The organism is Actinocatenispora rupis (genome assembly GCF_016861975.1).
Taxonomy (GTDB): Bacteria; Actinomycetota; Actinomycetes; order Mycobacteriales; family Micromonosporaceae; genus Actinocatenispora; species Actinocatenispora rupis.
In genome coordinates this window covers 54586-158301 of record NZ_BOMB01000028.1, presented here as the reverse complement: position 1 = coordinate 158301, position 103716 = coordinate 54586, and the positions used below count along the sequence as shown (strand labels likewise).

The window sequence follows — 103716 nt, the reverse complement described above, 5'->3', positions numbered from 1 at the left end:
GGGGTGGGCGTGTGCCGTCTCCGCTGTGGTGCCACAGAATGCTTCGCCCGTAGGTTCGATTTACTCTCGGAAAAGCCTGGATCCTCGTAACTCCAGACGGCGTGGGATGAGGATCTATCCGATCCGCCGATGAATCCGATTTCGAAAAGCATCCGAGTAAGGGGTTGATAGACTTCGGACCAATCGTCGGTGTCTGTGCTGTTGAGGATTGGTTCCCCGAGCTTGGTCATCCAGACTGTTCCACTGAACCCGGAATCTGCCATTAAGAGGACCGCTTCATCGAGTCTCTTTCGAAATTCGTCCTGATCCATCTTGACAGATGCTCCCCGGAATAGCTCGAACACTCGATCTATTCCTGGGAATGTTGGCTTCCATTCATCTCGCAGCGCGAGCAGTCTACCGCGAGAATAGTAGGGCTGCGCCTGGTGTATGCAATCCCAACTGATGCGGGGTCGACCGCCATTGAGTTGATAACACTCGTTCAGGTAGCTGATCGCGTCGCGGGGGCGCATTAGTGTTCGGCGCAGAATGAAAGCAAGTGCGTCTCCCCGGGTTTTATTCGTTGACGGCAGGACATCTGTTAGCTTGCTGACTCCGTGCGTATCGAACTTGAGGCCCGCAGCCTTAACTCTCTCGGTAAGCAATCTCTCGATGTCGGCATGGGTCCAGCGTAGGCGAATGGTCAATGCTCGATATTTCTCCTCTTGTCCTCCCTTTGGTCCGAAATCTAGATAGTCGAAAATGTTTGTACGTAGGGCAACGATGACCTTTAGATTCTGGACTTTCTTAAGGTCATTTACGGCACGGAACAGGCATCGGATCAAGTCATTCGAGATGGACTCGTCAACCCAATCTTTGTCGAGATCGTCAATCACTACATATGTGAAGTGGCCGCTAGAATCCAGGATGTCTGAATCTAGCACTTTGATCATTTGATTGAGTCTAGCCATTTGTGTGTCGTTAATGATGCGTTGGAACCTGGCGGCAAGCTCCGTGCGTTCTTGTGAGCTTGCTAAAACCGTATCGGAGGCCCCTAGGTTGATTTTTCCTATGGAGTTACCAATGGCGACGCCGGCCTCGTCCTTTATTTGACTTTCAAGTCGATCAGTAATTTCGCGAACGCGCTCGTCGGTCTCGACCCAAAATCGTCCTTCAAAGTCTTCAAGATACTGTAGGGCAAGTTGCTTACTTCGGTCTCTTTTGATCTTCTCTGAGATTAATGCGAGAAATCTATTCTTCGCTTCTTCGGAGTCAACCTGATAGCGATGTCGAATGATCTCAATTAGGAGTACGTGCTTCCATAGGGCGTTGAAGAAGTGATCAAGTTGGACGCCTAGATCTGTCAGGTATCTGATCACGTCCAGGCTGGTGATGTAAGGCAGTGAAAGGTTGTCTGGGTCAATTCTAACTATATGTTCTGGATTCTCTTCTTCGAGTCTGGTCAGGATCGCAGACTTTCCTGCGCCAGTCCTTCCCACCAGGAAACATTTCCGGTCATCTCTGGAAATTATCTGCTGGTACTGCGCGCTCTCGTAGAATGAGTCCTGAAGGAGCCAATCATTTTCGGCTTCTGTCCCGCCAAGGCTATAGGCAGTTCGAGGAGGCTTTCCGAAATTCTTTTTCGTCATGATGCACCTCGAATCTGGGGCAGAATGTTGCGCGCCATGTTGCCGCGGGTGACTAAGAGTCGCAACCCTCGGCACGCGTGGCCGTACGTTCAGTCGATAGCGGACTACCCTTTCGGATGAGTTCGGCGCTGACGGATCAGTCGCGGACAGTGCTACGCCGTCGGGAATGCCTGCTGGTCTTTAGCGAGTGCTGGTTCTACCGACCGGATTTCCATGCTCAAGGTAGGTAGTGCTGCCCGTCGCCTCCGCGTCGCGCGCATGGGACAGACGTCGAACCAAGCGAGGCAGCGTGCGCTGTTCAATGTCGCCACTATCGAGGTATCGATACTCGGACAGCTCGGATACTTGCAACTGGATCGTGGTGCGCTGGTCGTCCGTGAGTTGGCCGCCGTTGAAGATGAAGAGGATTTTGTCGCCGTCCCGCTCGCTGGGTGCCCAGTCGGCGACCAGGAGGCGGCCGATGGCGGGGCGGATGCCTAGCTCTTCTTCGACTTCGCGTACGCAGGCTTCGTAGGGGGTCTCGCCGGGCTCGACGTAGCCACCGGGGATGTCCCAGTAGTCCTTGTAGGTGGGTCGCACCATCATGATGCGGCCCTCGGCGTCGGTGAAGAGGGCTCCGGCTGCGGCCGCTGCGCGGGTGGGGTTGTGCGGGACGTGCAGGTGGCCATCGACCTCGCGCCCGGGGTCGACACCTCCGGACTCCCTGCCGAGAGACGAGCCCGGCACGCCATCGAAACCGCCCGCGCATGGAACCGCACCGACGACGCCATGTCCGCGCTACTCGACGCCGAACGCTTCGCTCCAGAACAGGTCCGCTACCACGCCGTCAGCCGAAACCTCGTCCGCACGTGGGTACGCCGCAGCCGAGGCAAGCCAAGCCACCACCTCACGGGCCTCGCCCCGCAGACGATGATGCCGGGCGCATACACGGCGAGATCTTCGCGGTAGGTGAGCCGGCATGTGCAGCGCCACCATCGCGTCAACCGGGTACGCGACGACGGTGGCAACGGCGACGCCGGTCGGCATCCGGTCGACCGGGCCGGTCCCACCACAGAGAACCGCCCCGGCCAACGGGAACGGGAACGGGACGGGCAATGGGCCGCTGCCGATCGAGCTGTTCAACAAGCTGCGGGGTGGCCAGTGACCGCCATCGAACGGCGCGCCGCCCGCCTCTGGCGCATCCGCGTCCCCGGCACGCTGCTGACCGGTACCGCGGTCACGGTCCGCCTCGACGCCAGCGAGATAGACGCCCGGATGTGGGTCGCGGTCGGTGCGGGGCATCGCCGGCTGCCGCTGTCGATCGGCGAAGCCTGGGCGGTGTTCAAGCTGCTCGGCGAAGCGCTCGACGTCACCGGCGACCCGCCGGCCTTTGTCCGTTCCCCCGTCACCCCGACCAGTAAGTAGAGGAGGGCTGAGTCTTGTCCGCTGCGCAGAGGGCCGAGAGTACGGCCCGGCTGGTCATCATGGCCGCGATCGGGCTCATGGCGGGGGCCGCGAGTTTCACGCACATGCATGACTGGACGATGCAGAAGGCGCCCGCCGGTACGCCGGAGTGGTTCGGGTGGGCCAATGCGGTCGTGTCGGAGTTGACGCCGGCGTTGGCGTTGTTGGAGTGGCGGCGTCGGCGCCGTACGGGTGGGTCGGTCGGGTATCCGGTGGCGTTGCTGATCGGGTCCGGGCTGCTGTCGTTGGCGGCGCAGGTGTCGCAGGCCAACGATTCGATGGCGAGCAAGGGACTTGCGGCGCTACCCGCGATCGCGTTCACGCTGTTGATCAAACTGGTGTTCTCCGGCCTGCCCACCCCCGGCCGCACGGAGAGCGCGACGGCGGCCGACCACATCCGCGGCGACGGCGACTCCCGCCAGGACCAGCGTGATCACCAGGCCATGAACGATCGAACGAGCAACGGGACGGCCCTCAACCACAGCCTGAACGGTGCTCACGATGCCCGCGCCGATGCCACCAACACCGCACCAGAACAGCGCATCCCAGCCGGTTTGCACGCGCCGCTGCCGACGCCATCGCAGCCAAACCCTGATCGTCACGGCCAGACCGTACCGACGCCCGCCGCTGAGCACATCGGCGATTCGGCCCGGAACCGGCCCGCGGTCGCTCGGGTGGTTGCCCCATCCCGCCCCACAGCGCGGGTGAACGGCTCTGCATCGGAGGTGCCGGCGTGACAACCGTGAAGGCGACGGCGGTCGTGCTTCCGGGCCTGGGTCGGGAGGAGACTCCTCGGCCCGGGTCGCGGGCGGCGCGGCTGTTGCAGCCCGTGGCGAAGGACGTTGCTCGGGATCTGGCGGTGCAGTTCGGGGTGTGCGTGAAGCCGGTGTGGCTGCGTCGTACCGACACCACGACCGGGGAGACCGAGTTGGTGTCGGTGCCGTGTGGCGCGACGTCGGCGGCGAAGTGTGAGCCGTGCGCGGAGGCGAACCGGCGGCTGCGGATGCAGCAGATCCGTGAGGGCTGGCACCTCACCGAGGAACCGGTTACGGAACCGGACGCGCCGGATGAGGAACAGCGCGGGCTGGTCGAGTACCGGGCGGCGTTGGAGTTCGCGCGGACCGCCGCGGTGATCGGCTCGGAGTGGGACCAGGTGACCGACCTGGACGCCGAGATCGACCGCGTTGACGAAGAGATCACCACCGCCGGAGTCCGCGGCTCGGTACTGCCCGGCGGGCGGAAAGACTGCCCCGACGAGGAGTCGGCCCCATCCCGCAAGCGGTCGACCAAGCGCCGGCAAGACGCGCCGGATCTTCCTCGGTTGCCGGTGGCGAACCGGACGGTGCCGCACCCGCACATCGGGTCGGATGGGCGGGAGCACCGGGAGTCGATGTTCCTCACGCTCACCCTCGGCTCGTATGGCGCCGTGCACTCTGCCTACTGGCGGCGCGGGAAGGTTCAGCCGTGCGAGTGCGGGGAGCTGCATTCCCAGCACGACACCCGCTTGGGCACGCCGGTGGACCCGGACGCCTACGACTACCGGGCCGCGGCGTTGGACGCGATCCACTTCGCGAAGGTGATCGACCGGTTCTGGCAGAACCTGCGCCGGGCGGTGGGGTGGAAGGTGCAGTACGCGGGGTCGATCGAGATGCAGAAGCGCCTGACCCCGCACGGGCACTTCGCCGTCCGCGGTGCCCTGGCCCGCAGGCTGGTCAAGCAGGTCGCGGCGGCCACCTACCACCAGGTGTGGTGGCCGGCCCATGACGAGCTGCGATACGACCCGGAAGGCGAGTTGCCGACCTGGAACGTGGACGAGATGACCTACCGGGACCCGCACACCGGGGAAGCACTGCCCACCTGGGACGAAGCCCTTGACGCGATCGAGGACGACGACGACGCGGAACCGGCCCACGTGGTCCGGCTTGGCACGGTGGATGTGAAGGGCATCCGCGGCGGGTCGAAGGACGCCGAGAAGACGGTCCGCTACATCACGAAGTACATCGCCAAGGACATCACCGACGCGGTGACGCCGGGCTCTCGGGCGCAGGAAGACCACATGGCCAGGCTCGGCGCGGAGCTGCAAGTCTTGCCGTGCTCGCCGACCTGTCCGAACTGGCTGCTGCGGGCGGTGCTGACGACCGCGGTGAACGAGGACAACATCCTGCCGCGGAACCCGTGCCGCATCCCGGGCGCCGACCGCGAGAACCCGGAGGAACGACCGACGCTGACCGTGACTCAGGTGTACGACCTGGCCGGCGAGATGCCCGACCGGTACTTCGCCCTGGTCCTGCTCGCCACGTTCGCCAGCCTCCGGTACGGGGAGGTCACCGCGCTGCAACGCCAGGACCTGGACCTGGACGCGCGCACCGTCCGGGTGCGACACACGTTCGTGGAGCGGTCACGGGGTGGGCTGCTGCTCGGTCCACCGAAGTCCCGGGCCGGTCTGCGTACGGTCTCGATCCCGGCGGCGATCGTGTCGGAGCTGCGCCGGCACCTGGCCGAGTATGCGGGCGACGAGCCGACGGCGTGGGTGTTCACCGGCGAGCGGGGTGGGCCGGTCAAGCGGAGCAACTTCAACCAGCTCGTCGGGTGGAAGGACGCGGTGGCCAAGATCGGCAAGCCGGGGCTGCACTTCCACGACCTGCGCCATACCGGCAACACGCTGGCCGCGTCGTCGGGCGCGAGTACGCGTGACCTGATGGCCCGGATGGGACACGACAGCATGAATGCCGCGCTGATCTACCAGCACGCGACGTCGGAGGCCGACCGCGCGATCGCCGACGCGCTCAACGCGAAGCTCCCGAGCGGCGACGACGAGCCCGACGACGGCGCGGCCGGGGTCCTGGCGCCAACGGCCTAATGGCACGGTAATGGCACGCAAGATCAACTAGAGGTCCCAGCAAAGACGAAGGCCAGGTCGGGGAATCCCCTGACCTGGCCTTTCGGTGTGGAGCGGGTGACGGGAATCGAACCCGCACTGTCAGCTTGGGAAGCTGATGTTCTGCCATTGAACTACACCCGCGTACTCACGGACGCGTGAGCGGGTATCACTGTACAGCCTCGGTACGGATGGGGGTGCGCCCGGCCCGCCGGGTCGCCGGTCCCCGGGGTGGGGCGGGGCCGATGACGGTGGCGGGCCGGGCGCACTGGGGGCGGGGAGGCAGGTCAGCGGGGTGCGCGGTGGCGGCCTTGCGGGCCGTCGATCAGCCGGCGGATGCCCTCGGTGAGGCCGCGGAGGCCGGCGGGGCGTGGCGGGCGGTCGGCGGTCGGGGCCGTCCCGGGCGTGGGCGGGATGCCGGCGGTGTCACCGGCGGGATGGACGGTGACGCCGAGCCACCGTACGGAGACCGTGCTGGTGTCGGGGGTGTCGCCGGCGGTGTCGAGGTCGACGATCTCGCCGACCAGGGTGATGCCGGTGGCCCCGGGCCGGGCGCCGTCCACCGGGGAGGCGGTGCGGCCGTTGGCGACGGCATCCGCCGGTACGGCGGCGAAACCGGGGTGGACGGGTGCGGCGAAGGTGGTCACTGGACCTCCCTGATCGACGGTGCGGCGGTCAGACTGGCGGGGTCGCGCCAGATCGTGAAGTGCGCGGACTCCTGGTCGATGGCGGGGCCGCCGACGCCGGTGTCGCGGCGGGCGAGCATCGCGGCGTCGACGAGGAACTCGTAGAGCTGCCAGTCGACGGACGCGGCGGCGCGGGACTGGTGGGCGAGGCGGGCGCGGCGGTCGGGGTCGGCGACCGGGACGGCGCGACCCGCCACGTACGCCTCGTCGTCGCAGTCCTCCGGGGGGAAGGAGTGCAGCGCGTAGCGACCGTCGCGGTCGAGGTCGCGGCGCTTGGGTGAGTCGATCAGGAAGCAGAACAGGCCGTCGTGCGTGATCAGCGGGCTGACGGGATGGACCCGGGGGCCGCCGTCGTCGCGGACGGTGGCCAGGTAGCCGAAGCCCTGGCCGAACTGGTGCACGAGGCCGCGGATGGCTTCGGCCAGCTCGGGTGCCGATGTGGCGAACTCAGTCCAGGTGGCCATGTCCGATATTCTATCGAACACATGTTCGAACGTCCACTTGGTTAGCCCTTCCGGGTGGCCGCGTCACGGCGTCCACCGCCCCTTCGGTACGCTGCGCGAATGCTGCTGTCGGACCGGGATCTGACCGCCGAGATCGACACCGGTCGGCTCCGCCTCGATCCGTACGAGCCGGGTCTCGTCCAACCGTCCAGTGTGGACGTTCGGCTGGACCGCTGGTTCCGCGTGTTCAACAACAGCCGGTACACGCACATCGATCCGGCGCAGCAGCAGGACGACCTGACCAGCCTGCGCGAGGTCAAGGACGACGAGCCGTTCGTCCTGCACCCGAGCGAGTTCGTGCTGGCCTCGACGCTGGAGGTCGTCACGCTGCCGGACGACCTGGCCGGCCGGCTGGAGGGCAAGTCGAGCCTGGGCCGCCTCGGGCTGCTCACGCACTCGACCGCCGGCTTCATCGACCCCGGCTTCTCCGGCCACGTGACCCTCGAACTGTCCAACGTGGCCAACCTGCCGATCATGCTCTGGCCGGGCATGAAGATCGGCCAGCTCTGCCTCTTCCGGCTCTCGTCGCCCGCCACCCAGCCGTACGGATCGGAGCTGTACGGGTCGCGTTACCAGGGGCAACGCGGCCCGACGCCGAGCCGTTCCTGGCAGAACTGGCGTACCTGGCCGACGAGCTGACGGCCGCCCGCGACGCCCCGCCGGCGCGGGTACGTGGGCATAGGAATCGCTTGCTGATCTTCGGGTGTTACACCCGGAATTCGGGGCTTTCGTGCCCTCTGGCGGGTGGCTACGCTCCGGTTTGATCCGACATGGGATCCCTTACCCCTCAAGGAGGTTCCCCATGGGTTCACGCCTGCGCGTACTGGCCGCGGCGGCCGCGGCCACGGCCGGACTGGCCAGCGTCGCCGGTGCCGCCACAGCCGCCCCAGCGACTGCGAACGGCCGCACCATGCACTCCTGCGCCACGTCGACGGCCGGCACCGCACACTGCCTCGCCGTACTGCGTACCGACGTGCACGCCAGCAACTCCGCACTCCGCAAGGCCGCCGCCACCCCCTCCGGGTACGGACCCGCCGACCTGCAGTCCGCGTACCAGCTGCCGTCGTCCAGCGCCGGCGGCGGGCAGACCGTCGCCATCGTCGACGCGTACGACGCGCCCACCGCCGAACAGGACCTCGCCGTCTACCGCACCCAGTACGGGCTGCCCGCGTGTACGACCGCGAACGGCTGCTTCCGCAAGGTCGACCAGAACGGCGGCACCAGCTACCCGCGCAAGGACGGCGGCTGGGCGCAGGAGATCTCCCTCGACCTCGACATGGTGTCGGCCGTCTGCCCCAACTGCCACATCCTGCTCGTCGAGGCGAAGTCCTCGTCCTTCGCCAACCTCGGTGCGGCCGTCAACCGCGCCGCCACCATGGGCGCCAACGTCATCAGCAACAGCTACGGCGGATCCGACGCCTCCGACGCCAACTACGGCAGCTACTACAACCACCCCGGCATCGCCGTCACCGTCAGCTCCGGCGACTCCGGCTACGGCGTCGAGTACCCGGCGTCCTCGCACTACGTCACCGCCGTCGGCGGCACCTCGCTCACCAAGGCGTCCAACAGCCGCGGCTGGACCGAGACCGCGTGGAACGGCGCCGGCTCCGGCTGCTCCACGTACAACACCGCGCTGAGCGGACAGTCCGCCGCCGGTACCGGCTGCGCCAAGCGCGCCGTCGCCGACGTGTCCGCCGTCGCCGACCCCAACACCGGCGTCGCCGTCTACGACAGCACCGCCTACCAGGGGTACTCCGGCTGGATGGTGTTCGGCGGCACCAGCGTCGCCGCCCCCGTCATCGGTGCCGTGTACGGGCTCGCCGGCAACGCCGCCAGCATCGACAACAACTACCCGTACGCGCACGCGTCCGCCCTGTACGACGTGACCGGCGGGTCCAACGGGAGCTGCCCGACCAGTCAGTGGTGCACCGCGCGTACGGGGTGGGACGGGCCCACCGGGCTCGGTACGCCTAACGGGGTCGGGGCGTTCTGAGGGTGCTGGGGTGTGGGCGACTTGGGTTGGGCGCCGGTCGTGCGTGGCGCCGAACGACGGCCACACCCTATTGTTCAACAATTGGACAATGCCACTGTTCAACAATTGAACAATGACACAATTGGACAATCTCGATTGTTCAATTGTTGAACAAAAAGGTGGGGCCCGGTCATCGCACCGGGCCCCACCGCCGTGCCGCACCCAAGTCACCGCCGCACACCCTCCTCCCAGCCACACGCCCACACCCCATCAACCCCCGATCGCCGGGGTACCGCCCCACCTCTCCACCCGCCTCGGTAACGTCGTATTAACGCATCAAGCGATGGCGTCCCGAGGCTGGGCGATACTGTTCGACGCGTCCCGGGCCCGGTTTGGCGCGTCGAAGATCGGTGAGGAGCACTTCATGGGTGCGCGTTTCGGGGGGTACTTCGATGGCCGGTGACGGCCGCGGCGCCCCGCTGTACCAGCGGATCAAGGCGGAGTTGCGTGCCGCGGTGGCCCGCGGGGAGTACGAGCCGGGTAGTCCGTTCGTGACGCAGCGGGAGCTGTGCGAGCGGTACGGGGTGAGTACGACGACGGCGGTGAAGGCGCTGAACGACCTGGTGGCGGAGGGGTTGTTGGTCCGCCGGCAGGGGCGCGGGACGTTCGTGGCGGACCAGCCGGAGCGTACGGCGGGGGTGGCGCCGGTGCGCGCGGTCGCCTGCATCGTGCACGGCCTGCCGGGCGCGCATGTGTCCAATGTGGTCAGTGGGGTGGAGTCGGTCTGCGCGGAGCTGGGCCTGCGCATGTACCTGACGGACACGGCACGCCCGGACGTACTGGCGTCGCCGGAACGGGAGGCAGGCGCGCTGCGGGAGGCGATGGACTCGGGTGTCACCGGCATCGTGCTGTACCCGGTGGAGGGGCTGCACAACTCGGCGTTGCTGAGCGAGGCGCAGCGCCGTGGCATCCCGCTCGTACTCGTCGACCGCTACCGCACGGACATCCCGACGGACGCGGTGGTCGTCGACAACTTCGCCATCGGGTACCAGCTGACGCGGCACCTGATCGACGCGGGGCACGAGCGGATCGTCACGCTGTGGAGCGAGACGCAGGTGACGAGCGTGCAGGACCGGCTGACGGGGCACGTGCAGGCGCTGCGCGAGGCCGGCCTGCCGATCAGCCCGCAGTTCACCGCGCTCCGGCCGTACCTCGGGCAGCCGGCGGCGGCGCGCCTGGGCCTGCTGCGTACGGCGCTGGAGTCGGCCGAGCCGCCGACCGCCGCCCTCTGCGCCAACGGGTACGTGGTGGCCGCGGCGGCGAAGGACCTCGTCGCACTCGGCCGTACCGTGCCCGGTGACGTCGAACTCGCCGGGATGGACGACGCCGGCCCGTTCGACCTGCTCGGGCTGACCGCGGTGACGGCCGAACTGCCGTCGCGGGAGATGGGCGTGACCGCGATGCGCCTGCTCGCCGAGCGCGCGGCGGGCGCCACCGACGGCCCGCGCCACGTCACGCTGCCCACCGGCGTACACACCCGCGACGCCGCCTCCGGCTACCTGCGCGCCGTGGTCGGTGGCACCGCCTGATCCCCCGGTACGCACCGCGCACGTCCGCCGTGCGCGGAAGCCGGGCCGGATCCGTACACCCGCCGGCGACCGAGACCGCCGACCCGGAGCCGGATCCGGGTCGGCGGTCTCGCCCGCTGCACCATCCGTTCCGTGCGCCGGCACGCCCCCCGGCACCGACCAGTCTGACGCTGGCGGCTCCCGGTGCGGGTGGCGAGGTGCTTGCGCACGAATCGATTCCGGTACTCCGACCCGCGTGGGCCGTGCAGGATCGGTACGGCGAACCGTGCTCCGGGGTGGGTGTCCACTGTGGACACCGCGGCGTCGGGGCGGGCGAATGATGCGTTAAAGGTTTAAGGAGCAACCGCTTTCCAGTACGAGACCCATCACGGCCCTTGTGTCGCGGGCAGGGTTAACGCTTTAATGTCCACGCGCAGCTCGACCAGCCGGGCGCCGAGGAGGGCACATGGGACTGCGGTACCGGACGGCGATCATCGGCGCGGGCAGCATCGCCGCGGACGCGCACGTACCAGCGGTGCGGGCGTTGGAGGACGAGCTGGACCTGGTGGCGGTGGCGGACGCCGACGCGGAGCGGGCGGCGACGTTCGCGGGGACGTACGGGATCGCGGCCAGTTACGACGATCCGGCGGAGTTGCTGCGGATCGAGGAGCCGGACCTGGTGCTGGTGTGTACGCCGTCGTCGACGCACCCGGAGCTGGCGGTGGCGGCGTTGCGCGCGGGCGCCTGGGTGTACTGCGAGAAGCCGGTGGCGGGGTCGTTGGCGGACCACGACGCGATCCTGGCGGCCGAGCGCGCGACCGGGCGGTACTGCGCGCCGGTGTTCCAGTGGCGGGCTGGCAGCGGCGCGACGCACGTACGCGGGCTGTTGCGGGCGGGGACGCTGGGCGCGCCGTTGCTGGCGCTGTGCCAGACCACCTGGTACCGCGGGGCCGAGTACTACGCGGTGCCGTGGCGGGGTCGGCGGGACACGGAGCTGGGCGGGGCGACGGTGACGCAGGGCGTACACGGGATCGATCTGTTGTTGTGGTTGTGGCCGGACTGGCGCGAGGTGAGCGCGCGGGTGTCCACTGTGGACCGTGAGATCGAGACGGAGGACGTGTCGCTGGCGCACGTGACGTTCGGGTCGGGTGCGCAGGCGTCGGTGGTGAACAGCGTGGTGTCCGCGAGCCAGGAGTCGTACCTGCGGCTGGACTGCCGGCGGGCCAGCGTCGAGCTGCGCCACCTGTACGGCTACCGCAACGCGGACTGGACGTTCACGCCGGCGCCGGACGTACCGCCGACGGAACCGGGCTGGGACACCGTGCCCGAGGAGGTACCGGCGACGCAGCGGACACAGCTGGCGGGGATCGTCGCGGCGATGCGGGCGGGTCGGCCGCCGGAGCACACGGCGACGGATGCCCGGCGTACCACGGAGTTCGTGACGTGCCTGTACAAGTCGGCGGCGACGGGGGCACCGGTGGCGCGCGGTTCGGTCGGGCCGGGCGACCCGTTCTACGCGTCGTGGTGGGGTGCGGTGTGACGGTCGCGGTCCGGTCGGTCCGCGCGGACGCGGTGACGTTGCGCGCCCGGATGCCCTTCCGGTACGGGATCGCGGAGATGACGGCGATGCCGCACGTGTTCGTCCGCGCGGTGGTGGACGTGGCGGGCGACCGGGTCGAGGGGGTGGCGGCGGACAACCTGCCGCCGAAGTGGTTCACGAAGGACCCGACCACCACGTACGCCGAGGATCTGGTGGAACTGCGGGCGGCGGTGCTGGCCGCCTGCGGGCGCGCGACGGGGTCGTCCGGCGCGACGGTGTTCGACTGGTGGCTGGCGCTGCACCGCGACCTCGTGCCGGTCGGTACCACGGCGCGGTGGCCGCCGCTGCTGGCCGGGTTCGCCGTGTCGCTCGTCGAACGGGCCGTGCTGGACGCGTACTGCCGGGCGCGGGACACGACCCTGGGCGCGGCCGTACGCGACGGTGGGCTCGGGATCCGGCTCGGCGCGGTGCATCCGGAGCTGTCCGGCGCGGAACCGGCCGCCCTGCTCGGTACGCCGCGGGACCGGTTGGTACTGCGGCACACGGTGGGGTTGGGCGATCCGCTGACCGCCGCGGACGATCCGGCACCGGTCGACGGCGGGCTGCCGCGGACGCTGGTGGACTGCGTCCGGGCGTACGGGCTGACGCACCTGAAGGTGAAGCTGTCCGGTGACCCGGCCGCGGATCTGGTGCGGTTGAGCCGGATCCGCGCCGTGGCCGACGAGTACGTGGGGCCGGCGTTCCGGTACACGCTGGACGGGAACGAGCAGTACCGGTCGGTGGGGCCGTTGCGGGAGTTCGTGTCGGCGCTGCCGCCGGAGTTGACCGGGCCGCTGCTGTTCCTGGAACAGCCGCTTCACCGGGACGTGGCGTTCGACGTCGACCTGACCGAGTGGCCGGACCGGCCGCCGGTGGTGGCGGACGAGTCGGGCGGCACGCTGGACGCGCTGCGGTCCGCGTTCGCCGCCGGGTACGCGGGGATCAGCCACAAGAACTGCAAGGGCGTGTTCCCGGGCGTCGCGAACGCCTGCCTGGTCGCGGCGCGGAACGCGGCCGGTGAGCGGCGCGTGCTCTCCGCCGAGGACCTGACCACGGTGGGCCCGGTGTCGCTGCCGCAGGACCTCGCGGTCGTTGCCACGCTGGGCATCCCGCACGTGGAACGCAACGGCCACCACTACTTCCGCGGCCTGTCCGGCTTCCCGGACCCGGTCGCCGAGCTGACCCTCGCCGCCCATCCCGACCTGTACACCCGCCTCGACGACACCGCGACCCTCGCGGTACGGGACGGGACGCTCGCGGTGGGCAGCGTGCTGCGCGCCCCGTTCGGTACGGGGCTGACGCCGGACGTGGTGGACCGGGCGGGCGGCGTACCGCTGGTGGACTGGCAACCGACCGAGGTGGACGGACGATGACCGACGCGCACACGCTCGCCGACCGGATCGTGTTCCGGCACGACGGCACCGATCTCGCCACGTACGTCTTCGACCCGGACGTGCCCGCGTTCGAGTCGCCGAAGCCGTACCTGCACCCGTTGCGTACGTTGGCCGGTGACGTGGTCACCGGGTACCGGCCGCACGATCACCGGTGGCACAAGGGAATCCAGCTCGCGGTGGCGAACCTCAACGGGGCGAACCTGTGGGGCGGACACACCTATGTGGACGGTCGCGGCTACCTGGAACTGCCGGAGCGCAACGGAACCATGCGCCACCTCGGCTTCGACGCGGTGACGGGCGACGGCCTCGTCGAACGCCTCGCCTGGCACACGTACGACGGGGCCGAGTGGGTCACCGAGCGCCGCGAGCTGGGCGTCTCGGTCGGCGCGGACGCGTGGACGCTGACGTTCCAATCCGAGCTGCGGAACGTGAGCGGCACGGTGCTCCGGTTCGGCAGCCCCGGGACCGAGGGCCTCGTCGGCTCCGGGTACGGCGGGATGTTCTGGCGCGGGCCGCGGTCCTTCATCGGCGGCACCGTACTGGCCGGCGGTGGACTCGGCGGCGACGGTACGGACGGCGACACGGTGCGCGGCGAGTACGCGCAGTGGCTGGCGTTCCGGGGGCGGCACGACGAGGTCGACCGTACGTCGACGTTGGTGTTCGCCACGCTGGGGCGGGAGTCGGTGCCGTGGTTCGTCCGTACCGAGCCGACTCCGCAGGTGTCGCCCGCGCCGTTCTTCCACGACGTGGTGCCGCTGGCACCGGGCGCGACGCTGCGGCTGGCGTACCGGGTGGTGGTGGCGGACGGGACGTGGGACCGCGACCGGATCGAGACGGCGCTGGCCGGTGCCCGGTGACCCCGGCCCGACCGCCGGGGAGGCACGCCATGCCCGCACCCGCGGCCCTGATCACCGGCGGTACCGGCGGAATCGGCCTGGCGACGGCGGAACTCCTGCGCGGCCGCGGGTACCGGGTGATGGTCGCCGGGGACACCGTGGACGTCCCGGCCGGCGTGCTCGCGGTGCGCGCGGACACCCGCACGCCGGCCGGCGTCGACACCGCGCTCGCCGAGGTACGGGCCCGCTTCGGCACGCTCGACGTGCTGTACCTCGACGCCGCGACGGCCGCGAGTGGTGACTTCGACGAGGCGGTCGCCGGCCCGGTCAAGGGCAGCTGGTTCGCGCTGCGCCGGGCGTTGCCGCTGCTCAACGACGGCGCCTCCGTCGTACTCACGGTCGGCGCCGGGCTCGCCGTCGCCCGCGGCGCCCTGCTCCCCCTGATGCGTACGCTCGCGCTCGAACTGGCGCCGCGCCGGATCCGCGTCAACGCCGTCAGCGCCGGCCCGGTCGACGGGGTGACGCCGGAGGCGGCGGCGGGCGTACCGCTCGGCCGGACCGGTACCACGTCGGACGTCGCGGCGGCGGTGGCGTTCCTGGCCTCCGACGGCGCCAGCTTCATCACCGGGCACGACCTGGTCGTCGCCGGCGGCGCCGACCTGTACGGCGCCGGCCGGTGAGCGGACCGCCGCGCGGGTTCCGCGCGCCGGGCCTGTACCGGAGGGTCGCCCCGGGGTAATCTGCGCTGTCCGACATGACGGGCATGCGGAGGTGTCTCGTGCGGATCGGTACGGCGGTCGCGGGGGCGGCCACGGTGGGTCTGTTGGGTGCGGCGCTGACCGCGCCCCCGGCGTACGCGGGGTCCGGTCGGGACCACCGGCAGGCGGCGTTCACCGCCGCGGCACGCGAGTTCGGCGTACCGGCGCCGGTGCTGCTCGCCGTGTCGTACCAGGAGACGCGGTGGGAGGCGCACGGCGGCGCGCCCAGCACCTCCGGGGCGTACGGGCCGATGGCGTTGACCGACGTGCCGCGGAGCGCGCTGGGGCAGCGCGGTGACGGCACGCCGCCGCCGGACTCGCCCGCGCTGCACACCGCGCGTACCGCGGCGGGGTTGATCGGGGCGCCGGTGTCGCGGGTCGAGCGTGACGACGTGACCAACATCCGGGCCGGCGCGGCGCTGCTCGCGCACTACGCGAAGGCGCTCGGCACCCCCGGCACCGTCGGCGGGTGGTACGCCGCGGTCGCGCGCTACTCCGAGTCGGGCACCACCGCCGGCGCCACCGAGTTCGCCGACGACGTGTACGGCACGATCACCGGCGGCGCGTCCGCCGACACCACCGACGGCCAGCACGTCCGCGTCGAAGCCGACCCCGCCGTACGCCCGGACACCGCGCCGCCGCACCGGTTGGGCCTGCGGGCCGAGAGCGCGACGCCGAAGGCGGAGTGCCCGCGCTCGCTCGACTGCGACTACATCCCCGCGGCGTACCAGCTCAACGACCCGAAGGACCCGCAGTCGTACGGCAACTACGACGTGGCCGACCGTCCCAAGGACGAGCGCGTCGACACGATCGTGCTGCACGACACCGAGGAGACGTACGCCGACACCATCGACACCTTCACCAACCCCGCCGCGTACGTGAGCGCGCACTACGTGGTGCGGTCCGGCGACGGGCACGTGACGCAGATGGTGCCGACGAAGGACGTCGCCTGGCAGGCGGGCAACTGGTACATCAACAGCCACTCCGTCGGCATCGAGCAGGAGGGCTTCGCGATCGCCGGCGCCACCTGGTACACCGAGCGGCTGTACCACTCGACGTCCACGCTGGTGCGCTACCTGTCCGCCCGGTACGGCGTGCCGCTGGACCGGCAGCACATCATCGGCCACGACAACGTCCCGGCAACCAGTACCGCCGGGATTCCCGCCATGCACTGGGATCCGGGCCCGTTCTGGGACTGGAACCACTTCATGACGCTGCTCGGCCGGCCGACCGTCCCGTCGTACGGCAACGTGGTGACGATCGCGCCGCGGTTCGCCGACAACGTCCAGCAGGTCACCGACTGCGAGCAGCACCAGCCGGTCGCCGCGCAGGCCAGCTCGTTCGTGTGGCTGCGCACCGCGCCCAGCCCCGACGCGCCGCTGTTCAGCGATCCCGGCCTCCACAAGGACGGCGCCGCCGGCACCGACTGCGCCGCCGACTGGGGCGACAAGGCCAGCGCCGGCCAGCAGTTCGTCGTCGCCGACCGCAAGCCCGGCTGGACCGCCATCTGGTACGCCGGGGCCAAGGCCTGGTTCGCCGACCGCGGCGCCGGCAAACCCACCGAAACCCTTGTCGTACGGCCGAAGCACGACGCCGTCGCCACCTACGGCGTCGCGTACCCCGACGCCTCCGAGTACCCGTCGGACATCCCGGCCGCCGGCTTCGCGCCGCTGCCGTACACCATCGGCTCCGGACAGTCCTATGTGTACGGTGGGCCCGTCGCCACCGACTACTACTACGCCAAGACCATCGACAACAGCCTGCCCGACGACCACACCGTCGTCCGCGGCCACCAGCGGTACCTGCGGATCCAGCTCGGCCACCGCATCGCCTTCGTCCGCGCGTCGGACGTCGTCGTCACGCCCGCCTGAGACCCGGTCGTCGCAAGCCCCGCCGGCACGTGTCGGCGGGGCTTCGCGTTGCTCGACGCGGGGTCTGTTTGACGTGAGTGGGTGACAGCTGATCTCGGTGGGTGCGATGATCAACACGTACGGCGAGATTGTCCCATTGTTCAACTGTTCAACAGTTGACTTGTTGAACAATGACACAATTGAACAATCCGAACCCGCACGGCAGTTTCCTACACGATGCTGGGCCGTTTGGGAAGGTATTGACGACGGGGCGCGGACGGGCCAAGGTGAGCCAAACCCGTACTGGGAGGTTGCCCATGCGTCGCCCACCGCCGAGGTTCACTCTCGCGTTGACCACCGGTCTGACGGCCGGTCTGGCCGCGTTGGTGCCGGTCACTGCCGGCCATGCCGCTCCCGTGTCGCGCCAGCAGGCGTACGCGGATGCGGCGGCGCGCTACGGCGTGCCGGAGAGCGTGTTGCTTGCCGTGTCGTTCCTGGAGTCGCGGTGGGATGCGCATGCCGGCCAGCCGAGTACGGCGGGCGGTTACGGTCCGATGAACCTGACGGATGTGGCCAACGTGAGCGCGGATGCCCTTGCCGCGCAACCGAACGAGGACGCCCGCGGCGACACGCAGCGCCCGCTGGCGTCGCCGGATCGGCCGGAGTACACGGGGGATCAGCCGTCGTTGCGCACTCTGGGTACGGCCGCGGACCTGACGGGTACTCCGGAGCGGACGTTGCGTACGGACGCGGCGGCGAACATCGCGGGTGGCGCGGCGCTGCTTGCCAGGTACCAGAAGGATCTGGGGGTGTCGGGGTCGGATCCGGCGGACTGGTACGGCGCGGTGGCGCGGTATTCGGGTGCGCCGGACGAGGCGGGTGCGCGGACGTTCGCCGACGAGGTGTTCGACGTGTTGCGGTCGGGCGAGTCGCGCCGGACGGACGGCGGGGACACGGTGTCGTTGGCGGCGGATCCGCAGGTGAGCCCGGCGACGGGTCAGCTGGCGGCGCTGCACCTGACGAAGGCGGACGCCTCTGGTACGGAGTGCCCGAGCGATGCGGGGTGTGACTTCATTCCGGCGGCGTACGCGCTGAACAGCGCCGATCCGGGCGACTACGGCAACTACGACAAGGCCGACCGCCCGCGGGACATGAAGATCCAGTACCTGGTGATCCACGACAACGAGGGCTACTACAACGGCACGATCAGCTGGTTCCAGAACCCGAGGGCGTACGCGGCGGCGAACTACGAGCTGCGCTCGTCGGACGGCCACATCACGCAGATGATCGAGAACAAGGATCTGGCGTGGCAGGCCGGGAACTGGTACATCAACATGCATTCGATCGGGATCGAGCACGAGGGTTTCGCGGCGACGGGCGCCACCTGGTACACGGAGGCGATGTACCGGCAGTCGGCGAAGCTGGTGCGCTACCTGGCCGGGCGGTACGGGATCCCGTTGGACCGGCAGCACATCATCGGTCACGACAACGTGCCGGGCACGCTGCCGACGACGATCAGGAACATGCACTGGGATCCGGGCCCGTTCTGGGACTGGGACCACTACATGGATCTGGTACGCGGGCACGCGGACCACGGTGCGGGCGGCCCGGATTCGGGCCTGGTGACGGTGAAGCCGGGCTTCGCGTCGAACCAGCAGGTGGTGACGGGCTGCGACAAGTCGGGGAGCGGTACGCCGTGCGCCGCGCAGCCGACGAACTTCGCGTACCTGCGGACGGCGCCGAGTGACGACGCGCCGCTGGTGTCGGATCCGAAGCTGCACGCCGGCCCGGGTACGACGGACATCGCGGACGTGGCGGCCCGCGCGACGGACGGCCAGCAGTTCGCGGTGGCGGACCGGAAGCCGGGCTGGACGGCGATCTGGTACCTGGGGCAGGAGGCGTGGCTGCACAGTTCGCAGGTGCGGCCGGCGGTCGGGTTCGTGGTGACGCCGAAGCCGGGCAAGGACTCCGTCCCGGTGTACGGCCGGGCCTACCCGGAGACGTCCGCGTACGACGGGTCGCCGGTGCCGGTGCAGGCGGTGACGCCGCTGGGGTACCTGTTCGCGTCGGGTCAGCGCTATCCGTTGGGGTTGACCGATGTCCCGGCGGACTACTACTACGCGCCGACGATCGACCTGTCGATGCCGGGTGACCACACGGTGGTCCGCGGCCACGACCGGTACTTCGAGATCCAGTTCGGTCACCGGGTCGCGTACGTGCGCGCCGCGGACGTGACCGTACGGAACGCGAACGCCGCGTCCTGACGGCTGACTCGCGCCGCCCCGGTCGTCGTACGGCCGGGGCGGCGTCGTGTTCGGCGCAGTCGCGGTCAGCCGAGGTACGTGACGGTCTCGGCGAGCGGCGCCCGGTCGGTGACGACGGGCGCCGCGGCCGGGTCGGCGTACCCGATGGAGAGGCCACAGACGAGCATCAGCCGGTCGGGTGCACCGACGGACGCGGCGACGGTGCGGTGGTACACGGGCCAGGCTTTCTGCGGGCAGCTGTGCAGGCCCTCGGCGCGCAGCAGCAGCATCACGGTCTGGAGGTACATGCCGATGTCGGTCCACTGGGTGGCGCCGAAGCGCCGGTCGAGGTAGCAGAAGAGGGCGGCGGGTGCGCCGAAACAGTCCCAGTTCCGGGCGACGGCGCGGGCGCGGGCGGCGGCGTCGGCGCGGGCGATGCCGAGCGCCGCGTACCGTCGTTCGCCGGCGGCGGACCGCCGTTCCCGGTACGGCGCCGGCAACTCCGCCGGGTACTGCGGGAACTCGGGTTCGTCGCCGGGGTCACCGGCCGCCACCCGAGCCCCGGTACGTCGGGTGAGGTCGGCGAGCGCGGACCCGCTCAGCAGGTACCCGTGCCAGGGTTGGATGTTGCCGCCGCTCGGGGCGCGCGTGGCGGCGGCGAGGACCCGGTCGAGCGTCGCCCGCGGTACGGGTTCGCCGGTGAACGCGCGCACCGCCCGCCGGCTCGCGACCGCCTCGTACACGTCCATGTGCGTCTCCTATGCTCCGCGGGGTGGCCCGTTCCGCCACCGTCCCGACACCACCTGCCTACGGTGTTGACGGACGGGAACGCGGAAGGGTGACCGATGGGGACCGACGACGGGGTGACGGCCCGGTTCGAGGCGGAGCGCGCGCGGCTGCTGGCCGTGGCGTACCGGATGCTGGGGTCGGCGGCGGAGGCGGAGGACGCGGTCCAGGAGGCGTGGCTGCGGCTGGACCGCGCGGACGTGTCCGACGTGCGCAACCTGCCGGGCTGGCTGACGACGGTGCTGTCCCGCATCTGCCTGGACCTGCTGCGGGCGCGGGTGTCGCGCCGGGAGGATCTCGGCGCCGAGCCGGCCGACGCCGTGTCACCGGTCGCCGACCCCGAGACCGAGGCGGTACGCGCGGACGAGGTCGGTCGCGCCCTCCTCGTCGTCCTCGACCGCCTCGGCCCCGCGGAACGCGTCGCGTTCGTGCTGCACGACATGTTCGCCGTCCCCTTCGACGACATCGCGTACGTGGTGGACCGCTCGCCGGTGGCCGCGAAGAAGCTCGCCAGCCGTGCCCGCACCCGGGTCCGCGGTACGCCGGTCGTGTCGCCGCCCGACCTGGCCCGGCACCGGCGGGTCGTCGAGGCGTTCCTCGCGGCGGCGCGCAGCGGCGACCTCACCGCGATCCTCGCCGTCCTCGACCCCGACGCGGTACGCCGCGGCGACCGCCTCGCCGTCCCCGCCGACCGTCCCGTCGAGGTACGCGGTGCGCGTGCGGTGGCCGGCGAGATCGCCGTCTTCGGCCGCAACGCGCGCTTCGCCGAACCGGCGCTGGTGGACGGTGCCGTCGGTGTCGTCGTCGCGCCGCGCGGCCGGCTACGCCTGGTGTTGCTCGTGTCCGTCGCCGGCGAGCGCGTCGCCGGCTACGAACTCGTCGCCGACCCGGACCGCCTGCGCCGCCTCGACCTCGCCGTACTCGACTGACCGTGGACACGACGACGGGGCCGCACCCGGCGGCCCCGTTCGCTTGTCGGACAAGGGTTTCAGGCGTCCAGCGCGCCGCGCCGTACCTCGTCGGCGAACGCCGCCCACGCCGCCGGCGCCACCGTCAGCGCCGGCCCGCCCGGGTCCTTGCTGTCCCGTACGCCGACGACCCCACCCAGGTTCCCCGCCACCTCAACACAAGCCCCGTTGCTCTGGCTACGTGAACTCTTCTGCCAGTCGGCCCCGACGAGATTCGTCGCAACCTCAACGCAGTTGCCGTTTCCGGCTGACCTGCTGGACTTCTGCCAGTCGGCGCGCACGAGGTTGGTCGCCACCTCGACACACGCCCCGTTGCTCGCGCTCCTCGTGCTCTTTCGCCACTCAGCGCCCGTGAGAATGCCCATCGTCAGTCATCTTCTCCGCTGCTTGACGGATCGCCTGCCGGGAAGCCTCCTTGTCGAGTGCCGCCCCGCGCAGATGGTCCCACAGGCGTCGAACCTTGGCCAACGGCTCTTTGCCCTCCAGATACATCTCACCGCCGATGGTTTCCATGTACACCACCGGATCCATGTATTCCTCATCTGGGAACTCAAGCAGTTGATAGCTGCCCAGCATGCCGGCGTGGGCGCCGAGGGTTCGGCTGACGACATGGAGATGGACGTTCGGCTGCTTGGACAGCTTGGTCAGGTGAGCGAGCTGTTCCCACATGACCTCGGCCCCACCGGTGCGGCGGTACAGAACTGGCTCGTCGATGATGGCGTACAGGCTGAGCGGGTTGTCGCCCGCCAACCTGTCCTGTCGCCGCAGACGCATCTCTGCGCGGGTGGCCACGACGTCATCGGTCAGTTCTTCCTCGTTGACCTCTCGGATCGCTGCCTCGGCGTAGGCGCGTGTCTGTAGAAGACCGGGAAGGACAGCGTTCTCCCAGTCGTAGACGGTGGCGGCGATGGCCTCGAAGGACACGAACTCCAACAGGTCGTCGGTCACGGAGTCGGCGTGGGCGGCCCACCAGCCGCCGCGCTGCCGGGCGCCCTTGACCAGCGCGATCAGGCACGCGCGCGTGCGCTCGTCCGCGCCGTACGCCTCGGCCAGCGTCTTCACGTACGGCACGTTGGTGGTGGCGTTCTTGTGGATGCGGCTGAGCGTGGACTTCTTGATGTCGGTGCGTTCCTCGACCTGGTCCAGCGAGAGCCCGGAGTCGCCGTGCAGTCGCCGAAGTTCGGCGGCGAGGCGGGACCGTCGCAGCGTCATCCTCATCGTCATGACGCAGGATCTTACGCCACAAGCCAGGAACATCGACCAAAGCAGATATCTCACAGATACACGTGGATATCTGAGATATTGCATCTAGCCAGGATCTATGCGACAGTACTCACGGCCGGTGCTCCGCTGGTGGCGAGCCGTCACCATTCCCCCATGCCCCAGCGGGGCGCCGGCTCCCCACGACCGCCGGGAGGTACGACCCGTGGATCGGCAGGAAGCGCGCGAGATCATCGCGACCCATCACGCGTACGCTGCGGAGGCGCGGGGCGCCGGCCTGGTGTGCTCGATCGACCAGGACGAGCCGTGGCCGTGCCGCTGCGTACGGGAGGCGCGGGCGTTCACGCCCGAACCGGACCGGTACTGGCACGCCGTGCCGCGGCGCGGTGACCTGATCTGGCTGGACGCCACGGCGTGCGCGCTGTTCGCGTCGGGTCCGCGCTGGTTCGCGGTCCGCGACGTGGACGAGAACGCCGGCAGCGGGTACGTGTTCGTCTGGGGCCGCCCGATCGAGCACGGGCGCCCGGCCGGCGACCGCGACGTGTGCCTGCTGGTCAACGTCGTACGGCTGAAGATCGCCGAGCGTGATCGACGTCGCCGCTGACCCCGTTGCAGTTCGCAGTACGAACTAATTAGTGTTCCTCGGGAAGGCACCCACCGAGGGACGGGAGCTGCGACCATGACCGACGTCGTGTTCGGCTTCGGCGCACACAGCCGCATCGAGGACGGGCCGGAGCTGCTGCGGCTCGTCGCACAGGCCGACCGGGACGGGCTCGACCACGTGTCGCTGTCCGACCACCCGTACCTGGGGGACCGGCTCGACGCGTACGCGGCGATCGGGTTCCTGCTCGGCCGCACCGAGCGCATCGCCGCCTTCGCCAACGTCACCAACGCCGCGCGGTCCGCACCGCTGCTCGCGCGTACCGTCACGTCGTTGTCGGCGCTGTCCGGCGGCCGGGTCGTGCTCGGCATGGGCGCGGGCGGGCTGTGGGACCGGATCGCCGACCTCGGCGTACCGAAGCTGTCGCCGGCGGCGGCGGTGGAGGCGTTCGAGGAGACGATCGTGCTGGTACGCAAGCTTTCCGGCGGCGGCGACCCCGTCACGTACGAGGGGCGGCACGTGCGGGTGCGCGGGATCGACCCGGCGCCGGTGCCCGCGCCGCCGGTGTGGACCGGCTCGGTCGGGCCGCGGTCGCTGGCCGTCACCGGTCGCGTCGCCGACGGCTGGATCCCCGGCCACGCCGCCGACTGGACCAGCGAGCGGTACCGCACGTCGCGGCCGGTGATCGACGCGGCCGCGGCGGCGGTGGGCCGCGACCCCGCCGAGATCCGTACGATCTTCAACCTGCCGGGCCGGGTCACGGACCGGCCGCTCGCCGCGACCCGGGACGCCGACGGGCGGTGGCTCGGCGGCTCCGTCGACCAGTGGATCGAGGAACTGACCGGAGCCGTACTCGACCACGGCGCCGGCGGGTTCACGCTGTTCTCCCCCGCCGGCGACGTGCAGGACCCGGCGACGATCGGCCGCTGGGCCACCGAGATCGCCCCCGCCGTACGGGAAGCGGTTCAGGCGGCGGGGCCGAACCAGGCGGCCAGCGCCCCGCGTACCTGATCGGCGGTGGCGTCGGCGTCGCCCGCCCACGCCACGTACCCGTCCGGGCGTACCAGGATGGCGTCGGCCGGGGGCTCGTCGGTGCCGGCGCGGACCACGTCGACCCGGTCGGCCCAGCCCTTCGCCGCGTCCACCAGGTCCGCCCGGCCCGCCAGGTCCAGCAGCAGCGGGCGGGCCGGGCGCAGCAGCTCGGCCACGCGTACCGGGCCGGATCCGTTGCGCAGAGCCAGATCCGGCAGCCACTCCCCGGCGAGCGGGTGGGCCGGCGCGGGCGTGTCGTACCGGATGCCGGCGCCGGCCATCAGGTCGTGGATGCGCCGCGCCGCGCCCGGATCGGCCAGCAGCTCGCCGAACAGGTCGCGCAGCGCGGTGACGTTCGGGCCGGGTCCGAGCAGCGCGGTCTGCGCCCGGGTGTGCATGATGACCCGCCTGCCGACCGGCATCCGCTCACTCTCGTACGTGTCGAGCACGTCCGCCGGCGCGCCGTGCAGTACCGCGGCGAGCTTCCAGCCGAGGTTGAACACGTCGGCCATGCCCAGGTTCAGCCCGGGGCCGCCGATCGCGCTGTGCACGTGCGCCGCGTCGCCGACCAGGAACACCCGGCCCGCCCGGTACCGGTCCGCCTGCCGCGAGTTGACGCCGACGATCCGCCGCGGCGGAGCCGCCCCCGCCGGCACCTCCACCGGTACGTCCGCGCCCAGCACCCGGTGCAGCGCCGCCCGCAGCTCCGCCACGTCCATCTCGTACGTGTCGGTCAGCGACTCGTCCGTCCACTCCATCGCCGACACGCGGAACCGCCCCGGCGCGAACGCGGCGTACGCGAAGAGGCCGTGCTCGGTGCGGGTGAACGTCGCCGGCCGGAACCGCCCCACGCCGGGCACGTCCAGCTCACCGCTGCCCGCCACCGCGTACGGTTCCGGCACCGCCACCTCGCCGCTGCGGGCCACGAACCCGCGATCGGTGATCCCGGGGAAACCGATCCCCACCGCCTTGCGTACCAGGCTGCGCGCGCCGTCCGCCGCGACGAGGTACCGCGCGCCGAGCCGGTAGTCACCGTCCGGCCCGCGTACGTCGAGGGTCACCGCGTCGGCGTCCTGCGACAGCGCGGTCACCTCGTGCCCGCGGCGTACCTCGACGCCCAGTTCGGCCCCGCGCTCGGCGAGCAGCTCCTCCATTCGCCGCTGCGGCACCGGAAGCGCGTACAGGGCATTGTCGTCCACAGTGGACAGACCGAACGGTACGGCGCCGAACTGGAAGCCCGGCACCGGCTCCGGCCCCGGCGCCCCGCCGCTGAACCGCTCGTACAGGCCGCGCCGGTCCAGCGCCGCGACGACCCGGCCCACCAGGCCGTTCGCCTTCGGCGCGGTCGGTCGCTCCGTCAGCCTCTCCAGCACGACCGGGCGTACCCCGGCGAGGGCCAGCTCGGTCGCCATCAGCAGACCGTTCGGTCCGCCCCCGACGATCACGAATTCGACGGTCATGGTGTGCTCCTCTCGCTGCCGTACCAGGGCACGGCTCCGCCACCCGTACCGGCACGCGGGCACGACGGACCGCGACCCGTACAGGTCGGATGTGGTTGTGGGGTAAGGGATTCAGCGCACCCGCACGGTCAGCGCACCCGCACGGTCAGCGGGCCAGGCCGCCGCCGAGCTCGTCGAGCGCGTCGCGCAGCAACGCCGCCAGCGGTACCGGCGGGTCGGCCGTCAGCCACAGTTCGCTGGCGAGCTGGGTCGCGACACCGACCGCCCCGGCCACCAGCCTCGGGTACATGTCGTGTGGGTCGGCGCCGATGCGTTCGGCGATGGCCTCGGCGCAGGCGTCGTTGGCCGCCGCGTACGCCTTGTGCATCTCGCCGAGGAGCGCCGGCTCGGTCATCATCAGCCGTACCCCGGCGGTCCACTCGGGGTCGGGTTCGTCGTGTTCGGATCCGGCGTGCGCGAGGACGGCGGCGGTCACCGCGTCCCACAGCGGCTCGTCGGCGGGCCGCGCCCGGATCACGTCGGCGGCCTGCCGCGCCCGGTTCAGGTGGCGCCAGACGATCGCCTCCGCCTTGCTGGAGAAGTAGTTGTTGTACGTCCGCGGGGACACGCCGGCCTCGGTGGCGATGTCCTCCACCTTGACGTTGTCGAAGCCGCGCTCGACGGTGAGCCGCAGCGCCGCCCAGCTCAGCGCGGCGCGGGTCTGCTCCTTCTTGCGTTCCCGCAGTCCCCCGGTACGCGTCGTGTCCATGCACCGAGCCTAACCGTAAACGTGCGCGGCACGCAAGAATTCGTGGCACGCACTTTTGTCGGGTCCGAACGACGGGTCCGAAAGCTGCCAGACGGAGCACTCGCCCCGCCGGCACGCTGGACCGCATGGACACCAGCTTCACCGACAAGACCGTCGTCGTCACCGGCGCCAGCAAGGGCATCGGCCTCGCCGTCGCCGCCGCGTTCGCGGCCGAGGGGGCGCACGTCGTCGCCGGCGCCCGTACCGTCACCGCCGAGCTCGCCGCGCTGAGCGGCGTCACCGCAGTACCGGTCGATCTGTCCACATCGGACGGACCGGCCGCGCTCGTCGCCACCGCCGTCGAGACGTACGGCGGGGTCGACGTGCTCGTCAACAACGTCGGGGCGAGCGAGCCCGCCGCGTCCGTCATCGACTTCACCGACGAGCAGTGGCACCGCATCTTCGACATCACCCTGTACAGCGCGGTCCGCGCCACGCGCGCCGCCATCCCCGCCATGAAGGGCCGCGACAACGCCTCGATCGTCACGGTCAGCTCGCTCAACGCCAAGCTGCCCGCCGCGTTCGTCGCCCCGTACTCCGCGGCCAAGGCCGCACTGACGAACTACAGCAAGGTCGTCTCCGAGTCGTACGCCGCGGACGGCATCCGCGCCAACGTCGTCTCGCCCGGACTGGTCCGTACGCCGATGTGGACGGCGCCCGGCGGCTTCGGCGAGATCGTCGGCGGACCGTCCGGCGCCACCCCCGACGAGGTACTCGACACGATCCTGCCCGAGGCGATGTCCGTCGCCACCGGACGGGTCAGCGAACCCGCCGAGGTGGCCGATCTGGTGCTGTTCCTGGCATCCGGCCGCGCGCGCAACATCACCGGCGCCGACTTCGTCATCGACGGCGGCACCCTCAAGAGCATCTGACCCCGCCCGCTCACCGCGTACGACCGGGTGTGGCCCCGGGCCCGGAACACCCCGGTCCGGACCCGGGGAGCCCGGTGACCGGACCGTCCACACGGGACGGTCCGGTCACCGGGAGGACTCTCCGTACCCCGGGAACGGTTGTCAGCGCGGGCAAGGAGTGGCCGGGATCATCGGGCCGGCGTGGCGCTCCCGACGACCGCGGACAGTACGTCGTCCAGCGTGACGATGCCGAGGGGTTCGCCGCCGCTGCCGACCAGCACGATGTGGTGGCGGTCCCGGCGCATCGACAGCAACAGGTCCGCCAGCGTACGGTCCGGCGGCGCCACCGCCAGCGGCCGTACGACCTCCGCCGCGATCGGCTGGCGCCGCGCCGTACCGGTGACGTCGAGGACGTCCTTCACGTGCACGAACCCGGTCACCCGCCGGGAAGCCCGCGCCACCACCGGAAACCGGGACCGTCCGGTGCGCGTCGCGGTCAGTTCCAGCGCCGCCGGCGAGATGTCGTCCGGCACCGTGACCACCTCGCGCCACGGCCGCAACGCCTCCCGCGCCGTACGCCGGGTCAGCGCCAGCGCGCCCGAGATCCGCTGGTGCTCCGACTCCTCCAACAAACCCTCGGTACGCGACTCGGCGACGAGACCGGCCAGCTCCTCCGCCGTGTACACGGTCTTCGCCTCGTCCGGCGGATCGATCCGGAACGCCTTGAGTACCAACCCGGCCAGCCACTGCACCGCCACCAGTACCGGCTTCGTGACCGTGCAGAACGCCAGCAGCGGCGGACCCAGCCACAGCACCGCGCGTTCCGGCCCGACGAGCGTCAGGTTCTTCGGCACCATCTCGCCCAGCACCGTGTGCAGGTACGTCACGATCGCCAGCGCCAGCACGAACGCGACCGGATGTACCAGATCCTCGGGCAGGTGCGCCCACTCGAACGGCACCACCAGCAGGTGCGCGATCGCCGGTTCGGCCGCCGCACCCAGCCCCAGCGAGCAGATCGTCACGCCGAGCTGGGTGCCCGCCACCATCAGCGGCAGCTGCCCCATCGCCGACAGCGTCCACCGGGCCCGCCGCGACTGCGACGCCGCCGACTGGATCTGCGTACGCCGCGACGCGATGACCGCGAACTCGCTCGCCACGAAGAAGGCGTTCCCCGCCAGCAGGACCACCGTGACGACCAGCGCACCGACGTTCACGCCGACTCCTCCGGCACGTACCCGCTGGGCGGCTCCCAGTCGGCCGGCGGCTGCACCCGTACCTGCTCGATCCGGTGCCGCTCCACCGACGTCACGCTGAACTCCCAGCCCTCGTACGCCACCGTCTCGCCGTCCACCGGGATGTGCCCCAGCTCGGCCATCAGGAACCCGGCGAGCGTCTCGTACGGCCCCTCGGGGAGCCGGAAACCGGTCTGTTCGGCCAACTCGTCCGCGCGCAGCACGCCCGGCACCAGCTTCGCCGGGTCCACGCCCGGCGCGGTCACGTCCACCGACTCGCCCGTTGCGGCCAGCGGCGCCGACTCCGGCCCGTGCCGCAGCACACCCGCCTCGTCGTACTCGTCCTCGATGTCGCCGACCAGTTCCTCGACGAGATCCTCGACCGTCACGACCCCGTCGGTGCCGCCGTACTCGTCGACCACCACGGCCAGGTCCCGGTCCGCGCTGCGCAGCGCCGACAACACCCCGTCCAGGTCCAGCGACTCCGGTACGAACACCGGCTCGCGCGCGACCCGGCGTACCAGGGTGGCGTGCCGCCGACCCGGTGGTACGGCGAGCGCGTCGTTGATCGCGGCGACCCCGACGATCTGGTCGAGCGTGTCGACGTACACCGGGAAGCGGCTGCGGCCCGACTCGCGCGCCGCCTCGAACAGGTCGGTCACGGTCGCCTCGGCCGGCAGCGCCACCACGTCCACCCGCGGCGTCATCGCCTCCGCCGCCCGCTTGTCGCCGAACCGGATCGTGCGCTGCAGCAGCATCGCCGTCTCCCGCGGCAGCGCGCCGGCCCGCGCCGACATCGCCGCCAGCAGCCCCAGCTCCTCCGGCGAACGGGCACTCGCCAGCTCGTCCTGCGGCTCCACCCCGAGCCGCCGTACGACGGCGTTGGCCGAACCGTTCAGGATGCGGATCAGCCAGCCGAACACCGCCGAGAAGCCGCGCAGGATCGGCGTCACCGCGAGCACCGCGCCCATCGGCTTCGCCAACGTCGCGTTCTTCGGGATCAGCTCACCGAACAGCATCGAGAACAGCGTCGCCACCACGAGCGCGAGTACCGCCGCGATGTTCGCCGCCGCCGCGCCACCGAGCCCCGCGAACAGCGGCTTCAGCAGCCGCGCCAGCGCCGGCTGCGCAAGGTAACCGGTGAGCAGCGCGCTCAGCGTCACCCCGAGCTGCGCGCCCGACAGCTGGAACGACAACGTCCGGAACGCCGCCGTCACCCCGCGCGCCCGCCGGTCACCGCCCGCCGCGCGCTGCTCGATCACCGCCCGATCCGCCGTGACCAGCGAGTACTCCGCCACGACGAAGAACGCGTTCGCCCCGGTGAGCAGCACGAAGGCGACCAGCGGAAGCCACGTCGACAGCGCGATCACCCGTCCGAGTCGACCCGGGTGGCGGCCACCTGCGTCGCCGTGTCCCCGGAGATCCGGAACAGCCGCAGATGGTACTCACCCGTCGGGAACGGATTCGTCACGTGCGCGATCCACCGGCAGCCGGTCAGCGTCGCGGGCTGCCGCACCACGAACGCCGCTCCCTCCGCCATCGACTCGCTGCCCGTCACCACCAGCTTCCCGCCGGACATCCGCGCCGACTTCGCCCCGAACGTCACCGCGTACGTGCCCGCCGCGCCGGTGGCCGCCCAGTACACCGGGTAGCCCTTCTTGACGTGGTCGGTGGAACTCGCCATCGCCGGCGTGCCGCACTGCGCCTTCGGCGGCCACGTCGGGTGCCGCGACGCGAGCGCCACCGCACCCACGAACAGGATCACGATCAGGAACGCCAGCAGGACCCGCGGCTGGTAGTAGAACGGTGGCTTGTGGCGGATCCACGCCGCGTCGTCCGGGTCGGGGAGCGGGGCGTCCGGGTCGGCGGCGGGATCGACCGGGTTGGCCGCCAGTCTCGGCTCCCGCCCGTTGACGCGGGGTTCGCCGGGCACGCCACGCTCTCCGGCCGGTCCACCCACCTCGGGTAGGTGATCCTCGCCGTCCTGCCCGGCCCCGCGTTCCACGACAGGCAGCCTACCCGCGCGCGCCGTCGCCGAGCGACCGCAACAGTACGGTCGCCACGTCCACGACCTCGACGTCCTGCTCCGCGTCCACCCCGTCCGGCTTCGTCGCGTTCACCCCGTCCGACATCATCGTCATGCAGAACGGGCAGGCCACGGCGAGCGTCTTCGCACCGGTCGACCGGGCCTCCTCGACCCGTTCGATGTTGATGCGCTTGCCGATCCGCTCCTCCATCCACATCCGCGCGCCGCCCGCACCGCAGCAGAACGACCGCTCCGCGAACCTGGACATCTCGGTCACGCCACCGCCGTCCGCCGCCGCGCCGTCCCCGGTCGAGCCGACCTGCGACGCTCGTGCATCCGCCACGGCACCGAGTACCTCACGCGGCGGCGCGAACACCCGGTTGTGCCGGCCCAGGTAGCACGGGTCGTGGAAGGTCACGCCACCGTCGACCGGCGTCACCGGCGTCAACTTCCCCGCCGCCACCAGGTCCGCCAGCAGCTGCGTGTGGTGCACCACCGAGTACTCCCCGCCCACCTGCGGGTACTCCCGGCCCAGCGTGTTGAAGCAGTGCGGGCAGGACGCGACGATCTTCCGCTGCGCCTTGCCCTCGCGCCCCTCGAACGCCTCGTTCAGCGTCTCCACGTTCTGCTGCGCCATCATCTGGAACAGGAACTCGTTGCCCATCCGCCGCGCCGGGTCGCCCGTGCACGTCTCGCCCTCGCCGAGGATCGCGAACTTCACGCCCGCCTCGTGCAGCAGCGTGGCCACGGCCTTCGCCGTCTTCTTCGCCCGGTCGTCGAACGCGCCCGCGCACCCCACCCAGTACAGGTACTCGAAGTCGGCGGCCTCGTCGCTGCCCACCCGCGGGATCTCGAAGTCGAGGCTCTTGGTCCAGTCCTCGCGGGTGTTCGGGTTGGCGCCCCACGGGTTGCCCTTGTTCTCCAGGTTCCGCAGCATCACGCCGGCCTCCGTCGGGAAGCTCGACTCGATGAGCACCTGGTACCGCCGCATGTCGACGATGTGGTCGACGTGCTCGATGTCGACGGGGCACTGCTCGACGCAGGCGCCGCAGGTGGTGCAGGACCACAGCACGTCCGGGTCGATGATCCCGTTGTCGTCGGGGCCGCCGATGAGCGGCCGGTCCGCCTCGGCCAGCGCCAGCGCGTCCACCCCCGCCAGCTGCTCCTGGGTCGCGGTCTCCTCGCCGGCGGCGTCCTTGCCACCACCCGCCATCAGGTACGGCGCCTTCGCGTGCGCGTGGTCCCGCAGCGACATGATCATGAGCTTGGGCGACAGCGGCTTGCCCGTGTTCCACGCCGGGCACTGCGACTGGCACCGGCCGCACTCGGTACAGGTGGAGAAGTCGAGCAGGCCCTTCCACGTGAACTGCTCGACCTGGCTGACCCCGAACGGGTCCTTCTCCGGGTCGGCCTCCTCGAAGTCGAGGGGCTTGCCGCCGGACATCATCGGCCGCAGCGGGCCGAGCGCGACCGCGCCGTCGGCGTTCCGCTTGAAGAAGATGTTGAAGAACGCGAGGAACCGGTGCCAGGCCACGCCCATGGTCAGGTTCAGCGAGATCACGATGAACCAGATCCACGACACCAGGATCTTGACCAGCGCGGCGACCGTGACCAGGTTCAGCGCGGTCGACTCGGACAGCCCGGAGAACAGCGCGCCGAGCCCGTGCGACAGCGGCGTCGCCCACGTCGGGTACGGGAAGTCGCCGGCGGCCACCTTGAACGCGCGGATCGCGAAGATCGACGCGCAGATCGTGAAGACCGTCCACTCGACGTAGTACGCCTGCCAGGCGGTGGAGCCGAGGAACCGGGACCGGGACTTCCAGCGCGGCAGGTTGATCCACCGCGTGACGATCAGGAACGAGATGCCGAGCCAGCACAGCCCCGCGATCAGCTCCATGACCAGCCCGTACACGGCCCAGCCGCCGAACAGCGGCCAGTGGAACCGCGGGTTCGACACCTCGCCGTGCGCCTCGACGAGCGTGAAGATCAGCGCGCCGAACGCGACCATCACGAACCAGTGCGCGACGCCGATCCGGGTCCACTTGAGCATCCGCGTGTGCCCGAGGATCTCGCGCAGCATCGTGCCGGTACGCCGGCCCTTGTCGGTGAACCGGTCCGGGTCCGCGGCGCCCACCCGGAACAGCCGGACGAAGTGCCGTACGGCGCGGGCTGCCATGACGACGGCGGCGACGAAGGCCAGCCACGCCACGACCGTGGCGACGATCTGGAGCGCGTGCATGGTCCGCGTTCCTCCCGGGGTTGACGGCTGCCGACAGCTTATTACTCGTCGGTAGCCTAGCGTCCCGCCCACCCTTTCGCGCGTACGCGTCGTGGTCGGCCGGTGCGCATCACCTTAGAGGTCCAACAGAGAGGCGTCGGTTGGCTGGCGAGGCTCAGGGCGGGGCTGTCAAGGCGGAGGTGCAGTCGCATACCGGTGTTGTACGCGACTGTGCCGACAACGTCGGCAGCGTCGTCCTGAGTCCGCCAGGCGCCGACAGTCCTTCTGTGAGGACCTCTTAGGCCGTGCCGTGCCGTTCCCGGCCGTACGCGACGGGGCGCGTTCACCGCTGGCGTCCCGGGCTGGCGCGGCGTCCGTTACGACCCACGTGTGCTGCTGATATCACCTGACGTGTTGGCGTGACCGCTCTCGGTCGTGGTCCGTTATCCCGAGTAGGTCGCCCCGGGACAGCCGGGTCCGACCGCCCGGCCGGGACGGCGGCACCGTCGGTCCGACCGCGGGGGCACCCAGCCCCGCAGGAACCAGGGCACCGGGGTACGCCGGGGTCCGCACGGCCCGCGCGGAGTGCACACCGTACGGGCCGCTGGAGAGGTGGAGGCGGCAGTGCCTCGACCGCGGGAACCCCCGGTCGGGGCCCCCGCCAGCCCGCCGCGGCATCCGCCGCGGACAGAGGAGGTACCCGCACCGATGCGCAGCCCGTACACGTTGGACGATCCGCCGCCGGTCGACGCGCCGGTCGCCGTCGTCGAGCGGACCGCGTGGTCGCTCGCCGCCGACCTGTGGCACGGCCACCAGCCCGACACCCTGCTCGGCGCCGACTGCGCCCGGTGCCGGTCGCCGTGGCCGTGCCCGACCTGGGAGGTCGCCGACGGCGTACTCGGGGACGTGTGCGCGGCGCGTCCCGGCGCCCCGCCGCCCGCCGGCCCGCCCCGCGGCGCCGGATCCGTACCGCTGCGGCCGGGTGCGCCGGCGCAGGTCGCGCCCGCCGTCTCCCGGCCCGGCCGGCACGCGCTGTCCGACGCGTTCCCCGCCGCCCGGCGTGAACGGGCGGCGGACGGCGACCGGCGCGCCGCACCCGGTACGGCGGTGGTCGGTGAACGGCACGACGCGCCGGTCGGCTGGGGTGACGCGCCGGAGGTGCCGTCCGAGTCCACCGCCGCCCGCGTACGCGAGGCGCTGTTCCACCCGCCGGTCGCCCGCTCGGGCCCGTCCGCGGTACCGGATGCGCCGCGCCGGTCCGGCCGTCGCCGGGCGGAACCGGACGAGCCGCGCACCGACCAGCTCCCGGTCGTACCAGGGGGCGAGGATCTGCCGGTGCTCGGGTCGCCTCCCGCCGGGCGGCGGTGACCCCGGTCCCATCGGGCCGCCGGAGGGCGGGGAATGGTCGGCGCGGGGTCCGCGTTGTGGAACCATGAGAGTTGCGTGTGGCCGGCTCAAGTCAGTTGACGCTGACGGATCTGCGCGTCAGCATTGAGTCAGGTTCGCTCAACTCGACACATGGCTCAGCAACGGAGGAACACAACATGGCACGTGCGGTCGGCATCGACCTCGGGACGACGAACTCGGTGGTGAGCGTCCTGGAGGGTGGGGAGCCCACCGTCATCGCGAACGCGGAGGGCGCGCGGACCACGCCGTCGATCGTCGCGTTCGCCAAGAACGGCGAGGTGCTCGTCGGCGAGGTCGCGAAGCGGCAGGCGATCACCAACCCGGACCGGACCATCCGGTCCGTCAAGCGGCACATGGGCACCGACTGGTCGGTCGCCATCGACGACAAGAAGTACACGGCCCAGGAGATCAGCGCGCGCACGCTGCAGAAGCTGAAGCGCGACGCCGAGGCGTACCTCGGTGAGCAGGTCACCGACGCCGTGATCACCGTCCCGGCGTACTTCTCGGACGCGCAGCGCACCGCGACGAAGGAGGCCGGTGAGATCGCCGGCTTCAACGTGCTGCGCATCATCAACGAGCCCACCGCCGCGGCGCTGGCGTACGGGCTGGACAAGGGCGAGAAGGAAGAGACCGTCCTGGTCTTCGACCTCGGCGGCGGCACGTTCGACGTCTCGCTGCTGGAGATCGGCGACGGCGTCATCCAGGTGCTCGCCACCAACGGCGACAACCACCTTGGCGGCGACGACTGGGACGAGCGCGTCATCAAGCACCTGGTACAGACGTTCCAGGGGCAGCACGGCGTGGACCTCGGCAAGGACAAGATGGCCCTGCAGCGCCTCAAGGAGGCCGCCGAGAAGGCCAAGATCGAGCTGTCCGCGACTACCAACACCACGATCAACCTGCCGTACATCACGGCCGGGCCGGACGGGCCGCTGCACATGGACGTGTCGCTGTCCCGCAGCGAGTTCCAGCGGCTGACGCAGGACCTGCTGGACCGGACGAAGGCGCCGTTCGAGCAGGCGATCCGGGACGCCGGGATCAAGGTCGACGACATCGACGACGTGATCCTCGTCGGCGGTTCGACCCGGATGCCCGCGGTCACCGACGTGGTCAAGGAGCTGACCGGCAAGGACCCGCACAAGGGCGTCAACCCGGACGAGGTCGTCGCCGTCGGCGCCGCGCTCCAGGCCGGCGTACTCAAGGGTGAGGTCAAGGACGTCCTGCTGGTCGACGTGACCCCGCTGTCGCTGGGCATCGAGACCAAGGGCGGCGTGTTCACGAAGCTCATCGAGCGCAACACCAAGATTCCGGTGAAGCGTTCGGAGATCTTCACGACCGCCGACGACAACCAGCCGTCCGTACTCATCCAGGTGTTCCAGGGCGAGCGCGAGATCGCGGCGTACAACAAGAAGCTCGGCACGTTCGAGCTGACCGGCCTGCCGCCGGCGCCGCGTGGCGTACCGCAGATCGAGGTGTCCTTCGACATCGACGAGAACGGCATCGTCAACGTGTCCGCCAAGGACATGGGTACCGGCAAGGCGCAGTCGATGACCATCTCCGGCGGCTCCTCGCTGCCGAAGGAGGACATCGAGCGGATGATGCGCGAGGCGCAGGAGCACGCCGACGAGGACAAGAAGCGCCGCGAGGACGCGGAGACGCGCAACCTCGCCGAGGGGCTGCAGTTCCAGACGGAGAAGTTCCTGGCCGAGCACGGCGAGAAGATCCCGGCCGACAAGAAGACCGAGATGGAGGAGGCCCTGGGCGAGCTGCGTGGCGCGCTCGGCGGCCAGGACGTCGAGGCCATCAAGACGGCGCAGGAGAAGCTCGCGAAGGTCTCCCAGGAGGCCGGTTCCGCGATGTACGCGCAGAGCCAGCCGTCCGGTGATGGTGCCTCCGCCGGTGGCGAGGACGCCTCCGCCGGTACGTCCGCGGGTGCCGGTGCGACCGGTGGCGCGCAGGCGAACGCCGGCAAGGACGACGTCGTCGACGCCGAGATCGTGGACGAGGACGACAAGAAGTGACCCAGCGCGACGACGCGGGAAAGGTGCCCCCGGCCCCGGCCGGGGGCGCCGCCCCGCGCGATGAGGAACAGGAAAGCGAGGAGCGGATAGTAGTGCGCGACCGGCGCCGCATCGATCCGAACGGGACCCAGCCGCGTACCAGCGAGGGCGGTCCCGAGAAGTCCGCCGAGCCGGTCGAGCAGGCCGCTCCCGCCGAGACCGTCGAGGTACCGGCCGAGCTGTCCGCGGACGTCGAGACGCTGCGCAAGGAGCTGGAGGAACGCACCAGCGACCTGAAGCGCGTCGTCGCGGAGTACGCGAACTATCGGCGTCGGGTCGAGCGGGACCGTGCGCTGGCCGGCGAACAGGCGACCGGCGCGCTGCTCTCGTCGCTCCTCCCGGTGCTGGACGACCTGGACCGGGCGCGCGAGCACGGTGACCTGGTCGGCCCGTTCGCCGCGGTCGCGGACCAGCTCGTGTCCGTACTCACGAAGGCCGGGCTCACGCCGTACGGCGAGGCCGGCGACCCGTTCGACCCGATGCACCACGAGGCCGTGGCGCACTCGCTGTCGCCGGACGTCACCGAGCCGACCTGCGTCATGGTCATGCGCCGCGGGTACCGGCACGGCGAGCGGATGCTGCGCCCGGCGATGGTGGCCGTCGCCGACCCGGACCCGTCCGGTCCGGCGGAGACCGAGCCGGCCGCCGAGCAGGAGTCCGGCGCGGACAGCGGGTCGGAGAGCTGAGAGACGTGGAAGGGGGTGTGCCCGCATGAGCACGAAGGACTGGCTGGAGAAGGACTACTACAAGGTTCTCGGTGTCGAGAAGGACGCGTCCTCAAGCGACATCAAGAAGGCGTTCCGGAAGCTCGCCCGCGAGTTGCACCCCGACCACAACCCCGGTGACGACGCGGCGCGCGAGCGTTTCAAGGACGTCTCCGAGGCGTACTCGGTGCTCTCCGACGCGAACAAGCGCAAGGAGTACGACGACGCCCGGTCGATGTTCGGCGCGGGCGCGTTCCGGCGGGGCGGGTCCGGCGGCGGTGGCGGCGGTGGGATGCCGTTCGACCTGTCGGACCTGCTGGGCAACGCGCAGAGCCGGGCGGGCGGGTTCTCGGACCTGTTCGGTTCGCTGTTCGGCGGAGGCCGGCACCCCGGCGGCGGTACGACGGACCGGGTCGGCCGGGACATCGAGGCCGAGGTGTCCATCGGCTTCAGCGACGCGGTGCTCGGCACGACGCTGCCGTTGACGTTGCGCGCGCCGGGCGTCTGCGACCTGTGCCACGGCACCGGCGCCAAGCCGGGTACGTCGCCGCGCACCTGCCCGACCTGCCGCGGCAGCGGGCTGACCACGAGCAACCAGGGCGCGTTCAGCTTCTCCGAGCCCTGCAAGGACTGCCAGGGCACGGGTTCCGTGGTCGACGAGAAGTGCCCGGAGTGCCGCGGGACCGGTGGGGTCACCAAGGCGCGTTCGCTGACCGTACGGCTGCCGGCCGGGGTGTCCGACGGGCAGCGGATCCGGGTACGTGGCAAGGGTGAGCCGGGTGCACGCGGCGGTCCCGCCGGCGACCTGTACGTGCTGGTCCACGTGAAGCCGGACGAGCTGTTCGGCCGCTCCGGCAACGATCTGACGCTGACCGTGCCGGTGACGTTCGCGGAGGCGGCGCTGGGTGCCGACCTGCGAGTGCCCACTGTGGACGGTGTGGTCACCCTCCGGGTTCCACCGGGTACGCCGAGCGGCCGGAAGCTGCGCGTCCGTGGCAAGGGCGTACCGGCGAGGTCGGGTGCGGGCGACCTGCTGGTGACGGTGGACGTGGCAGTACCGCCGGAGTTGTCCGAGCGGGCGCGCAAGGCGCTGGCCGAGTTCGCTGCCGAGACGCCGGCCGCGCCGCGGTCCTCGATCGACGCCCGCGTGCGGCGCCAGGAGCGATGAGGAGTAGGGGATGGTCACCGAGTTCTTCATCAACGTCGAGGGCACGTCCGACGCCAAGGTCATCGTGATCTCGGTGGCGGCGCGGATGGCGGGCATGCACCCCCAGACCCTCCGGCAGTACGACCGGCTCGGGCTGGTCCAGCCGGGGCGTACCGCGGGCGGCGGCCGGCGGTACAGCGCGCGGGACGTGGCTCTGCTGCGCGAGATCCAGCGCCTCTCCCAGGAGGAGGGCGTCAACCTCGCCGGCATCAAGCGCATCATCGAGCTGGAGCAGGCGACCCGGCTGATGCAGGGCCGGATCGCCGAGCTGGAGGACCAGCTGCTGGCCGCACAGCAGCGGCTCGCCGAGGTCCAGGCCATGTCCGCCTCGTACGGGCGGGATCTGGTGCCGACGCGCGAGACGGCGCTCGTGGTCTGGCGGCCGCGGGGCCAGGAGCGGCGCCGGCAGGGCTGAGGTTCACCCGACGGTGGCCGGTGGGGCACGGACCCGCCGGCCATTTTTCGTGCCGGTACGAGCGAATGTCCATCGTCCGGGTGGTCGGTGGTCCGGTTCGCCGGAAGCCACCGGGTACGTCCGGCCCCGGCGGTAGCGTCGGTGGCGCGGAGGTTCGGGGGGAACACCGCGATCACCTTCGCCTGACAGTGACGTCGAGGAGGAGAGCCCTCATGGGAATGATGGACAAATTCGACGACATGAAGGACAAGGCCAAGGACATGCTCGGCGAGCACTCCGACCAGGCCGAGCAGGGCGTGGACAAGGCACGTGACATGGCCGACGAGAAGACCGGCGGCAAGTACAGCGACAAGCTCGACTCCGCTGCGGAGAAGGGCAAGGACGCCATGGGCAACTGGGCCGGTGGCGGCGACGACCAGCAGTGACGGTCGTTGGTACGTGGGCGGGGTGCGGTGCTGCCGCACCCCGCCTTTTGCGTACCGGAGTGTCGTGGCGGACACGCCGGATCGTCCGGCCGGCGAGGCATCATTGGGAGTCGACGCCGGCATGCGAAGGGACGACCCGATGAGCCTGAAGGACAAGTTCGACGAGTTCGCCGACCGGGCCACCGAGTTCGCCGAGAAGGCCACGGAACGAGCCCGTGACCTTGCCGCCGAGCACAACGAGACGATCGACGCGAAGCTCGACAAGGCGGCCGGCTACCTGGACGGCAAGACCAACGGGAAGTACTCGGAGAAGATCGACACCGGGGTGGGCCGGGCGAAGGAGAGCCTGGACCGGTTCGCCGAGCAACGCGCCGCCGACGACTCCGGCTCCGCTCCCGGGTCGGGTTCCGGCTCTGCTTCCCGTAACGGCTCTGCTTCCCGTAACGGCTCTGGTTCCGGCGAGCGGGACGACTCCGCGCGGGGCTGATTCCGTTGCGGCAGTAGGGACTCCGGCGGCGACCGGCGTGGGCACGGCCGCCGCCGTACGTCACTTGACGATGCCGCCGTTGGCGCGGCAGGTGTCGCGTACCGACCAGAAGTTGTTCAGGTACTCGTCGTGCGCGCCCTGGTCGAGTACCCGGAGCAGTGCCTCGTCGGCCTGCCGGAGTTCGCCCCACGCGAGGTTCGGGCTGCCGGTCCACAGGTGCGCGCCGGGATCGCCGGTGATGCCACCGTTGATCAGCATGTACTTGGAGTGCACCCGTTCGCGCTGCCCGTTCACGGTGTAGTCGCACTTCGTCACCTGGAGGTTCTTGGTGGCGTTGAGCGCGGCGGCGGCACCGGAGCTGACGTTGGAGTAGACGACGTCGACCCAGCAGCCGGCGTTGGCGAGCGCGTTCAGTTGCTGCGCCACGTCAGTACGGTCGAGCGCCCAGTTCGCCACCCGCACCAGCGTCTGGTGACTCGTACCATCGGGGTTGGTGTGCGTGCAGGCCACCGACTTGAGGATGTTGTAGACGGTGTCCGTGGACGAGTCGGTGAAGCTCGTGCCGGCCGCCTCGTGCCGCGGGAAGAAGAACACGCGATACTCGGTGCCCGTACCCGAGTCGGTGTAGTAGTCGTTGTTGCCGGCGCTGCTGTGCCGGTAGCTGCGCAGATCGTCGAAGTACTGGTGGTAGGCGCCGTACGTGCGCGCGTCGGTGTACGTGAACGCGTTGTTGTACGAGTTCGCCGCGTCCCAGGTGCCGATGTTCGCCGACGCCTGGTACACCACGTCGGACACGGTGCCCGAGGCGAGCGCCACCTGCGAGAACAGCGCGAACTTGTTGTGGTTGTAGGCGTACGTCGGGGTCGTCGTGCCCGGCCACGTGTACTGCCGGGTGCCGATGCAGCCGCGGTCCGGCCCGGTCGGGAACTGGTCCTTGCAGTCCACCAGGTACGACGGCTTGGTGTCGTCGTTGCCGAGTGCGGTACGCAGCGTGCCGACCGGCGCGTTCCCGGCGGACGCGTGGTCGACGATGATCCGTACGTTGACGCCGCGGTCGTGCGCGGCGACGAGGTCGGCGGCCAGGTCGGGCGCGCCGCTGGTACCGACGACGTCGAAGCCGTACGTGGACAGTTCGATGTCCTGGCCCGCCGGTACCCGCTCGATCAGGCCGGCGAGCTGCGTGAACACCGCGTTCTGCTGGGCCGCGGTGCCGGTCGGGTCGTTGAAGACGGCGTGCCCGACGACGGGCTCGGGGGTGGTGGCGGCGGACGCGGGGCCGGGCCCGACCGCGGGGAGCGCCAGCGCGACGAGCGCGGCGGCGGCGAGGGGGACGAGGGGTCGACAGCGCACGGTGATTCCTCCTGTCGCTACAGGGAAACCGGGCCGATCGGAACCTACGCCTCGAAGGAAAACTACGCAATACACGCCGATCGCTACAGAAATCTACGAAGGGCGCCAGCGCTCGTGCCGGGTCGCCGCAGGCTCGGTGACCAGCGACAACCGCGGCCGCGCCGCATCCGTACGACCGGCGGCCGGTGGACGCGAACCCGCCCGGAACTGCACCGGCCACTCCGCCCCCGCGTACCCCTGGGCGGCCGCGGCGTGCAGTGTCCACTGTGGATCGTAGAGGTGCGTGCGGCCCAGCGCGCACAGGTCCGCGCGGCCCGCGAGCAGGATCGAGTTCACGTCGTCGTACGACGAGATCGCGCCGACGGCGATCACCGTCAACCCCGTCTCCCGGCCCACCTCGTTCGCGATCCGGTCCGCATACGGCGTCTGGTACGAACGGCCGAACGCCGGGCGCTCGTCGCTCACCACCTGCCCCGTCGACACGTCGATCCCGTCCGCCCCCGCCGCCGCGAATGCCCGCGCGATCGCCACCGCGTCGTCCGCGTCCGTACCGCCCGGCGCCCAGTCCGTCGCCGACACCCGCACCGTCACCGGACGGTCCGCCGGCCAGACCGCGCGTACCGCGGCGAACACCTCCAGCGGAAAGCGGAGCCGGTGCGCCAGCGGCCCGCCGTACGCGTCGGTGCGGTGATTCGTCAGCGGCGACAGGAACGACGACAACAGGTACCCGTGCGCACAGTGCAGCTCCAGTACGTCGAAGCCGGCGTCCGCGGCCCGCCGCGCCGCCGCCACGAACTCCTCCCGGATCGCGCGCAACTCCGGCACCGTCAACTCGTGCGGCACCTGATTCCTTGCCGCGTAAGGGATCGGGGACGGTCCCACCACCGGCCAGTTGTCCTCCGGCAACGGTTCGTCGATGCCCTCCCACATCAGCCGCGTCGACCCCTTGCGGCCGGAATGGCCCAACTGCACACCGATCCGCGCCGTACTGTCCCGGTGCACGAAGTCCACGATCCGCCGCCACGCCGCGCCCTGCTCGTCGCTCCACAACCCCGCACAGCCCGGCGTGATCCGCCCCGACGGCGACACGCACACCATCTCCGTCATCACCAACGCCGCCCCGCCCAGCGCCTTCGACCCCAGATGCACCAGATGGAAATCGCCCGGCACGCCGTCCACCGCCGAGTACATGTCCATCGCCGACACCACGACGCGGTTCTTCAACACCAACCCGCCCAACCGGTACGGCTGGAACATCGGCGGCCGCACCACCGGCGGCCCCGGCGTCACGCCACGCGCCACCTCCGCCGTCGCGTACCACTCGGCACAGCGCGCCGCGAACTCCGGATCCCGCAGCCGAAGGTTGTCCAACGTCACCCGGCGCGACCGCGTCAGGATGTTGAACCCGAACCGCACCGGATCCTGCCCCGCGTACTGCCCGATCCGCTCGAACCACTCCAGACTCGCCTGCGCCGCCCGCTGCGTCGACTCCACCACCGGACGCCGCTCCGCCTCGTACGCGGCCAGCGCATCGTCCACAGTGGACTGTTCGGTGAGGGCGGCGGCCAGGGCCAGGGCGTCCTCCATGGCGAGCTTGGTACCGGAGCCGATGGAGAAATGCGCGGTGTGTGCGGCGTCGCCCAGCAGCACGATGTTGCCGTGGCGCCAGTTGGCACACCGTACGGTCGTGAACCGGATCCAGTGGGAACCGTTGCCGCGCAACGTTTTTCCGTTGAGCAGGGGGGTCAGGAGGGTTTGGCAGGCGGCTATGGAGGAGGTGTCGTTGGTGGGGTCGGGTGGGGTGGTGGTGGGGGGTGGGGTGAGGCGGTCGGATTGGGCGACTATCGATTGTTCAATTGTCGCTTTGTTCAACTGTTCAACTGTCTCATTGTTGAACAGTTCAACAGTTGAACAATCGATTCCTGACCTTGTCGCGCGCTCGCCAGCCCCAGCCCCAGCCCCAGCCTGGTCTCCCGCCCCAGCCCCAGCGTCGCCGTCCCCGGCCCTGCCCCCGGACTCCGACAACACGTCGAACCCGTGCCCCCGCCACACGTCCTCCGCCATCTCCACGATGAGCGTCGACGACGTCCGGTCGTACGGGTAGGCGTGCACCTGCACCACCCCGTGTGGTGTCTCGGCGATCCAGAACGTGAAGGCGTCGAACACCCGGTCGGTGCCGAGCCAGATGTACCGGCAGCTGCGCTCCTCGTTCTCGGGCCGGAAGGCGTCGGCGTGCGTCTCCCGCGTTGCGGAGTGCACCCCGTCGGCCGCAACCACCAGGTCGTACTCCGCGGCCAGCTCGGCCGCCGCCGGCGCCGCACCGCACACGATCCGTACGCCGAGGTGGTGGCAGCGTTCGCGGAGGATGTCGAGGAGCCGGACGCGCCCGAGGGCGGCGAACCCGTGCCCGCCGGAGGTGGTGACGGTGCCGCGGTAGTGCACGTCGATGTCGTCCCAGCGGGCGAACTCGGCGGCCATGGCCTGGTACACCTCGGGGTCGGCGTGTTCGATGCCGCCGAGTGTCTCGTCGGAGAAGACGACGCCGAAGCCGAAGGTGCGGCCGGCGGGGTTGCGCTCGTACAGGGTGATGTCGCGTCGGGGGTCGAGCCGTTTCGCCAGCGCCGCGAAGTACAGCCCGCCGGGTCCGCCTCCGATGACCGCGATCCGCACGTCCCGAGCGTATGACGATCCAGTGACGGCCGTCAACAGACCGCCAGATACGTGCGCCCGCACGAGACGCACGTACTTCCAGATGCACGAGATTTCCCGGGCCCACCGGACCGTCAGGCCGACGCGGCAACAAGACTCACCGATCGCCGGGCAGCAACAACCCCGGACCCGCCGGACCGGATGCACGGAACCGGCGGGACTCGCCGGACCGGTTGGTACGCAAGGCACCGGGCAGCCCGGTGGACGGAATCGTCCGGAATCAGCGGTTAGGGTGGCAGGGTGCGGATGACGCGTCGACGCTGGGCGATCGCCGTCGCGGCCGTGGCGGTACTGGCGTTGGCCGGGTGTGGCGGATGGTGGCTGGCGACGGACCACCACGGCGAGCGGGTGTCGGGGCCGTACGGCGGGTATCCGGGGACGGCGGGCACGCGCGCGGAGCTGGGCCGCTTCACCGGTCCGGTACGGCTGGTGGACGGTCTCGCCGTGGTGGGTGCGGGCAACCGGATCCGTACCGGGGGGAAGGCAGAGACGCTGCGTGCCGGGCTGGCGGCGGTCGATCTGCGTACCGGGTCGGCGTTCTGGACGTACCGGCGGGACGGGCACGACGTGCAGGCGTTCACGGTGTCGCGTGGCGCGGCGTACGTGCTGTGGGAGGACGGGCTGCTGGTGCGGCTCGACCTGCGTACGGCCCGTTCGGTGTGGCACCGGCAGCTGGACCACGTGACCAACGTCCACCTGCTGGGTACGGCCGGGGGCGGGTTGCTGGTGGTCGCCGAGCAGGCGCTCGTCGCGGTCGACCCGGCGGACGGCACCGTGCGCTGGCAGGTACGTCCCGGTCAGGAGTGCGTGTTCAACGCGCGGGCCGCGGCGCCGGCGCTGCGGGTGGTGGTGGTCGGCAGCGGTTCGACGAGTTCGGCGGGCGCGTGTCCGGGCCGGATCCGCGCGTACCGGCTGGACAGCGGGCGGGTGGCGTGGCAGCACGGGTCCGACCGGCTGGACGCGGTGGCCGGTCCGCTGGTGGCGACCGACGACACGACCGTCGTCGGTACGGACACGGTGTGGGACGCCGACTCGGGCCGCACGGTACGCACGTTGCGGGACGTGACCGACGGCAGCGGTACCGGGGGCGGGTTGCTGTTCCGCGCGGACGGGAACGGCCTCACCGCAACGGATCCGCGTACCGGGCGGCGGGTGTGGCGGCAGCCGGTGCCGGCCGGCCGGACGTTCACCGGGACTCCGGCGTACCTGGACGGCGGGCACGTGTGCGTCGTCGTCCGCACCACCGGCGGCGACACCGCCACGCTGCGCCTGACCTGCTATGCCCCGCGTACCGGGGAGGCGGCCGGCGGTACCGACGTGCCGGTGGTGGCGCCGGACGTGGATCCGGCGTCGCAGCGCCAGTTCCGGCGCCGCCCCGACGCGTACGTGAGCGACGCGACGCCGCGCACGGTCGCCGTCACCGAGACCGACCCGTACCTGATGGGGCTCGGCGCGGAACCGCCCGTCGTCGTGCTCCCGCGCCAGCCCTAGCGTGTCGGCGCAGCCGGCCAGCAACCTGTGCGGACACGCCCCAGCTCAGCCGGTACGGTCCGGGTCGCGCATGGCGGCGCGTTCGGCCGGGCCGGCGAGTTCGGTGACGTCGAGCGGGTCCTCGACGGTGACCGCCGCGGTCGGCGCCGCCGCCGGTACCGGGGTGGCACGGCGCCGGGACCGGCCGCGCCCGAGGTCGGTGAGCCGGGCCAGCAGCGGACCCGTGACCACGGTGATCATCACGTACGCGGTGGCCAGCGGTCCGATCTGTTTCTCGATCCCGGCCGCCACGGCCAGTCCGGCGATGACGATGGAGAACTCGCCGCGTGGCGTGAGCGCGAGCCCGGCCCGCCACCGGCCGCGTGGCGCGATCCCCGCGCGTTTCGCCGCGAGGTACCCGGTGGCCACCTTCGTCGCCATCGTCGCCACGGCGAGGCCGAGCGCGGGCAGGAGTACCGGGGGGATGGAACGCGGGTCGGTGTGCAGTCCGAAGAACACGAAGAACACCGCCGCGAACAGGTCGCGCAGCGGGCTGACCAGCTGCGACGCCCGTTCGGCGACCTCGCCGGACAGTGCGATGCCGACGAGGAACGCGCCGACCGCCGACGACACCTTCAGCCCCTGCGCGACGCCCGCCACCAGCAGCGTCAAGCCCAGCACCCCGAGCAGGAACGACTCGGCGTTCTTGGCGGAGACGATCGCCGAGATCACCCCGCCGTACTTCGTCGCGACGATGAGTACGGCGGTGATGGTGAGTACCGCGATGCCGAGGGTCAGCCCGCCCATGAGCAGGCCGGAGCCGGCCAGCAGCGCGGTGAGGATCGGCAGGTACAGGGCCATCGCGAGGTCCTCGGTGACGAGTACCGAGAGGATGGTGGGGGTTTCGCGGTTGCCGAGCCGGCCCAGGTCGGTGAGGACCTTCGCGATGACGCCGGACGACGAGACCCAGGTGATGCCGGCGAGTACGACGGCGGCGACGGGGCCCCAGCCGAGGATGAGCGCCAGCGCCGCGCCCGGCAGCGCGTTGAACAGCATGTCGATCAGGCCGGACGGCGCGTGTTTCCGCAGGTTGCCGACGAGTTCGTCGGCCGAGTACTCCAGACCGAGCATGACGAGCAGGAGGACGACGCCGATCTCGGAGCCGGCCTCGGTGAACTCCTGGCTCGCCGACAGCGGCAGCAGCCCACCGTGCCCGAACGCGAGCCCGGCGAGCAGGTAGAGGGGGATGGGGGTGAGGCCGATCCGCCGGGCGAACCGGCCGAGCAGGGCGAGCGCGAGGAGCAGGGCGCCGATCTCGGTCAGCAGTGCGGCTGTGTTCACGCGTTTACCCCGCCCTGCCCGGGGGCGCCGGGTGCGCCAGGATGTCGGTGACGCCGTCCACGCCCTCCCGCGTACCGACCACGACGACGAGGTCGCCGGCGGCGAACGTGAAGTCCGGGCCGGGCGACGGCAGCGCCTCACCGCGACGGAGTACGGCCACGATCGAGGCACCCGTACGCGTGCGGGCCTGGGTGTCGCCCAGCGGGCGGCCGACGAACGGCGAGCCCGGCCGTACCGGAACCTGCTCGATGACGAGCGCGCCGGACACCTGGTCGTGCAGTCCGGCGAGCTGGCTGAGCACCCGGGACGCGTCGAGGATCACGGCGAGGGCGTCGGCCTCGTCGTCGGTCAGCGGTACGGTGTCGCTGCTCTCGTCGGGATCGTCCGGGTCGTACACGATCAGGTCCCGTTGGCCCGACCGGTGCGTGATCACGCCGATCCGGCGGCCCGAGCTGGTCGCCAGGTCGTGCCGCACCCCGATCCCCGGCAGTACAGCCTTCTCGACCTTCACCCGCACCGTGCCCACCCCTCTGCGTACCCGTCGGTCATGTGAACCCGCACCTTACAAGCCGCACATGTGCGCAGCCGACAGGTCCGTGGACGGGTGGCGGGAGTCAGCGGGTGGCGCGGGCCCGGAGTTCGTGCCGCATGAGCTTGCCGGTGGACGTACGTGGAAGCGCCTCGACGAACACGACCGCCCGCGGGCACTTGTACGGGGCGATCCGCGCCTTGCAGAACGCCTTGAGGTCGTCCTCGCCGACGGTCGCGCCGGGGCGCAGCACCACGTACCCGACGACGCTCATGGTGCGGGCCGGGTCGGGCGTACCGACGACGCCGGCCTCCACCACGTCCGGGTGTTCCAGCAGCGCCTGCTCGACCTCCGGTCCGGCGATGTTGTACCCGGACGAGATGATCATGTCGTCGCTGCGCGCCTGGTACCAGAGGTAGCCGTCGCGGTCCCGGACGTAACTGTCCCCGGTGATGTTCCAGCCTCGCTGCACGTAGTCGGTCTGGCGCGGGTCGGCGAGGTAGCGGCAGCCGGTGGGTCCGCGTACGGCGAGCCGGCCGACCGTGTCGTCGGGCGCCTCGCCGCCGTCCTCGTCCAGCACCGTCGCCGTGTACCCGGGGACCGCGCGGCCGGTCGCGCCGGGCCGGATGTCGTCGCCGGCGGCGGACACGAAGATGTGCAGCATCTCGGTCGCGCCGATCCCGTCGATGATCCGTACCCCGGTGGCCTCGTGGAACGCCTGCCACGTGGCGCGCGGCAGCGGTTCGCCGGCGGACACGCAGCGGCGCAGCCCGCGCATCCCGCCGGCCGGCAGCGCCCCCACCATCGCCCGGTACGCCGTCGGCGCGGTGAACAGCCCGGTGGCGCCGCGCTCGACGACGGCGGAGAGCAGCGCGTCCGGCGACGGCTTCTCGATCATCAGCGTCGCGGCCCCGGCGTACAGGGGGAAGACGACGAGACCGCCGAGGCCGAACGTGAAGCCCAGCGGCGGCGACCCCGCGTACAGGTCGTCGGGGAGCGGCCGGAGTACGTGCCGCGCGAACGTGTCCGCGTTGGCGAGTACGTCCCGGTGGAAGTGCATGGTCGCCTTCGGTCGCCCCGTCGTACCGGAGGTGAAGGCGAGCAGCGCCACGTCGTCCGCCGCCGTGTCGCACGCCGGGAACGTGGTGTCCTTCGTCGCCGCCCGTTCCGTCAGCTCGCTCTGGGCGGACATCGGCGCGATGTCGGCGGCGGCCAGGTCCGCGGCGTACCGGTCGTCGACGAGGGAGTGGTCGATCCGCGCGATCTCCCCGACCGTACGCAGCTCGGCGGGGCGCAGCTGCGGCACCGTGGTGACGACGACGCACCCGGCGCGCAGCGTCGCGAGCCACGCGGCGACCAGCCACGGCGTGTTCGGCGCGCGGAGCAGTACCCGGTTGCCGGGCACCAGGCCGAGGTCGTCGACGAGTACGTGGGCGAGCTGGTTCGACCGCACCGCCAGCTCGGCGTACGACCAGGTCGTGGTGTCGGAGTGCAGGCAGGGCCGGTCCGGGCCGTACCGCGTGATCGTGTCGTCGAGCAGGGAAACGGCGCAGTTGAGCCGTTCCGGGTAGTGCAGCTCGGGCAGCGTGAAGCGGAACACCGGCCACTGGTCGGCCGGCGGCAGGTGGTCGCGGGTGAACGTGTCGAGGTGCGCGGATCGGGACAGCGGCATGGCGACTCCCCTGGGGTCGGGGTCGCCCGCCACGAGCCGACGCGCGGTCCCGCCTGCCGCCAGTATCGCGCCTTCGTGACGCCAGTCAATCCCCCGCAATACCCGTTCGTACTACTGTGGCCGCGTGAACGAGAGCGACGAGGGGCACGGGCTCACGCCGCGGGCCCTCATCGTCACGATCTACGGGCTGTACGCCCGGGAGGCCGGCGGCTTCCTGCCCGTCGCCGCGCTCGTCCGGCTCCTCGCCGAACTCTCCGTCGAGGAACCGGCCGTCCGCTCGGCCATCTCCCGGCTCAAACGCCGCGGCCTGCTCGAACCGCGCCGCGTCGCCGGCGCCGCCGGGTACGCGCTGTCCGACGCCGGCCGCGAGATCCTCCGCGAAGGCGACGAACGCATCTTCGCCCCGCCCGCCCCCGGCGGCCCCGACGGCTGGCTGCTCGCCGTCTTCTCCATCCCCGAAACCGAACGCCAGAAGCGCCACACCCTGCGCACCCGGCTCACCTGGCTCGGCTTCGGTACGGCCGCGCCCGGCGTCCGCGTCGCCCCCGCCCACCGGTACGACGCGACCGTCGCCGTCCTCCGCCGGCTCGGCCTGGAGTCCTATGTGGACCTGTTCCGGGCCGACTACCTCGCCTTCACCGACCTGCGTACCGCCATCGGCACGTGGTGGGACCTCCCCGGCCTCCGCACCCAGTACGACGAGTTCCTCGCCGGGTACCGGCCGGTGCTCGCCCGCTGGCGGCGCCGCGAACCGGACGCGCACCGCGCCGCCGCGTTCGCCGACTGGATCGAGGCGCTGACCGTGTGGCGGCGCCTGCCGTACCTGGATCCCGGGCTGCCGGCCGACCTGCTGCCGGCCCGCTGGCCGGGCGCCGCCGCCGCCGACCTGTTCGCCGCGCTCCGCGACCGCCTCGCCGCCCCGGCCCACGACCACGTCCACACCCTCATAACCCCCTGACCAGGGGTTTCGGTCAGGGGAGGACGGCTATGCCGTCGAGTTCGACGAGGGCGGTGTCGTCCCAGAGTCGGGTGACGCCGATCGCCGCCATCGCCGGGTACTCGCGGCCCGCGAGCCGCCGCCACACGGCGCCGATCTCCGTGGCGCGCGCCCGGTACCCGGGGATGTCGGTGAGGTAGCAGGTGACGCGGACGAGGTGGGCGGGGTCGCCGCCGGCGGCGTCGAGTGCGGCGAGCAGGTTGCCGAGGGCGCGTTCGAACTGGGCGACCACGTCCCCGTCGACGATGGCGCCGGTGGCGTCGAGCGCGGTCTGCCCGGCGAGGTACACGGTGGTGCGTCCGGTGGCGACCACCGCGTGCGAGAAGCCGCGCGCGGGGGCGAGCCCGGCCGGGTCGATGCGCCGGTTGTCAGCGGCCACCGTGGTCCCCTCTCGTCATGCCTTCCGGGTACGTGCCGAGTGCGGTGCGCCCGGCGACGAGTGCGCGTGCGGCCGCGTCGGCGCGGTCGACGGCCGTCCCGCCGCCGGGCCCGAATCCGCCCAGTAGAGCCATTGTGGCGTGGCCGTGTGCGGTGACGCCGACGGCGACGGCGAGCGCTTCGGCCCGGTCCCGGTCGCCGTCGGACAGGGCCAGGGCCGCGGCGAGGAACGCCTCCTTCAGCGGCCGGGTCGCCGCGTCCAGTTCCGGATACCGGGTGCGGTCGAGTTTCGCGCCGAACGCGGCGTCGAACAGCGGCCGGTGCGCCACCGCGAACCGCACGTACGCGCGGGAGATGGCGGCGAGTTCGGCGACCGGTCCGTCGGCGCCGGCGCGTTCGGTGTCGACGGCGGCGACGAGGACCTGGCAGGCGCGTACGCCGACGGCGGCGAGCAGCTCGTCCCGGTCGGCGAAGTGCCGGTACGGCGCGCTGACGGCGACGCCGAGGCGGCGGCTCGCCTCGGCGAGCGAGAACCCGGCGACGCCGCGCTCGGCGATCAGGTCGACGGCGGTGTCGACCAGCGCCGCCCGCAGGTCACCGTGGTGGTACCGCTGCTTCTTGGCGGGTGGTCGGCGCACGTCATCAGGCTAGCCGGCGGGAGATCGCGTCGATCCGGCCGACCTCGGCGTCGGTGAGCGTGACGCGCATCGCGCCGGCGAGTTCGGTGGCCTGCGCGGGCCGGGACGCGCCGGGGATCGCGACCACGGTGTCGCCGTAGTACGTGACGAGCCAGGCGAGCGCCACCTGCGCGACGGTCGCGTCGTGCGCTTCGGCCACGGTACGCAGCGCGTCGATGAGCGGTCGGGTGCGCGCCAGCCCGGCCGTGCCGTACGCCCCGCGGCCGGTCCACCGCCGCCCCTTCGGCACCGTCGCCACCTGCGCCGGATCGTCGTGGTACCGGCCGGTGAGGATGCCGCCGGCGAGCGGCGAGTACGCGATGAGGGTGACGCCGAGGCGCCGCGCCGTGTCGAGTACGCCGGAGTGTTCGATGCCGCGGTGCAGCAGGTTGATCTGCACCTGGTTCGACGCCAGCGGCACGCCCTCCGCGCGGAGCGTCTCGTACGCGGTGGTCATGCGGCGGGCGTTGAAGTTGCTGACGCCGACCGCCCGTACGGCCCCGGCGTGGTGCAGCGCCGCCATCGCCCGCAGCTGCGCCGGCACCGACGACAGGCTGCTGTACGGCTCGTGGATCTGGTACAGGTCGACGGGGTGGCCCTGGAGGTGGTCGAGCCGGTCGCCGATCGAGCGCCGGAGGTGCCCAGCGGTACGCCCGGTCGGCGTCCACTTCGTCGCGATCGTCGCCCCACCCGGCGGTACGCCACGGGCGGTGAGTGCGCTGGTCAGCGCCCGTTCGGAGTGTCCCCGGCCGTACCCCTCGGCGGTGTCGAACCAGGTCACGCCGGCGTCGAGGGCGGCGCCGACGACGGCGTCCACGGTCGGCTGGTCGATCGGCCGGGCGCCGAGCGACGCGAGCCGGCCGCTGCCGGCGAACTGGAGGCACCCCAGTCCGATCGGGCTGATCTCGATGTCCGTCGGCCCGAGCCGCCGTGCGTTCATCGCCGCTCCCATGTTAGTCACGTTCACAATGTGATTGACACTAACATCGACGCGCGACGCTGTCACGAGGTGCTCCGAGGGGTACCTAGGACTGGACGGCGCCGCCGTCGACGTTGATCGCCTGGCCGGTGACAGCGGCCGTACCGACGCAGAGCAGGACCGCGTCGGCCACCTCGTCGACCGTGACCAGCCGGCCGATCGGCTGCTTGCCGGCCAGCACCGCGCGCGCCTCCGCCGGCGTACGACCCGTGCGGGCGGCGATGGTCGCGACGCTGGCGTCCGTCATCGGCGTGTCCACGTACCCGGGGCACACGGCGTTCGCGGTGACGCCGGTGCCCGCCAGCTCCGCGGCCGTCGCCCGTACCAGGCCCAGCAGCCCGTGCTTGCTCGCCGTGTACGCCGCCAGGTACTTCTCGCCGTGCCGCGCGGCCACCGACGCCACCGCCACGATCCGCCCGTACCCGCCGGCGACCATGCCCGGCACGACCCGCCGTACACACCGGAACGGCGCGGTCAGGTTCAGCTCCAGCAGCCGCAGCCAGTCCTCGTCCGTCGTACGGGTCAGTGGCGCGGACATCGCCGCACCCGCGTTCGCCACCAGGATCTCGACCGGCCCCCACCGCTCCTCGACCGTGCCGACGATCCGTTCCACCGCCGCCGGATCCGTCAGATCCCCTTGTACGGCAAGGGTTTCGCCGACGCAGGCCGCCGCGGCCGGAGCCAGGTCGCCACGCGCCGTCAGCGCCACCCGGTGCCCCGCCGCCGACAGCCGGCGCGCGACCGCCGCCCCGATCCCCCGCCCGGCGCCCGTCACCAGCGCGATCCGCCCCGCCATGCGCGCAGGCTACCGCCGCGCCCCCGGTCCGGGCTTCCTTTGCTCTGCTCACCCATACGCATCGCGCCTGGTCTGGCATACCTGGACACATCATCGCGGCTGCACACGACAGGAATGCGCTGAGCACCTGTACGCACTGATGCGTACAGGTGCTCAGCGCAAAGGCGCGCCAGAAACCTCAGGCGGCCACCGGGTCCAGCGCCGGCTCGGCCTCGACCGCCTCGGTACGCCGGGCGCGCCGGTCCAGTACTCCGGAGAGGACGGCCAGGCCGAGCGCGCCGACGCCGACGAGCGCGCCGACCCACGCGGTCGAGGCGTACCCGAGGCCGCCGCCGATGACCAGCCCGCCCAGCCAGGGGCCGAGCGTGTTGCCGGTGTTGAACGCGGACACGTTGACCGAGGAGGCCAGCGTCGGCGCGGCGCCGGCGAGCGAGAACACCCGCCCGTTCATGGACGGCGCGCACGCCATCCCGGCCACGCCCATCAGGAACGCGAGGATCACGGCGGCCACCGCCGAGCCCGCGAACACCGCCAGGCCGCCGAGTACCAGGATCGTTGCGGTGACGGCGACGTAGAGGGTGCCGAGCTGGTGGCGGTCGGCGTACCGGCCGGCGAGGGTGATGCCGACCAGGTTGCCGAGCCCGAACAGCAGCAGTACGCCGGGGATCAGGCTCGCGGGCAGCCCGCTGGTACGCGTCAGCAGCGGCGTCAGGTAGCTGAACACCGCGATGAACCCGGTCTGTACCAGCGCGGTCGTGGCGAGCGCGAGCCACAGCCGGCCGCGCCGGAACGCGCTGAGTTCGGCCCGCAGGTCCGGCCGCTCGGACTCCACCGGGCCGCCGGCGAGCGCGTTCCGCCGACCGGGCACGACCAGGAGTACGCCCAGCAGGCCGATCGCCGCCATCCCGGCCACGACCAGGAACGCCGCGCGCCAGCCCAGGTGCTGCCCGATGAACGTGCCCAGCGGTACGCCGATGATGTTGGAGACGGTGAGGCCGCCGACCATCACGGCGAGCGCCCGGGTGTGCGCGCCGGCGGGCGCCAGCTTGACCGCGGTCGCCGCACCGACCGCCCAGAACGCCGCGGTCGCGAGCGCCGTCACCACCCGCGCGCCGAACAGCAGCGAGTACGTCGGGGCGAGCGCGGCGAGCGCGTTGCCGACGATGAACACGCCGAGCGCGCCGGCCAGCGTGACCTTGCGCGGCAGCTTGAGCGTGGCGGCGGCGAGGATCGGGGCGCCGACGAGCATGCCGATGGCGAAGCCGGAGATGAGCAGCCCGGCGGTCGGGATCGAGACGGACAGGTCGCCGGCGATCTCGGGTAACAGCCCGGAGATCACGAACTCGCTGGTACCGAGCGAGAAGACGCTCAGCGCGAGGATGTACACCGCAAGCGGCATCGGAGGTCCCCCAGTTGTGTACTGATCGGTCTAGTATTCGGGCGACGATGCCCGAGAGTCGTGAATCCGTTGTGGCGTAAGGGATGTCGTGACGTAAAGGGACCTACAGCGCGGCCATGGCCACCGCGACCACGTGCTCCATGGTGTCCCGGCCGGCGCCGCCGCGGCCCAGCACCCGCAGCCCGAGCATCGTCCCGTGTACGAAGTCCGTGAGGGCGTCGGCGGTCCGGTCGCGGGTGATCTCGCCGGCCGCCTGCCCGCACTCGATCACACAGCGCAGCTCGTCGCGCAGCGAGTCGAGGCCCCGGCGGGCGCCGGCGGCGAGGTCGTCGTCCACGCCACCCAGCTCGACCAGGGTGTTCACGGCGAAGCAGCCGCGTTCCTCGCCGGTCTCCTGGGCGAGCAGGGTGTCGAACACCGCGCGCAGCTTGTCGGCCGCCGCGCCGTCCTGCCGCAACGCCCCGACCAGATCCGCCGTACGGGTCTCGTCGTAGCGGGCGAGGGACCGCTCGTACAGCTCGCGTTTGCTGCCGAAGGTGTGGTAGATGCTGCTCCGGCAGAGCCCGGTGGCGTCGCAGAGGTCCTGGGTCGACGTGGCCTCGTAGCCCCGCTCCCAGAACGCGTGCATCGCCGCGTCGACCGCCTCGTCGACGTCGAACTCCTTGGGTCGTCCCACGTCGACGAACGCTAACAGTTCTAGACAGTGCGTTCCACTATTCCCGCCGCGACGATCATCACGCCCGCCGCGCGTACCGGGCGGTGCGGGTGGTGGCGGCCAGGCAGAGGGCGCCGGCGCTGGTGAGCCCGCCCGCGAAGCACACCGCCACCGACCCGACCGCCACCCCCGTCGGTACTCGGGGTCGGGCGCGGTGTGGCGCGTCGTACATGGGCGGATCGTACGCAGTGGCGGCACGGCTGGGTTGAGCGGAATAGACTCAACTCTTGCCGGGTTGAAGCGGATGGAATCCACGAGTCTGCTGCGGGGAGAGCATGAACGTCGAACGCCTGACCACCAAGAGCCGCGAGGTCATCGCCGCCGCGGTGTCGGCCGCCACCAGCAAGGGGCACGCCACCGTCGAGCCGTGGCACCTGCTGGACGCGCTGCTGTCGACCGAGGGGTCCACGGCGACCGCGCTGCTGCGGGCCGCCGGCGCCGACCCGGGCCGGGTGGAGAGCGCGACCGAGGCCGCGCTCAAGCGGCTGCCGGCCGCCGCCGGGTCGACCGTCGCCGAGCCGAACATCTCGCGCGAGGTCGTCAACACGATCAACGCCGCGGAGCAGATCGCCCGCCCGTTGGGCGACGAGTACGTGTCGACCGAGCACCTGATGGCCGCGTTGGCGCAGGTCGGCGGCGCGGTGGCGAGTGCGTTGAAGGACGCCGGCGCGACCGAGGAGAACCTGGTCGCCGCGTTCCCGGTGGTACGTGGTGGGGACCGGCGGGTGACGACGCCCGACCCGGAGCAGACGTACAAGGCGCTGGAGAAGTACGGGATCGACCTGACGGCGCGGGCGCGCGAGGGCAAGCTCGACCCGGTGATCGGCCGCGACGCCGAGGTACGCCGGGTCGTGCAGGTGCTGTCCCGGCGTACGAAGAACAACCCGGTGCTGATCGGTGAGCCCGGCGTCGGCAAGACGGCGATCGTCGAGGGCCTGGCGCAGCGGGTGGTGGCCGGTGACGTACCGGAGAGCCTGAAGAACAAGCGGATCGTGTCGCTGGACCTGGGCGCGATGGTGGCGGGCGCGCAGTACCGGGGGCAGTTCGAGGAGCGGCTGAAGTCGGTCCTGGAGGAGATCACCGGTTCCGAGGGCCAGATCATCACGTTCATCGACGAGCTGCACACGGTGGTCGGCGCGGGCAAGGCGGACGGCGCGATGGACGCCGGCAACATGCTCAAGCCGATGCTGGCGCGCGGCGAGCTGCGCATGGTGGGCGCCACGACGCTCGACGAGTACCGGGGGCACATCGAGAAGGACCCGGCGCTGGAGCGGCGGTTCCAGCCGGTGTTCGTGGGTGAGCCGAGCGTCGAGGACACCATCGGCATCCTGCGCGGCCTCAAGGAACGGTACGAGGTGCACCACGGCGTACGGATCACGGACGCCGCGCTGGTGGCCGCCGCCGCGCTGTCCGACCGGTACATCACGGACCGGTTCCTGCCGGACAAGGCGATCGACCTGGTCGACGAGTCCGCGTCCCGGCTGCGGATGGAGATCGACTCGCGGCCGGTCGAGGTGGACGAGATCGAGCGCGCCGTACGGCGGCTGGAGATCGAGGAGATGGCGCTGTCCAAGGAGGGCGACGACGCCTCCGCGCAGCGCCTGGAGAAGCTGCGCCGCGAGCTGGCCGACAAGCGCGAACAGCTCACCGCGCTGAACGAGCGCTGGCAGAACGAGAAGCAGCACATCACCGCGATCTCCGACACCAAGGAGGAACTGGACCAGATCAAGCGCGAGGCCGAGCTGGCCGAACGCGACGGGGAGCTGGGCCGCGCCTCCGAGCTGCGGTACGGGCGGATCCCGGAGCTGGAGAAGCAGCTCGCGGAGGCCGGCCAGGAGCTGGCCGAGCTGCAGGCCAAGGGCGCCATGCTGAACGAGGAGGTCAGCCCGGACGACATCGCCGACGTGGTGGCGTCGTGGACCGGTATCCCGGCCGGCCGCCTGATGGAGGGCGAGACGGCGAAGCTGCTGCGGATGGAGCAGGAGCTGGCGAAGCGGGTCGTCGGCCAGGCCGAGGCGGTCACCGCCATCTCCGACGCGGTACGCCGGGCCCGGTCCGGCATCGCCGACCCGAACCGTCCGACCGGTTCGTTCCTGTTCCTGGGGCCGACCGGGGTGGGCAAGACGGAGCTGGCGAAGGCGCTCGCCGACTTCCTGTTCGACGACGAGCGGGCGATGGTCCGCATCGACATGTCGGAGTACGGGGAGAAGCACTCGGTGGCGCGGCTCGTCGGCGCCCCGCCCGGCTACGTCGGGTACGAGGAGGGCGGCCAGCTCACCGAGGCCGTCCGCCGCCGGCCGTACTCGGTGGTCCTGCTGGACGAGGTGGAGAAGGCGCACCAGGACGTGTTCGACATCCTGTTGCAGGTGTTGGACGACGGGCGGTTGACCGACGGCCAGGGCCGTACGGTCGACTTCCGGAACACGATCCTGATCCTCACCTCCAACCTCGGTTCGCAGGTACTCGTCGAGCCGACGCTCACCGAGGAGGAGAAGAAGCAGGCCGTGCTGGGCCTGGTACGGGAGAGCTTCAAGCCGGAGTTCGTGAACCGGCTGGACGACGTGGTGGTGTTCCACGCGCTCGACACCACCGAGATGGAGTCCATTGTGGACATCCAGGTCGCCCGGCTGGCGAAGCGGCTGACCGACCGCCGGCTCACCCTGGACGTGTCGGACGACGCGCACAAGTGGCTGGCCGAGAACGGCTACGACCCGCTGTACGGTGCGCGCCCGGTGCGCCGGCTGATCCAGACGGCGATCGGCGACCAGCTCGCCCGGGAACTGCTGGCGGGCACCGTCCGCGACGGCGACACCGTCGTCGTACGGCGCGCCGAGGACGGCGCGGGCCTGGAGGTGACCAGCGCGTCGTGACCGGCGGCTGACCGTTGACGAACCGAGACGGGCCGGACCCCGCGTGGGGCCCGGCCCGTTTGCGTTCCTGCCGTAGGGTCCGGTGCTGACACCGACGGATACGGATCCAGGGGAGGCGTGGATGTACGGCGTTCCGTACGCGACGGGACCGGCACCGACGCCACCGGCCGGCAGGCCGACACCACTCCTCATCGGCATGGCCGGCACGTTCGTCACGATCCTCGCGACGCTGGCCGAGACCGCGTTCGAGGTGCTGATGTTCAACGACTTCAGTACCGGGATCAACGACTCGACGGGCACTGCGACCACCGCGCTCCGGCCGTACCTGATCACCACGATCCTGATGAACCTGCTGGTCTCCATCGGCCTCGGCATCGGCGCGGCGCTGCTGATGCGCCAGAAGAACGCGGGCCGCATCGTCCTCTGGTGTACCGGCGGCGTCTGCGTACTGGTGCGGTTGTGCTGCCTGTCCGGTCTCGGCATGTTCGGGCTGGTCGTCAACGAGCTGAACAACAGCGCCTCGTCGTCGCAGGACTCCATCGGCGACATCGCGCGCGGCTGGGTGGTCGCGGGCGCCGCCGTCTCCGGCAGCCTGGCGCTGATCGCCGTCGTCGCGGCGATGATCGCGATCATCATGCCGGCGGTCGGCCGCTGGATCCGCGGCGCCGCGTCGACCGCCCCGCAGGCCCCGGCCGCGCCGTACCGCCCGTACGGGTACTGAATCGGTACGGTGGGCCGGACGGTTTCGCCCGGCCCACCGTCCGGCGACCCCCACCGACCACGCGGAGGACACCCGCCATGACGTACCCCCCGATGCCGCCGTCGGCGATGCCACCGCCGCAGCAGCCCGGACCGGGCGAGCGGCCGACCACGGTCACCGCGGCCGGCGGCCTCCAGATGTTCACCGTGCTGCTGAGCCTGGTGACCGCGGCGCTGGCCCTGGTCGCGATGCCCAAGCTGACCGCGGCGTACGACACGGCCGGCGTCACCGACACCGGCACGTTCAAGTCGATCATGAAGGTCAGCCAGGTCGGCAGCATGGTGTTCTACATCCTGCTGGCGGTGCTGATCGTGTTCCTGGTGCTGGGCAACCTGCGCGGCAAGCAGGGCACCCGGATCGCCAGCTTCGTCGTCTCCGGGCTGTACGTGCTGTGCGGCATCTGCGGCGCGCTCGGCACCGCCACCGGCGCCGGCACCTCCGGCGGCGTCGACATCTACGCCGCGATCCCCTGGTACCGCTGGATCTCGCTGCTGCTGACGATCCTGTTGCTGCTCGCGCACGGCGGCGTCATCGTGCTGCTCGCGCTGAAGCCGTCGACCGAGTTCTTCACCCGCAACAAGGCCGCCGCCCAGCAGCCGCCCGTACCGCCGGCGCAGCAGTACCCGCCGTACCCCGGCGCGTTCTGACGTACCGGGTGGTCGCGGGCCGGTGGTGACCGCGACCGCCCGCGCCCGCGACCTGGCCGGGTGACCCGGATGGCGTCGCGGGTCGGCGGTGAGCCATCATGGCGGTCTCCCGGGAGGTGGCCCACATGCCCACTGCACTCGTCACCGGAGCGACCGCCGGGATCGGCGCGGCGTTCGCCCGCAGGCTGGCCCTCGCGCGCTACGACCTGGTCCTCGTCGCCCGCGGTGCCGACCGGTTGTCCGACACCGCGGCCGAGCTGGCCGACCGGTGGACGGTCGCGGTCGAGACGATTCCGGCGGACCTGTCGACCGCCGAGGGGTGCGCCGCGGTGGAGGCCCGGCTCGCCGACGCGGACCGCCCGGTCGACATGCTCGTCAACAACGCCGGCATCTCGCTGCACCGGCCGTTCCCCAGGAACACCGCCGACGACGAGGAACGCCTGCTGCGGCTGAACGTCGTCGCGGTGATGCGGCTGACGCACGCCGCGCTCGGGGTGATGACGCAGCGCGGCCGCGGCGCGATCGTGAACGTGTCGTCGGTGGCCGGGTTCGGTTCGGTCATGCCGGGCTCGACGTACCCGGCGAGCAAGGCGTGGGTGACGAACTTCAGCGACTCGGTCGGCCAGTTGGCGCGGCGGCACGGCGTGAAGGTGATGGCGCTGTGTCCCGGGTTCACGCATTCCGAGTTCCATGACAACGCCGGTATCGACATGGGCGAGATGCCCGCTTTCCTGTGGCTGGACGCCGATCAGGTCGTCGCCGCGGGGCTGCGGGACCTGCGCCGCGGCAAGCTCGTCAGCGTGCCGACCGTCCGGTACAAGGTGGCGTCGGCGGCGCTCGCCCACCTGCCGCGCGCCGTCCTGCACCGGGTACCGAGCATGGGCGGCTCGCGTACCCGGGAGTGACGGTGGACGCCGGGGTCGCGGGCTCTAGGCTGGGCCCGTGTCCGATCGGGAGAACCTGCTCCAGTTGATCAAGGACCTGGCCGTCGTGCACGGCCGGGTCGTCCTGTCCAGCGGGCGGGAGGCCGACTACTACGTCGACCTGCGCCGGGTGACGCTGCACCACGCGGCGGCCCCGCTGGTCGGCCGGGTGATGCTCGACCTCACCGCCGACCTCGGGTACGAGGCGGTCGGTGGGCTGACGCTCGGCGCCGACCCGGTCGCCACCGCCGTACTGCACGCGGGAGCGGCGCGGCAGCACGGGCTGGACGCGTTCGTGGTGCGCAAGCAGGGCAAGGCGCACGGCCTCCAGCGCCGTATCGAGGGCCCCGACGTGACCGGCCGCCGGGTGCTCGCGGTCGAGGACACGTCGACCACCGGCGGCAGCGTGCTCGACGCGGTCGAGGCGCTGCGCGAGGCGGGCGCGGATGTCGTCGGCGTGGCCGTGGTGGTCGACCGCGGCGCGGGCGAGGCGGTACGTGCCGCGGGGCTGGAGTACCGGGCGGCGTACTCGCTGGCCGACCTCGGCCTCTCCTGACCCTCCTAACCCGCCGGGCGTACGCCGGGGTCGACGGTGAGGGTGCCGGCGTCGGCGTCGAGTACCGCCCGGGTACCCAGCGGCACGGTGTGCCGGACGTCGCCGTGCCCGACCGGCAGCCCGCCCAGCACCGGTACGCCCAGGTCGTGCAGCCGTTCGGCGAGGACGTCGAGCACGGTCGGGTCGGTGCCGTCGCAGTCGGTGAACTGGCCGACCGCGACGCCGGCGACCTTGGCCAGCGCCCCCGCGCGGTGCAGGTGCGTCAGCATCCGGTCCACCTTGTACGGCTGCTCGGCGATGTCCTCGACGAGCAGTACGGCGCCGTCGGTGTCGGGCGCGTCCGGAGTACCGAGGGATGCGGTGAGCATGGCGAGGTTGCCGCCGGTGAGCCGCCCGGCGACCCGCCCGGAGGTGGTGACCGCGCGGGTCGGCTCGTCGTCGCTGGCGCGGACGACCACGGGCGCCGGCTCGAACAGCGCGGCGCGCAGGGACGCGACGGTCGCCGGATCCGGCGCGATACGCAGCGCGAAAGCCGGACCGTGCAGCGTGGCCAGCCGTGCCGTGCGCCACAGCGCCAGGTGCAGCGCGGTGATGTCGGAGAAGCCGAGCACGATCGTCGGATCGTCGCGTACGGACGACGGGTCCAGTCCGTCCACGATCCGCTGCACGCCGTAGCCGCCGCGGGTGCAGAGTACGGCGCGGACGGCCGGGTCGCGCAGGGCGGCGTGCAGATCCGCCAACCGGTCCGCGTCGCTGCCCGCCAGGTACCCCTCCCGGTCGTACGCGTGTGCGCCGAGCGTGACGGTCAGCCCCCAGCTGCGCAGCAGGTCGATGCCCGGCGTGACGTGTTCGGGACGCACCGGCCCCGACGGCGACACGAGTACGACCTGGTCGCCTGGGCGGAGTGCGGGGGGCAACAGCGGTGCCGAGTCGATGCTCACCCGGACAGCGTAGAGATGGCGCGCGGTTGGCCGTTACCTACCGCAGTCAGCGGCGTTAAGGCTATAGGTACCGGCAAATATTCATGATGCTGAATGTCCAGGGGGGATGAAGGCACGTGACCGCAGTGCTGACGACGACCGAAGCGACCGCCCGCTCGCCGCTGACCGGTGAGCCGCTCGCCGCGGCCGAGGCCGACCGGCTGGCGGGTCTGCTCAAGGCGCTGGCCGACCCGGCTCGGCTCCGGCTGCTCAGCCTGATCCAGTCCGCGCCGCGGCGCGAGGCGTGCGTGTGCGACCTGATCGGCCCGCTCGGCCTGAGCCAGCCGACGGTCAGCCACCACCTGCGGGTCCTCACCGAGGCCGGCCTGCTGGAGCGCGAGAAGCGCGGCGTCTGGGCGTACTACCGGATCGTTCCGCCGACGCTGGCCGCCGTGGCCAGCCTGATCGCGCCGCCGCGCCGGCGCCGCGCGTCCCGGGCGTCCTGACCGGGACCACGGGTCGCACCCGGGGCCGCCGCGGGGGCGCGGGCGGTCACCGGGCGACGGCGACGAGGATGCCGACGAGCATCGCGAGTACGCCGACCGCCGCCACGGCCACGAGGACCAGGACGACGGGCAGGACCCGGCCGCCGGAGGTCGGGCGCCGCCGGGGTGCCGCGTTCGCGGGGGCGATCGGCCGCGGCGCCGCCGTGTACGCCGGGCCCTGGTAGGGCGGCATCGCCGGCCGGTGGCCCGTCGGTTCGATCCGCGGCAGCTGCCCGGTCTGGTGCGTCGGCAACGGCCCGGTCTGGTGCGTGGGGAGCGGCCCGGTCTGCTGCGTACGCGGCAGCTGGCCCGTCTGGTGCGTACGCGGGAGTTGCCCGGTCTGGTGTGGCCGGGGCAGCTGGCCGGTGTGGTGCGTCGGCGGCTCGACCCGCGGATGCTGCGCCGTCGGCGCCTCCGCGATGCGGGGGATCTGCCCGGTGTGCGGCCCCGCCGCCCGTACGGGAGGCCGACCGTGCGGTGGTCCCGGTGGCCGGCCCGCCGGACCGGAGCGCGGCGCCGGCCCGGCCGGTACGCGGGGGATCGGTCCGGTGTCGGTGATCTTGGGGATGTTGCCGGTGTGCCGGCCGGGCGCGGGCGGCCGTACGGCGGAGACGAGCCGGTCGAACAGTCGCCGTACGCCCGGGGCGGTCGGCGAGTCGAGGCTGGCGATCCACGGCTGGTCGGCGGTCAGTTCCGCGCCGACGAACTCGTCCGGGCCGGGGCCGGTCGCGCGGGCCCACTCGTACGCCTCGGTGAAGACGGCGCGCAGGGCCCGGTCCTCGGCGGCGGACGGGCCCATGGTCAGGATGGTGACGGCCCGGCCCTCGTCGTCCGCGCCCCGGCAGATCTCGAACGCGCCGTGCACCCGCACGGTGGTCACACCACGGAACGGACCGACGTCGCGCCCGGTCGGCTCGGTGGGTGGCATCGGACTCTCCGGCGGTTCGGAGGCTGCGGGGCGGTCTGACGTTGAGATTATGGCGCGCAGACGGCCTCAGGACTGGCCCAGGGTATACGCACCCGGGGAGTACCGACTGGTGGCGTGCGGTCACGTGTCGTGGTGACCGGCGGTGCGTCAGGCGACGGGGGCGTGCCGCGCCGGCAGCCGGCGTACGTCGGGCGCGGCCAGCGCCACCACGGTGACCAGCACCATCAGTACGGCGGAGGCGACGAGGGCGGGGCGTACGCCGACGGCCGCGGCCAGCGGTCCCGCGACGGCGATGCCGATCGGCGCCACCGCGAGCGACCCGAACAGGTCCCACGACGACACCCGCGAGATCGCCCCGGCCGGTACTTCCCGTTGCAGCGTGGTCGTCCACAGCACGCCGAACACGTCGCTGCCGATGCCGCAGACGAGCGCGGCGGCGAGCGTCAGCCACAGCGGCGCGCCGAGCCCGAGCGCGAGTACCGCGAACGCGAGGGCGACGGCGGCGAAACCGTTGCCCAGTACGGAGACGGTGCGGGCGCCGGTGAGGAGGGCGAAGCGCGGGTCGCGGAGGACGGCGAGCCGGGTCACCGCCGGGTGGCCGGCTCCTCCGGCGCGTCGGTGGACTCGGTCTCGGCGGCGGCGCGGCGGCGACCGCGGATCCCGCGGACCAGCTCGATCAGCATCGGCAGGACGGAGATCACCACGATCGCGGCGATCACCGGCAGCACGTACCGGTCGATGACGCTCGGCGGGATGACGCCGGCCGTACGGTTGCCGAGCAGCAGGATGCTGTCGGTCCAGACGACGCCGCCGATCACGTTCCACAGCAGGAACTTCTTCGCCGGCATCTCCAGGATCCCGGCGACCGGGTTGAGGAACGCCCGCACCACCGGGATGAACCGGGCCAGTACGACCGCCTTCGCCGGGCCGAACTTGTTGAAGTAGTGCTCCGCCTTCTCGACGTACTGCGCCTTGAAGATGCGGGACTCCGGTCGGTCGAACAGCGACCGCCCGAACTTCGCGCCGAGGAAGTGGCCGAGCTGTGCGCCCGCGATCGCCATGATCGGTACGCCGACCATCAGCGCCGGGAACGACAGCTTCGCGCCGACCAGCTGCTCCGCCACCGACGAACTGGCGATGCCCGCGATGAACAGCAGCGAGTCGCCGGGGAGGAAGAACCCGAAGAACAGCCCGGTCTCCACGAAGATCACCGTGTACACACCGACGAGCCCGAACGAGCCGATCAGGGACTTGGGATCGAGGAGGTTGACCGCCAGGATCTCGGTGCTCGCCCGGGTCTGCTCATGGTCCACCCGCGGAAGCGTACCGGGCGCCCGTGAACGGCGGCTTCGGCCGTACGGGCCGGGTGCCGCGGGACACGGCGCCCGGCGGTCAGCCTTCCGGCGCGAGGTGCGCCGGCCGGCCGGTACGCCGGGGCCGCCGGTTCTTCAGCGCCGGCACCAGCAGCCCCACCGCCACCCCGACCACCAGGTACCCGCAGATGACCAGCAGGTACGTGGTGATGTTGTGCGAGCCGAAGTACGTGACGTTCCGTACGGTCTGGGTGCCGGCACCGGTCGTGATCCACGGCCCGATCGCCCGCCAGAACGTCGGCAGCATCGGCCACGGCCACACCCCGCCCGAACTCGGGTTGCCGAGTACCACGAAGACCGCGATGGCGATGCCGATGCCGATCACGCCGGCGAGTACCTGGCAGGCCATGGTGAACGCGGCCGTCGCGAACACCAGCAGCGCGCCGATCCACCACAGGTCACCGACCGACGCGGGCAGCGCGTGCAGTACCGGGCCGACGATGATCGCGCCACCGAGCCCGGCGAGTACCGAGTAGACCGCCATGGCGGCGAGGCGGATCAGGGCGCGGCGCAGGTTGGCGGGGCGGGTACCGGCGGAGATGCCGAGCATCGAGGCGACCAGGTAGCCGCCCACGCTCCACGCCACCACCAGGTAGAACGAGGACAGCTCGTCGTTGTCGGCGCGCGCCACCGGCGTCGTGTCGACCACCGTGAGCCGCAGCCCGGCCCTCGGCGCGAACGCGGTGAACACCTTCGTCAACGCCGCGGACATGGCGGGCCCGGCGGCGCTCGCCACGAACAACCGTCCGGTACCGCCGGTCGCGGTCGGCGTGACCACGAACGCGCCGTCGGCGTCGCGGGTGGTGACCTGGCGGCGCGCCGTGGCCGGGTCGTTCTCCGCGCGGGCCTTGACCGGCTCGCCGGGCAGCGCGTTCAACCTGTCGATCAGCTGTCCGCGTACCGCCGCCGGCGCGCTCACCGCCACGTCGATGTGGTGCGGCTTCGGGTCGTGCAGCCCACCGATGTACGAGTACGCGAAGGCGAGCAGCAGCACGAACACGCCGACCACGAGCAGCGTCGTACGCGGGGTGATCGCGTCCTTCCAGTCGCGCAGCGCCGCGTTCTCCCGGTGCCGGTGGTGCTCGGTCTCCTCGGCCACGCCCGCCCCCCGATACGTTGCTTGGGGAGAGCTTCTCCCGTTCCCGGCGGGCGGGCGGCGGTTTCGCCGAGATTCAACCGGCCCGTACGGCGTCGGCCCGGTCGACGAACACCGGGTTCGTCATCGCCGCCATCGACCCGTACGGCGTGACGTCGTCGTCGTGCCGTACCTCGGCCCGGACGTAGTTCGTGTACCGCGCCGTCGTCGTCCAGCGCACCGGCCCGTCCGCCGGCGCCGTGTGTACGGTCCCGCGGTCGGTCACCAGCCGCACCGTCCCGTCCGGTACGCCCGTGACGTCGAGCGCGACGGTGACCGGGGTGTCCGGGCCGGCCGCGAGCCGTTCGCCGATGCCCGCCCGCGTGCCACCCGCGCTCACCTCGAACGTCAGGCCCACCCCCGCGTCGTCCGCGATCCACGAACGCCCCGCCGCGATGCCCGCGAGGATCCCCGTACGGGACAGCGCGTCGGCGTACACCACGGTCTGGGGGAGGCCGACCACGTCGTCGTGCGCGTGCGCGTCGCTGTTGCCCATCGCCGGGATCCACCGGTCCCCCGCGACGAGCAGCCCGTCCCACATCGCCAGCGTCGCCTCGTCCGTCAGCTCCCAGCTGCCGTTCCACACCTCGATCGCGTCCGCGCGGGCATACCCGAACTTCCACGAACACGCCACACACGTCCCGTACGGATGCGCCGGGACCAGCAGCGCGCCCGCCTCCCGTACCTGATCCGCGATCCCGTCGAACACCCCGTCCGCCGCGCGGAACCGCCAGTCGATCCACGTGCCCGGCGGCAGACCGATCGCCAGACAGTGCCCGTTCCGGGTGGTGATCTCCTCACCCGTCAGTACCAGCAGATCCGGGCCCGCGTGCGCGCCCCACGCCGGATGCGACGCCGGGGTGTTGTGCTCCGAACTGCCCAGGAAATCCAGCCCCCGGGCACGGGCCGCCGCCGCCACCTCACCCGGCGTACGCCGGCCGTCCGAGAAGACCGTGTGCAGGTGACAGTCCCCCCGGTACCAGCCCGGCCCCCGCCCCGTGTCCGCCGGCGGAAACCCACCCGGAACCGCCGGGCGCGCCGCCGGAACCGGCTCGTCCGCCAACGTCACCGTGACCGTGTAGTCCATGCCCCCCGGCGCCACCGTGTACGGGCCCAGCACCACGTGCCACGTCCCCGCACCCACCGGACCCGGCAGATACCCCGGAGTCGCCTCGTACGGGCCGATCTCGAACTGGTCCCGCGCCCCACCCGACCAGCCCCGGAACCCGACAGCGGTACCCCGCTCGTCGAACACGCCGATGTCGCAGGCGTTCCCCGGCACGCGGTCGTACGAGTAGCGCACCCCGATCCGACTCGTACCCGGCGGCACCGAGACCGGCAGGTACACGTAATCGGGGGCGCCCGGGGTGAGATGCCCGGTGTACGTGCGGATGTCCATGACGACAGTCTGCGCGCAGGGCGGGGTGCGGTGCAGGGCGGTGGGGGCGGTGTCGAGGGGGTGGTGCGTGGGGGCGGTGCGTGGGGGTGGTGTCGCGGAGGTACGTGGCGCGCACGTCGCTCAGTCCACAGTGGACAGAGGGCAGAGGGCAGAGGGCAGAGTCGGCAATCGATTGTTCAACTGTTGACTTGTCCAATTGTTGAACAAGTGCACAATTGAACAATAATCGGTCGTACCAATCTGCCGCGCTCTGCGCCACCGCGCCCCGCCGGCACCCCGCGCCGCGCGCTCGCCCCGCCCACCGCGCCCCGCCCGCGCCCCGCCACACCACGCGCCCCAACCCCGAAAGATGACGGACCGATAACGCCGCTGATCGTTCATCCCGCCGCGGGAGCCCTGTTCCGGTCCGGCGGGCATCATGCGGTCCATGCGTATTCGTGCTGTACTCGCCGCCTCGGTGACCGCTCTCGGGGTGCTCGGCGGCATCGCCACGGCCGGTCCGGCGTCGGCCGGCGGTTCGACCACGGGCGATCTCGGCGCCTGTTCCCCGTACGTCTCGTTGCGTGGGTTCTCGGACGAGTTGGACAAGACGTCGCTGGATGGTGAGCCGGTCGGTGAGTTGTCGGCGCTCCAGTACGACGGGTCGCGGCTGTTGGCGGTGAGCGACACGTCGGTGTTGTGGTCGTTGACGCGTCCGTCGCGGTCGCTGGTGACGAAGCCGGTTGCGTACCAGCCGATCCGGGATGAGAAGGGGGAGCCGATCGACGCGGAGGCGATTGCGGTCGATCGGGACGGGTCGCGGCTGATCACGTCGGAGGTGGAGCCGTCGGTCCGCCGGTACGACCGGGCGGGGCATGTGTTGTCGAGTCTGCCGGTGCCGGACCGGTTCCGGGTGGAGCCGACCGGTGAGGCGGACCCGAACGGCAGTTTCGAGGGGTTGACGCTGCTGCCAGGTGACCGTTCGCTGGTGGCGACGATGGAGTTGCCGTTGTCGGGCGACGGCCTGGACGCGAACGGCAACGGGCTCAACCGTTTCATCCGTTGGGACCGGCGGGGCAACGGTGAGTTCGCGGTGGCGCAGCAGTACGCGTTCACGGTGGACGCGGGGCTGGCGATCTCGGACGTGCAGGCGATTTCCCCGACGAAGCTCCTGGTACTGGAGCGTGGCTGGAAGAAGGGTTACGGCAACACGATCCGGCTGTACGTGGCGGATCTGGCGGGTGCGCAGGACGTGTCGGACGTGGCGAGCCTGCGGGACACGCCGGTGCGCCAGGTGCACCGGACGCTGCTGGCGGACATCGGCCAGTGCCCGAGCGGTGGCGCGACGGCGAAGCAGCCGCAGCCGAATCCGTTGCTGGACAACATCGAGGGCATGGTCTTCACGGGCCGGCATCTGCCCGGTGGCCGCCGCGAGCTGCTGATGGTGTCGGACGACAACCAGAGCGCAACCCAGATCACCCGCCTGTACTCGCTGGCGGTCCGGGTCTGACGACGTACCGCGGGGCGGGGGACCGTGTCCCCCGCCCCGTTCGTGCGCGCGCCCCTGCGCGGCGCACCCCCGGCTCACCGCACCGGCACCGCCGCGCGCTCGTCGTACGCGGGGGTGGTGGCGGTGTGGACCTTGCGGGCGGCGAGGACCGCGAGCCCGGCGCCGATCAGCGCGAACACCACCTGTCCGGCGATGTCGACGGGGTGCTTGGGCACCAGCACGAACCCCACTCCGCAGTACGTGAGGACGGCGCCGGCGACCAGCGCGTACCGGTGCCGCAGCGTCCAGCCGGTACGCCGGGCGAGCAGGGTGACGGCGGCGCCGACCGCGGCGTACAGGGCGAGGTCGACGGGGATCGGCCAGCCGCCCGGCAGCAGCCACTCGGCGACGTGGAACAGTCCGGCGGCGACGACCGTACCGGCGGTGACGAGCCACGGCCGCGGCACCGAGCCGGCGCGCCCGGGAGCACCGGTGGGGCGGGGCCGCGGCAGCAGGAACGCGACCGCCGTGCTCACCGCGATCAGCCCCAGCGACAGCGCCACCTGCCACCCCACCAGCTGGTACTTGGCGTGGAAGCTGAGCTGGGTGAGCGTCACGCCGAGCACGAACACCAGCCCGGAGACGACCAGGCCGACCTTGCCGAGCCACGGCCCGGTGCCGCGCCGGGCGAACAGGGCCTCGGTGAGGCCGATCGACGCGCCGATGCTCCACACCACGTGCAGCGTGAGCACGTAGATCCACCAGGTCCAGCCGATGCCGAACAGCCGGCCGGCGTTCAGCAGGTGCAGCCCGACGAAGTTCGGGTCGAACAGGCTCATGTCGGCGAGCCCCTCCTCCGCCACCGCGTACGCGAGGCCGAGTGCCAGGATCGTCGGCCAGCCGCGCCCGGTACGCCGGGTCAGCTCGCGGATGAACAGGGCGCCGGCGCCGTACATCAGGGCCAGCATCGGGAGCAGGAACAGCATCCGTACCGAGACGTTGCCGAGCAGGTACTCCCCGACGAACGGGGCGAGCAGGAACAGGCTGAGGGCGGGCGCGAGGCGCCGCAGCAGACCGGGTTGCGCGGGTTCGTGGGACATGTCGACAGCGTCGCCCGCGCGGTACGTCGGCCACCAGAGTCGAGCATCCACCACCGGGCGGGACAAATGTCCCACGCCCGCGGTGGTCCGGCGGGCGTGCCGCGACTAGCGTGGGTGGCCGGAGGTGGCGTCGATGGGCAGCACCGAGGTCGACATCGGGCAGCCGGACCGGCTCAGCCTCGCCGATCCGTACACGGTGTCCACGGAGTACTGGCACGAGTTGCCGGACGGTCGGATCCAGTGCGACGTGTGTCCGCGCGCGTGCCGGCTGCGCGAGGGGCAGCGTGGCCTGTGCTTCGTCCGCGGCCGGGTCGACGACCGCATCGTCCTCGCGTCGTACGGGCGGTCGTCGGGGTTCTGCGTCGACCCGATCGAGAAGAAGCCGCTCAACCACTTCCTGCCGGGCAGCCCGGTGCTCTCCTTCGGTACGGCCGGCTGCAACCTCGCCTGCCGGTTCTGCCAGAACTGGGACATCTCCAAGTCGCGCGAGATCGACACGCTGACGTCGGCCGCCGGTCCGGAGACGTTGGCCCGCGCCGCCGAGCAGCTCGGTTGCCGTTCGATCGCCTTCACGTACAACGACCCCACGATCTTCCTGGAGTACGCGATGGACGTCGCGGACGCGTGCCGGGAGCGGGGGATCCGGGCGGTCGCGGTGAGCGCCGGGTACGTGAACGAGCCGGCCCGCGCCGACCTGTACGCGCACATGGACGCGGCGAACATCGACCTCAAGGCATTCACCGACGAGTTCTACCGGAAGGTGGCGTTCGGCCGGCTGGGTGCGGTGCTGGAGACGCTGGAGTACCTGGCGTCGACGGACGTGTGGCTGGAGGTGACCACGCTGCTCATCCCGGGCCACAACGACTCCGACGCGGAGATCGCCGAGCAGTGCGCGTGGTACGCGGAGCATCTCGGTGACCGGGTTCCCTTGCACTTCACCGCCTTCCACCCGGACTTCAAGATGACGGACGTGCCGCGGACGCCGCCGGAGACGTTGCGCCGGGCCCGCCGGATCGCGCTCGACCACGGCCTGAAGTACGTCTACACGGGCAACGTGCACGACGCCGACGGCCAGACGACCCGCTGCCCGTCCTGCGGCGAGCCGGTCGTCGAGCGCGACTGGTACGTGCTGGGTGAGTACGGGTTGAGCGACGACGGGCACTGTGTCCACTGTGGAGCGAGCGTGGACGGCGTGTACGACGGGCCGCCCGGCAGCTGGGGTTCCCGTCGCCGCCCGGTACGGCTGGTCGAGCACGGCGCGCCCGCCGGCCCGCACGACCGGCGCACCGCTCCGGCGCGTACGGACACCGGGAATGCCGCCGCCGCAACGGAAAGCGGCCGCTGATGGGGCCGGAGGTACGGCCGTCGGCGGTGGCCGGGCGGTTCTACCCGGGCCGCTCGGACGGGCTGCGCGAGCTGGTCGACCGCCTGATGTCCACAGTGGACGTACCGGACGGCGAGCCGCTCGCCCCGGCGTACGTGGTGCCGCACGCCGGCTACCGCTTCTCCGGCCCCACCGCCGCCCTCGTGTACGCACGGCTGCGCGCGCACGCGGACGAGATCTCGCGGGTGCTGCTCGTCGGCCCCGCCCACCACGTACGGCTGCGCGGCTGCGCGGTGTCCACAGTGGACGAATGGCGCACCCCGCTCGGTACGGTCCCGCTCGACCCGGCCCTCCGCGACACCCTGGTCGACGGCGGGCACGCGCAGCCCGACGACGCGCCGCACGCCCCGGAACACTCCCTGGAGGTACAGGTCCCGTTCCTGCAGCGGGCGCTGCGTCCCGGCACCCCGTTCGTACCGGTCGTGACCGGGCCGGCCGCCGCGGACGAGGTGGCCGACCTGCTCGCCGCCGCGTCCGGCGACGGCACGGTGCTGATCTGCTCCACCGACCTGTCCCACTACCAGCCGGACGCCGTCGCCCGCGACCAGGACGCCGCGACCGTCCGCGCCGTCACCGAGCGCGCGCCCGACCGCATCGGCGTACGTGACGCCTGCGGGGTGTTCGCGCTGCGCGGCCTGACCGCCCTCGCCGCCCGCCGCGACTGGACCCCGACCCTCCTCGGGTACGCCACCTCGGCGGACACCCTCGGCCCGCCGGAACGCGTCGTCGGCTACGCCGCCCTCGCCGTCCGCTGACTCAGCGGTACTCGTCCTCGTACCCGACGATCCGCGACTGCTCGACCGCGTCGTACTCGTCGGCCTCGGTGCCGACGCGGGTGGTCGGCGCCGTCCGCTCCTCCTCGGACTCGACCGGCACGGACTGCTCGGCCGCGTCGGCCTCCGGCGCCTCCGGATCGCCAACGCCCGGCGCGGCGTCGCGTTCGTCCACGAACTCCGTCTCCGACTCGGTCATGGCACCTCCCGCGCATCGAGTACGAGTACCGCGTGAACCACCGTAACCGGCACGAGCGGCGGTACGCACGGGTAACGGCGGGCACGGGTGGCCTCTCGTACCGGGCGTCTGGTTTCTGCGGGATACTCGGGCACATGCGGCGGGCCGAGCGCCCGCGTGCCGGGACATCGAGGTCCCACCTTCAGCGGTGTCGGCCCCGTGGGGACGCCGCGCCGACAAGACTGGACGAGTACCAGACAGCACAGCGGAGGAGCGCACATGCCCATTGCGACGCCCGAGGTGTACGCGGACATGCTGGACCGCGCGAAGGCCGGCGCCTTCGCGTACCCGGCGATCAACGTCACCTCGTCGCAGACCCTGAACGCCGCGCTGCGGGGCTTCGCCGACGCCGGCAGCGACGGCATCGTGCAGGTGTCGACCGGCGGCGCCGAGTACCTGTCCGGGTCGACGATCAAGGACAAGGTGACCGGCGCGGCGGCCCTCGCGGCGTACGCGCACGAGGTGGCGAAGAACTACCCGGTCAACATCGCCCTGCACACCGACCACTGCCCGAAGGACAAGCTGGACAGCTTCGTACGGCCGCTGCTGGCGATCTCGGCCGAGCGGGTGGCGCGCGGCGAGGAGCCGCTGTTCCAGTCGCACATGTGGGACGGTTCGGCCGTGCCGCTGGACGAGAACCTCCGGATCGCGCAGGAGCTGCTGGCGCTCGCCAAGGCCGCGCGGATCGTACTGGAGGTCGAGATCGGCGTGGTCGGCGGCGAGGAGGACGGCGTCGTCGGCGAGATCAACGACAAGCTGTACACCACGCCGGAGGACGGCCTGAAGACCGTCGAGGCCCTCGGTACCGGGGAGAACGGCCGGTACCTGACGGCGTTGACGTTCGGCAACGTGCACGGCGTGTACAAGCCGGGCAACGTGAAGCTGCGTCCGGAGATCCTGAAGCAGATCCAGGACGAGGTCGGCGCGAAGGTGGGCAAGGCCCGCCCGTTCGACCTGGTGTTCCACGGCGGGTCCGGCTCGACGCTGGAGGAGATCCGTACCGCGGTGGACAACGGCGTCGTCAAGATGAACATCGACACCGACACGCAGTACGCGTTCACCCGGCCGGTCGTGGACCACATGTTCCGCAACTACGACGGCGTACTGAAGATCGACGGCGAGGTCGGCGACAAGAAGAAGTACGACCCGCGTACCTGGGGGAAGTCGGCGGAGCAGGGGATGGCCGAGCGCATCGCCGAGGCGTGCGAGGCGCTGCGCTCCACCGGTACCTCGTCGGCGAAGTCGTAACGAGCGTCACACACCGACTCGCCAACACGACAGAAAGTGTGGTACGAACGGCGCCCGGCCCGGTCTACAGTCCGAGCCGGGCGCCGATCGGTACCGTTGTCGCTTCGTACTGTTGATCATCGGCCGCCGTCGATCTTTCGTGATACGGAACGGGGTCGCAAGATGCCGACTGGAACTGGCTTTCTGGGGGGATGAGCACCTTCTACCTCGTGCAGCACGCCGAGAAACAGCGCAGGGGAGGCGATCCCGGGCTGACCGTCACGGGCCGCGCCCAGGCGTTGTGGACCGGCTCGTGCCTTCGGGGCAGAGGGGTGACCGAGGTCTGGTCCAGCCCGCAGCGCCGCGCGCGGGAGACCGCCGAGATCATCGCCGCCGTCCTCGGTCTCCCGGTGCAGACCGACCCGCGCCTGCGCGAGCGCATCATCTGGGACGGCGCCCAACCACTCGACGAGTTCCGGGCGGACTGGAACCGGTCCACCGCGGACCGCGACTTCCGGCCGCCGCTCGGTGACTCGTCCCGGGACGCCGGGGAACGGTTCGCCGCGTTCCTCGACGAGCACGCCGACGGCCGCGGTACCACCATCGTCGTCTCGCACGGCGGCGTCACCGTCGACGCGCTTCGCACCCTCTTCGGCGACGGGTCGCTCGCCGAACGGCCCGAGCTGCTCAACCGCGGCGTACCGCCGTGCGCGTTGACGACACTCAGCCGTACCGACAGCGGGTTGGCGCTCGGGCAGCTCGCCGACGACGGGCACCTGCACGCGGCCGAGGCGCCCATCGGCGCGTTCACCCACCAGGTCGGCGGCTACCGGCCGCGCTGGCTGTACTCCGCGCGCGAGGTGCTCGACGTGCACGGCAGCCGGCTGTCCGACCTGATCGGCCGCCAGCTCCGGCACACCTGGCTGCTGTGGGACCGCGACCTCGACGAGTGGTACAGCGAGGGGCCGGTGGTGTTCGACTTCGCCGGCACCCGGCTGACCGTGTGCCACCGCCGTTCCGGTGAATGCTCGCTCAGCTGGGACGACCTCGACCCCAGCGAACCGGTCGACGCCGGTGACGAGAGCCTCCGGCTGTGCTGGCGCAGCGACCCCGTCCCGCCGCTCGCCGCCCTGGTCGACCGCCCGCTGCGGCTCCTCGACGTCGTCGAGGACGGCGACGAGGACGGGCGCTGGGTGATCGATGCGCTGGAGTTCGGCTTCGGCGACCCGCGGCTGCGGCTCGCCAACGAGAGCGGCCACAACGCCCTCTCCGGTACCGGTCCGCCCGCGGGCGAGTCACGCCGCCGCGTACGCATCGCCTGACCTCGCCCGTACCCCGGACATGGCGAAGGCCCGTCGCGCTGGGCAACGGGCCTTCGCTGTCCCGGGTCCTGGGGAGGCTCCGGACATCTCCTATGTCGTCAGGGGGGCCGCCCGCGTTACACGGCCCCACAGAACTTTTTCGGCCGCACGGCCGAGGGCGCCCGCGCGGCCCGGACCCGATGGACAGGTAGCGTTTGACTCTCCGACGCCAAGACGATCCAGAATGGCGGGATGACCGTGTCGCACCACAACCTGCTCGGCGAGCCGCCGGCCACGCTCCTCCCCGAGGAGCCCGAGGCGGACAAGGCGCTCGACGCCGCGCTGCCCGACGGTGACGTGTCCGCCGTCGCCGCCGACTTCCCGTCGTACTCGGCGGCCTGGGCCGAACTCGCCACCCGCGCCCTGACCGCCGGCGACCCGGTCGCGGCCTACGCGTACGCCCGGACCGGCTACCACCGCGGCCTCGACCAGCTCCGCCGCGCCGGCTGGAAGGGCCACGGGCCCGTACCGTGGTCGCACCTGCCCAACCGCGGCTTCCTGCGCTCCCTGCACGCCCTCGGCCAGGCCGCCAGCGAGATCGGCGAGTCCGACGAGGCCGCGCGCTGCGCCACGTTCCTCCGCGACTGCGACCCTTCCGCCGCCGACGCCCTCGACGGCTAGTTCCGCGGACTCAGGACGACGGTGGCGGCGTTGTCGGGCCGCTTGTGTGCCAACACCGCACACGGCGCGACCCTCCGCCTTGTCACCGTCGCCCTGAGCCTCGCGGAACCTTCTCCCTGGTACGAACCTTCTCCCTGGTACGAAGGTCAACCGCTCGTGCTCCGCGCCGTCCGTGGTGACCGTCGTTTCGCTCCGGTACGGGTGCCGGCGGTGTTCCCGGGTCGGCGGCTGGCCGCGGTGGCGAGGGCAACCAGGACGGCGGTGGCGGTGGCGCCGAGGGCCAGCGGCGGGAGGACGGCGGCCGCCGGGGCGAGGAGTACGAGGGCGGCGAGGGCTGCGGGGTGGCCACGGGGGCAGCCAGCCGGTGACCGTACGGGCGAAGAGGGCGTGGCCGGCGACGAAGAGTGCGGGGCCGCCGAGGGTGGCGAGTGCGGTGGCGACGGCGGGGTGGCCGGTGGGGTGCGCGATGACGAGTTCGCCCGCGACGGCGCAGAGGATGACCCCGGCGACCATCGGCAGGTGCAGGTACGTGTAGGCGGAGCGGGCGAGGCGTCCCGGGTCGTCGGGCTCCGCGGCGGTGCCGGTGGGGCGGCCGAAGTAGATCCACCAGAGTGCGGCGATCCCGGCGAACACGGTGCCGAGCGCGCCGGTCCCGTACGCGGTGGGCCGGTGCGCGGCGAATGATGCGCCGGCGAGGAGTACCGATTCGCCGAGGGCGATGATCAGGAAGAGCTGGCAGCGTTCGGCGAGGTGCCCGCCGTCGACCGACCAGTCCGCGGTACGGGACCGGCCGAGCAGCGGCGTCGCGTACCCGTGCCACGGTGCCGTGTACTCGCAGGCCACGGCGAGCAGCCAGAACGGTACCCGGAGCGGCGCGGCGAGCCCGCCGGCGAGCCACAGCGCGCCGGACAGCGCCTGCCAGCACAGGATCCGCCGGAACGTCGGGCCGAGCGGCGCCCGCCGCGCGGCGACCGCGACGAACAGCGCGCGACCCACCTGGAGCGTCACGTACGCGCCGGCGAACCAGGCGGCGCGCGGCCCGTACGCGTCGGGGATGGCGGCGGCCATGACGAGGCCGGCGAGCATCCCGCCGAGCAGCAGCAGCCGTACGGCGGGGTGGTCGGGTTCGAACCAGTTCGTCGTCCACGCGGTGTACATCCACGCCCACCAGACGGCGAGCAGGAGCAGCAGCGTGCCGGCCGCCCCGGCGGGCGTCGGGTGCGCGAGGATCCCGTGCGAGAGCTGCGTGACGGCGAAGACGAACACCAGGTCGACGAACAGTTCCAGCGGCCGCACCGGTACGCCGGCGACGCGCCGCCGCCACGCGCCGCCGGTCAGTTCGCGCCCCGGCCGGTACCGGCGACGCCGGTGTGCCGGTAGTGCCGCATCTCCTCGATGTTCGGGAAGTACGGCTGGACCTCGGCGAAGAAGTCCCGGAACGCGTCGCTGCCGCGGAATCCCTTGAGGTGGTCCTCGGCGGACGTCCACGTGATGCGCAGCGTGTAGCACTCCGGTTCCTCGTCGCACCGGGTCAGCTCGAAGTCGACGCACTGGGGTGCGGCGGCCAGCGGCACCGCGGCACGCTGGTACGCGGACTCGAACTGTTCGGCCCGGTCCGCCGGGATCCGGTAGCGGATGTACTCGATGATCATGAACTCAGCCAAGCACCGGCCGGAACGGGCCACAAGAACGCACTTTCCGGTGCGTGGTCGGAGGTGACCATGACGAACCACCCGGCGGAACCCGGACCGGGCGTCGGCAAGCGGTGGCACTGCCCGACCGAGGTCGCCATGGACGTACTCGGAGGGCGGTGGACGGTCGTGATCCTGGCGCACCTCAAGGAGGGCGTCCACCGGTACGGCGAGCTGCGGCGCCGGATGCCGGACATCACCGAGAAGATGCTCACCCAGCGGCTCCGCGAGCTCGAACGCGCCGGCCTGGTCGAACGGACCCCGCACGGCGGCGCGGCGGCGGACGACGCGCGCCCGTGGCTCGGCGTGTCGTACGACCTGACGGACGAGGGACGGGGTCTCAAACCCGTCCTCCAGGCCCTGTACGACTGGGGCGCCGCCCGCGCCGACCGGTACGCCCTGCCGGTCGACCCCGTCTCCTGACCGTCGCGCACACCCCGGCACGGCGTCGACCGCGCCGGGGCGTACCCCAGGGTGTGTCTGCGCAGGTTGCTGGCCGGCTGCGCCGGGCCCACCTATGAGGGCACGCCCTAGAGGCCCTCGGCGACGGCGGCGGCGATCTTCAGCCAGGCGTCCCGGCTCGACTGCGTGAGCCCCGCGTACCTTATGGGCTCGCCCGAGTCCAGCAGCTTCTCGTACGGCGCGAGCAGCACCGCGCGGGTGCGCGCCGAGAAGTGCCGCTGTACCGCCGGCAGGTCCAGGTCCTTGCGGTGCGCGGGCATGGACACCACCGTGACCGCCCGCCGTACGAGGTCGTGCCGGCCGGTCTGCTCCAGGTGGTCGAGGGCGCGCGCGGCCGTCTCGGCCGAGTCGTTGCGCGCCGACATGCAGACCACGAGCTGGTCGGTGGCGTCGATCGCGGACTGCCAGTTCGCGGCGCGCACGTTGTTCCCGGTGTCGACCACGATCAGCTTGTAGAACCGGCTGACCACGTCCCGGATCTCCCGGAACGCCTGCGACGTGAGCATCTCGCCGGCGGTGGCCGACTCGTCCGAGGCGAGTACGTCGAACATCGCCTCGCCCTGCGCCCGCACGTACTGCGAGAGGTCGCCGACGCGGCCGGTCGGGCCGCGGAAGTGGGCGAGGTCGCGCAACAGGTCCCGCACCGTACGGTTGTGGAAGTCCTGCGCGGCGCGCATCCCGAGCGTGCCCTGGGTCTCGTTGTTGTCCCAGGCCAGCACGTACCCGCCGCGCTTCTGGCCGAACGTCATCGCCAGCATCAGCACCGCGACCGTCTTGCCCGCGCCGCCCTTCGGGTTGATCACCGTGATCTGGCGCAGCCCGCCGAAGTTGCGCCGCACCATCTCCACGGCGTGCCGGGCGTCCTGCTCCTTGCGCCCCGGACCGAGCTTGACCAGCCCGAACGTACCGATCCGCATGGCCCGCCGCACGCCCTGGTTGGCGATCGGGTCGGCCGGCCGCGCCGCCCGCCGCTGCGCGAAGTCGTCCGCGGTCGGCGCGTGGTCGCCGCCCGGCAGCGGGTCGTGCGCCTGCTGCTGCCCCCGGTACGGCTGCTCCGGCGGCGCCTGAAACTGCCCCTGCTGCGGGTACTGCTGTGGCTGCGGCGCCTGCTGCTGCGGGTACGGCCCGCCCTGCGGCGCCGCCTGCGGCGGGTACGGCTCCTGCGGCAGGTACGGCTCCGCCTGCGGCGGCTGCGGGTACGGCTCGGGCTGCGGCGGCTGCGGGTACGGCTCGGGCTGCGGCGGCTGCGCCGTCGGGTACCCAGCGGTCGGCTGCTGTACCGGTGGCTGCACGGTCGGGTGCTCGCCGGTCGGCTGCTGGAACTCGGTGGGTTGCGCGCCGGCGTCGGCACGGAAGTCGTACGGCTCGTCGGGGTGGTGCGTGTCCGGCGCGAACTGCGGCCACGCGGCGGCCTGCTGCCCGGCCGGCGTGGCCGGGCCGAACGGGTCGATCTCCGGCGGCTCCGGGATCTGCGGCCAGCCCGCCTCGGCGCCGCCGGCGGGCGGCTCGGCGGCCGGCGGAGGCGCGCTCTGCCACGCCGCGTTCGTGATGTGCCCGTTGCCCGCGTGCCCGTTGCCTGCCCCGGTGTGGCCGTTGCCGTTCGGCTGGCCGTTGGGTTGGCCCGCCGCGAACGCCGGCCAGTCGGTCGGCGGCGCGTCCGTCGGCCCGCCCGACGCGAACGGCGACCACGGGTTCGGCTCCTGCGCCGGCTGCCCGGACACCGGCTGCCCGGGCGGCTGTTCCGGTGGCGTCTGCGGGGGCGGCCACGCCCCGGCCGGCGGCGCGTCGTCGACGTCCTCGCGCGGCGGCCAGGGCGCGCTCGGCCCGTCGCCGGCCGCGTCCGGCAACGGAGGCCACGCGCCCGGTGCGTCCTGCCGCGCCGCGGCACCGTCCTCGCCCGACGGCTCGGTCGGCTGTGGGTTGGTGCGGGAATCCTCCACCCGTTCCCCCTGTACTACCTGCGTGGGGTCCGACCGGTGGTCGCGACCCGTGGGTGCCCTACCGCACATTGTCGACCATCCGGCCGTTCGGTGCCGAACGCCGGAGGTGGCGGCGCGGCGAGCCGTTCAGCATGCCTCATCCGGTCGCGCGGCGCCGCCCGTCCGACCTCAGCGGTACGCGGCCCAGGCGGAAGGCTCCATCCACCAGGTGCGCTTGCGGGTGAGCGAGCCCGTCACCCCGTCGTCCGTGTACGGCACGTCGGCACTCGGCGTCACCGCCACGGCCCGGCCACGCGCCCGGCGTACCTCGATGCGGGTGCGGCGGTTGCCGAGCCAGCGGCGCCCCGCGTACCCGAGGACGGCGACGGCGACGTCCAGCTCACCGTCGGCCGGGTCGGGGTCGGTGACCAGCGGCAACCCGTCCAGCTCCGCGTACCCGGGGCCGGCGGCGTTGACGACCGCGCAGGCCAGCAGCGGGTCGGAACCGTCGGACAGCACCGCGTCGTCGACGTTGACGACACCGCGCCACGGTACGGGACGGCCGTTCTCGTCGGCGCCGCCGAGCAGCGAACCGTGCAACGTCACCGACCCGCTGTCCGTACGCAGCAGGTCGAAGCGGGTGGCGCGGTCGGCGAGCACCGCGGCGGCGATCTCGGCGGGGTCGCCGGGCAGCCCGAGCCGGCGGATCAGGCCGTCGGTGGTCGGGTCGAGCGGCAGCAGGCCGATCGGCGGCAGGTCCGGCACCGTACGCCCGGGCGGCAGGTCGGCGGGGCGCCGGCTCGGCGGCGGCGCGACCCGGCGCAGCAGCCGCCGTACGACCGCGCGGGGTTCGCCGTCACCGTTGCCGACCACGACCAGCCGGCCGGGCGCGTCGCCGCCGGGCGCGGGCGCGCCGGCGGTGACCGGGGCGCCGCGGAGCACCGTGGCGTCGAGTACCTCGTCGATCTCGCGGTCGGAGTTCGCCTCCACGATGCGGACCTCGGCGCCGCCCGCCCGCAGCGCGTCCCGGCAGGCGAGCACCGGTACGCGCACGCCACCGGTGGGGTCGGCCTGGCCGCCGCAGCCGCCGTCGCACCCGTCGTCGCAACCCGCGCCCTGACCCAGGCTGAGCAGCGTCACCTCAACAGCCACCGTGCACCCTCCCAACGAAACCTTAGAGGGTGGGTACCCCGGTCCGGCGGGTGGCGTCCGTCTGCCCAGGTAGAACGCATAGGCTGCGCGGCGGAACCCGGGTGTACGGGCGAGGAGGCAACATGCCAGCGATCGTGGTCGTCGGCGGGCAGTGGGGCGACGAGGGCAAGGGTCGGGCGACCGACGAGCTCGGTGACCGGATCGACTACGTCGTCCGGTACCAGGGCGGCAACAACGCCGGCCACACGATCGTCACGCCCGAGGGCGAGAAGTTCGCGCTGCACCTGCTGCCGTCGGGGGTGATCACGCCGGGCGTCGTGACGATCATCGGCAACGGCGTGGTCGTCGACCCGAAGGTGCTGCTGGAGGAGATGGACGGGCTCGCCGCCCGCGGCGTCTCCACCGACAAGCTGCTCATCTCGGCCGACGCGCACCTGATCATGCCGTACCACCGGATCACCGACAAACTCACCGAGCGGTACCTCGGGGTGCAGCGCATCGGGACGACCGGCCGCGGCATCGGCCCCGCGTACGGCGACAAGATCGCGCGGGTCGGCATCCGGATGCAGGATCTGCTCGACCCCGGCATCCTGCTGCAGAAGCTCCAGGGCGCGCTGCGCGAGAAGAACCAGGTCCTCGTCAAGGTCTACAACCGCAAGGCGATCGACGTCGACGCCGTGTGCGAGGAGTACCTGGGGTACGCGGAGCGGCTGCGCCCGCACATCGCCGACACCCGGCTCGTACTCGACCAGGCGCTCACCGCCGGCAAGACCGTACTGCTCGAAGGCGCCCAGGCGACGATGCTCGACCTGGACCACGGCACGTACCCGTTCGTCACCTCGTCGAACCCGACGTCCGGCGGTGCCTGCGTCGGCGCCGGCATCCCGCCCACCCGCATCGACCGCGTCGTCGGCGTCTCCAAGGCGTACGCCACCCGCGTCGGCGCCGGGCCGTTCCCCACCGAACTGTTCGACGACGCCGGCGAACACCTGCGCAAGGTCGGCGCCGAGTACGGCGTCACCACCGGACGGCCGCGCCGCACCGGCTGGTTCGACGCCGTCGTCGCCCGGTACGCCACCCGCGTCAACGGACTCACCGACATGGTCCTCACCAAGCTGGACATCCTGTCCGGCCTCGACCGCGTCCCCCTCTGCGTCGCGTACGAGGTCGACGGCGAACGCTGCGACGAGATGCCCATGACGCAGACCGGATTCCACCACGCCAAGCCGATCTACGAGTACCTCGACGGCTGGTGGGAGGACCTCGCCGACATCCGCACGTACGACGAGCTGCCCGCCAACGCCCGCCGGTACGTCGAACGCGTCGAGGAACTCTCCGGCGTACGCGTCAGCGTCATCGGCGTCGGCCCCCGTCGCGACCAGACCATCCTCCGCTTTCCTCTGGTGTGACGCTGCGGCGAACCGATTCGCCCGCTCGCGGCGCCGATCCGCAGCTTGTGTGCTGACGCACACGGCGCCGCGTCTCGGCTTGCGAGCGAACGAATCGGACTCGCCTCGCTCCCGTCCCCCCGGGTCGGGCTTCAACCGGAACCAGAACCAGACCCAACCCAGAACGAGACCCAACCCAGAAACCACTCCGGGACCAGACCCAACCCCAGAACCAGACCCAACCCCGAACCAAACCCAACCCCGGGACCAGAACCACCCAACCCAAGAACCGGACCCGGCCCTGGGCCGAGGGTGCGGGCTGGGTCCGGGCTAGCCTCTGGGGGTGCGAGTACTCCTGATCGGGTCGGGTGGGCGCGAGCACGCGCTGGCGCTGGCCCTGGCCGATGATCCCGCCGTCGAGGGCCTGGTGTGCGCGCCGGGGAACCCGGGGATGGCCGAGGTGGCCGAGCTGCGGCCGGTGTCGGCGACGGATCCGGCGGCGGTGGCGGCGCTGGCCACGGAGGTGGGCGCGGACCTGGTGGTGGTCGGTCCGGAGGCGCCGCTCGTGGCGGGCGTGGCCGATGCGGTACGTGCGGCCGGGGTGGCGTGTTTCGGTCCGTCCGCGGCGGCGGCCCGGCTGGAGGGGTCGAAGGCGTTCGCGAAGGACGTGATGGCGGCGGCGAAGGTGCCGACCGCGCGGGCGTACGCGTGCGGCACGGCGGAGGAGGCGGCGCGGGCGCTGGACGAGTTCGGCGCGCCGTACGTGGTGAAGGACGACGGGCTCGCCGCAGGCAAGGGTGTCGTGGTCACGGACGACCGGGACGCCGCGCTGGCGCACGCCGCGTCCTGCGAACGGGTCGTGATCGAGGAGTACCTGGCGGGGCCGGAGGTGTCGCTGTTCGTCGTGACGGACGGGACGACCGCGGTGCCGCTGCTGCCGGCGCAGGACTTCAAGCGGATCGGGGACGGCGACACCGGCCCGAACACCGGCGGCATGGGGGCGTACGCGCCGCTGCCGTGGGCGCCGCCGACCCTCGTCGACGACGTACTGGCCGACGTGGTGCATCCGCTGCTGGGTGAGCTGCGGGCGCGCGGCGCCACGTTCGCCGGCCTGCTGTACTGCGGGCTCGCGCTGACGGCGGACGGCCCGAAGGTGATCGAGTTCAACGCGCGGTTCGGTGACCCGGAGACGCAGGTCGTGCTGCCGCTGCTGGAGTCGCCGCTCGGCCAGCTGCTGTACGCGGCGGCCACCGGCACGCTGGTCGCGCAGCCGCCGCTGCGCTGGCGGGACGCGGCCGCGGTGACCGTGGTACTGGCGTCCGCCGGCTACCCGGGCACGCCGCGTACCGGGGACGAGATCACCGGCGCGGACCGGCCGGGCGTGGTGCACGCGGGCACCCGGCGCCGCGACGACGGCGTACTCGTGTCCGCCGGTGGCCGGGTGCTGTGCACCACCGGGCTGGGCGCCGACCTCGCCGAGGCGCGCGCCGCCGCGTACGAGTTGGCCGGGAAGGTCACGATGCCGGGCGGCCAGCGGCGGACCGACATCGCCGCGGACGCCGCCGGGGGTTTACGCGGCTGACGGGCGCGGATACCGTCCGGGTGCCGCCGACCGCGCCGCGTCCGTTCCGACGGGCCGCGGCGCGGCGGGCGTACCGGGGGCCGGGTCGGGGGATCCGGGCCGAGGAGGGTGGTGGCGCCGGCCGTGGACGTGGAGCGCGAGTTCGCCGAGTACTTCGCGGCGCGCGGGCAGGCGCTGCGCCGCACCGCGTACGCGTTGTGCGGTGACTGGCACCTGGCCGAGGACCTGGTGCAGTCGACGTTCGTCCGGCTGTACCGGAACTGGCGCCGGATCCGCCAACCCACCATCGACGCGTACGCCCGGCGCACGTTGCTGAACCTCTTCCTGTCCGGCCGGCGTACCGCGTCGCGGGAGCAGGTGGTGTCGGAGGTGCCGGAGCGGGCCGCGGCGGCGGCGGGCAGCGAGGAGCGGATCGACCTGGCCCGCGCGCTGGCCCGGCTGTCCCCGCGGCAGCGCGCCATGGTCGTCCTGCGGTACCTGGAGGATCTGCCGGTGGCGGAGGTCGCCGAGCTGGTCGGGGTGGCCGAGGGCACCGTGAAGAGCCAGACGGCGCGGGGTGTGGCCGCGCTGCGTACGGTGCTCCGCGACCACGCGCTGTCCGTGCGGTGAGTGCCGTGGACGACGAACTCCTGCGCGACGCGCTGCACGAGTACGTGTCGGCGGACGAGCCGCCGATGCGCGTCTCGTCGGCGGGGCTGATCGCGGCGGGGCGCCGACGGCAGCGGGCGGGCCGTGCCGCCGCGCTCACCGGTACGGTCGCCGCGGTGCTCGCCGTACTGGCCGGGGCGACGCTGTGGTCGGCGCGGTCCGTGCCGGAGCGGCCGGCGACGGCGGGGTCCGCGGCGTCCCGGCGGATCGACGCCGCGCTGCGGGCCGCCCTGCCGCACCGCGGCACGCTCGTACTCCGCACGTTGGCGCCGGTGCCCGGTGGTACCGCGTGGCACGGCAGCTGGGTGTCCACAGTGGACGGTCGTACCCAGGTGATCCGGGTGGACCTCGGGTTCACCGCCGCGTCCGGCCCGTGCGGCGGCACCGACTGCCAGGTCACCGCCGGCCCGTACGGCACCCGCGTGGCCACCTACCGCGCCGCCGGCGTGCTGTGGGCCGCGCACCGCCGCACCGACACCTTCGAGGTACGCGTGGGCGACGCGCCGCCGTCCCGCACCGCCTTCCGGTACGGCCGGGACGAGCTGGTACGCGCCGCGACGAGTGCGGCGCTGACCGTGCCGGTACCGGACGGGATGCGGGTCGACCACCATCCGGCCGCGGCACCGGCCGGCTTCGCCCGCCGCCTCGACGCCGCCGTACGCGGGGGCCTGCCCGGCGGTGCCGGCCTGCGCACGTACCAGGAACCGGTGGGGTTGTCGGCGGACGCGACGGGGCCGCGGCGCACGACCGGCCCGGCCGACTTCTGGTACGCGGACTGGACGATCCCGGGGCAGCCCGGCGGGCCGCGGATCACGGTGCGGGTCGACGCGCCGGGCACGGGCGCAGCGTCGAGGTCGGTGGCGCGGGCGCTGTGCGGCGCCGCGGCCTGCACCCCCGTCGCCGGTACGCACGGCACCTGGACGGTCACGTACGAGCAGCGACTCGGGCCGGGGGACGGCGATCCGGTGCTGCGTACCGCCGCGGTCGTGCGCGCGGACGGGTCGCGGGTGCTGGTCGGCGAGGAGGTCGCGGCGAGCGTCGAGTTCCCGTACAGCGGGACGGAGCTGGCGGCCGCGGCGTCCGACCCGGCCATGTCGTACGGGTGACCGCAGGCTACGGAACCGTGTCGGGCCATCACGTCGGCGTACCACGGGAGCGTGACGGCACCCCACGTAGTGATGATCTCTTCCCAGAGTGTGGGTCGCCGATCGCGGCGACCACGGTATCTTCGGTCCCTTGTCTAGCGTTCCACCAACAGGGACCTGGTTCTCGGGGAAGGGAGAGTCGACGTGGCACGGCCGGTCGTGGGCGTCACGGGGTACATCGTCGACGCGGGGAAGGCCCGCGAGCTCGGCTTCGGGCCGCGCCAGCTCGACGTGACACCGGGCACGTACCTCGGCTGGGTACGGGACAGCGGCATGCTCCCCGTGCCGATCCCGTCGCACCCCGGCACGCTGTACCACGACTACCTCGACCTGGTCGACGGGCTGCTGCTGACCGGCGGCGCCGACATCGACCCCACCCGGTACGACGAGCCCGCGCATCCGCTCGCCAAGTTGGAGCCGGTGCGCGACGCGTTCGAGTTCGGGCTGGTACGGGCGGCGCTCGACCGCGGCCTGCCGATCCTCGGCATCTGCCGCGGCATGCAGCTGCTGAACGTGGCGCTCGGCGGCACCCTGCACCAGCACCTGCCGGAGCGGTCCGGTGAGCTGGTGCACTCCAGCGAGTTCCGCGACGGCCGCCGGCATCCGGATGACATGTGGGTACCGGCGGAGCACGTGGTGACGGTCACCGACCCGGAGCTGGTCGAGCTGGCGGGTGACACCCTCACCACGAACAGCTACCACCATCAGGGTGTGGCCCGGCTCGGCGAGGGACTGCGGGTGGCGGCCCGCGCGGACGACGGCCTGGTCGAGGCGATCGTCGGAGTCGACCTGCCGGTACTCGGCGTGCAGTGGCACCCGGAGATGCACACCGGTACGGAGAGTGCTGGGCTGGCTCCGTTCCGGTGGTTCGCACGCCGGCTCGCCGCCGCCACCGAGGTACTCGCGGCCAGCTGACCCGGCCGACCCCCGGCGCCCGCGTACGGGGAGAATGGTGGGGTGACCGCAACCGCGAAACCCCAGGTCCCGAACGTACTGGCGGGTCGGTACGCCTCGCCCGAGCTGGTCCGGCTCTGGTCCCCGGCGTACAAGGTGGTGCTGGAGCGGCGCCTCTGGCTCGCCGTACTCAGGGCGCAGCGGGACCTCGGCGTCGCGGTGCCGGACGGCGCCGTCGAGGCGTACGAGAAGGTCGTGGACCAGGTCGACCTGGAGTCGATCGCCGCGCGCGAGCGGGTCACCCGGCACGACGTGAAGGCGCGGATCGAGGAGTTCTCCGCGCTGGCCGGCTTCGAGCAGGTCCACAAGGGCATGACCAGCCGTGACCTGACCGAGAACGTCGAACAGCTCCAGGTCCGCGAGTCGCTGACGCTGATCCGGGACCGCATGGTCGCCGCGCTGGCGCGGCTCGCCCGCCGGGCCGGGGAGTACCGGGGGCTGGTCATGGTCGGCCGGTCGCACAACGTGCCGGCGCAGGCGACGACGCTCGGCAAGCGGTTCGCCGGCGCCGCCGAGGAACTGCTCGTCGGGTACCGGCGGGTCACCGAGCTGATCGACCGGTACCCGCTGCGCGGGGTGAAGGGCCCGGTCGGTACCGGCGCGGACCAGCTGGACCTGCTGGGCGGTGACGCGGCGAAGCTGGCGGAGCTGGAGCGGCGGGTGGCCGAGCACCTGGGCTTCGCGCACGTCTTCGACTCGGTCGGCCAGGTGTACCCGCGCTCGGTGGACTACGACGCGGTGACCGCGCTGGTGCAGGCCGCGGCCGGCCCGTCGTCGCTGGCGACCACGATCCGGCTGATGGCCGGGCAGGAGCTGGTCACGGAGGGCTTCAAGGCGGGCCAGGTCGGCTCGTCGGCGATGCCGCACAAGATGAACACCCGCTCGTGCGAGCGCGTCAACGGCTTCGCGGTGATCCTCCGCGGGTACGCGTCGATGGTCGGTGAGCTGGCCGGCAACCAGTGGAACGAGGGCGACGTCTCCTGTTCGGTGGTGCGCCGGCTGGCCCTGCCGGACGCGTTCTTCGCCGCCGACGGCCTGTTCCAGACCTTCCTGACCGTACTGGACGAGCTGGGCGCGTACCCGGCGGTCGTGGCGCGCGAGCTGGACCGGTACCTGCCGTTCCTGGCGACGACGAAGATCCTGGTGGCCGCGGTGCAGCGGGGTGTCGGCCGGGAGCAGGCGCACGAGGCGATCAAGGAGCACTCGGTCGCGGTCGCGCTGGCGCTGCGCGGGGCCGGTCCGTCCGCTGAGGCCGCGGGGGGACGTGCGTCGGCTGTTCCGTCGGCGGCCTCCGCGGCGGGACGTACGTCGGCTGTTCCGTCGGCGGCCTCCGCGGGGGGACGTACGTCGGCTGTTCCGTCGGCGGCCTCCGCGGCGGGACGTGCGTCGGCCGGCGGCAACGACCTGTTCGACCGGCTCGCCGCGGACCCGCGGCTGAACCTGACCCGCGCCGAGATCGACGCGCTGGTCGCCGACCCGGGCGCGTTCACGGGCGCGGCCACCGACCAGGTCGACGCGGTGCTCGCCCGGGTGCGGCCGATCCTCGACGCGCACCCCGAGGCCGCCGGGTACGTGCCGCCGCCGATCCTCTGACCAGCCCGTACGGCATCGGTCCTAGGATGCGGGGGTGACGATCCCAGGGCTGCCGACACCGGTGCACAGCGGCAAGGTGCGCGAGCTGTACGACGCGGGTGACGGGTTGCTGGTCATGGTGGCCAGCGACCGGATGAGCGCGTTCGACGTGGTGCTGCCGACGGCGATCCCGGACAAGGGCCGGGTGCTGACGGCGCTGTCGCTGTGGTGGTTCGACCAGCTTTCCGACCTGGTACCGAACCACGTGGTGAGCGCGGACGTGGACGAGTACCCGGGGGTGTTCCGGGGCCGGGACGAGCTGCGCGGCCGGAGCGTACTGGTGCGGCGGCTCGCGATGGTGCCGGTCGAGTGCGTCGCCCGAGCGTACCTGTCGGGCTCGGGCACGAAGCAGTACCGGGTGGACGGGGCGGTGTGCGGGGTGCCGCTGCCGGCGGGCCTGACCGAGGGGTCCGAACTGCCGGACACGATCTTCACGCCGACCACGAAGGCCACCCCGCCGGACCACGACGCACCGATGACGTACGCCGAGGTCGAGGCGGCGGTGGGGCCGGAACAGGCCGCCGAGCTGCGGAAACTCACCATCGAGATCCTGGACCGGGGCCGTCGGGTGTGCGGGCCGCGCGGCATCATCCTGGCCGACACGAAGGTCGAGTGGGGTGTCGACGCGGCGGGCACCCTGGTACTGGCCGACGAGGTGTTGACGCCGGACTCGTCCCGGTTCTGGCCGGCGGAGGAGTGGCAGCCGGGCCGCGCCCAGCCGTCGTACGACAAGCAGCCGTTGCGGGACTGGCTGGAGTCGTCCGGCTGGGACAAGAAGGCGCCGGGTCCGGAGCTGCCGCCGGAGATCGTGGCCGCGACCCGCGAGCGCTACGTCGCCGCGTACGAGCGCATCACCGGCGAACGTTTCGCCTGACTCCTCAGCGCGCCGCACCCGGGGTGACCACGCCGGTTTCGTACGCGATGATCACGGCCTGGGTGCGGTTGGCCGCGCCGAGCTTGGCGAAGACGTTGCCGACGTGCGTCTTGACCGTCTCCAGGCTGATCACGAGGTCGGCGGCGATGTCGCGGTTGGACAGCCCGGTCGCCATCAGCCGCAGGATCTCGGTCTCCCGGGCGGTCAGAGCCGGGTGCCGGTCGCGGGTCGGCACGGCGGGCCGGGCGGCGACGAGCGCGCGTACGGCGTCGGGGAACAGCAGTGACTCGCCGGCGGCGACGAGCCGTACCGCGTGGGCGATCTGGGCCAGCCGGGCGCGCTTGAGCAGGAACCCGGCGGCGCCGGCGCGCAGCGCGTCGTACACGTGGTCGTCGGTCTCGAACGTGGTGATGACCAGCACCTTCGGCGGGTCGGCGAGTTCGGCGCGCAGCAGGCGGGTGGCCTCGATGCCGTCCAGTTCCGGCATCCGTACGTCCATCAGGACGATGTCCGGGCGGTGCTCGGTGACCAGCGGCAGGACCTCGTTTCCGTCGGCGGCCTCGGCGACCACGGTGAGGTCCGGCTCGGTGGACAGCAACGTACGCAGACCGGTGCGGGTCAGTTCGTCGTCGTCCGCGACCAGCAGCCGGATCATGGCGCCGACCGTACCGGGAGCCAGGCGGCGAGCCGCCAGTACCGGCCGTCGTCGACGGGGCCGGCGGTGACCTCGCCCCGGAGTACGTGGACGCGTTCGGCGATGCCGGCGAGGCCGCGCCCGCCGGGCCGGTCGCTGGTGGTGGCCTCGGCGGGCAGCGGGTTGGTCACGGTGATCTCCAGCCGGTCCGGCCCGGCGTCGACGAGCACGGTGACCGGGCCGGGGTGCCGCATCGCGTTCGTCACACCCTCCTGCACGATCCGGTACGCCTCGCGCGACACCGTCGCCGGTACGGCCGCCGTCTCGCCGGTCATCGTCACGTCGACCGGCGTACCGGCGTGCCGGACCCGCGCCGCGAGCGCCGGTACGTCCGCCAGCGTGCGGTGCGGCTCGCGCGTCGGCGCGGCCCCGTCCCGGAGTACGCCGAGGACGTGGTCCAGGTCCTCCAGCGCGGTACGCGACGCCTCCTCGATGCCGTCCATCGCGCGGCGCGCGGCGGCCGGGTCGCTGTCGATCAGGTTGCTCGCCACCGCGGCCTGGATGGTCGACGCGGTCAGCGTGTGCCCGATCGAGTCGTGCAGCTCGCGCGCCAGCCGGTTGCGGTGCGCGAGCCGGTCGGCGTGCTCGGCCACCGCCGCCATCCGTTCGGCGGCACCGGGTCCGAGCAGCGCCGGGGCGCGCCGCCGCAGCAGCGTCACGTACCCGGCGCCGGCGGCGAGCACGAGCGCCACGTGCGCCAGCCCCACCGGTACGGTCCAGATCCCGGCGATACCGCCCTGCACCGAGATGTGCAGCCCGAAGTAGTCGAAGACGTCGTGGCCGCCGCCGCTGATCCAGAGCAGCGGGATCAACACCCCGGCGATCGTCGCGTACACGGCGATCGTGGCGAGGATGCCGCCGCCGACCGCGTGCACCAGCAACCATCCGCTGCTCCGGGCCCGCGCGGACCACCCGCCGCGTTTCGTCGCCGCCGGCAGGTCCGTACCGAGCAGCGCGTTGGCCAGCGCGACGGAGATGCGCCGGGTCGTACCGGAGAAGCCGACGGCGGCGAGGACGAGCACGGTCGCCACGACGAACGTGGCGGGCCGGACCGCGGTGCGGCCGACGAAGCAGGCGGCGACCAGGCCGAAACCGCCGGCCGGCCACCAGACGGCGGCGCCGATCGCGGCGTGGATCCAACCCTGCGGTGACGCGAGTCTGCGGAACATGCCGGAAGTCTGACAGCGCGCCCGGCGGCCGCACCTCCCACCGTGGAGCCATTCCCGCCCTGGTACCGGCGCGCCAGCCGCCCGCCGCCCGGTGCCGGTACGCGTCGCGCCGCGGTGCCAGCGCACGGTCCGCACCGCGGGGCGATGCGCCGGCGGTACCGGTCGGGGCACCGTGTGCGAGTCGCAGAAACCGTACGGCGAAAGGGAATCCGGTGCGGAAGCGGGGCGTGGTCGCCTTTCTGGTGTTGGCGTTCGGGGTCACGTGGGGGATGGAGGTGGTGGTGTCGCGGGTGTTCGGGCTGTCGCTGGCGAACCCGCTGCCCCAGCTGTCGTTCGCGTTCGTGCCGGCGCTGGCTGCGGTCGTGGTGCGGCGGTGGGTGACTCGGGAGGGGTTCGGCGACGCGGGGCTGCGGCCCCGGTTCCGCGCCGCCTGGCGGTACTACCTGATCGCCTGGTTCGGTCCGCTCGGGCTGCTCGCCGCGGGCGTGCTGACCGCGGTCGCGCTCGGCCTGTACCGGCCGGATCCGGCCGCGTTGAGCCGGATCGTGCCCGGCGTCCCCGGTCCGGCACTGGTCGGCGGCCTGCTGCTGCTCGTCGTCGTGCTCACCCCCCTGTACTGGGGCGAGGAGTTCGGCTGGACGAGTTACCTGCGGCTGCGGATCCTGCCCGGCCGGCCCGCCGCGGCCACCCTGGTGACCGGACTGGTCTGGGCGGTGTGGCACTTCCCGCTCGCGTTCCTCGGCTACGTCACGTACTCGAACGTCGTGCTCGGTCTGCTGCTGTGGACGACCGGCTTCCTGTGCCAGGAGGTGATGTTGACGTGGCTGCGCCTGCGGTCCGGCTCGATCTGGACGACGAGCCTCGCGCACGCCGGCAACAACATGGTCCTGTCGTTCCTGGCGAGCGGGCTGCTGACCGCGGCGGGCGGGCTGGACGACCTGATCGTGATGCCCGTCATGCAGGTACCGCAGGTCGCCGTGTGCGCGTGGATCCTGCTCTCCCGGCGGTACCGGGGTGCGCCGGTGCCCGCCTTGTCCACGAACCGGTAGTGCCCCGGCCCGTGGCCTTGCCCGCAAACCCTTGGTGGTAAAGGCATCGCTGCGCTGTATCGACCGGTTTGCGGTTCGGCCGCTGCGGAGCGTGGCCGGCCGGCGCGGTACGCTGGCGGCGCTCGTGACCGGCAACTATCGACAGGAGCGTCGCGTGGCCCGCGTCGTCGTCGACGTCATGCTCAAACCCGAGATCCTCGACCCCGCCGGCCAGGCCGTCGCGGGTGCGCTGCCCCGGCTCGGCGTCTCGGACGTCGCCTCGGTCCGGATCGGCAAGCGCGTCGAGATCGAGTTCACCGGCGAACCGGACCTGGACCGGGCCCGGGAGATCGCCGACAAGCTGCTCGCCAACCCGGTGATCGAGGACTTCTCGATCCGGGTCGAGGACACCCCGGCACCGGCCGGCGCGCGCGCCGCGTCCGGCCCGGTGGACGCGGTCGCCGGCTGCGACCCCGTCGAGCCGAACGTGTCGGTGCAGACCCCGGCGGCGCTGCCGGCCGACACCCCGCTGGTGCCGGCGCAGCCCGAAGGTGAGCCCGGCCAGTGACCCGGATCGGCGTGGTCACGTTCCCCGGCTCGCTCGACGACCGGGACGCGCTCCGGGCCGTACGGCTGGCGGGCGCCGAACCGGTCGCGCTCTGGCACGACGACGCGGACCTGCACGGGGTCGACGCGGTCGTGCTGCCCGGCGGCTTCTCGTACGGCGACTACCTGCGGTGCGGCGCCATCGCCCGGTTCTCCGCCGCGATGGGGTCCATTGTGGACGCTGCCCGCGCCGGGCTGCCGGTCCTGGGCATCTGCAACGGGTTCCAGATCCTGTGCGAGGCGCACCTGCTGCCCGGCGCGCTGACCCGCAACCAGCACCTGCACTTCCGTAACCGGGACCAGGTGTTGCGGGTGGAGCACACCGGCACCGCCTGGACGAACGGGTACGCGCAGGGCCAGGAGATCCTGATCCCGGTCAAGAACGGCGAAGGCTGCTACGTGGCCGATCCGCGCACCCTGGACGAGCTGGAGGCCGAGGGCCGCGTCGTCTTCCGGTACGTGGGCGGCAATCCGAACGGTTCGCAGCGCGACATCGCCGGCGTCCGTAACGCGGCCGGCAACGTGGTCGGCCTGATGCCGCACCCGGAGCACGCGATCGAGGCGCTGACCGGCCCGTCCGTCGACGGCCTGGGCATGTTCACGTCGGTGCTGGCGCACCTCGGCGCACCGGCGGCCGCGACCGCCGGCGCCCCGGACGGGCGGTAGGAGAACGATGAGCGACAACGCAGACGTGCCCGCCCCGCTGGACACGGTGGACCGTGCGGCGAAGACGCCGGACGAGGAGCAGCCGTACCGCGAGCTGGGCTTGCAGGACGACGAGTACCAGCGGATCCGGCAGATCCTCGGCCGCCGCCCGACCCGCTCCGAGCTGGCGATGTACTCGATCATGTGGTCCGAGCACTGCTCGTACAAGAGCAGCAAGGTCCACTTGCGACAGTTCGGGGAGAAGGCGCCGCCGAGCGACCGGATGCTCGCCGGCATCGGTGAGAACGCCGGCGTGGTAAGGGTTTCCGACGATCTGGCCGTGACGTTCAAGGTGGAGAGCCACAACCACCCGAGCTACGTCGAGCCGCACCAGGGCGCGGCGACCGGCGTCGGCGGCATCGTCCGCGACATCCTCGCCATGGGCGCCCGCCCGATCGCGGTGATGGACCAGATCCGCTTCGGCGCGGCCGACCACCCCGACACTGCCCGCGTACTGCCCGGCGTCGTCGCCGGCATCTCGACGTACGGCAACTGCCTCGGCCTGCCGAACATCGGCGGCGAGCTGGTCTTCGACCCGTGTTACCAGGGCAACCCGCTGGTGAACGCGCTGTCCGTCGGCGTACTGCCGGTGGATCGGTTGCAGCGCAAGGAAGCCGAGGGCATCGGCCACGTCGTCGTACTGGTCGGCGCGAAGACCGGGCGGGACGGCATCGGCGGCGTGTCGGTGCTCGCGTCCGCCACGTTCGACGAGACGAGCCAGCAGCGGCGGCCGAGCGTGCAGGTCGGCGACCCGTTCATGGAGAAGCTGCTCATCGAGTCCTGCCTGGAGCTGTACGACGCGGGTCTCGTCGCCGGCATCCAGGACCTCGGCGGCGCCGGCCTGACCTGCGCGCTGTCCGAGACGGCCGCCGCGGCCGGCACCGGCATGCTGATCGACCTCGACCGGGTGGCGCTGCGCGAGGCGTCGATGGACCCGCACGAGGTGCTGGCGTCCGAGTCGCAGGAGCGGATGCTGCTGGTGGTCGAGCCGGCGAAACTCGACGAGGTACTCCGGGTCTGCGCCAAGTGGGGCGTGCTCGCCACCGCGCTCGGCGAGGTCACCGAGGCGGGCGCGGACGGCGGCCGGCTGACGATCCGCTGGCACGGCGAGACCGTGGTGGACGCGCCGCCGGCCAGCCTCGCCGACGACGGCCCGGTGTACGCGCGCCCGCTGCGCGAGCCGAGCGACCGCGTACTGCTGAACGCGGACGTCGCGGAGACGCTGCCCCGACCGTCCACTCCGGACGAACTGCGCGCCACCGTGCTGCGCATGCTCGGCGCGCCCAACCTGGCCGACAAGACCTGGGTGACCGAGCAGTACGACCGGTACGTGTTGGGCAACACGGTGCTCGCCCAGCCCGAGGACGCCGGCGTACTGCGGCTGTCCGAGGAGACCAACCTCGGCATCGCGCTCGCCACCGACGGCAACGGCCGGTACGCCCGACTCGACCCGTACACGGGGGCGCGGTTGGCGCTGGCCGAGGCGTACCGGAACGTGGCGGTGACCGGGGCGGAGCCGATCGCGGTGACCGACTGCCTGAACTTCGGCAGCCCCGAGGACCCGCAGGTGATGTGGCAGTTCGCCGAGGCCGTCCGCGGTCTCGCCGATGGCTGCCGCGAGCTGGGCATCCCGGTCACCGGCGGCAACGTCAGCTTCTACAACCAGACCGGCACCACGGCGATCAACCCGACCCCCGTCGTCGGCGTACTCGGGCTGCTTTCCGATGTGCGGCAACGGATTCCGATGGGGTTGACCGCCGGCGACGAGCACGGCAGCACGCTGATCCTGCTCGGCGAGACGCGGACCGAGCTGTCCGGGTCGGAGTGGGCGGCGACCGTGCACGGCCACCTCGGCGGCGTACCGCCGGTGGTGGATCTGGCGCACGAGAAGCGGGTGGCGGAGCTGCTGCAGGCGGCGGGTCGGGCCGGGCTGGTCGGGTCCGCGCACGACGTGTCCGACGGCGGTCTCGCGAGCACCCTCGCCGAGGCGTGCCTGCGGCACGACGTGGGCGCCCGGATCGTGCTCCCGGCGGAGTTCGCGGACGGTACGAACCCGTTCGTGTTCCTGTTCTCCGAGTCCGCCGGGCGTGTCCTGGTCTCGGTACCGACGGGCCTGCGGGCCGCGTTCACCGCGCTGTGCGGCGAGCACGGCGTGCCGTGGACCGCGGTCGGCGTCGTCGACCCGGACAGCCACGCGCTGGAGGTCGCCGGCCAGTTCGCGATCCCGCTGGACGAGCTGCGCGCCGCCTGGTCGGCCACCCTGCCCACGTTATTCGGTACCGCCGGGCGCCCCGCCGAATAGCCTTGTCCCCATGGCAGCCGAGTCGGTGTTCTCCCAACCCGGTGCGGGTGTTCGCTTCGAGTGGGGGCTGGCCGGCGCGGCCGAGTTGAGCCGGGTGTGCGCGGTGCTCGTCGTGGTCGACGTGCTGTCGTTCACGACGTCCGTGACGATCGCGGTCGAGCGCGGCATCCGCGTCCACCCGTTCCCGTGGAACGACCAGGCCGAGCAGTACGCGCAACGGCTCGGCGCGGTCGTCGCCGCCGGGCGGTCCGCCACGACGCCGGACCGCCCGTGGTCGCTGTCACCGGCCGCGCTGCGCCGCGCCCCCGTCGTACCGGATCTGGTGCTGCCGTCGCCGAACGGCGCGACCATCTGCGCCGCCGCCCAGGCCAGCGGCATCCCCGTGGTGGCCGGCTGCCTGCGCAACGCCCGCGCCGTCGCCGACCTCCTCCGCTCCGACGGGTACGGCACGCCCGAGGTGCCGATCGGCGTCGTGGCCGCCGGGGAACGCTGGCCGGACGGCGCGCTGCGCCCGTGCGTGGAGGACCTGCTCGGCGCGGCGGAGATCCTCGACGGCCTCACCGCCGGCGTACTGTCCGTCGAGGCCGCCACCGCCGTCTCCGTACTCAGCGGCGTACCGGACGTGCCGGCGGCGGTGCGCGGCAGCTCGTCGGGCCGGGAGCTGATCGACCGCGGCTTCGGCCTCGACGTCGAACTGGCCGTCGAACGCAACGTCAGTACCGAGGTCCCGGTGCTGCGCTCCGGCGCGTTCGCCGGCGGCCGCCACCTCGTCCTCCCCTGACGCCCCGGCGGTAGGCGCCCGACCGTGGCCGGGCGCCGGCGAGGGCTCAGTCGAGCCAGTCGAGCCCGTCGTTCTTGTCCAGCCGGGTCTCGTCGCCGCTCGGCGGCGCCGGCCGCGCGGGCGGCTGCTGCTGTTGCGGCGGAGGCGGCTGCTGCCAGGTACGCGTCGGCTCGTTGAGCGCCGGCCGCTGGCCCTGCTGCTGACCCTGCGGCTGCTGCTGCCCGCCGTACTGGCCGTAGCCGGAGCCGGGCGCGCCCGACGGGTACGGCGACCCGCCGTACGTCCCGCCCGGCGTCAGGTACCCGGGGCCGGAAGTGGGCGCCGCGCCGCTGGTGGGCTGGCCCGACGTGGGCGCGGCGCCGCTGGTCGGCGAGTTCCGCCCGTACATGGTGCCCTCGTACGCGCCGCGGTTGGTGTCCGGCTGCCCCCACGGCTGGTTCGTCGCCGGCTGGCCGCCCGACGTCGGCGCCGCCGGCCCGCCCTGCCACGTCCGTGTCGCGTCGTCCGCGCCCGGCCGCCCGCCGCCGTACGCCTGCGTCTCCCCGCCGTACACCTGCGTCTCGGCGCTCTGCTGCCCGTACACCTGGGTCTCCGCGTTGGGCTGCCCGTACACCTGGGTCTGGTCGCCGTACGGCCGGCCGTCGTCGCGCACCAGCGGGCCGTCGTGCACCACGGTCGGGGTGTCGCCGCCCATGCCCGGGATCGCGCTGATGACCGCGGTGTCGGCCGCCCCGCGCCCCGGGTACCCGGACGGCGGCGGCCCACCGTACGGCGGGGTGGTGCCGTCCTCGTCGTCGCCGTCGTCCTTCTTGCGGAGCAGCAGCACGATCGCGACGATGCCGCCGATCACGAGCAGCGCACCGAGCACGATCAGTACCCAGACGATGGTGCTGAGGCCGCTGGAGTCCTTCGTCGGCGTGGCGGACTCGGTCGGGGACGGGGCGGCCTTCGTCGGGGTCGGCTTCGCCTTCGCCACCGGCGGCAGCTTCACCTCGCCGAACGCCAGCGGCTGCCCCAGCTCTCCCTGCTGCGTCTTCTTCGCCTGCCGGAACCCGCCGGCCTTCACCGTCACGGTGATCTCGCCGGCCGCCAGGGTCTGCTCCTGGCTGGGCGACCAGGAGAACTCGCCGTTGCCGTTGGTCGTGACCTGCCGACTGTTCCCCGAACTGTCGCTGATCGTCACCGTGGCACCCGGTACCGGCTGGCCGTCCTTCTCGGACGTGACCTGCCCGGAGACCGCGCCGACGGACTGCGGCGCGTCGTTCGTGAGCGTCGCCCCGAACGCGGCGGCCGCCGGCTGGGCGCCGTCCGCGGTCACCTGTACCTGGCCCTGGCCGTTCTTGCTGTCGCCGGGCGACAGGTCGCTCTGCTGCGGCGGCAGGACCGTGACGTAGATCGCCTTCGCCGCGCCGGGGGCGAGCGTACCGACGGGACAGTTGAGGGTGTTGTTCGCGCCCGCGACGCAGTCGGCGCCCTGCGAGCCCTTGATGGTCACGCCCTGCTCGGCCAGCGGTACCGAGACGACCGCGTTGACGTTGGCGGCGGGCGAGGTGGTCGTGATGTTGATGCTCACGGTACGTGCGTCGCCGCCGACCTTCAGGTCCAGGTTGTCGGGGGACGCGGTCACGGTCAGCGTCGGCGGCGGATCCGCGTACGCGGGCGCGGCGAGGGTGCCCGCCGCGGCGAGGCCGACGGCCAGACCGACCAGTGCCGCGAGCTGTCGCGGACCGCGGCGCCGGCGTGTTCCCGCTGGCGTTGCCATCTCCACCGCCTCCGGTGCTGTGACCTACATCCAACCGCGCGAAAGTGTGCCCTGTCCGCCTGTGAGTTGGCGACCCGGCGGTCACCAACGTTGCGGATGTCTCCTCCGGGGAGGCGGTACCGCTGACGGTATCGTCCTGCCGTGCCTCCCCGTACCCCTTCCCGCGCGCCGGATCCGGCGGCGGTCGCGGCCGCCGTGGCCGAACTGGACGCCGGCCGCGCGCCGGGCCCCGCCCAACTCCGCGACGCCACCCGGGTACTCCTGGGCCTGCTGGCGGAGCGCGTACCGGGTCGTTCCGTGGAGGTCCGGGTTCCGCCGTACGGTGCGGTCCAGTGCGTCGAGGGCCCGCGGCACACCCGCGGCACCCCGCCGAACGTGGTGGAGACCGACCCGCTGACCTGGCTGCGGCTCGCCACGGGCCGGCTGGCCTGGGCCGACGCGGTGGACGCCGGATCGATCCGGGCCAGTGGCGTCCGCGCCGACCTCACCGCGTACCTTCCGCTCGTACGGCCCTGAAATCTCCGACTGGACGGCCCGGACGGTGCACAACGTGCTGCAACGATGACAATCGGCGACCAATTGACGCCTCTATGTCATCGGAGTCGCCTCGCGTACACTTGCCCGCGACGGCTTTCCCCCGGCTTGCGAGGAGCGGCAGTGCCCCGAGGCGACGGGCTGCTGACCCACAATCTCGACCCGGACAGTCCCGGCCCACAGGACGCGTGTGGCGTCTTCGGGGTCTGGGCACCGGGCGAGGAAGTAGCCAAACTCACCTACTTCGGGCTGTACGCCCTGCAGCACCGTGGCCAGGAGGCCGCCGGTATTGCGGTGAGCGACGGCTCCGGTGTCGTGGTCTACAAGGATCTCGGCCTGGTGTCCCAGGTCTTCGACGAGGCGTCGCTGGCGAGCCTGTACGGGCACATCGCCGTCGGCCACTGCCGCTACTCCACGACCGGCGGTCCCGGCTGGGAGAACGCGCAGCCCACGCTGCGGTCCACCAGTGCCGGCACGACCATCGCGCTCGCGCACAACGGCAACCTGGTCAACACGCTGGAGCTGGCCCGGCAGGTCGAGAAGCTCGGCCTCGACTCCGGCGCCACCAACGACACCGCCCTGGTCACCACGCTGCTGGCCAGCCGCCCCGACATGTCCGTCGAGGCCGCGGCGTTGGAGCTGCTGCCGACCGTGCGCGGCGCGTTCAGCTTCGTCTTCTGCGACGAGGACACGCTCTACGCGGCACGTGACCCGCAGGGCCTCCACCCGTTGGTACTCGGCCGGTTGGAGCGCGGCTGGGTGGTCGCCAGCGAGACCGCCGCGCTGGACATCGTCGGCGCGTCGGTCGTACGCGAGGTCGAGCCCGGCGAGCTGCTCGCCATCGACGAGAACGGCCTGCGCTCCGAGCGGTTCGCCGCCCCCGAGCCCAAGGGCTGCCTCTTCGAGTACGTGTACCTGGCGCGGCCGGACACCACGATCGCCGGCCGCAACGTGTACGCGGCGCGCGTGGAGATCGGCCGGCGGCTCGCCCAGGAGTACCCGGTGGAGGCGGATCTGGTGATCCCCAGCCCGGAGTCGGGCACGCCGGCGGCGATCGGCTACGCCGACGAGTCCGGCACGCCGTACGGGATGGGTCTGGTCAAGAACGCGTACGTGGGGCGCACGTTCATCCAGCCGTCGCAGACGATCCGGCAGCTCGGCATCCGGCTGAAACTGAACCCGCTGCGCGAGCAGATCCGCGGCAAGCGCGTCGTGGTCGTCGACGACTCGATCGTGCGCGGCAACACGCAGCGCGCCATCGTCCGGATGCTGCGCGAGGCGGGCGCCCTGGAGGTGCACGTACGGATCGCGTCGCCGCCGGTCAAGTGGCCCTGCTTCTACGGCATCGACTTCGCGACCCGCGCCGAGCTGCTCGCCAACGGCCTCGACACGGAGGGCATCCGCCGCTCCGTCGGCGCCGACACCCTGGGGTACGTGTCGCTCGACAACCTGATCGCCGCGACCGAGCAGCCCCGCAACCGGCTCTGCCGCGCCTGCTTCGACGGGGTGTACCCGGTGGAGCTGCCCGCGGACACCCTGGTCGGCAAGCACGTCCTGGAAGGCATCGGCCGTCGCGCGGACCAGTCCGCGGCGCCCGTCGCCAGGGCCGAGGCCGGCGAACCGTCCAACCCGGGCCGGCACGGGGGCGCGGCCGCGGGGCACGACCAGGACGGCGACCCCGCCCTGGCCGAGACCGCGGGCGCCGAGCCGACCCGCGAGCGCCGGTGACGCGCGCAGTCCGTGAAGTTCGTAGGCCGACCCATCGGCCTACCCGAGGGGAGAACCGGTGACCCAGGTGACCGATCACGCCAGCACCGAGCCCGGTGGTACGCCAGCGACCGCCACGTCGCCGGGGAGTACGCCGGCCCGTGCCGGGACGGTGCCGTGGTCCGGCGCGGCGGGTCGACCGCGCAAGCGCGGCGCCAGTTACGCCGAGGCTGGCGTCAACATCGAGGCCGGTGAGCAGGCTGTCGAGCTGATGAAGAGCAAGGTGCACAAGACGTTCCGACCCGAGGTGGTCGGCGGCATCGGCGGGTTCGCCGGGCTGTTCGCCCTGGACACCGAGAAGTACAAGAAGCCGCTGCTGGCGTCGTCCACCGACGGTGTCGGTACCAAGCTGGTCATCGCCCAGCAGATGGGCATCCACGACACGGTCGGCGTCGACCTCGTCGCGATGGTCGTCGACGACCTGGTCGTGTGCGGCGCCGAGCCCCTGTTCCTGCAGGACTACGTGGCCTGCGGCGAGGTCGTACCGGAGCGCATCGTCGAGATCGTCGCCGGCATCGCCGACGGCTGCCGGTACGCGGGATGTTCGCTGGTCGGCGGCGAGGTCGCCGAGCACCCGGGCATGCTGCGACCCGACGAGTACGACATCTCCGGCACCGGCATCGGCGTCGTCGAGGCCGACCAGGTGCTCGGCGCCGAGCGCGTCCAGCTCGGCGACACGCTCATCGCGCTCGGCTCGTCCGGCCTGCACTCCAACGGATACTCACTGGTCCGGCACGTACTCCTCGGCGCCGGCCGGATGAAGCTCGACACGGTCGTCGAGGACCTCGGCTCGCAGCGCACCCTCGGCGAGGAACTGCTCGTCCCGACGAAGATCTACGCGCAGGACTGCATGGAGCTGATCCAGGAGTGCGACGTACACGCGTTCGCGCACATCACCGGCGGCGGCATCCCCGGCAACCTGGTCCGTTCGCTGCCCGAGGACCTGGACGCGATCGTCGACCGTTCCTCCTGGCGGCCGCAGCCCATCTTCGACCTGGTCGCCACCAAGGGCCGCATCGACTCCGACGAGATGGAGCGGACCTTCAACCAGGGCGTCGGCATGGTCGCCATCGTCGGCCCCGCCGACGTGGACCGCGCCATCTCCCTGCTCGCCGCCCGTGAGGTCGACGCCTGGGTACTCGGCGAGATCGTCGAAGGCAACGGCCACGTACAGATGCTCGGCTCCCACACCCGCGGCTAGGTGGGTCGGGGCGCTGCGGCGGCCGGAGTTGCCCGCTCGCGGCGCCGATCCCGGGCTTGTGTGCTGACGCACACGGCGCCCGTGCTCGGCTTGCGAGCGAACAACTCCGGCTCGCCTCGCTCACGTCCCCACACATCACCGTTCAGGCCAGGCCGGATCAGGCCAGGCTGATTCAATCCAACCCGGATCGAGAGCCTTACCTGGGTGGGGTGGTGAGGGCGTCGGTGATGGCGGCCTTGATGGGGAGGCCGGTCTCGTGTTCGATCCAGCCCCACTGGCCGTTGGGGTTGAGGTCGAGGAAGACCCACCGGCCGTCGGGGCGTACGGCGAAGTCCATGGCGGCGAAGCGTAGGTCGAGGCCGGCGAGCAGGGCGGTGACGGCGCGGCGTACGTCGGCGGGGACGTCGGCCACGGCGTACTCGATGGCGTCGTAGTCGGCGCGCCAGTCGATCCGGGCGGCGTGCGAGCGGCCGGTGAGGCGGGCGGCGAAGAAGCGGTCGCCGACGACGGTCAGCCGGATCTCGTACTCCTTGTCGATCCACTCCTGGAACAGGTGTGCGGTGTGCCGTACGCCGTCGTCGATGTCGGCCGGCGTGACGAGGCTGGTGTAGATGAAGCGGCGCCCGTCGTCCGACCGTACGGTCGAGCTGAACGCCTTGTACACGACCCGCGGCAGCTCGGCGACGAACCGGCGCGCCGCGTCCGGATCGCTGGTGACGAGCGTGCGCGGGGTGTCGAGCCCGGCGCGCGCCGCCGCCGCCAACTGCACCGGCTTGTACTCGGCGTGCGTCATCCGCCCCGGATGGTTCAGCCAGTACGGCACGGCCTGGAGCAGTCCGCCGAACCCGCCGCGCGCCTCGGCGGTGGCCCACTCGGGCGCCGGCCCGGTGTCCACCGCGATCGGCCCCGGCCGCCGGAAGTACGCGGAGCGGACGGCGCCGAGGTCGACGGTGTGGTGCGGGGTGCGCAGCCAGCCGGTCCAGCCGGCCCCGCGGAACTCGGCGGCCACGTCGACCCGCCCGGGGAAGTCGGCCGGGTCGCACCGGAACACCGGGACGCGCCGCCGGTGCAGCTCGGTCACCACCAGGTCGGCGGTCGGGTCGAGCCGCCCGGTGAGCACCAGTACGGTCACGTGGAGGACTTGTCGTAGATCTCGTCCTCGCGCGGGGTCTCGCCGCTGGTCTGGAGCGTGACGCTCATCCGGTGGTCGATCAGCGGCACCCAGCGGTCCCCGTCGCGCGCGACGGCCAGCTGCGCCTCCTCGTCGTACGAGACGAGGTCGAGATCGAGGTCGATCGATGAGGTGGGCCGCTGGGCGAAACGCAGCCCGAACGGCGCGTCCCGGTGTGCGGTGTACTTCTCCGGCTCGGCGACTGCCGTGCTGTCCATGCGGACCCCCTGCTCTGTTCGATCATCGACTCGACTACCGCGGTACTGCCTCCGCACGTGCGGGTGTGTCCTCCTCGCCCGCTGCCGCGAGCGATTCGTCCGCTAGTGTCCCTCGGCCGCGGGCCGGGAGTAAACCTAGGGCCGCCGTCTGGTGGCCAGCCGGGCGGCCGGTCAGAGATTGTCGGAACTCACGTGGAACTTTGGGCTGGATCGACGGAAATAGGCATGCCGCGCGGCTAGCGATCCGGAGCGGCACAGGATACGAATACCTACGTGGCCTTCGACATCAGCAGTTTCAAGAACAACTCCGTGCGGGTGAAGTTCGACGACGTCGACTACGACGCGTTCCGCGAGCGACCGCTCACGCCGGCCGCGCTGCGCACGCTCAGGTACATGTCGGACGTCGAGAGTCATACGATCTGTTACCTGCGCGATCTTCTCGTCACGCCGTCGCACAAGGACCCCGAGGTGACGGCGTTCCTCACGCACTGGGCGTACGAGGAGTTCTGGCACGGGGAGGCGCTCGACGAGGTGCTGCGCGTGCACGGCGTGCTCGCCGACTACGCGCACATCCGTGAGGTACGGCTCGCGCAGGGCGTCGCGGACCGGCTCGCCCCGATCAACCAGGCGCTCGCGGCGAACATCATCGGCGAGGACTTCGTCGCCGTACACATGTCCTGGGGCGCGATCAACGAGTGGTCCGCCCACGCGGCGTACGCGCGGATGATGCAGCGCGAGGACCACCCGGAGCTGACCAAGCTGCTGAAGCGGGTGCAGAAGCAGGAGACCCGCCACCTGGCGTTCTACGCGTCGCAGGCGAAGGACCGGCTGGAGCGGTCGGCGAAGGCGCGGGGGCTGACCCGCTTCGCGATGAAGGCGTTCTGGGGCCCGGTCGGCTCGACCATCCAGCCCAAGCGCGAGACCGCCTTCGTGCTGAACTACCTGATGGGCGGCCCGGAGGGCAACAAGCACATCGAGCGCATCGACCGCAAGATGGACGAGATGCCCGGTCTCGCCGGCCTCAACCTGGTACGCAAGGCCGTCGCGAAGTACGGCGTGGGCCCGGGTGTCGCCGAGCGTCGTCGGGCGCTGGTGCACCGGCTGACCGGCCTGCGTGCCGCCGCCGCCCCGCGGGCCCGTACGGTCGCCGGCGCGCTGACCCGCCCGGTCGAGGTACCGAAGCCGGCCGGCTCGGGTGAGTCGACCGCTACCGCCTGATCCGGCGACGGACCACGGCACACCCCCGACAGACACCACGACGAGGCCGCCCGGGTCGACCGGGCGGCCTCGCTGTGTCATCTCGCGTCCGACCCCCGCGTACGCCGAACGACGCCACCGGCGACGGTGCCGGGGTGTCGATCGACGGAAGCGGGCCTCGACCATCGGACCGGTACGCCGACCCACCAAAGCCCCGGCCGACACCAGACCCGCGGCCAACCCCGGAGGGCTGGCCGCGGATGTGGAGTTCGACCAGGGTCGGCGATCCGGTCCGTTACGGTGCGAGGCCGCCGGGCCGTGGACGCCGGTTGGACGGAAGGTCAGAGGTCAGCGGCCGTTGGCGGCGCGCTGCCCGGACTCTTCCTCGTACGAGTCGTAGTCGCCGTACTGGTCCATACCGTCGAGATTGTCCCCGTCGGAACGACCGCCCCCGAGTTCGCGCTGAAGCGCGTCGAGGTCGGTATTAGGGGTGTGGTACTTAAGCTCCCGGGCCACCTTTGTCTGCTTGGCCTTAGCTCGGCCGCGCCCCATGGCTCGACCCCCTCACACGGTAATGACGGGGTGCCGGAGGCGACCCCGGTGACTTAGGCATCTCTCGTGAGTAATACGGTACAGCGCCGCTGGAGGATTCGGCACCTCGGCCCACCC

General features: G+C 71.9%; 93 protein-coding genes, 1 tRNA gene and 6 pseudogenes. 55 read left to right on the top strand and 45 right to left on the bottom strand.

Annotated elements, in window-relative coordinates; all coding sequences use genetic code 11:
* On the bottom strand, window positions 1-1628 hold a 1628-nt coding region (locus tag Aru02nite_RS24560), incomplete at its 3' end, for a P-loop ATPase, Sll1717 family (RefSeq protein ID WP_203661646.1).
* Between the two features lie 180 nt (window positions 1629-1808).
* On the bottom strand, window positions 1809-2354 hold the full coding sequence (locus tag Aru02nite_RS24555) for an NUDIX domain-containing protein (protein ID WP_239076921.1): 546 nt from the start codon (window positions 2352-2354) through the stop codon (window positions 1809-1811).
* Window positions 2355-2576: 222 nt separating this feature from the next.
* Here Aru02nite_RS24555 and Aru02nite_RS24550 point away from each other — a divergent pair, with 222 nt between their 5' ends.
* From Aru02nite_RS24550 to Aru02nite_RS36895, 3 genes are read left to right on the top strand one after another with little or no spacing between them, the layout of a single operon-like run.
* Window positions 2577-3032 (top strand): hypothetical protein, encoded by a 456-nt coding sequence (locus tag Aru02nite_RS24550; protein ID WP_203661644.1) that lies wholly within the window; start codon window positions 2577-2579, stop codon window positions 3030-3032.
* 14 nt (window positions 3033-3046) lie between these two features.
* A complete protein-coding gene (locus Aru02nite_RS24545; protein WP_203661642.1) occupies window positions 3047-3808 on the top strand; it encodes a DUF2637 domain-containing protein in 762 nt (253 codons plus the stop codon).
* Window positions 3805-5931, top strand: a complete 2127-nt coding sequence (locus Aru02nite_RS36895; RefSeq protein ID WP_239076920.1) for a site-specific integrase — start codon at window positions 3805-3807, stop codon at window positions 5929-5931. The genes Aru02nite_RS24545 and Aru02nite_RS36895 overlap by 4 nt, the downstream gene beginning before the upstream one ends.
* Window positions 5932-6019: 88 nt before the next feature.
* Here the strand turns inward: Aru02nite_RS36895 and Aru02nite_RS24535 are convergent.
* From Aru02nite_RS24535 to Aru02nite_RS24525, 3 genes are all read right to left on the bottom strand, one after another.
* Window positions 6020-6093, bottom strand: a tRNA-Gly gene (locus Aru02nite_RS24535).
* A 143-nt stretch (window positions 6094-6236) separates the two neighbouring features.
* Window positions 6237-6596 carry a hypothetical protein gene (locus Aru02nite_RS24530; protein WP_203661641.1) on the bottom strand — a complete coding sequence of 120 codons (360 nt, stop codon included), beginning with the start codon at window positions 6594-6596 and terminating at the stop codon, window positions 6237-6239.
* A complete protein-coding gene (locus tag Aru02nite_RS24525) occupies window positions 6593-7099 on the bottom strand; it encodes a pyridoxamine 5'-phosphate oxidase family protein (protein ID WP_203661639.1) in 507 nt (168 codons plus the stop codon). Before Aru02nite_RS24525 ends, Aru02nite_RS24530 begins: the two co-directional genes overlap by 4 nt.
* Window positions 7100-7198: 99 nt before the next feature.
* On the opposite strand from Aru02nite_RS24525, the gene dcd reads away from it, so the two are divergent.
* From dcd to Aru02nite_RS24480, 9 genes are all read left to right on the top strand, one after another.
* A complete protein-coding gene (dcd, locus tag Aru02nite_RS24520) occupies window positions 7199-7777 on the top strand; it encodes a dCTP deaminase (RefSeq protein ID WP_203661637.1) in 579 nt (192 codons plus the stop codon).
* A gap of 163 nt (window positions 7778-7940) precedes the next feature.
* Entirely contained in the window at window positions 7941-9131 is a 1191-nt protein-coding gene (locus tag Aru02nite_RS24515; RefSeq protein WP_203661635.1) for a S53 family peptidase, read from the top strand.
* A gap of 431 nt (window positions 9132-9562) precedes the next feature.
* Window positions 9563-10699 carry a GntR family transcriptional regulator gene (locus Aru02nite_RS24510; protein WP_203661633.1) on the top strand — a complete coding sequence of 379 codons (1137 nt, stop codon included), beginning with the start codon at window positions 9563-9565 and terminating at the stop codon, window positions 10697-10699.
* A gap of 445 nt (window positions 10700-11144) precedes the next feature.
* Window positions 11145-12218 (top strand): Gfo/Idh/MocA family protein, encoded by a 1074-nt coding sequence (locus Aru02nite_RS24505; protein WP_203661632.1) that lies wholly within the window; start codon window positions 11145-11147, stop codon window positions 12216-12218.
* Window positions 12215-13630: an enolase-like domain-containing protein gene (locus Aru02nite_RS24500; protein WP_203661630.1), complete on the top strand. Its 1416-nt coding sequence runs from the start codon at window positions 12215-12217 to the stop codon at window positions 13628-13630. The genes Aru02nite_RS24505 and Aru02nite_RS24500 overlap by 4 nt, the downstream gene beginning before the upstream one ends.
* Entirely contained in the window at window positions 13627-14508 is an 882-nt protein-coding gene (locus tag Aru02nite_RS24495) for a DUF6807 domain-containing protein (protein WP_203661628.1), read from the top strand. Before Aru02nite_RS24500 ends, Aru02nite_RS24495 begins: the two co-directional genes overlap by 4 nt.
* 29 nt (window positions 14509-14537) lie before the next feature.
* Window positions 14538-15167 (top strand): SDR family oxidoreductase, encoded by a 630-nt coding sequence (locus Aru02nite_RS24490; RefSeq protein ID WP_203661626.1) that lies wholly within the window; start codon window positions 14538-14540, stop codon window positions 15165-15167.
* A 98-nt stretch (window positions 15168-15265) separates the two neighbouring features.
* Complete coding sequence (locus Aru02nite_RS24485; protein WP_239076919.1) at window positions 15266-17116, top strand: N-acetylmuramoyl-L-alanine amidase; 1851 nt, start codon at window positions 15266-15268, stop codon at window positions 17114-17116.
* A 329-nt stretch (window positions 17117-17445) separates the two neighbouring features.
* On the top strand, window positions 17446-19359 hold the full coding sequence (locus Aru02nite_RS24480) for an N-acetylmuramoyl-L-alanine amidase (RefSeq protein WP_239076918.1): 1914 nt from the start codon (window positions 17446-17448) through the stop codon (window positions 19357-19359).
* A 65-nt stretch (window positions 19360-19424) separates the two neighbouring features.
* Here the strand turns inward: Aru02nite_RS24480 and Aru02nite_RS24475 are convergent, their stop codons facing one another.
* Window positions 19425-20087 (bottom strand): nitroreductase, encoded by a 663-nt coding sequence (locus Aru02nite_RS24475; protein ID WP_203661622.1) that lies wholly within the window; start codon window positions 20085-20087, stop codon window positions 19425-19427.
* 96 nt (window positions 20088-20183) lie between these two features.
* Between Aru02nite_RS24475 and Aru02nite_RS24470 the strand changes: the two genes are divergently transcribed.
* Window positions 20184-21053 carry a sigma-70 family RNA polymerase sigma factor gene (locus Aru02nite_RS24470; RefSeq protein ID WP_203661620.1) on the top strand — a complete coding sequence of 290 codons (870 nt, stop codon included), beginning with the start codon at window positions 20184-20186 and terminating at the stop codon, window positions 21051-21053.
* Between the two features lie 59 nt (window positions 21054-21112).
* Here Aru02nite_RS24470 and Aru02nite_RS36890 read toward each other — a convergent pair.
* From Aru02nite_RS36890 to Aru02nite_RS24460, 3 genes and pseudogenes are all read right to left on the bottom strand, one after another.
* Window positions 21113-21307, bottom strand: a pseudogene (locus tag Aru02nite_RS36890) (DUF397 domain-containing protein); the annotation flags it as partial.
* 3 nt (window positions 21308-21310) lie between these two features.
* Window positions 21311-21457 (bottom strand): annotated as a pseudogene (locus tag Aru02nite_RS36885) (DUF397 domain-containing protein); the annotation flags it as partial.
* Entirely contained in the window at window positions 21435-22316 is an 882-nt protein-coding gene (locus Aru02nite_RS24460) for a helix-turn-helix domain-containing protein (RefSeq protein WP_203661616.1), read from the bottom strand. The pseudogene Aru02nite_RS36885 and the gene Aru02nite_RS24460, both read right to left, overlap by 23 nt.
* 202 nt (window positions 22317-22518) lie before the next feature.
* On the opposite strand from Aru02nite_RS24460, the gene Aru02nite_RS24455 reads away from it, so the two are divergent.
* A complete protein-coding gene (locus Aru02nite_RS24455) occupies window positions 22519-22917 on the top strand; it encodes a hypothetical protein (protein ID WP_203661614.1) in 399 nt (132 codons plus the stop codon).
* 75 nt (window positions 22918-22992) lie between these two features.
* The gene (locus Aru02nite_RS24450; RefSeq protein WP_203661612.1) at window positions 22993-23925 is read left to right on the top strand and encodes an LLM class flavin-dependent oxidoreductase; all 933 of its coding nucleotides are present in this window, start codon (window positions 22993-22995) and stop codon (window positions 23923-23925) included.
* Here the strand turns inward: Aru02nite_RS24450 and Aru02nite_RS24445 are convergent.
* Both Aru02nite_RS24445 and Aru02nite_RS24440 read right to left on the bottom strand, forming a co-directional pair.
* Complete coding sequence (locus Aru02nite_RS24445; RefSeq protein WP_203661610.1) at window positions 23880-25406, bottom strand: FAD-dependent monooxygenase; 1527 nt, start codon at window positions 25404-25406, stop codon at window positions 23880-23882. The two genes, Aru02nite_RS24450 and Aru02nite_RS24445, sit on opposite strands and share 46 nt — an antisense overlap.
* Window positions 25407-25551: 145 nt before the next feature.
* A complete protein-coding gene (locus Aru02nite_RS24440) occupies window positions 25552-26154 on the bottom strand; it encodes an acyl-CoA-like ligand-binding transcription factor (protein WP_203661608.1) in 603 nt (200 codons plus the stop codon).
* 125 nt (window positions 26155-26279) lie between these two features.
* On the opposite strand from Aru02nite_RS24440, the gene Aru02nite_RS24435 reads away from it, so the two are divergent.
* Window positions 26280-27065, top strand: coding sequence for an SDR family NAD(P)-dependent oxidoreductase (locus tag Aru02nite_RS24435; RefSeq protein WP_203661606.1), 786 nt, complete (start codon window positions 26280-26282; stop codon window positions 27063-27065).
* Between the two features lie 167 nt (window positions 27066-27232).
* On the opposite strand, the gene Aru02nite_RS24430 is transcribed toward Aru02nite_RS24435, so the two are convergent.
* The 4 genes from Aru02nite_RS24430 to Aru02nite_RS24415 are packed head-to-tail and all read right to left on the bottom strand — an operon-like array spanning window position 27233 to window position 32541.
* Complete coding sequence (locus Aru02nite_RS24430) at window positions 27233-28258, bottom strand: hemolysin family protein (RefSeq protein WP_203661604.1); 1026 nt, start codon at window positions 28256-28258, stop codon at window positions 27233-27235.
* On the bottom strand, window positions 28255-29637 hold the full coding sequence (locus Aru02nite_RS24425; RefSeq protein WP_239076925.1) for a hemolysin family protein: 1383 nt from the start codon (window positions 29635-29637) through the stop codon (window positions 28255-28257). The genes Aru02nite_RS24430 and Aru02nite_RS24425 overlap by 4 nt, the downstream gene beginning before the upstream one ends.
* A 5-nt stretch (window positions 29638-29642) precedes the next feature.
* Window positions 29643-30281: a hypothetical protein gene (locus Aru02nite_RS24420; RefSeq protein WP_203661602.1), complete on the bottom strand. Its 639-nt coding sequence runs from the start codon at window positions 30279-30281 to the stop codon at window positions 29643-29645.
* 10 nt (window positions 30282-30291) lie between these two features.
* Window positions 30292-32541: a (Fe-S)-binding protein gene (locus tag Aru02nite_RS24415; RefSeq protein WP_203661600.1), complete on the bottom strand. Its 2250-nt coding sequence runs from the start codon at window positions 32539-32541 to the stop codon at window positions 30292-30294.
* A 687-nt stretch (window positions 32542-33228) separates the two neighbouring features.
* On the opposite strand from Aru02nite_RS24415, the gene Aru02nite_RS24410 reads away from it, so the two are divergent.
* The 7 genes from Aru02nite_RS24410 (at window position 33229) to Aru02nite_RS24380 (ending at window position 39225) form a co-directional block, all read left to right on the top strand.
* Window positions 33229-33888: a hypothetical protein gene (locus Aru02nite_RS24410; RefSeq protein ID WP_203661598.1), complete on the top strand. Its 660-nt coding sequence runs from the start codon at window positions 33229-33231 to the stop codon at window positions 33886-33888.
* A 176-nt stretch (window positions 33889-34064) separates the two neighbouring features.
* Complete coding sequence (dnaK, locus tag Aru02nite_RS24405; protein WP_203661595.1) at window positions 34065-35948, top strand: molecular chaperone DnaK; 1884 nt, start codon at window positions 34065-34067, stop codon at window positions 35946-35948.
* The gene (gene grpE, locus Aru02nite_RS24400; RefSeq protein ID WP_203661593.1) at window positions 35945-36673 is read left to right on the top strand and encodes a nucleotide exchange factor GrpE; all 729 of its coding nucleotides are present in this window, start codon (window positions 35945-35947) and stop codon (window positions 36671-36673) included. Before dnaK ends, grpE begins: the two co-directional genes overlap by 4 nt.
* Before the next feature lie 25 nt (window positions 36674-36698).
* Complete coding sequence (gene dnaJ, locus Aru02nite_RS24395; protein ID WP_203661591.1) at window positions 36699-37859, top strand: molecular chaperone DnaJ; 1161 nt, start codon at window positions 36699-36701, stop codon at window positions 37857-37859.
* A 10-nt stretch (window positions 37860-37869) separates the two neighbouring features.
* On the top strand, window positions 37870-38313 hold the full coding sequence (locus tag Aru02nite_RS24390; protein ID WP_203661589.1) for a heat shock protein transcriptional repressor HspR: 444 nt from the start codon (window positions 37870-37872) through the stop codon (window positions 38311-38313).
* 221 nt (window positions 38314-38534) lie between these two features.
* On the top strand, window positions 38535-38738 hold the full coding sequence (locus Aru02nite_RS24385; RefSeq protein WP_239076917.1) for an antitoxin: 204 nt from the start codon (window positions 38535-38537) through the stop codon (window positions 38736-38738).
* A 139-nt stretch (window positions 38739-38877) separates the two neighbouring features.
* Entirely contained in the window at window positions 38878-39225 is a 348-nt protein-coding gene (locus tag Aru02nite_RS24380; RefSeq protein WP_203661587.1) for an antitoxin, read from the top strand.
* Window positions 39226-39285: 60 nt separating this feature from the next.
* Here Aru02nite_RS24380 and Aru02nite_RS24375 read toward each other — a convergent pair whose 3' ends face one another.
* Together Aru02nite_RS24375 and Aru02nite_RS24370 are read right to left on the bottom strand one after the other, a co-directional pair.
* Entirely contained in the window at window positions 39286-40575 is a 1290-nt protein-coding gene (locus tag Aru02nite_RS24375; RefSeq protein ID WP_239076916.1) for a phospholipase D-like domain-containing protein, read from the bottom strand.
* Window positions 40576-40668: 93 nt separating this feature from the next.
* Window positions 40669-43245 carry an oxidoreductase gene (locus Aru02nite_RS24370; protein WP_239076915.1) on the bottom strand — a complete coding sequence of 859 codons (2577 nt, stop codon included), beginning with the start codon at window positions 43243-43245 and terminating at the stop codon, window positions 40669-40671.
* 285 nt (window positions 43246-43530) lie between these two features.
* Here Aru02nite_RS24370 and Aru02nite_RS24365 point away from each other — a divergent pair, with 285 nt between their 5' ends.
* Window positions 43531-44775, top strand: a complete 1245-nt coding sequence (locus Aru02nite_RS24365) for an outer membrane protein assembly factor BamB family protein (RefSeq protein ID WP_203661585.1) — start codon at window positions 43531-43533, stop codon at window positions 44773-44775.
* Between the two features lie 45 nt (window positions 44776-44820).
* On the opposite strand, the gene Aru02nite_RS24360 is transcribed toward Aru02nite_RS24365, so the two are convergent.
* The 3 genes from Aru02nite_RS24360 to Aru02nite_RS24350 all read right to left on the bottom strand — a co-directional run bounded on the left by Aru02nite_RS24360 (window position 44821) and on the right by Aru02nite_RS24350 (window position 48296).
* Window positions 44821-46095 (bottom strand): cation:proton antiporter, encoded by a 1275-nt coding sequence (locus tag Aru02nite_RS24360; protein WP_203661583.1) that lies wholly within the window; start codon window positions 46093-46095, stop codon window positions 44821-44823.
* Between the two features lie 4 nt (window positions 46096-46099).
* Complete coding sequence (locus tag Aru02nite_RS24355) at window positions 46100-46612, bottom strand: cation:proton antiporter regulatory subunit (protein ID WP_203661581.1); 513 nt, start codon at window positions 46610-46612, stop codon at window positions 46100-46102.
* Window positions 46613-46709: 97 nt separating this feature from the next.
* Window positions 46710-48296 carry an AMP-binding protein gene (locus tag Aru02nite_RS24350; RefSeq protein ID WP_203661580.1) on the bottom strand — a complete coding sequence of 529 codons (1587 nt, stop codon included), beginning with the start codon at window positions 48294-48296 and terminating at the stop codon, window positions 46710-46712.
* Window positions 48297-48420: 124 nt separating this feature from the next.
* Between Aru02nite_RS24350 and Aru02nite_RS24345 the strand changes: the two genes are divergently transcribed.
* The gene (locus Aru02nite_RS24345; protein WP_203661578.1) at window positions 48421-49254 is read left to right on the top strand and encodes a PaaX family transcriptional regulator; all 834 of its coding nucleotides are present in this window, start codon (window positions 48421-48423) and stop codon (window positions 49252-49254) included.
* Window positions 49255-49267: 13 nt separating this feature from the next.
* On the opposite strand, the gene Aru02nite_RS24340 is transcribed toward Aru02nite_RS24345, so the two are convergent.
* From Aru02nite_RS24340 to Aru02nite_RS24310, 7 genes are all read right to left on the bottom strand, one after another.
* Window positions 49268-49672: a RidA family protein gene (locus tag Aru02nite_RS24340; RefSeq protein WP_203661576.1), complete on the bottom strand. Its 405-nt coding sequence runs from the start codon at window positions 49670-49672 to the stop codon at window positions 49268-49270.
* Entirely contained in the window at window positions 49662-50309 is a 648-nt protein-coding gene (locus Aru02nite_RS24335) for a TetR/AcrR family transcriptional regulator (RefSeq protein WP_203661575.1), read from the bottom strand. Before Aru02nite_RS24335 ends, Aru02nite_RS24340 begins: the two co-directional genes overlap by 11 nt.
* 4 nt (window positions 50310-50313) lie before the next feature.
* Window positions 50314-51288, bottom strand: a complete 975-nt coding sequence (locus Aru02nite_RS24330; RefSeq protein ID WP_203661573.1) for an aldo/keto reductase — start codon at window positions 51286-51288, stop codon at window positions 50314-50316.
* Between the two features lie 85 nt (window positions 51289-51373).
* The gene (locus Aru02nite_RS24325) at window positions 51374-52123 is read right to left on the bottom strand and encodes an SDR family NAD(P)-dependent oxidoreductase (RefSeq protein WP_203661571.1); all 750 of its coding nucleotides are present in this window, start codon (window positions 52121-52123) and stop codon (window positions 51374-51376) included.
* A 178-nt stretch (window positions 52124-52301) separates the two neighbouring features.
* Window positions 52302-53522 (bottom strand): Cmx/CmrA family chloramphenicol efflux MFS transporter, encoded by a 1221-nt coding sequence (locus Aru02nite_RS24320; protein WP_203661569.1) that lies wholly within the window; start codon window positions 53520-53522, stop codon window positions 52302-52304.
* A gap of 103 nt (window positions 53523-53625) precedes the next feature.
* Window positions 53626-54198, bottom strand: coding sequence for a TetR/AcrR family transcriptional regulator (locus tag Aru02nite_RS24315; protein WP_203661567.1), 573 nt, complete (start codon window positions 54196-54198; stop codon window positions 53626-53628).
* A 58-nt stretch (window positions 54199-54256) separates the two neighbouring features.
* Window positions 54257-54409 carry a hypothetical protein gene (locus tag Aru02nite_RS24310; protein ID WP_203661565.1) on the bottom strand — a complete coding sequence of 51 codons (153 nt, stop codon included), beginning with the start codon at window positions 54407-54409 and terminating at the stop codon, window positions 54257-54259.
* A 103-nt stretch (window positions 54410-54512) separates the two neighbouring features.
* On the opposite strand from Aru02nite_RS24310, the gene clpB reads away from it, so the two are divergent.
* The 5 genes from clpB (at window position 54513) to pyrE (ending at window position 59993) form a co-directional block, all read left to right on the top strand.
* Window positions 54513-57107, top strand: coding sequence for an ATP-dependent chaperone ClpB (gene clpB, locus Aru02nite_RS24305; protein WP_203661563.1), 2595 nt, complete (start codon window positions 54513-54515; stop codon window positions 57105-57107).
* A gap of 121 nt (window positions 57108-57228) precedes the next feature.
* Window positions 57229-57828, top strand: a complete 600-nt coding sequence (locus tag Aru02nite_RS24300) for a hypothetical protein (RefSeq protein WP_203661561.1) — start codon at window positions 57229-57231, stop codon at window positions 57826-57828.
* 77 nt (window positions 57829-57905) lie between these two features.
* Complete coding sequence (locus tag Aru02nite_RS24295; RefSeq protein WP_203661559.1) at window positions 57906-58514, top strand: hypothetical protein; 609 nt, start codon at window positions 57906-57908, stop codon at window positions 58512-58514.
* Between the two features lie 125 nt (window positions 58515-58639).
* Window positions 58640-59419 carry an SDR family NAD(P)-dependent oxidoreductase gene (locus tag Aru02nite_RS24290; protein WP_203661557.1) on the top strand — a complete coding sequence of 260 codons (780 nt, stop codon included), beginning with the start codon at window positions 58640-58642 and terminating at the stop codon, window positions 59417-59419.
* A 37-nt stretch (window positions 59420-59456) separates the two neighbouring features.
* Entirely contained in the window at window positions 59457-59993 is a 537-nt protein-coding gene (gene pyrE / locus Aru02nite_RS24285) for an orotate phosphoribosyltransferase (protein WP_203661555.1), read from the top strand.
* Window positions 59994-59998: 5 nt separating this feature from the next.
* On the opposite strand, the gene Aru02nite_RS24280 is transcribed toward pyrE, so the two are convergent.
* Window positions 59999-60934: a S66 peptidase family protein gene (locus Aru02nite_RS24280; protein ID WP_203661553.1), complete on the bottom strand. Its 936-nt coding sequence runs from the start codon at window positions 60932-60934 to the stop codon at window positions 59999-60001.
* A 125-nt stretch (window positions 60935-61059) separates the two neighbouring features.
* On the opposite strand from Aru02nite_RS24280, the gene Aru02nite_RS24275 reads away from it, so the two are divergent.
* Window positions 61060-61419, top strand: coding sequence for an ArsR/SmtB family transcription factor (locus Aru02nite_RS24275; RefSeq protein WP_203661673.1), 360 nt, complete (start codon window positions 61060-61062; stop codon window positions 61417-61419).
* Window positions 61420-61465: 46 nt separating this feature from the next.
* On the opposite strand, the gene Aru02nite_RS24270 is transcribed toward Aru02nite_RS24275, so the two are convergent.
* The 5 genes from Aru02nite_RS24270 to Aru02nite_RS24250 form a co-directional block, all read right to left on the bottom strand.
* Window positions 61466-62386, bottom strand: a complete 921-nt coding sequence (locus tag Aru02nite_RS24270) for a hypothetical protein (protein ID WP_203661551.1) — start codon at window positions 62384-62386, stop codon at window positions 61466-61468.
* A 147-nt stretch (window positions 62387-62533) separates the two neighbouring features.
* Window positions 62534-62974 (bottom strand): MFS transporter, encoded by a 441-nt coding sequence (locus tag Aru02nite_RS24265; RefSeq protein ID WP_203661549.1) that lies wholly within the window; start codon window positions 62972-62974, stop codon window positions 62534-62536.
* Window positions 62971-63699: a DedA family protein gene (locus Aru02nite_RS24260; protein ID WP_203661547.1), complete on the bottom strand. Its 729-nt coding sequence runs from the start codon at window positions 63697-63699 to the stop codon at window positions 62971-62973. Before Aru02nite_RS24260 ends, Aru02nite_RS24265 begins: the two co-directional genes overlap by 4 nt.
* A gap of 79 nt (window positions 63700-63778) precedes the next feature.
* On the bottom strand, window positions 63779-64858 hold the full coding sequence (locus tag Aru02nite_RS24255) for a hypothetical protein (protein WP_203661545.1): 1080 nt from the start codon (window positions 64856-64858) through the stop codon (window positions 63779-63781).
* A gap of 73 nt (window positions 64859-64931) precedes the next feature.
* A complete protein-coding gene (locus Aru02nite_RS24250; protein WP_275408710.1) occupies window positions 64932-66293 on the bottom strand; it encodes a CehA/McbA family metallohydrolase in 1362 nt (453 codons plus the stop codon).
* Between the two features lie 427 nt (window positions 66294-66720).
* Here Aru02nite_RS24250 and Aru02nite_RS24245 point away from each other — a divergent pair, with 427 nt between their 5' ends.
* Window positions 66721-67782 (top strand): esterase-like activity of phytase family protein, encoded by a 1062-nt coding sequence (locus tag Aru02nite_RS24245; protein ID WP_203661543.1) that lies wholly within the window; start codon window positions 66721-66723, stop codon window positions 67780-67782.
* 74 nt (window positions 67783-67856) lie between these two features.
* Here the strand turns inward: Aru02nite_RS24245 and Aru02nite_RS24240 are convergent, their stop codons facing one another.
* Complete coding sequence (locus tag Aru02nite_RS24240; protein WP_203661541.1) at window positions 67857-68861, bottom strand: hypothetical protein; 1005 nt, start codon at window positions 68859-68861, stop codon at window positions 67857-67859.
* A gap of 133 nt (window positions 68862-68994) precedes the next feature.
* Here Aru02nite_RS24240 and amrS point away from each other — a divergent pair, with 133 nt between their 5' ends.
* A complete protein-coding gene (gene amrS, locus Aru02nite_RS24235; RefSeq protein ID WP_203661539.1) occupies window positions 68995-70206 on the top strand; it encodes an AmmeMemoRadiSam system radical SAM enzyme in 1212 nt (403 codons plus the stop codon).
* On the top strand, window positions 70206-71000 hold the full coding sequence (amrB, locus tag Aru02nite_RS24230; RefSeq protein WP_203661537.1) for an AmmeMemoRadiSam system protein B: 795 nt from the start codon (window positions 70206-70208) through the stop codon (window positions 70998-71000). Before amrS ends, amrB begins: the two co-directional genes overlap by 1 nt.
* A 1-nt stretch (window position 71001) precedes the next feature.
* On the opposite strand, the gene Aru02nite_RS24225 is transcribed toward amrB, so the two are convergent.
* Window positions 71002-71217 (bottom strand): Rv3202a family protein, encoded by a 216-nt coding sequence (locus tag Aru02nite_RS24225; protein ID WP_203661535.1) that lies wholly within the window; start codon window positions 71215-71217, stop codon window positions 71002-71004.
* A 258-nt stretch (window positions 71218-71475) separates the two neighbouring features.
* On the opposite strand from Aru02nite_RS24225, the gene fbaA reads away from it, so the two are divergent.
* The 3 genes from fbaA (at window position 71476) to Aru02nite_RS24210 (ending at window position 74465) form a co-directional block, all read left to right on the top strand.
* On the top strand, window positions 71476-72504 hold the full coding sequence (fbaA, locus tag Aru02nite_RS24220) for a class II fructose-bisphosphate aldolase (protein ID WP_203661533.1): 1029 nt from the start codon (window positions 71476-71478) through the stop codon (window positions 72502-72504).
* Between the two features lie 191 nt (window positions 72505-72695).
* Window positions 72696-73805 (top strand): histidine phosphatase family protein, encoded by a 1110-nt coding sequence (locus Aru02nite_RS24215; RefSeq protein ID WP_203661531.1) that lies wholly within the window; start codon window positions 72696-72698, stop codon window positions 73803-73805.
* Between the two features lie 231 nt (window positions 73806-74036).
* The gene (locus Aru02nite_RS24210) at window positions 74037-74465 is read left to right on the top strand and encodes a DUF3151 domain-containing protein (protein WP_203661669.1); all 429 of its coding nucleotides are present in this window, start codon (window positions 74037-74039) and stop codon (window positions 74463-74465) included.
* A gap of 372 nt (window positions 74466-74837) precedes the next feature.
* Here the strand turns inward: Aru02nite_RS24210 and Aru02nite_RS36880 are convergent.
* Both Aru02nite_RS36880 and Aru02nite_RS24205 read right to left on the bottom strand, forming a co-directional pair.
* Window positions 74838-75761 (bottom strand): annotated as a pseudogene (locus tag Aru02nite_RS36880) (low temperature requirement protein A); the annotation flags it as partial.
* Window positions 75762-75799: 38 nt separating this feature from the next.
* On the bottom strand, window positions 75800-76117 hold the full coding sequence (locus tag Aru02nite_RS24205) for an antibiotic biosynthesis monooxygenase family protein (protein ID WP_203661529.1): 318 nt from the start codon (window positions 76115-76117) through the stop codon (window positions 75800-75802).
* 69 nt (window positions 76118-76186) lie between these two features.
* On the opposite strand from Aru02nite_RS24205, the gene Aru02nite_RS24200 reads away from it, so the two are divergent.
* Window positions 76187-76579, top strand: coding sequence for a winged helix-turn-helix transcriptional regulator (locus tag Aru02nite_RS24200; RefSeq protein WP_239076914.1), 393 nt, complete (start codon window positions 76187-76189; stop codon window positions 76577-76579).
* Window positions 76580-76686: 107 nt separating this feature from the next.
* On the opposite strand, the gene Aru02nite_RS36875 is transcribed toward Aru02nite_RS24200, so the two are convergent.
* Window positions 76687-78558: a MinD/ParA family ATP-binding protein gene (locus tag Aru02nite_RS36875; protein WP_239076913.1), complete on the bottom strand. Its 1872-nt coding sequence runs from the start codon at window positions 78556-78558 to the stop codon at window positions 76687-76689.
* A gap of 168 nt (window positions 78559-78726) precedes the next feature.
* Window positions 78727-79689, bottom strand: coding sequence for a diacylglycerol kinase family protein (locus Aru02nite_RS24190; RefSeq protein WP_203661527.1), 963 nt, complete (start codon window positions 79687-79689; stop codon window positions 78727-78729).
* Between the two features lie 122 nt (window positions 79690-79811).
* Between Aru02nite_RS24190 and Aru02nite_RS24185 the strand changes: the two genes are divergently transcribed.
* The 8 genes and pseudogenes from Aru02nite_RS24185 (at window position 79812) to Aru02nite_RS24155 (ending at window position 87912) form a co-directional block, all read left to right on the top strand.
* A complete protein-coding gene (locus Aru02nite_RS24185) occupies window positions 79812-81098 on the top strand; it encodes an adenylosuccinate synthase (protein WP_203661525.1) in 1287 nt (428 codons plus the stop codon).
* 322 nt (window positions 81099-81420) lie between these two features.
* Complete coding sequence (gene purD / locus Aru02nite_RS24180; RefSeq protein WP_203661523.1) at window positions 81421-82659, top strand: phosphoribosylamine--glycine ligase; 1239 nt, start codon at window positions 81421-81423, stop codon at window positions 82657-82659.
* A 111-nt stretch (window positions 82660-82770) separates the two neighbouring features.
* Entirely contained in the window at window positions 82771-83268 is a 498-nt protein-coding gene (locus tag Aru02nite_RS24175) for a SigE family RNA polymerase sigma factor (RefSeq protein ID WP_203661522.1), read from the top strand.
* 5 nt (window positions 83269-83273) lie between these two features.
* Window positions 83274-84413, top strand: a complete 1140-nt coding sequence (locus tag Aru02nite_RS24170; protein WP_203661520.1) for a hypothetical protein — start codon at window positions 83274-83276, stop codon at window positions 84411-84413.
* Between the two features lie 183 nt (window positions 84414-84596).
* Complete coding sequence (locus Aru02nite_RS24165; protein ID WP_203661518.1) at window positions 84597-85367, top strand: gamma-glutamyl-gamma-aminobutyrate hydrolase family protein; 771 nt, start codon at window positions 84597-84599, stop codon at window positions 85365-85367.
* Window positions 85368-85409: 42 nt separating this feature from the next.
* Window positions 85410-86645 (top strand): annotated as a pseudogene (purB, locus tag Aru02nite_RS24160) (adenylosuccinate lyase); the annotation flags it as partial.
* Window positions 86646-86795: 150 nt separating this feature from the next.
* Window positions 86796-86999, top strand: a pseudogene (locus Aru02nite_RS37625) (adenylosuccinate lyase); the annotation flags it as partial.
* Window positions 87000-87033: 34 nt separating this feature from the next.
* Window positions 87034-87912 (top strand): phosphoribosylaminoimidazolesuccinocarboxamide synthase, encoded by an 879-nt coding sequence (locus Aru02nite_RS24155; RefSeq protein ID WP_239076911.1) that lies wholly within the window; start codon window positions 87034-87036, stop codon window positions 87910-87912.
* Between the two features lie 4 nt (window positions 87913-87916).
* On the opposite strand, the gene Aru02nite_RS24150 is transcribed toward Aru02nite_RS24155, so the two are convergent.
* Window positions 87917-88567 carry a response regulator transcription factor gene (locus tag Aru02nite_RS24150; protein ID WP_203661516.1) on the bottom strand — a complete coding sequence of 217 codons (651 nt, stop codon included), beginning with the start codon at window positions 88565-88567 and terminating at the stop codon, window positions 87917-87919.
* A complete protein-coding gene (locus tag Aru02nite_RS24145; RefSeq protein ID WP_203661514.1) occupies window positions 88564-89775 on the bottom strand; it encodes a sensor histidine kinase in 1212 nt (403 codons plus the stop codon). The genes Aru02nite_RS24150 and Aru02nite_RS24145 overlap by 4 nt, the downstream gene beginning before the upstream one ends.
* A gap of 227 nt (window positions 89776-90002) precedes the next feature.
* Between Aru02nite_RS24145 and Aru02nite_RS24140 the strand changes: the two genes are divergently transcribed.
* The 5 genes and pseudogenes from Aru02nite_RS24140 (at window position 90003) to Aru02nite_RS24120 (ending at window position 95197) form a co-directional block, all read left to right on the top strand.
* A complete protein-coding gene (locus tag Aru02nite_RS24140; protein WP_203661512.1) occupies window positions 90003-90824 on the top strand; it encodes a CPBP family intramembrane glutamic endopeptidase in 822 nt (273 codons plus the stop codon).
* A gap of 154 nt (window positions 90825-90978) precedes the next feature.
* Window positions 90979-91239: pseudogene (gene purS / locus Aru02nite_RS24135) on the top strand (phosphoribosylformylglycinamidine synthase subunit PurS); the annotation flags it as partial.
* A gap of 128 nt (window positions 91240-91367) precedes the next feature.
* Complete coding sequence (purQ, locus tag Aru02nite_RS24130; RefSeq protein ID WP_203661510.1) at window positions 91368-92075, top strand: phosphoribosylformylglycinamidine synthase subunit PurQ; 708 nt, start codon at window positions 91368-91370, stop codon at window positions 92073-92075.
* Between the two features lie 7 nt (window positions 92076-92082).
* Window positions 92083-94416 carry a phosphoribosylformylglycinamidine synthase subunit PurL gene (purL, locus tag Aru02nite_RS24125; protein ID WP_203661508.1) on the top strand — a complete coding sequence of 778 codons (2334 nt, stop codon included), beginning with the start codon at window positions 92083-92085 and terminating at the stop codon, window positions 94414-94416.
* A 10-nt stretch (window positions 94417-94426) separates the two neighbouring features.
* Complete coding sequence (locus Aru02nite_RS24120) at window positions 94427-95197, top strand: 2-phosphosulfolactate phosphatase (protein ID WP_203661506.1); 771 nt, start codon at window positions 94427-94429, stop codon at window positions 95195-95197.
* A 46-nt stretch (window positions 95198-95243) separates the two neighbouring features.
* On the opposite strand, the gene Aru02nite_RS24115 is transcribed toward Aru02nite_RS24120, so the two are convergent.
* A complete protein-coding gene (locus Aru02nite_RS24115; protein ID WP_203661504.1) occupies window positions 95244-96959 on the bottom strand; it encodes a carboxypeptidase-like regulatory domain-containing protein in 1716 nt (571 codons plus the stop codon).
* 141 nt (window positions 96960-97100) lie between these two features.
* On the opposite strand from Aru02nite_RS24115, the gene Aru02nite_RS24110 reads away from it, so the two are divergent.
* The 3 genes from Aru02nite_RS24110 (at window position 97101) to purM (ending at window position 100461) form a co-directional block, all read left to right on the top strand.
* Complete coding sequence (locus tag Aru02nite_RS24110; RefSeq protein ID WP_203661502.1) at window positions 97101-97475, top strand: sterol carrier family protein; 375 nt, start codon at window positions 97101-97103, stop codon at window positions 97473-97475.
* A gap of 141 nt (window positions 97476-97616) precedes the next feature.
* Window positions 97617-99221, top strand: a complete 1605-nt coding sequence (purF, locus tag Aru02nite_RS24105) for an amidophosphoribosyltransferase (protein ID WP_203661500.1) — start codon at window positions 97617-97619, stop codon at window positions 99219-99221.
* 151 nt (window positions 99222-99372) lie between these two features.
* Complete coding sequence (gene purM, locus Aru02nite_RS24100) at window positions 99373-100461, top strand: phosphoribosylformylglycinamidine cyclo-ligase (protein ID WP_203661662.1); 1089 nt, start codon at window positions 99373-99375, stop codon at window positions 100459-100461.
* A 196-nt stretch (window positions 100462-100657) separates the two neighbouring features.
* Here the strand turns inward: purM and tgmB are convergent, their stop codons facing one another.
* Both tgmB and tgmA read right to left on the bottom strand, forming a co-directional pair.
* A complete protein-coding gene (gene tgmB / locus Aru02nite_RS24095; protein WP_203661498.1) occupies window positions 100658-101593 on the bottom strand; it encodes an ATP-grasp ribosomal peptide maturase in 936 nt (311 codons plus the stop codon).
* A complete protein-coding gene (gene tgmA / locus Aru02nite_RS24090) occupies window positions 101590-101850 on the bottom strand; it encodes a putative ATP-grasp-modified RiPP (protein ID WP_203661496.1) in 261 nt (86 codons plus the stop codon). Before tgmA ends, tgmB begins: the two co-directional genes overlap by 4 nt.
* 273 nt (window positions 101851-102123) lie before the next feature.
* Here tgmA and Aru02nite_RS24085 point away from each other — a divergent pair, with 273 nt between their 5' ends.
* Window positions 102124-103068, top strand: a complete 945-nt coding sequence (locus tag Aru02nite_RS24085) for a ferritin-like domain-containing protein (RefSeq protein WP_203661494.1) — start codon at window positions 102124-102126, stop codon at window positions 103066-103068.
* A 327-nt stretch (window positions 103069-103395) separates the two neighbouring features.
* On the opposite strand, the gene Aru02nite_RS37300 is transcribed toward Aru02nite_RS24085, so the two are convergent.
* Window positions 103396-103599 carry a DUF3073 domain-containing protein gene (locus tag Aru02nite_RS37300; protein ID WP_203661492.1) on the bottom strand — a complete coding sequence of 68 codons (204 nt, stop codon included), beginning with the start codon at window positions 103597-103599 and terminating at the stop codon, window positions 103396-103398.
* Window positions 103600-103716 lie beyond the last annotated feature (117 nt).

Bases quoted from the DNA above. Each gene is read 5' to 3' on its own strand.
- Aru02nite_RS24525 (WP_203661639.1), bottom strand. From the start codon at position 7,099: ATGGCCACCTGGACTGAGTTCGCCACATCGGCACCCGAGCTGGCCGAA.
- dcd (WP_203661637.1), top strand. From the start codon at position 7,199: ATGCTGCTGTCGGACCGGGATCTGACCGCCGAGATCGACACCGGTCGG.
- Aru02nite_RS24515 (WP_203661635.1), top strand. From the start codon at position 7,941: ATGGGTTCACGCCTGCGCGTACTGGCCGCGGCGGCCGCGGCCACGGCC.
- Aru02nite_RS24510 (WP_203661633.1), top strand. From the start codon at position 9,563: ATGGCCGGTGACGGCCGCGGCGCCCCGCTGTACCAGCGGATCAAGGCG.
- Aru02nite_RS24505 (WP_203661632.1), top strand. From the start codon at position 11,145: ATGGGACTGCGGTACCGGACGGCGATCATCGGCGCGGGCAGCATCGCC.
- Aru02nite_RS24495 (WP_203661628.1), top strand. From the start codon at position 13,627: ATGACCGACGCGCACACGCTCGCCGACCGGATCGTGTTCCGGCACGAC.
- Aru02nite_RS24490 (WP_203661626.1), top strand. From the start codon at position 14,538: ATGCCCGCACCCGCGGCCCTGATCACCGGCGGTACCGGCGGAATCGGC.
- Aru02nite_RS24475 (WP_203661622.1), bottom strand. From the start codon at position 20,087: ATGGACGTGTACGAGGCGGTCGCGAGCCGGCGGGCGGTGCGCGCGTTC.
- Aru02nite_RS24470 (WP_203661620.1), top strand. From the start codon at position 20,184: ATGGGGACCGACGACGGGGTGACGGCCCGGTTCGAGGCGGAGCGCGCG.
- Aru02nite_RS24460 (WP_203661616.1), bottom strand. From the start codon at position 22,316: ATGACGATGAGGATGACGCTGCGACGGTCCCGCCTCGCCGCCGAACTT.
- Aru02nite_RS24450 (WP_203661612.1), top strand. From the start codon at position 22,993: ATGACCGACGTCGTGTTCGGCTTCGGCGCACACAGCCGCATCGAGGAC.
- Aru02nite_RS24445 (WP_203661610.1), bottom strand. From the start codon at position 25,406: ATGACCGTCGAATTCGTGATCGTCGGGGGCGGACCGAACGGTCTGCTG.
- Aru02nite_RS24440 (WP_203661608.1), bottom strand. From the start codon at position 26,154: ATGGACACGACGCGTACCGGGGGACTGCGGGAACGCAAGAAGGAGCAG.
- Aru02nite_RS24435 (WP_203661606.1), top strand. From the start codon at position 26,280: ATGGACACCAGCTTCACCGACAAGACCGTCGTCGTCACCGGCGCCAGC.
- Aru02nite_RS24415 (WP_203661600.1), bottom strand. From the start codon at position 32,541: ATGCACGCGCTCCAGATCGTCGCCACGGTCGTGGCGTGGCTGGCCTTC.
- Aru02nite_RS24410 (WP_203661598.1), top strand. From the start codon at position 33,229: ATGCGCAGCCCGTACACGTTGGACGATCCGCCGCCGGTCGACGCGCCG.
- dnaK (WP_203661595.1), top strand. From the start codon at position 34,065: ATGGCACGTGCGGTCGGCATCGACCTCGGGACGACGAACTCGGTGGTG.
- dnaJ (WP_203661591.1), top strand. From the start codon at position 36,699: ATGAGCACGAAGGACTGGCTGGAGAAGGACTACTACAAGGTTCTCGGT.
- Aru02nite_RS24390 (WP_203661589.1), top strand. From the start codon at position 37,870: ATGGTCACCGAGTTCTTCATCAACGTCGAGGGCACGTCCGACGCCAAG.
- Aru02nite_RS24385 (WP_239076917.1), top strand. From the start codon at position 38,535: ATGGACAAATTCGACGACATGAAGGACAAGGCCAAGGACATGCTCGGC.
- Aru02nite_RS24380 (WP_203661587.1), top strand. From the start codon at position 38,878: ATGAGCCTGAAGGACAAGTTCGACGAGTTCGCCGACCGGGCCACCGAG.
- Aru02nite_RS24365 (WP_203661585.1), top strand. From the start codon at position 43,531: ATGACGCGTCGACGCTGGGCGATCGCCGTCGCGGCCGTGGCGGTACTG.
- Aru02nite_RS24350 (WP_203661580.1), bottom strand. From the start codon at position 48,296: ATGCCGCTGTCCCGATCCGCGCACCTCGACACGTTCACCCGCGACCAC.
- Aru02nite_RS24330 (WP_203661573.1), bottom strand. From the start codon at position 51,288: ATGAACGCACGGCGGCTCGGGCCGACGGACATCGAGATCAGCCCGATC.
- Aru02nite_RS24325 (WP_203661571.1), bottom strand. From the start codon at position 52,123: ATGGCGGGGCGGATCGCGCTGGTGACGGGCGCCGGGCGGGGGATCGGG.
- Aru02nite_RS24320 (WP_203661569.1), bottom strand. From the start codon at position 53,522: ATGCCGCTTGCGGTGTACATCCTCGCGCTGAGCGTCTTCTCGCTCGGT.
- Aru02nite_RS24310 (WP_203661565.1), bottom strand. From the start codon at position 54,409: ATGTACGACGCGCCACACCGCGCCCGACCCCGAGTACCGACGGGGGTG.
- clpB (WP_203661563.1), top strand. From the start codon at position 54,513: ATGAACGTCGAACGCCTGACCACCAAGAGCCGCGAGGTCATCGCCGCC.
- Aru02nite_RS24300 (WP_203661561.1), top strand. From the start codon at position 57,229: ATGTACGGCGTTCCGTACGCGACGGGACCGGCACCGACGCCACCGGCC.
- Aru02nite_RS24295 (WP_203661559.1), top strand. From the start codon at position 57,906: ATGACGTACCCCCCGATGCCGCCGTCGGCGATGCCACCGCCGCAGCAG.
- Aru02nite_RS24290 (WP_203661557.1), top strand. From the start codon at position 58,640: ATGCCCACTGCACTCGTCACCGGAGCGACCGCCGGGATCGGCGCGGCG.
- Aru02nite_RS24270 (WP_203661551.1), bottom strand. From the start codon at position 62,386: ATGCCACCCACCGAGCCGACCGGGCGCGACGTCGGTCCGTTCCGTGGT.
- Aru02nite_RS24250 (WP_275408710.1), bottom strand. From the start codon at position 66,293: ATGGACATCCGCACGTACACCGGGCATCTCACCCCGGGCGCCCCCGAT.
- Aru02nite_RS24245 (WP_203661543.1), top strand. From the start codon at position 66,721: ATGCGTATTCGTGCTGTACTCGCCGCCTCGGTGACCGCTCTCGGGGTG.
- Aru02nite_RS24240 (WP_203661541.1), bottom strand. From the start codon at position 68,861: ATGTCCCACGAACCCGCGCAACCCGGTCTGCTGCGGCGCCTCGCGCCC.
- amrS (WP_203661539.1), top strand. From the start codon at position 68,995: ATGGGCAGCACCGAGGTCGACATCGGGCAGCCGGACCGGCTCAGCCTC.
- amrB (WP_203661537.1), top strand. From the start codon at position 70,206: ATGGGGCCGGAGGTACGGCCGTCGGCGGTGGCCGGGCGGTTCTACCCG.
- Aru02nite_RS24225 (WP_203661535.1), bottom strand. From the start codon at position 71,217: ATGACCGAGTCGGAGACGGAGTTCGTGGACGAACGCGACGCCGCGCCG.
- fbaA (WP_203661533.1), top strand. From the start codon at position 71,476: ATGCCCATTGCGACGCCCGAGGTGTACGCGGACATGCTGGACCGCGCG.
- Aru02nite_RS24215 (WP_203661531.1), top strand. From the start codon at position 72,696: ATGAGCACCTTCTACCTCGTGCAGCACGCCGAGAAACAGCGCAGGGGA.
- Aru02nite_RS24210 (WP_203661669.1), top strand. From the start codon at position 74,037: ATGACCGTGTCGCACCACAACCTGCTCGGCGAGCCGCCGGCCACGCTC.
- Aru02nite_RS24205 (WP_203661529.1), bottom strand. From the start codon at position 76,117: ATGATCATCGAGTACATCCGCTACCGGATCCCGGCGGACCGGGCCGAA.
- Aru02nite_RS24200 (WP_239076914.1), top strand. From the start codon at position 76,187: ATGACGAACCACCCGGCGGAACCCGGACCGGGCGTCGGCAAGCGGTGG.
- Aru02nite_RS24185 (WP_203661525.1), top strand. From the start codon at position 79,812: ATGCCAGCGATCGTGGTCGTCGGCGGGCAGTGGGGCGACGAGGGCAAG.
- Aru02nite_RS24150 (WP_203661516.1), bottom strand. From the start codon at position 88,567: ATGATCCGGCTGCTGGTCGCGGACGACGACGAACTGACCCGCACCGGT.
- Aru02nite_RS24145 (WP_203661514.1), bottom strand. From the start codon at position 89,775: ATGTTCCGCAGACTCGCGTCACCGCAGGGTTGGATCCACGCCGCGATC.
- purL (WP_203661508.1), top strand. From the start codon at position 92,083: ATGAGCGACAACGCAGACGTGCCCGCCCCGCTGGACACGGTGGACCGT.
- Aru02nite_RS24120 (WP_203661506.1), top strand. From the start codon at position 94,427: ATGGCAGCCGAGTCGGTGTTCTCCCAACCCGGTGCGGGTGTTCGCTTC.
- Aru02nite_RS24115 (WP_203661504.1), bottom strand. From the start codon at position 96,959: ATGGCAACGCCAGCGGGAACACGCCGGCGCCGCGGTCCGCGACAGCTC.
- tgmA (WP_203661496.1), bottom strand. From the start codon at position 101,850: ATGGACAGCACGGCAGTCGCCGAGCCGGAGAAGTACACCGCACACCGG.
- Aru02nite_RS37300 (WP_203661492.1), bottom strand. From the start codon at position 103,599: ATGGGGCGCGGCCGAGCTAAGGCCAAGCAGACAAAGGTGGCCCGGGAG.